This is a genomic window from Acrocarpospora sp. B8E8, assembly GCF_039871605.1.
Lineage (GTDB): Bacteria > Actinomycetota > Actinomycetes > Streptosporangiales > Streptosporangiaceae > Acrocarpospora > Acrocarpospora macrocephala.
On record NZ_JBDPLV010000037.1, the window covers coordinates 1 to 107,768 of the forward strand.

Below are 107,768 nucleotides of genomic sequence, written 5' to 3' on the forward strand. Positions count from 1 at the left end.
GGTCTGCTCGCTTACGTGAAACGTAGTCAATCGAATGCACCTCCTTCACGGTGATCGACTGGGGCTGGTCAACGCGGGGCTTCGAAGCGCATTGCCGCACCTCAAGCCCCCTCCTTCAGGAGGGGGTTGTTGACATGAGATCGTCCTTCCGGATCGTGGTAGCTGGAACAGGCAGCAGGAAAAGGGCGCGGACGAATTCCGCGCCGCCCAGCACAAACAGGGCAAGCGGGATGGCGGCACTGGTGAGGATCAGAACCACCGTCAGCCATTCCGGCGAATCGGAAATATACGACATTACGGCCAGCAGGACGAAGGCGAGCAACTTGATACGCGTCCTCGACATGGAGATCGGTATGGCAATCCCGTGGTCGACCTGGGGGACGGCGGCGGGGTGCGTACGGTCAAGGTCGTCCTGGGCGCGCATCGGGAGGTCTCCTCGGTCGTGGGAACGGTCAGAAGAGCTGGGTGTCGCCATCCGCGGTCGGGTCTTGGTGGGAACGATCTTCCCCAAAATTGCCCCCAATACGATAAATCTGAACAATCAAGGCTTGTTGCGCCAGAGTGGCGATACGCGGTTAGGGATACCCTCGCAAAAAGGTGCACGAAACGTCGACGATGCCACTACTTCAAGGAGAGAAACTTATGGCGAAGGGTGCCAATTAATCGGAAGATGGAGTTTCTAATTCACATTTAGTGCAAAACCTGGATGTTCTCCATCGCCAAGCGGGACGGAGATCCCACTGGACTGCCCGTCGTTCGCTGTGCTGCTTGTCACATCGCCACATGTCACGAAACAGGGGTTCCGCTCGGTCATGACAATGACGCTTCGTAAGGTGAGGAAAGATCATGCCGAACGCCCAGACCGCCACACTCCGCGACCTTCACAAGCCAGGCGACCCGTTGATTCTCCCTAACGTGTGGGACGTGGCCAGCGCCACCATCGTGGCCGAAGCGGGTTACCCCGCGCTCGCCACCGCCAGCGCGTCGATCTCCGCCATGCTGGGATACAGCGACCACGAGGGCGCGCCCGTCGAGGAAATGCTCGACATCGCCGCCAGAATCATCCGCGCCGTGAACGTCCCGGTCACCGTGGACGCCGAAGCCGGATACGGCCTGCCCCCCGAGGAACTCCTCCAACGGCTCACCGCCATCGGCGCGGCCGGATTCAACTACGAGGAGACCGACCACCAGACCGGCGGAATCCACGACATCGACACGCAGGCGTCGCGCATCACCGCACTCCGGGCGGCGAACGCGGACCTGGTGATCAACGCCCGGATCGACCTGTTCCTGACCGGCACCCCCTCAGTCGAGGAGGTCGCCGAACGCGGCCGCCGCTACCTGGAGGCGGGCGCCGACTGCATCTTCCCGATCCTGGCCCCGTCCGAAGAAGTGATCGCCGAACTCGTCAAAGCCATCCCCGGACCCATCAACGTCACCTTCCTCCCCGGCATGAATCTAAGCAGGCTGGCCGCCCTCGGCGTCGCCCGCGTCTCCTTCGGCCCGATGACATACCTGACCGCACTGGACGCCCTCAAGTCCATGGCCACCCGAATCCAGTCGGGCCGGGACCCCTACGGCACCTGACGACCTGGACACATTGGAACGCAGCATGTACGACGGCCACATCACCGCGTCGGGAAAGGGTTCGGGCTTCGCCAAGCCAGGCAGCGCCGTCGGCGTGAACATCGTCGGCGTCGGGTGCGTCGTGATGTCACCCCCGAACTTCGCGGCCACCTGCTCGCCAAGGTCCGCCGGCAGCTGCGGAACAGCCTCCGCGATCAGCGCGGAACTCGCCTGGAAGGCCGCCGCGTGCTTGAGCGCCAGCGTGACCGCCCGGCTCTGAACCTCGTAGGAGCTGTGCGCGAACGCCGTCGCCAGCCCGGGCGCCAGCTGTTCCGCGCTCGCGGGCGCACGCCGTACCTGCTCATCCAGCCAGGTCAGACCCGCGCGGGCCAGCTTGGCCTCGGCGCGGAAGGCCAGCCCGTCAACCGCCTCGCCGACGTCGGCGCTGTCATGCGGCCCCGTACGGCGCAGCTGGGCCAGCGCGAGTTCCGCCACCGGCCCGGGCGCGGCGGGAAGCAGCCGAAGATAGTCGCGCGCCCGCTCGGCCCCCTCGTGCGGCGTCGGTTCGATCATCTCGTGCAGCCGGACGAAGAAGCGCAGGCCGTTGGCGTCGCCGCCGCGCAGGAAACGGCTCACGCAGCCGCCGAGGAGCTCCGCCCGCGACACTCGTCCCGCCCCGAGCAGCTCTCGCAGGCGGGCCAGCCACCGGGTGGGCGTGGGCGTCAGCCGTTCCTCGCGCAACGCGCGCCCAACCCCTTCCGCCTCGAAGATGCGGGGAAGCAGCCGCCCGAGCAGCGGATCGTCGTCCACCTCCTCGGCGGCCAGCCAGGCGACCACGAGCGGATCGTGGTGGGGCGGTTCGATCGGCGACGCCCGTAACAGCCCGAGCACCAGGGGAGCGAGGCGGTCGCCCGCCGTGCGGATCTTCTCGGTGAGCCGGGTGGCCACCTCGGCCTGCCAGTCGGCGGGACGGCTGGTCACCACGCGAAGCACCTCAGGCGAGAGCGGCCGCGAGCCCCAGGCCGGGTCGAAATCGCGGCGGGCCAGCCAGGCGGCCGCGGTGGCGGGACCGGAGATCGTCCCCGCACCCACGATGCGCAGCGCCGTCCCGAAGCTGAGGATCGACGTGTCCGACGTCTGACGCCGCAACCACGCCTGCGCCCACGGGCTGTCCTGCAGGTTGGCGCCGTGCTCCGCTATCCACCTTTCACGGGCTATCTCCGCTGCGGAGACCCGCCTCTCCTTGAGGAACCCGGGCAGCTGTTTCGCCACCTCGGCCCGCTCGGCCTCGGTCAGCTCGAGCACCCGGTCGGCCAGCACCTTGTCACCTCGCTGGATGATCAGTTCACGGATCTCCTGCCAGACGCTCACCCGGCCACCTCCACCGCGCTACGGGCGACGATCCTGGCGGCCAGCACGTGCTTGCACGGCCCGCGCGAACCGCGGTGATCCCACCACCACGGGCAGGTGCACGACCCATCCGCCAGCCCGACCTCCCGCACGCCACCGTCGGTCCGCACCCGCGCCGAGTCGCCGTCGAGCTCCACGGCGCCAGCCTCGACCAAGGCTTTGGCCGAGGTCAGCCGGGGGTTGAGGTGCTCGACGTGCTCCCGGTCGTACGGCAGTTCGCGGTGAAAGTGCGCTGCTTCGGACAGGTCGTAGCCGACTCGGCCGGCCGTACCGAGCTGGGTGAGGGCGGCGCGGACCCGCGCGACGGACAGGTTCGCGCGGTCGGCGAGCAAGCCGATCTCCACCTCGGGCTCGAAGTTGAGCAGCATGCCCACCACGTCGGCATCGGCTTCGGCCTGGTCGGTGGCGAGGTCGGCCAGCACCGCGCCTTCCCCGGAGAAGCCACGCCAGCGTTCCGGCGACAGAGCCAGCGTGTAGCGCATGCCGGGCAGTTCGAGCTCCCAGGCGCTTGACGCCTTGCCGGTGTCGGCGGGGCCGTACACCTTGAGGCTCTTGGCGAAGCGGAGCAGCGGCAGCAGCGTCGCCAGCCGCCCGACGCCGGACAGGCACACCGCGCCCGGGCTCGGCCGGTCGCTGACCCGCAGGTCACGCCCGGCGGGGACGGCCCACAGATCGGCGGTCGCCTTCTTGGGCAGGGACCGCAGGAAGCGCACCGCGATCATGCCGGGTAGTTCGGCCCGCAGGTCCATGCCCGCCGCGATCACCTGCACCTCGGCGAACCCGCGCAGCCACCGCTCGGGCAGCGGCACCTTCTTCTCCACGACCGCGCCGTCGAGCGTGGTCACCGTCAGCGCGTCGGCGCCGACGCCGACGCCGAGATGGAGGGGATCACGCGCGCCCACCCGGGCCAGCGCCTCCCGCAACGGCCCGTTGACGTCGACGTTGGTCGTCCCCCGGTCGAACACCTCGCCGTCCAGGGCGCCGCCGAGCAGGTCGAGCCGCGCGTAGACACCGCCGCAGGCGGAGAACGACTCGAACCGCAGCCGGTCACCGCCGCAGGTCACGACCGGATCCCGGGTCCACCCCGGACGCGGCTGGTGATATCGGGTGAGGGCCACGTCGGCCACGCCCAGCAGGGCCGCCGCGGCGGGCGCCGCCTGCGTCACCAGGCCACTGAAGAACCTGGGCGCGAGCGCGGGCCCGCTGAGCGCCCGGCCACCGGAGGTCGCCAGCCCGAGATGCCCGTCCACCAGGCTGGACGGCGCGGCGTAGGTGTACGCCTGTGTCGCACTTGTCATGTCCGGGAGACTAGAGATCATCTCCGACAAAAACGGTGTCTCAGACGCGGGGCAGCGCGGCCAGGCCGACCAAGTCGGCGCTCACCTGCCAGAGCTGTGCCGCGGCGGCTTCGTCGTAGCTGTGTTTGGCGGATCTCTTGGGTTTGCTGTTGGCGAAGTAGCGGCCCGTCACGTGCTGCAGATCGGGAGCAGAAGCCACGTGGATGGAGGTCGCGGCGCCCTGGGCCGGGGTCTTCATGAAAGGCCACATGTATGGGACCAGCCAGCGCTGGATGCCGCTGGGGTCCTCGGCTCCGAAAGAGGTGCGCACCACGCCGGGATGCAGCGCGTTGGCGGTGACGGAGGTGGTCCGCCTGGCGAGCTCGTAGGAGAACAGGAGGTTGGCGAACTTGGACTGGTTGTACGCGCGTCCGCCGGAGTAGGACCGTTCGCCTTGGATGTCGTCGAAGTCGATTCTGCCCATGGCCTGGACGTTGGATGAGACGGTGACCACGCGCGCCGGGGTGTTCTGCTCCAGCCGGCCCAGGAGCAGGTTGGTGAGCAGGAACGGCGCGAGGTGGTTGAGGGCGAAGGTGCGCTCCAGCCCATCGGCGGTGAGCTGCCGCGTGTGCCAGTAGCCGCCTACGTTGTTGATCAGCACGTCGATTCCGGGAAGGCGCTGGAGCACTTCGTCGGCCAGTCGCCGTACCTCCGACTGGGCGGACAGGTCGGCCACGAACACGTCCACCTGCCCGCCTCCGGCCGCGCGGATCTCGCGGGCCGCGTCCTCGGTGCGCTCGCGGTCCCGGCCGGTGATCGCGACGTGCGCACCCATCGTGGCCAGGCCCAGGGCGGTCGCCTTGCCGATTCCTCCGGTGCCACCGGTGACCAGCACCGTCCGGCCCGCCATCTGTCCCATGTTCGTTCTCCTACGTTGTAAGCTTATGTTGTAAGTAGTACGCTTACGCCGTAAGTAAGTCAAGGGAGGACACGGATGACCGACCCGGGCGCCGGGCGCCGAGGCCGGCTGAACCGGCACCAGGTGCTGGAGGCGGCGATCGCCCTGGCCGACGCGGACGGGATCGAATCGCTCACCATGCGCAAGCTCGGCGAGAAAGTCGGGATCGAGGCGATGTCGCTGTACAACCACGTGGCCAACAAGGGCGACCTGGTCGACGGCATGATCGACGTCGTCTTCGGGGAGATCGATCTGCCGGCCGGTGGAACCGACTGGAGGACGGCCATGCGCCAGCGGGCGATCTCGGCCCGCGCGGCCCTGGCGCGCCACCCCTGGGCGATCGGGCGGATGGAGTCGCGGGCCACGCCCGGTCCGGCGACGCTGCGACACCACGATGCCGTGATCGGAACGCTGCGAGCTGCAGGCTTCTCGATCGAGTTGGCCGCCCACGCGTTCTCCGCCCTGGACAGCTACATCTACGGATTCGCCCTGCAGGAGAGGAACCTGCCGTTCGACACCGAGAAGGAGACGGCGAAGGTCACGCAGGCGATCATGGCCAGGTTCTCCTCCGGTGAGTATCCCCACCTCACCGAGATGGCCGTCGAGCACATCCTGCGGCCCGGCTACGACTACGGCGACGAATTCGAGTTCGGCCTCGACCTGATCCTCGACGGTCTCGACAGGGCCCGCCACACGACGTGATCGCTCGCTATCGCTGCCGGTGATAGGCCTTGCTGGAGTTGAGCGTTTCCGTCGCCCGGCCGACCGTCTTAACTGGGACGTGATCAGTCGGCGCATCTGGCGTCACTGTCGCCATGAGGGGGTCCGCGATGACCCTGGACGCTGAAGTCACGCACGTCACCGTACGCGTAGGTCTGAACGGTCAAGTCCCGCGCTGCCAGCACCTGGACCTGCTTGTGGCCGTGAAGCACGGGCTACCGGAATGCAAGCAATGTCTGGCTCTCGGCTGGGTCTGGGCCCGGCTGCTCGTCTGCCTGAGCTGCGGTTGGGTCGCTTGTTCCGACGATTCGCCCGGCGGTCACGCCAAGGGGCACTACGAGGAAACCGACCATCCCGTGGTCGCCGAGCTGGATCCGGGGTCGACCTGGCGCTGGTGTTACGTGCACGGCCGGACGGTCTGAACGAACGAAGAGGGAGATCATGACAGTTTCCGAACGCCCGGTGAAACGCCGGCAGGACTACGACGGGGTGTCCTCGTTCCCCAGCGCGACCGAGCCCGCGCTGGCGAACAGGCTCCAGGTCGGCGTGACCGCGACGATCGTGGTGCTGCCCTTCATCGCGCTCGGCGTCGCGATCTTCCTGGCCTGGGGGCAGGGCATCGTGCTCACCGACCTGCTCCTGGCGGCGGTCCTCTTCGTGGTGACCGGGCTCGGGGTCACGGTCGGGTTCCACCGGCTGTTCACCCACGGCTCCTTCACCGCCCGGCCATGGCTGCGGGTGGTCCTCGCCGTGGCCGGATCGATGAGCTTCCAGGGCAACCTCATCGACTGGGTGGCGGTCCATCGCCGGCATCACGCCTTCACCGACCAGCCAGGCGACCCGCACTCCCCCTACCGGTACGGCACCAGCCTGCGCGGGCAACTCCTGGGCCTCGCCCACGCCCACCTGGGCTGGATGTTCACCGGCAACCAGTCCCCAGCCGAACGCTACGCCCCCGACCTGGTGAACGATCCGGCCATGGCACGCGTGGCGCGCGCCTTCCCCGCGTTGTGCGCGGTCTCGCTGGCACTGCCGTTCCTGGCCGGCTGGGGAATCAGCGGCACCCTGCACGGTGGCCTGACCGCCCTCCTGTGGGCCGGGCTGATCCGCATCGCCCTGCTGCAGCACATCACCTGGAGCGTCAACTCCCTGTGCCATGTGATCGGCAGCAGGCCCTTCAAGACCCGACGCCATGATCGCTCGACCAACCTGTGGCCGCTGGCCCTGCTGTCGTTCGGGGAGAGCTGGCACAACGGCCACCACAGCGAACCCACCTGCGCCCGCCACGGCTTGGACCGCGGCCAGATCGACCCGTCCGCCGGGGTGATCCGCCTGTTCGAGCGGCTGGGCTGGGCCACCGACGTGCACTGGCCCGACCCCGACCGCATCCAGCACCGCCGGGCGGACAGCTCGTAACCGAATCCCCAGCACCCCCGCCTTCAGGAGAGACGTCATGAGCAGACCGGAAAGCCCTGAGACCAGGCCCGCGATCGTCCTCATCCACGGACTGTGGCTGACGCCTCGCGCCTGGGAACACTGGATCGAGCGTTACACCCAGCGCGGCCATCAGGTCCTCGCGCCGGCGTGGCCGGGCATGCAGATCGAGGTCGAAGCCCTGCGCAAGAACCCGGAGGTGATGAACGGCCTGGGCGTCACCGAACTCGCCGACCACTACGAGGCGATCATTCGCGAGCTACCTCACCCTCCCATCATCATCGGCCACTCCTTCGGCGGGCTGATCACCCAGATCCTGCTGGACCGCGGCCTCGGCGTGGCCGGAGTCGCGATCCACCCTGCCCCGATCAAGGGTGTGCTACGGCTGCCGTTCAGCAGCCTGCGCTCGGCATTTCCGGTGCTGGGCAATCCGGTCAACCGCGGCAGGACCGTGGCGCTCTCCCCCAAGCAGTTCCACTACGGGTTCACCAACACGCTGACGGAACAGGAGTCAGAGGTGATCTACCAGCGCTACCACGTACCCGCCCCCGGCCGCCCGCTGTTCCAGGCCGCGACCGCCAATTTGCGGCGGCGCCCCGCCACGACCGTCAACGTGCGGAACCACACCCGCGCCCCGCTGCTGCTGATCGCCGGTGGCGCCGACCACACCGTGCCCGCCTCGCTGGTCCGCGCGACCTACCGGCGTTACCGCAATTCCCGTGCGGTGACCGACTACCACGAGTTCGCCCGCAGGCCGCACTTCACCCTCGGCGCCCCACAGTGGGAGCGAGTCGCCGACCACGCCGTCGAATGGGCCACGCGTCAGACCACGTTGCGCACCCGCAGGACTTACTGAGGGTGTCCTATCGCCGGGTCGGGGGATTCCAGCCAGCCCAGGCGGCGGGCGAGCCGCCTGGCGCTCTCGATGACGGCGGCGACCTGCGCCGACGGTTCCCCCGCGGGCCACAGGAGCGACCACGGGTAGTGCGCCGCGGGCTGGATCAGCGGACGCCACACGGTGCCCGGCCGGCTGGAGGAGCGGAACGACGAGGGCACACAGAGCAGGCAGCGATGCTGCAGGACGAGATCGGTGGCGGCGCGCGTGCTCTCGACGGTTCCCTCGTACACGGTGGGCGTGAATCCGGCCGCCCGGCACAGCTCGATGACGAACTGGTTCAGCTCGGGCGTCTGGCTGTCCTCGCCGAGCAGGAGCGGTTTGTCGGCGAGCGAGGCGACGGGCACGCCCTCCAGGCCGGCGAACGGATGGCTGTCATGGACCAGCACGCCGAGTGGATCTAGGCGGATCAGTTCCGAGGCGACCTCGGGCGGAGTCTGGGAGGCCCGGCCGATCCCGATGTCCAGGCGCCTGTCGGCCAGCCGCCGGTACTGCTCGGGAGTGCTGGCCTCGACCTGGTGGATCTTCAGATCCGGCAGGCGACTCTGGACCTCGCGCAGGATCTGCGGCATGGAGTCGAACCCGGCGTCGATGATCCCGACCCGGAGCGCGGGCGGGGACGAGGCGGCGGTCCGCGCGGCCTGGGTGGCTCGGGTCACGTGTTCGAGGATCTGGCGCGCCTCGGTGAGAAAGGCGGCCCCGGCCGGGGTGAGCTCGACATAGTGCGTGGTGCGGTTCAGCAGCCGCACGTCGAGCTCGCGTTCGAGCCGCTGGATCTGCTGGCTCAGCGCCGACTGCACGATGTGCTCGCGGGCCGCCGCCCGGCCGAAATGCAACTCTTCGGCCAAGGTCACGAAGTAGCGGAGCTGGCGCAACTCCACGCCGCCACCCCTTTCCCACACGGCGCCCCGATGCCTCTCACTGTACGGCGGGCGCCCGCCAGACGGGCGCGAAGACCACGGCCCTCGGGGTCAAGGGGGGACTTGAGCTGACTACACTCATCGAAGTTAGCTTAGTTTGGGTTATGGCCGTAATAGTGGTTTTGTCACACAAGAACAAGATCTTGCCCAAACTTGTTTGATTCTTCATACTATTGTCCTCCTTACGGTGGGGTCAGCTAAGGCACGGGGGCCTTGCCGACTGCGCCCTCCCATGGACGATTGGTCGAGCCATGTCCGCTCTGTGTTTGGTGTGCTACGAGACGTGGCCGGCGATGGACGAGACGCGATGCCCGGACTGTGGCTGGATCGTGGCTGATGGGAACGATCCAGATTCGGAGCAGCTTGATCGCGCCAGGCACCTCCGCGACGTGCGCGCCGCGATCCGGGCCGCGCGCAAGTCCGGCTGGCCCACCCCAGCGGATCTGAAGGCGTTCGGCCGTCTCCTCCGGGGCACCCTCAGCACCGAATCGCACGAGGCGCAGAAGGAACTGGACGCCGCCAACGCCGAGGCCGACCGGGTGCAACAGACGGACTGGCGAGCGTACGTCCGAGCGAGCGACGCGCTGGCCGAGGCCTTCACCTTGTTCGCGGACACCGCATCGACGCTCCGGCACCATCTGTTCCTCGTGCGCCTCACCCGGGACGGGATGGCCGCCCAGGAGTATGTCCTGAACCCTGGTACGGGCCGGCCGGAACCCTCGGGCGACGACACGCGGATTCCATGGCAGGCGCTGATCTCGGGCCTGTCGGTCACGTCGCAGATCCGGCTGTTCCAGCTGGCCGGGGGCGTGGGGGTGCGGCCACAGCACCTGTTCGTGGACGGGATCGGCAGCCCGACGCTGGCGAAGACGCTCCGCGGCGCGGTGCCCTGGGATCCGAATGGCGAGAGATGGACTCAGGTGGTCGTCCTCAACTTCGTGTCGGGCTGGCCGCTGATCGACCGGATCGCCCGCCTCCTGGAGAAGGACCTGGCCGCCACGATCTTCACGATCCCTCCCCAAGGCGTGTCCGAGCAGTGGGCAGCCGCGTCCCCTGTGTCACGGACCAGCTGAGCGAACACGCGGCATACGCGGACCGGTGTCCGGACAACCTGAACTGGCGAGACGAGCTGGCCAAGATCAAGGCCGATGATGTCACCTGCCTGGCCGTGACCTTCCCCCGGGAGCTCCCGCTGCACGAGTTCCAGGAGAAGTTCCAGCGCAGGCACGACGACCATATCTGGCAACAGATCGGCTCAGGAGGGGTCTTTTCCGCACCCGATTCGGATATTTCAAACAAGCTGCTCACCGCGCTGGGCATCCACCTGGACGCGCCGTTCCCCTTCGCGGTCTTCAGCCCGACCGAGCCCGGGGCCAACGGCGTGTCCAAGCGGAGAACCAGATGAGTCCTGACCGCAAGATCGGCCCGGCGGGCGCAGCGCGGAACCCGGCCCTCAAGATCGGCCTGATCGGCGCGCCGAACAGCGGGAAGCTCACGTTTCTCAGCGCCCTGACGACCGCGTTCGTGTCCCACGGAGCCCCCAAGGGCTGGGTGGTCAACCCCGAACGCGACGCGCTCGCGTTCGACGAATCCGCCAAGGAGATCCTGGCCCTCCAGAGCTTTCCCAGCCGGGCTGAGGTGGAGAACTCGGAAAAGCTCTGGCTGCGGTTCGGCTTCTCCTGGGAGAAGAAGGGCGAGCCGTCCCAGACGTTCGCCGTGGAGATTCTCAATCGACCTGGGCAGGCGTTCTCCAGAAGGTCTCCGGAGGGCAAGGCCGTAGCCGGGGAACTGGCGAGGTGCGATGGATACCTCCTGCTGATCGACCCGCTCCGGGAACGATGGCTCGGGGACAACTCCGACTACTTCAGTCACCTTCCGGCCAGGATCGTGGACAGCTCGACTGACATGACGATGAGCGAGCTCCGGAAGAGAGCCCTCGCCGTCTGCGTGAGCAAATACGACGACGCCCAGGTGTTCCCGCCCTCGCTGAGCGGGAACTATGGCACCCAGCGGACCACGGCGCCGAAGTTTCCGACGGTGGAGAGCGCGGACGCGAAAGGCTACTTCGCGTGGGCGTGCGCGTATTTCGCGGACCATTCCGCGCGTCCGGGGAACGACAGCGCCGAGCGTCTGCACCACCAGATCGAGAGGATGTTCGACCCCGATCTGACCGCGTACTTCGTGACGTCCTCGGTCGGCTTCCGGCGGAGCCCGAAGGGCTTCGACCTCAAGGAGTTCGTCAACGTTCAAGGGTCCAGGATCCTGAGCTCGGTCAACCCGATCAACGTGCTCGAACCGATCATCAGGCTCGCCGAGTTGTCGGGGCGGTTCTCGTGAGGCGGACCGTCACCAGCGTGCTGGGTTGCCTGATCATCCTGCTTGTCACGCTCCAGGGCAGCGCCGCGGCCGACGACGACCTGTCGCCGATCTACCACGCGCTCAAGCTGGACGATCGTGTCACCACTCATCTCGTCCTGGTGGACATCTCCGGCAGCGTCAATGATCGGTTCCCCTACATCCGGCAGCAGTTGATCGACCTGCTGCGCGAGAACCCCCGAGACAAGATCAGATTGATCCCGTTCGCGGAGCGGGTGCAGACGGGCATCCCCATCAATAGCGAGGCGGACCTCGACGATCTCCCCAAGGCGACCGGCCAGCACACCGATCTCGGGGTCGCGCTGGAATTCGCGATCAGCGAGCTGGAGCTGGGCCAGGCGACCGGCACCGTTCAGGACGCCTCGATCATGGTGCTGTCCGACCGGATTCACGAGCCGCCACCCGGCAGCCGTTACCCGAACAAGCGGACGGGGAGCTGGAAGGAGCTGAAGCGGCGGGCCGACCGGTTGCAGAAGCTGCTGCCGGGGACGAGCCTCTACATCGTCCCGATCACCAAGGGCATCCGGCTCGACCGGGAGCGGGGCAACACCATGGACTGGGTGTTCCCGACGAACGTGATTCACGATCCGGACGGCAGGGCCACCGATCTCCGGGCGGCCAAGGAAGAGAGGCTGCGGCAGGAGGCCACCCGCCTGCTCTGGCCCGACCGGGAGCTGACCCTGATCGGCAAGGTCATCGGGCCCGGCACCATCGACGCGATGAGGGGAACCGCGAGGGCCACCGTCGAATTCGTGTCACCGGCGGTCTGGACCCCCGTCCAGATTTCCACGATCCGGTCGGCCACTCCGGGTGTCATGGTGACACCGGTCGATCGCGGACCATGGGCGCTGGCGCCGTCGAAACGCTCGGTCAGCATCATGGTGGACGTCAGCTGGCGAACGCCGGGCCGGAGATTCCTCGACCACGACGCTCCGCTGCCCCTGAGAGTGAAGGTGGTCGCCGACGTAACGACTCCTTGGCGGCCCGGACTCGACAAGCTGAAGTTCAACGGCCCCGTCCCGCTCGCGGAAACGGGAGAGTTCCCCCTGTTCCGAGACGGCGGGATCCATGTCCCCGGCACCTGGCCGAGATGGCTCATCGTCGCGGGCGCGGTCCTGCTGATCGTGGCAGCGGCGCTGTTCGTCCGGTGGATCCGGAACCAGCGGAGAATGTCGGGATATCTGTGCCTGCTGGTCGCCTACGGTGGCGATGACGGGATCCGGCAAGAACGGCTCGGCCCGTACGAGCTGGCCCGGCACCGGGACCTGGACATCCACTTCGACCGGCCGACCCGCCAGGAACTCGGCCGCACCGCCACCGCGACAACAGAGAAGGCCCAGGCCAAAGTCTCCAGGACGCCGGGCCTGCGCCGCTCCCAGCGGGGACTGATCGTCACCTACTCCGCCGACGGATCCCCCGCGACGCCGCAGAGGGTTCCCTACAACGATCATTTCCTGATCCACGGCGTCGACTTCATCCACCACGACCACTCCCACGACACGGACGTCACCAGCTGCGACGCGCCCGTCGAGAGTGAGTCGCGATGACCACCGGGACCCCGCTCTGCGACCTCGTGGTGCAGCTCTGCGACGAGATCCTGTCGAGGCGGGCGGTCAGCGAGCCGCTGTTCGCCGAGGCCCAGGAGGTGGTCGCGCGGCTTACCACGTGCCACCGGCTCAGGATCGCGGTGGGCGGGCGCCAGCAGGACGGCAAGACCACCTTGGTCAACGCCCTGCTGCGCGCCCGGCTGGCGACGGGGGACGGGACCGAGGGAGCGCGGGTGGTGACCCGCTACTTTCCTTCGCACACCGACCAGGTGACCGTGCGGCTGCTGGACGGCTCCTCCCATGAGATCAGGCCAGGGCCCCGCGGCGGGTTGCCCCTGTCCCTCGAGTGGCCGGCCGACAAGATCAAGTACGTCGACGTCGGCTTCCCCGGGACCACCCCCTGCGATGGCATGCTCATCGACACTCCGGGACTCGACCGGCCAGACGGTAGCCGGAAGATCTCGCTGGACGCCTGCGCCGACGCCGACGCCCTGCTGTTCGTCGTCAACTTCGAGGGTCAGATCGACAGCGAGGCGTTGCGATGGTTACGCCGGGCCGCCCCCTTCGGTCTGGTCGGTGAGGTGGGCGCCATCGGCGTGGTCACCGGGATCCAGAACCTGGAGTCCCGGCCGGAGACGAATCCGTGGCCGTCGGCGCGGCTCCGGGCCAGCGTGTGCAGGCGGCAGCTGGGCGATCTGCTGCTCCGGGTGGTGCCCGTGCTGGATCTGCTCGCCCAGACCTCACTCGGCGCCGACTTCACCGAGTCGGACGCCCGGGCCCTCGCCAACCTGGCCGCCTTCGGGGACCGGAAGGCCGTCCTCGCCGCGCTGTACGACCACGACGAATTCCTCACCTGGGAGAGCGGTCCGCTCGACCGGGCCACCCGGCATCGCCTGCTCGACATGCTCGGCATCTACGGCATCCACCTCTGCCTGGACCGCGTCGGGGCCATGGCGAGCGCGCACACGGTACGCCAGGAGCTGCGCGCCGCGTCCGGGATCGACGAGCTCATCCGGGAGATGGAATCGGCCCTGCTCCCGCAGTCCGATCTGCTCCGTGCCTCGTCCGCGCTGAATCGCCTGCTCACCGCCGCTTCCCAACGGGAAAACGAGAACGGGGGGATGGACGAGATGTGGGTCTTCGAGGCGGCCCGCCGGATCGAGAACTCCCCCGACTTCGGGCGGGTACGGCTCCTGCGGGCGCTGCGCGAACTCCACGACGGCCGGTTCCACCTCAAGCAGGCGGACGCGGAGGCTCTGCGTGCGCTGGTCGAGGGGATGACGCCCGCCGAATGCCTCGGCGAGCCCAGGGGCACCCGGGGCGGCGCCCTGTCCGCGGCGGCCGAGCGCGAGACGATCCGGTGGCGCACGCTGGAGAACACCATGGTGCCGCCCATCCGCACCTATGCGCGGATCGCCTGGACCATCTGCCAGACCTTCATCGAGGGGCGGCCGACATGACCGGCGGGTGGGGCCTGGCCATCGATCTCGGGACGTGTTGCGTCACCGCGGCCACCCGGTACGACGGGGAGGTCGCGGTCCTGCCGCTCGACCCCGGGCGAGGCGATCACTCGATCGCGGCGCTGGTCCTGGTGGACGGCGACGAACTCGTCGTCGGGCGCGAGATCGTCGACCAGGTCACCCGATTCCCCGAGCGGATCATCCGCTCGCCCAGGCACCTGCTCTGGGCCGACACCGCGCTCTACGTCGAAGGCCGGTGGATCGACCCCGTCGACCCGGTCGCCGCGCTCCTCCGGGTGGTGCCGGCCGCCGCCCGGCACAGGTTCCCCGACCACGAACCGGACTCTACTTTCCTGACATATCCGGCTCGGTGGGATGAACCGGCGCAGCGGCGGCTCCGCGAGGCGGCTCATCGGGCCGGGCTCGGTGAGGTGGTCCTGCTGCCGGAGCCGATCGCCGCCGCCCGCTGGTACGCCACCAGGAAACCGAGCACCAGGGGCGCCGTGGTGGCCGTCTACGACCTGGGCGGCGGCAGCTTCGACACCGCGGCGTTACGCCGTACCGAGACGGGCTTCGAACTGGCCGGAGCGGCCGGTGGCCTGGACGAGGTCGGCGGTGAGGAGTTCGACCGGGCGCTGCTCCACGTGGTGCAGCGGCACGCCCGCCTCATCAACCCCGGCGCCGCGGCCAAAATCTGGGACGCGGCCGACCGCCCGGCCGTCATGACCCAGTATCGCTGGGCCGTGGAGGCGCGCGAGGCCAAGAAGACGCTGTCCCGCCGGAGCCCCTGCCTGGTGGGCGGGGAGCCCCCGTTCTCCCCCGGCATCCAGGTCACGCCCGACGAGTTCGAGGAGGCGATCGGCCTCGCGGTGCGCAGGACCGTGACCGAGCTGGGCCGGACCATCCGCGCCGCCGGACTCGTCATGGACGAGCTGGACGCCGTCTATCTGACCGGCGGGTCGAGCGCGATTCCGCTGGTCAGCCAGGCCATCGCCGGTCGGCTCCAGGACTGGGTGGCCGTGGAGATCGCGGCGGACCCGAAGCACGCGGTAGTGCTGGGCGCGCTCACCGACGTGCCGCCACCGGACGACGGCGCCCGGCCGGCCCGGCCCTGGCGGCAGCGGGTGGCCGGTCGGCCGACCGCGCCGGCGCTCTCCGGTTCGTCCCTCTTCACCGGCACCGACCAGGGCCGCCTGTACGCCTTCGACCGGGCCACCGGGGGACGCCGCTGGCAGACCTGCGGCTACGCGCCGATCACGGGAGCGGCCGCGACCGAAGAACTGGTCGTCATCGGGGACACCGACGGCCGGGTCAGCGCCTACTGCTCGGCCACCGGAGACCGGCGCTGGTGGCGCCAGCTGGACGGACCGCTCGCCACCGGGCCGCGCGTCCACGGCGAGCACGTCTATGTGGCGTTCGAGCAGTCCGGACTGCACTGCCTGGCCCTGGCCGACGGCGCCACCACCTGGCAGTGCCGGGCGGCCCAGGCGAAGGGATCGCCGCCTGCGGTGGCCGACGGGTTGGTCTTCCTCGGCGGCCGCAAGGGCGTGCTGCTCGCCGTCGCGGGGAGGCAGCCGGAGCGGCGGGTCCGGCTCTCCTCCGCTCCGGTCGCCGGCCCGATCGAGGTCACCGGCAGCATGATCTTCGCCGTCACCGAGGACGGCCAGCTCCACGCCGTGCCCCGGCACGGTCCCGGTGGGGTCAGGTGGCAGCAGCCCGCGGGGGTCAGCCCGGGCACCGGCCCGCGTTACCACCGAGGTCGCGTCTACGCCGCCACCGGCGACGGGCGGATCGCCGTGTTCGACGCCGAGAACGGCCGTCCTGAGCCGATGCTCCGGGCGGGTGCCCCGGTGACCGCCCTGGTTCCGCACGGGGACGCGCTCTACGTGGCTGCCGGCTCCGCGCTCTCCGTGGCGAGCGTCGCGGACGGGACGGTCCGGCGCGTCCACGGCATCGACTGGCCGGTCGAGGCGGCCCCGGTGTTCGCCGACGGCTTCGTCTTCCTGTGCGGCACCGGCGGCCAGGTCGCCGCCGTACGGCTCGAATCAGCGAGGAGTGGTGACGATGACCGATGAGATGCGGTTCCTGGAAGACGTCCGGGACGTCCTGCGCGATCAGGGCAATCCGCTTCCCGCGGACGCGGTCGGCCGGCTGATCGAACGGGTCACGGCCGAGACCGCGACCGTGGTCGTGGTGGGCGAGCAGAAACGGGGGAAGAGCTCGCTCATCAACGCGCTGATCGAGCGGGACGCGCTGCTCCCGGTGGAAACCGAGATCGCCACCAGCGTGCACCTGGCCGTGCAGTACCGAGCCCAGGCCGGGGCGGTCGTCTTCGACGACGAACATCCCGGCGGACGTGAGATCGGCCTTGCCGAGATACGCGAGTTCGCCGCCCTGGACCCGGAGACGCAGAAGCCGATCCGGTCGGGGGTCCGGTGCGTCGACGTGTTCCTGCCGTCCCGGCTGCTGAGGGAAGGGCTCACGCTGGTGGACACGCCCGGTGTCGGCGGTCTGGTGGCGGGTCACACCTCGATCACCCTGGCCACCCTGGCCAGAGCGGACATCCTGCTGTTCGTGGTCGACGCGTCCCGGGCGATGACCGAATCCGAGCTGCAGTTCCTGACCCGTGCGGCGGAGCGCATCCCGCAGGTCGTCTTCGCGCTTACCAAGATCGACCTGTTCAAGGACTCGGCGACCGTCAAGCAGGAGAATCAGGCCCGGATCCGGGCGTACGCGCCGCGCTTCGCGTCCGCGTCCTGGTTTTCGGTCAGCAGCAGGCGCCGGCAGGACGCCATCGCGGCGGCGGCCGCCGGTGCCGCCGAACTGGCCCGGCACCGGTACACCACCAGCGGTTTCGGCCAGCTGGAGGAGGCGCTCCTGGCGACCGTGGCCGAACGGGCCAGGGAGGTCAGGCGCGAGGCGGTGGAGCAGGCCAGGATCCTGATCTCCGGGGCGATCACCGACGTCACCAATCACCTGCGCGCCTACCAGGAAGACCAGTCGCTCGTCGGCGACCTGGAACGGCAGCGCGACCGGCTGAAGCACGTGGTCTGGCGGGCCGAGCTGGAGCGCGCGCACCGGGAGGAGGCCGTCGGCCTCCTGGACCGGATGACGGCCCGCCTGAACCAGGTACGGCAGGCGATGGAAGAACTGATCGGCCGGGGCGGTCCCGACCTGCGCACCGCGATCAAGACCCACCTGGACACGGCGACCCAGGGCCTGCTCATCGAGCTCGAAGACGACCTGGTGGCGCGGCTGGCCGCGATCGCGGGGCGGACCACCGGCGGGGTCATGGCCGACGTGGGGGACCTGCCGCTCGGCGAACTCGTGCTGCCGAAGGTGAGCCACGTTCCGATGGTCGTCACCGAACCGCCGCCGGGACTTATGGGCATTCTGTCCCGGACGCGCAAGTTCGCCGATCTGGGGTCGATGGCCGTCACGGTGGCCGCGTTCCTCAATCCCCTGGTCGCGTCCATCGTCGGCGTCGCGATGCTCGCGTTCATGGAGCGGCTGGGCAAGCACGAGCAGAACCGGCAGCTCGCCCAGGTGGACGCCCGCCGCTATCTGGATCGCCGCCTCGATGTCCTGAACCAGCAATTCGGTCAATTCATAAAGGAGGCGATCATTGCCAGCGAGAATGGCCTGATAACCCATATGGAGGAGAGCCTGGGCCAGGCCGATTCGCAGCTGACCGAATTAATCAGGGAGCGGGGGGACGCCGGCCGGATGACCGAGCAAACCCTGCTGGGCAAGCGGCAGGAAGCCGAAAAGCGGCTGGCCGAACTGAACGCGCTCCGCGCGCGCGGCGATTCTCTGGCCGACGAATGATCAGATTTCTGGGTGCAATGGAACCGTTCTTCACCGCCGGACGTTGGCTGGTCAACATCGGCGGAAATTTCCGTGCGAGCATCGGAAACGCACCGCCGGTCTCCACGCGAAGGGGCAACGCGGATATGGTCGTGAGTTCTGTTTCCCGTCGGCTCGCCATGCTCATGTCCCTCGGCGTCGTGTTCATGACGGCAGTGCCGGCCGAGGCCGTGCCCATTCCGCCCATCGAGGTGCAGCCGATCGACGTGGTCATCCTGGTCGACGAGTCCGGCAGCCTGTCCGCGAGCGCCGTGAGCCAGGAGCGCGCGGCCGCCTCGCTGCTGGCCGTGGGTGAGTTCTCGTCCAAGTCCCGGGTCGAGGTGGTCGGCTTCGGCAGCAAGAACACCCCCGACCAGGACGCGCTGGACACGGTCTGCCCGCTCACCCCGCTGGGCAGCCGGGAGGACCGCGAGGCCATCCTGAAGTGCGTCCAGGAGCTGCATCCCCGGACTGCGGCGGAGGGCAACGACACCGACCACGCGGCGGCGCTCGGACGTGCGCTCGCCACCCTGCGCGACTCCGATGACGACCAGCGCCAGAAGATCGTCTTCCTGCTCACCGACGGCATCCTGGACGTCCAGCGCAGCCTGAACTACGGCGACAGCCCCGCGGTACGGCAGGCCGCCGCGGAAGACTACATCCAGGCCCACCTGACCGAGGCCACCAAGCTCGGCATCCAGGTGTGGCCGCTGGGGTTCGGCAAGGCCGACCCGGCGCAGCTGCGCGGCTTCGCGGTCGGCAAGCCGTGCAACAACATGGGCGACTCCAAGCCCAGGGCACAGCTGATCAAGGACGAGCGCGAGGTCTTCGCGGCCATGGTCCGGGCCTACGCCGCCGCCAGGTGCGCGGGCTCGGAGGTGGCCGAATCGCAGACCGTGCCCAGCGGCGGCTCCCGGGAATACCAGCTGCGCATCCCCGTCATCGCCACCGACGCCTCGATCACCGTCTCCAAGCGCAACCCGCGCTTCAAGGTCACCTACATCGACCCCAACGGCAAGACCGTCCCCAAGTCCGGCGAGTTCGACGGCTCGACCTTCCAGGTCAACGGCGAGGACACCCCGGTGGAGGGCCTGCAGATCCGGCTGCCCCGCCCGGGCACCTGGAAGGTCAGAGTGGAGGCCGCCCAGGACGCCAAGCCCGAGGAAGTGGTGGCGGCCGTGACCTGGCAGGGCGCCGTGCACTCCTCCATCACGCTGGACTCGCCTAACCCCGACCCGGGCAAGGAGGTCGTGGTCCGGTCCCGGTTGCAGACCAGGAAGGGCGTGGTCGTCGCCGACGACGACCTGTCCGCGCTCAGGTTCAGCGTGGACATGACCGGCGACGGGGTGCCGGGCACCGTGCACGCGGAGCTGAACGACTTGGGCGCCGGGCCCGACCGCAAGGCCGGGGACGGCGAGTTCGCGGGCGCGCTGACCATCCCGCCGGGAGCCTCGGGCGGGCTCGAATTCGTCGGGATCGTGGACGCCACCGGGGTGCAGGGCGACCGCATTCCGTACCAGACGACGGTCGCGAAGCCCGGCGAGCTGGTCAGGACCGTGGTCGACATCCCGCAGCAGACCATCGCCCCCGGCGACGCCGCCACCGGCACGGTGACCGTCAGCAACGAGACCGGGAAGCCGATCAGCGCCACGCTCGTCCTGGAGGAGTTGCGGGAGGGCGACCACATCGAGGTGGTGGACCCCGACGTGCGGCTGGCGGTCGGCCAGTCCTCCACCGATGTGACGCTGACGCTGGCCGCCGACTCGGCCGAGGGCGACGTGCCCGGGATGCTGATCCTGCGCGACGCCGCCGATCCCGCCAAGGTGTACGGCCAGGGCTTCCTCAAGCTGCGGGTGGCCCAGCCGCCCTCGCCGGTGCCGTGGATCCTGGCCGCGCTTACGCTGCTCGGCGTGATCACGGTGACCTACCTGACCAGCCGGATCCGGGCGGCCCGGGTGCGCGGCGACGTCCAGGACCTCACTCTGGTGCTCTACCAGGGCGACCGGGAGATGGGCCCCTGGCGGGCGCCGATCGGCCGCAACCGCAGGCTGACGTTCGTCATCCGGGACACCCACACCGACCACCCCTACCTGGACCGCCCGAACCAGGGCGACCTCACCTACGAGGTGGTCCGGGCGGGCCGCGGCGCGGGTCTGGTCCTGCGCGGTCCCGGCGGCGAGCAGTACCCGGTCCGGCCGGGGGTTCCGCAGGCGGTCGGGGACGGGGTGGCGATCGCCGTACGGGACGGCAGGCTCGACCGGCGGCCCGAGCCGGCCCCCGGCGCCTACGGATCCGACCCGTTCGACCAGCCCAGCCATTACTCCAACGACCCCCTGATGTGATGCGGGCTTCGGTGCAGAAAGCGAGCCGTGGATGAGGATCTATCAGCCGATGTTGTTCGTCGGGTTGGGCGGCACCGGCTGCCTGATCGGAGCCGAACTGGAACGCCGGCTCCGGGACGAGCTGTGCGGCCCGGACGGGCGGGAGCTGCTGGACCGCATGCCGGGCCAGAACTTCTTGCCCTACCAGCTGCCGTCGTGCATGCAGTTCGTGTACGCCGACCTGAACGAGGCCGAACTGCTGCGCCTGAAGACCAGGGCGGTGCCCGGCTCCGATCATGTGGCGGCCGGGATGCGCACCAGGAACCTGGTGCCGGACCTGGTGCCGCGGTTCGACACCTACCCGGAGGTGGCGCGCAGCCTGCGCACCAACATCCAGCCGCTGGTGACCGACTGGCTGCCGCCCTCCAGCGGCGAGCCCCGGGTGGCGCCGCTGGTGCGCGGTGCCGGGCAGCTGCCCACGGTCGGCCGGGCGGCCCTGTTCGAGACGCTCCGGCACGGCGTGCGGCCCGCCATGCTGCCGGTGGCCAACGCGGTCGGCGGCATCAGCACCTCCGGCGGCGAGCTGGCCCAGCTGGGCGGCAGGCTGAGCTCCTCCTGCGACGTGTTCATCGCGTTCTCGGTGGCGGGCGGCACCGGCAGCGGGATCTTCTACGACTACCTGCATCTGGTCGGGCACGCGCTGGAGCAGGCCGGCCTGCGGGCGCAGATCTACCCGCTGGTCCTGCTGCCGTCCGCCTTCGACGAGGGTCTCGGCGGCGGGCGGCGGGCCACCCTGAACGCGGGCCGCGCGCTGCTCGACCTGTTCCGGCTGGTCGACGACCAGAACGGGCACGCGGCGGGCACCGAGCTGAGCAACGTCGGGATCACCGGCGACCTGTTCGTCCGCTACCCGGTCGAGGGGGAGATCCGGCTGCGCGCCTCGACCGTGCAGACCGCGTTCCTGTTCGGCCGCACCTCGGGCGTGGACCGGGAGGACCTGCACCGCTCGATCGTGTCGCTGGTCATGTCGCTGGTCGGCACCGACATCGACCAGGGCGAGGAGGAGGGCGCGCGGGTCTTCGACCGGGTCTACCAGTCCTTCGCCGACGACTTCATCAACCGGGGCGTGGAACGCGAGACCATCGCGGTGTCCGGGATCGGCAACCGGGGGGTCTCCACCAGCCTGGTCGCGTCCATGACCGTGCCGGTGGACGACCTGGCCGACCTGGTCGCCTCGCGCATCCTGGCCCGGGCCGTCGCCGAGCTGGCGGCGCCGCCGCCCGGCCGGGCCGAGAACAACCGGGACGCGGTGGAGCGCATGTTCGGCGCGACCAATCTCGACCCGCTGCGCACCCGGGCGCCGCTGACGTTCACCGAACTCCAGGCGACCGACGGGGCCAACGCCATCTACCGCATGCTGGCCACCCGGATGCGCGGCATGGAGGACAACCTCAAGGCGCTGGAGGCCAGCCTGCGCACGGTGGTGCCGCAGATGGTGCAGGACTTCGACCCCCGGCGCGGGGTCGAGCAGATGCTCGGCGACTACGACCCGCTCCGGCTGCGCCGGATCTTGAACGGCCACCCCAACCTGATCGAGGAGGTCGACAAGCTGGGCTTCCGCGGCCTGCTCGAACTGCGGCGCAGCGAGCCGCCCGCGCCCGCGGGGCTGGCCACCCAGCCGTCGCTGCCCCAGCTGCGGGACCGGCTGCTCGGGGTGCGGAAGGCGCGCTGGGGCGACCCGGTGGTGCAGCGGGTGATCCAGGAGCAGGACGCCTGGTACCACTGGCGGGCCAGGGCGATCTGGCACTCCGCGTGGGGGGACCAGACCGCGCGGTGGGAGCACAAGCTGAGCCGTACCAACCGGGACCTGACCGATCTCACCGACGAGCTGATCGGCCACGCCCAGGAGGACGACGCGCGGTTCGCCCGCCGGGCCCGTGACCTCTACCGGGCCAGGGTCGGCGTCACCTACCTGCTGCCGCCGCGCGGGGAGGACCTGGAAAGCTTCTACGAGCAGGTACGGAACCGGGCGATCAGCCACTATGTCGGGCGGGGCAGGCTGCGCCCGAACGCCGGCGAGGCCGACCTGCTCAACGAGATCATCGACACCGACGGCTGGCGCCGGGTGTTCCAGATCAGTACGGAAGACGGCCCCGCCTACGCCAAGGCACACCTGCGGGACCGGCTCAAGCAGGAGGTCAAGCGGCTGTTCCGGCATCGCGAGCACGGCGAGCGGCCGCTGCTGCCGCCGATGGCCGACCTGGTCGCCCAGGCGGCGGGCAAGGACGGCGCGCTGGTGGAGGAGGAGGACCTGCTCCAGTTCCGGCAGAAACTGGCCGCGCTGGTGCCGAGCGGATTCTCGCCGCAGGGCACCGGGGAGATGAAGGTGCTGATCTCCTACCCCGCCGCGGCCCGGGACGCGGGCGTCGAGAACTACCTGCGCGGCACCATCAACCTGCCCAAGCACGGGCCCGCCCCCGAGTTCCGGTCGCTGGACGCCGACGCCATCGTGGTGGTGCAGTTCCGGACCTCGATGGGCGTGACCGAGGTGCCGGAGCTGCGGGAGGTGCTGCACTTCTGGGGCCAGGCCCTCCGCAACGAGCAGGATCAGGACTTCCTGCGCTGGCGGCAGCGGCTCGGCTACGACTTCGGCTACCTGATGACCACGCACGAACACCGGGTCCGGATCCTGCAGCGGTTCCTGATCGCGATGTGGAACGGCCAGGTCCAGATCGAGGACGGCGGGCCCGACTCCCCGGAGCGGATCAGGATCGCGCTCGACCAGGGGGCCGACGCCATGGCGATGACCCTGGCGCTGACCACGTACGCGGGGGCGTCCTCGTGGGGGAGCCTGGTCCGGGCGTACGAGGAGTGGACGCTCAGCGACGACGAGTCGATCCGGCGGGACTTCGCGGCCCGGCTGATGCGGCTGCTCCCGATCGGCCTGGAGGCCACGCCGATCCCGCCCGATCCGATGTTCGAGCATTTCATCCGGGTCGCCGAGGAGCAGCTCAAACTGCTGGAGATCCGGATGCCCACCCTCTCGGAGGCGGGCCGCCGCCAGGCGGAACGGCTGGCCGAGCTGTGGGGCGGCACGCTGCGGGACGCGCTGCGCCTGCCGTTCACCGGGGTGTCCAACCCCGTGCACAACAACCTGGAGGATCTCGCCGAGGTGGTCAACCGGTGGCTGTGACAGACGGGCTCGAACCGGATGTCCTGGTCCTGGACATCCGGGACCGCGACGTCGGCGACGAGGGCTGGTCGGCGCTGGGCCGGGTCGCCGACCGCGGCCGGGTGCTGGTCGTGGACCGGGTCGAATCGCTGGCCGCCCGGCAGATCTTCTACGAGGACATCCTCGGCACCCGGGCGGTGCAGGCGGTGCTGTGCATCGCGGTCGGGTCGCCGCGCCGTGGCTCGGACGCGCTGCTGACCATCTCGCCCGCCATGGCCACCTCAGAAGTCACCGCCACGCTCTGGGTGGGCGACGGGACGAGCGTCGAATGGGACATGGATCGGGGCCGGGCGTTCCCGCCCGCGGAGGATCCGGACCGGACGCTGGCCTCCCTGACGGACGTGCTCAGCCTGCCCGAGGTCTTCGACGCCGTGGTGGCCCGGATGCGGGACATCCCCAACCGGCTGGCGTCGGCCGGGATCACGATGACGTCCGGCAGCTTCGGCGACGAACTGCTCGCCGACGCGCTCGCCGGCGGCCTCGACCGGCTCACCGGCGGTGCCGAAGTGTCGCGGATGACCCAGAGCGGGGCCGCCGACCTGGCCGCCGCCGACCGCTCGCCCACCCGGATCCTGCGGCTGCTCCTCAACGACAACCCCGTGGACGTGGCGGATCCGCTGGTGCCGAGGGAGCGCATGAGCACCCTGCGCGACCAGGCCAAACACCGCGCGGAAGAGGTCAGCCAGCTGGCCGCGGAGCTGGAGACGGTCGGCGCGCTCACCGGCAATCCGCGGCCCGGCGCCACCGCCGTGAGCCGGGTCCACGCGTCCGGGTCCGCGCTGCGGGCCTTACGGCAGACCGCCGACACGCTGTTCGAGGAGGCGGACGGCTTCGACGGGACCGATCACTCGATAAAGGATCGGCTGGCCAGGGAAGGTGTCCGGACTGACCTGGCCATCGGTCCCGGCAGCCCCTCAGACGCCCTGCGGGTGACCATCAAGGCCGAGTTCACCCGCAGGGTCTCCCTGCAGACCCTGGCCGTGCGCCTGCGCGCCTACGCCGCGCAGGTCGCACCCGGGGGGAGCGGGGCCTTCCGCGATCACCTGCACCGCGCCTGCCCGGACGCGCTGCTCGACGATCTCGACCGCCCCCGGCCGTTCCCGCTGGACGCCATGCGGAGCACGCTGCTGGTCGGCGCGCTGGCCTTCGGCGCGGTGCTCGGCATCGCGGTGGGGCCGCTGGCCGGGACCCCGCTGGCCTCCGGGGTCCGGCTGGCCGGGGTCGGCCTGATCGCGGCGATGGTCTGGGTGCTCGGCGTGACGCTGCTGATGGCGCGCGTGCCGGAACCGGAGGGCGAGCACGGCTGGCGGGACCTGCCGGCCGGCCAGCTGTTCCTGCACGGCGCCCTCATGCTGGCGGGGGTGGCCGCCGGCCACTTCATCTGGTGGCTGCCGTTCGCGGACGGCCAGCTCGGGCCGCCGATCGAGATCACCCTGGTGGTGGTGCTCACCGTGCTGGTCGCCATGGGCTTCGTGCTGTACGCGTCGTGGCGGCGGATGGTCGACCAGTGGTGCCGGAGCCTGCCGGGACCGGCCGCCGAGGACGCCGCCGCCCGGCTGGCCGAGGTGGTCCGGCGGGTGGCGGTCCGGGAATGGGCGCTGGCCGAACGCCGCCGGGACGCGGCCGACGCGGCGAAGACGTACGCCTCGGTGCTGCAGGATCTGACGCTCGCGCTGCACCGGGGCGTGGCCGAGCACCGCACGAAGCTCCTGGACCGGAGCGGCCCGCTCGGCCCGGTGCGCAAGGGCTTCGTCGGCTCGCCCGAGTACGGCGCCGAGTTCGCCCAGCTGGTCGCCGACGACCTGGTCGACCTGGCCGCGCACATCCTCGACCCGCTCTGGAACCACCTGTACGGCACCGCCCTGCGCGAGGTGACCTGGCGGATCGAGGACAGCGCCCAGCGCGGGCTCACCGAATACTGGGACCACCTGCGCCGGCGCGGCGTGCACGAACGCCCGTCGTTCGGCACCGACAACGTGCGCCGCACCGAACTGGCCGAGACCGTCTGGCGGCGCTCGTCCGGCGTCGCGGAACTGGTCAGGATGCCGGTCGGGGGGCGGATGATCCAGCTGTGCGACCAGGACGACCTGCACCTGCTCCAGTCCACGTCGGGCGGGCAGGCCGTGCGGTTCGTGCCCCGGGTGGCGCAGCCGCCGGTGGGCGGGCGCGACGGTTACGGCGACGGCGGCGCGCACTTCCCCAGCGACGTGGTGTGGACGGCGGCCAGCCAGTTCGCCGGGGTGGTCCGGCTGGTGCCGCTGCGCACCGGCATCGTGTCGGCGCACTGGACGATGGGCGCGCAGACGGGTCCGGGCGGTGGCAGTGGCTGATCAATTCGGCACTCAGCTCGATTACACCGACGCCGAGGGCACGCAGCGCCAAGGAAAGATCATCCATCAGGGTCCCGGCCGGACCAAGCCGGGATCCGAGCTGGTCATCAGCGAGATCCAGGTCGAGGTCGACGGCGTCACCGGCTGGCTGGTCAAGAAGTCGCTGCACCAGGCCGCGGCCAAGCACGACCCGCAGCTCTACGCCCGGATGGAGAACGAGGTCAGGACCGGCCTGATGCTCCGGCGCCGCTTCGGCGGCCCCGCCTACCCGGCCGAACTCGCCCGCCTGGCCGGTTACGACGTGGACTGCGAGGAACCTTTCGTCCTGTACGAGCGACTCCACGGCAGTGGCTTCGCCGCGGACGTCGCCGGCCGGCTGCTCCTGGAGGAGCAGAAGCAGTTCCAGATCACCCTGCTCCGCGGGGTGCGCATCCTCGAACAGGTCGGGATCGTGCACCGGGGCATCACGCCGTACAGCGTGTGGTGGGACGGCCATGTGGCCCAGCTGACCGATTTCGAGCTGGCGATCAAGGCGCAGCGCTGGCGGACCTCCGTCGGCGAACGGCCGTGGGCCTCGCTCCAGCAGCGGCGCGGAGTCGGCGGCACCTGCGCCCGCGACGACGTCTGGAGCGCCGGAATGGTGATTTACCACGTGGCGGCGGGCACCCGGTCCACCGCCGCGCTCAACGGGCCGGTGTCGCTGAACGCCGTGGAGCCCAGAACCCGGGAGCTCCTGGCCGGGGTGTTCGCCGACAAGGCGAAGAACCGCCCGCATCCGCTCGACCTGCTCAACCGGCTGCGCGAGACCGACCCGATCGCGCCGCCGGAAGAGGCCGCCGACGGGGCGTTCGAGCGCGGCGGCCTTCGCTACGACGAGATGATGCGGCAGAAATGGGGGTCCACCTGGCGCCGCCCGCCGGTGGCCAGGGACCCGATGGTCGAGGACGACGACGAGGACGAGGTTTCCCCGGCTCCTGCTGCACCGCCGCCGGAATATCACGCCCCGCCGCCCGCGCCGGTGGTGCGCGCGGGAGGTGGCGGAATGGTGCTCGCCGTGGTCGCCGCCATCGTGGTGCTCGCGATCGCGCTGTGGTTGATCGGAGGGATGCTGTGAGCGAGAAACCCGCCCCCATTCGCTGTCCCGTCTGCCTGGATTCCTTCCCCTGGAACACCGACGGCGCGGACCTGTACGAGCTGGACAGCGAAACCCTGCAGTATCGCCTGATCAACATGGCCAACCTGCGCGACCCGCACAAACGCGACTACCGCCTCCGCTCGGCCTTCATCCGCTGCCCCAACCCCTCCCAGGACACCGGAACGCACTACCTCCCGGTCCTCTACGGCCGGTACGGGCGTCCCCTGGTCATCGGCTTCGTGGGCGCCAGCCGGACCGGCAAGACCCATCTGCTCGCGGCGATGATCGGCGAGATAGAAGCCGGGAACCTGCAACGCTACGGTCTGTCCGCGGTTCCCCTCGATCAGATCCGGCACCGGGAATTCCTGCGCGACAAAGTGCACCCGCTCTATGGCGGCGAGCAACTGGCCTTCACCGCGCCGAGCCCCCTGCCCGAATTCGTGGAGGCCATGGTCTTCAGCAGGACCGGGGAAACCGGAGGTCATCCGGTGGCTTTCTTCGACCTTTCCGGTGACCAACTCGTCCAAGTCGGGCGCAGCGAACGTTTCCTCGCGGCCGCCGATGCGCTGATCTTCGTGGTCGACCCCGAGAAGTCGCTCCGGCTGCCCGGGTTCGCCACCAAGCCCAGCGACCTCGGCGACCTCACCTTCGGCAACGTGCTCGACCAGCTCTTCCGGCGGGACGCCATCCTGGACATCCCCGCCGTGATCGTGGTGAGCAAGAGCGACATCCTGCGATTCATGCACCCCGTCGATCGATGGCTGGCGCAGACCAATCCCGGGGGAGCGCTGGACGCCGAGCTCCTCCGGATGGAGAGCAGGGACGTCTACGCGTTCCTGCACCAGCACGGCGCGCAAGGCTGGCTGCTGCCGACCGCCCGCTGCCGCCGCTGCACGCTGCACTTCGCGTCTGCCACCGGCGGTCGGCAGACCAACGGCCGCTATTTGCGACAGGTACGGCCCCAGCGGGTGCTGGAGCCCCTGGTGGCGGTGCTTGCCATGACCGGCGTCATCACCGGGCCGGAAGCCGAGGCGGTGGGACGGTGAACACGAGTATGGAGGTCCACTGGCTGGTCTTCTCCTGGGACGAGGACCAGGACGGGCTGGCGCTCCGGCGATCGTCGCTCCCGGCCGACGAATGGGTGAGCTGGGGCCGGCGGCTGCTCAGCTACGCCGAACTCCAGCGCAAGCCCGACGCCACCGCCAGTTCGAGTGTCTGCCGGTTGGATGTAGACGGCCAGATCGTCGCCCTCCATCGGCATCCCACCGCCGAAGTCGATCCGCGCAAGCGCATCAGGACCTACGCCTACCTGAACAAGCAGACGGCGCTGGGCGCCCGCGACGTGCTCGGCCGGGGCGAGGACTGGCACATACGGGTACCCGGGAACCTGTCCTCCGGACCCCCGTTGCCCGCGGAGCTGCTGCCGAAGCTCACCGAAGAGCAGGCGAGTGCGTACACCGAGCGGGTCCGGGGGACGAACCGGGACGCGCTTCGCAAGCTCGTCACCGAGGTGCTGCGCAACATCGATTCCAGTTTCTCCTGCCGGATCGACGCCCGGATAGATCCCCGCCTGGTGATGTGGGGTCTCATGGACCTTCTCGACGGAGTCGTCGGAGTCGGTGATCCTCGCTACTGGACCTTCTCCACGGATGAAAGCGACGACCTCGGCCGCGATCTTCCGCGTTTCGTTTTCCTGGACCAGTGGAAGATCAGTTCGCTGGAATCCGCGCATAAACGCATCGACCTCACCAATATCACCAGATTTGCCGATGACTTGCACACGCAAGCGGCCAGCCATCTCGTCGAGGCGTACTGGGCCGGCGGCACCGAGGGCGTGGCCAAGCTTCGCAAGGCCGCGGGGGTCAAGGACACCGGCCGTGACGATCGCCGGGTCGCGGCGTTGCGCGCTTATGCCCAGAAGGTCACTGTTATCCCCACGACAGAGGAGACGACATCCCGTGACATGACGCCCAGGTCATGGGAGGAACCGTACGGGGTGGTCGAAGAACGGGCCCTGACGGTTGGGGGCGACATACTCGACTATGAGCCCCAGTTCACCGCCGAACAGTCGGAGCACGCCCAGGTGGACGTGCCGGTCAGCGAGGTCAGGGAGCAAGACCCGACGGTCGCGATCCGGCGTGACGACCCGCGGCATCGGATCTACGAGCCGGGCGAACCAGCGGATTCTCCGCACTCGCCCTATGCGGCAGGCGGCAAACTCCGTGAGGTGTTCGCTGAACCCCCTGCCTCGTTCAGGTGGGGACAGATCGGGGACAACCCTCCCTCCGAACCCACCACCCCGGCGCCGCACTCCCGATCCGGACGCCCGCCCGTCCCCGCCGCCAAGCGCGCGCCGGCGCCCGGCGGGAACGCGCCGCCCCCAATCCATGCCATCTCCAGCCTGGCCCAGGGTCTACTCCAGGTGAAAGACGCGAGGACGGTGGAGCAGTACGTGCATGCCATGGCGACATCGGCGCACCATGGGGTGGGCCATCGCCAGGACTTGCGGAACACCCTCATCGAACACAAGTGTTTCCACGACTTCTTCTCGAAGATCGATGGAGTAGATGTCGAAACCGAAATCGAAAAGCTCGTCGAATCGGCATTCTTGGCGGATGATTTCGTGTCCGACAAGTCGGCGGTCAAGAAGGCGGCCAGGATCGCCGCCATGACCGGCATGCCGGATGTCGTTATCGCATCCTTGGCGAAACTAACGGGACAGGCGGGATTCGATCACGCCCGGGTCTGGCTCGACCTCGTGGTGGAGATGAGATCCGAGCAGGCCCGGACGACCTTCTGGTCCAGGAGGAAGTCGCGGCAACAAGGCACGGCACAGACCCCCAAGACGTCCGGTGGCAACTCCCTGAGCCGTGAGGAGAAAACGCGATCAATCCTGGAAAGAGTCGTCCTTATCGCCTTCCTCTCTATCGCCTTTGTGCTTGCGATCGGCGTAGCCATCTTCTTACTCAAATGACAGGCAGGCGGCGGGCAGGAGAAACGTGCGCATGCCCTCGAAGTCATCGGGAAAGCCCATATCGATCTCATCAGGCCGAGACTCCATGAGCATCTTCGCCGCCTCCATATAGCCCGCCAGCACGTCCTCATCGGCCTGCCGGCGCGAGCGCGGATACCAGACGATTCCATCGGACCGGTATCGCAGATCGGAGAGGTGCAGCGGCGGCTCGGCCGCTCCGCGGCGGTGCCGCCACAGGCCCATACGGGGATCGAAGTGGTAATCGGCAAGCAACCGGTGGCCGTACGCGGCGAGCAGGTCGACGGCGTCGATGAGGTAGTCGCAGACGGTGTCGGAGATGAAGTAGTTGAAGTTCACGCGGACCCACCCGGGCCGGACGCCCTCACACCCCTGCTCGATCTTGTCTCGCAGCGCGTGGGACCGCGCCTGGTCGATGCCCAGCAGCCGGTGGCCGTACGGGCCCGCGCAGGAGCACCCACCGCGAGACTGGATGCCGAACACGTCGTTCAGCAGCGCGACGACGTAATTGTGGTGCAGGTAGAGCGAACCCGCCCGGACGCGGAGCGAGACGATCGACAGGCGCCGGGAACGATGGCTGCCGAGTATCTCGATGTTCGGGTTGTGCTGCCACCGGTCGAGCGCGCGGTGCCAGAACCGCTCCTCCCGCGCCTGGATCAGCTCGGTGCCCACGGCCTGCTTCAGGCGGAAGACCAGCCCCGCGCGGATGGACTCGACGATGGCCGGCGTGCCGCCCTCCTCCCGGGCGACCGGGTCATCCAGGTAACGATGCCCGGTCGGGTCCACGAAGGCGACGGTCCCGCCGCCGGGCGCCGTCGGCACCTGGTTGCGCACCAGCTCGCGCCGGACCACCAGGACGCCGGGGGTCTGCGGCCCGCCGATGAACTTGTGCGGCGACAGGAAGATCGCGTCCTTGTGATCCGGCCGCCCGGGCGCGGTGGCTTGCATGCGTATCGGCACGTACGGCCCTGCCGCGGCGTAATCCCAGAACGACAGGGCACCATGGGCGTGCAGCAACTCGGCGATCCGCTCGGTGTCGGACAGGATGCCGGTCACATTGGAGGCCGCCGAAAAGCTGCCGATGAGCAGCGGCCGATCGGCGTGCCGCAGGAGTTGCGCCTCGAGGTCGCCCAGGTCGATGTGCCCGTGGCAGTCCTCCTTGATGACGACGACCTCAGCGATGGACTCCCGCCAGGGCAACTCGTTGGAATGATGCTCGTAGGGTCCGATGAACACCACCGGCCGCGGCAGCGGAATGTACAGACCGGGAATGCGCAGTTCCAGGATGCCGATGAGCTTGTTGACCGCGGCGGTCGCGCCGGAACCACAGAAGATGACCAGGTCGTCGACCCCACCGCCCACCGCGTCGTGGATGATCTCGCGAGCCTCCTCACGCAACCGGGTCGTCTGCAGCCCCGTGGCCGAGCTTTCCGTGTGGGTGTTGGCGTAGCGAGGCAGCACCTGATCCCGGATGAAGTCCTCGATGAAGTCGAGAGACCTGCCCGAGGCGGTGTAGTCGGCGTAGGTGATGCGACGCGGACCATACGGACCGTCGAGCACCTCGTCGTCCCCCAGGATGCCGCGGCGAATCCGCTCCAGCAGCGGCGATGTCGTCGGCCCGTCCGAAAGCCGGTACAGAGCGCCGGACGGCTCACCGGGCGCGTGCCTGGCGATGACGCCCGTGGAACCCGGGTTCGGATCCTCGGTCATACCTGGAGTTTTCAGGACACCGCTTGACGCCCGTTTGCAGCTGGCTTATCCGGGGTTGTCAGGACTCTTCCGACTCGTCAGGCTCTTGGGGTTCCTGGGGCCATGAGTCGGGGTCGGAGACGTATGTGCCCTTGCGGGATTTGGTGTAGACCCAGCCCTGATCGCGCAGCACTTCGACCGCCTTGCGTACGGTTTTCGTGGTGACCTCGTAGCGTTGGGTGAGGTGGGCCTCGCTGGGGATCGGGCGGGTTGGCTGGTAGGTGCCTACCCTGATCTCCTTCGCGAGATCTGCGGCGATCTCTCGATACCTGCTGTCCGTCTGGACCTGTCTGGGCACGCTCGGCGGTCCGACGAACGTGCCGAGGCCCTTCTCGTTGTAGACGGTCCCGTCCTTGCGTAACTCCTTCAACACGCGGCGTGCTGTGTCCCGGGAGATGCCGAAGTCCCGCATGAGCGTTTTCTCGCTCGGCACGGGAGAACCCGCCGGTAACTCTCCGGCGGAGATTCGCTCGCGAATCTTCCTCTCCACCTGCTGATACAGCGGGGTAGATCCAGATCGGTCCAGCACGCTGGCACGCTAGGGCCACCCTCGCTTGCCCTTAGTATGCCATACCTCCCCGGGGATGAATGGATACAGGCATTGCACCTCTCCATACCTGCGGCTGGATGTATGCTCTGATCTGTCTGGCGATTAATGCTCAAATCGGCGAGGGCGGCACTAGAGTGGTGGTAGACCTCTACCCGAATGGCGGACCGCACTAGCGTGAAAACCGCCCGTAGAAACGCGGAAAGGCCTCCTGTCTGCCCGAGTTCACGGCCCGGCTGACAGGAGGCCTAACCGACCACCCCTTACGGGGTGTGCGATTCGATCAGAAACCAGATGATCCACAGGATCATCCGCCATATCGGGCGAATAGCCGGGACCTGGTGGCCCTCGGCCTTGCGCGACTCCTGATCGTCCTCAGATGCGCGGTCATCGACCATCGCAAGTGCCTCCCCGGATTCTTGCGTCTGCTCTTCAGACACAGTCGGTTGAGAGGTCGACACTTCGCGACGGTTAATCCCGCCGCCTACCACCTTAGGGCTTTCTTCTCTCCTGTCGGAGGGAAACCAAAAACGGCCCAATCGATCAATTGTTGGGCTACTAGCCCTATAAATAGAATTTGCAATGCACGCGATTGGACCAGGAATACTGGTGCGGCAGTGCGAGAAGGATCGCCGCTTATTGCGGGCCGAAGGTGATGGATCCGAACACGTCTCCGGATTGGATGACGGGTCCCTGGAATCTGGCGTCGCCGCCGATGTTGTTGGTGATGTCGTGGCTTGGGCCGATGACCTGGGCGGTCTGGCTCGCCCATGAGGTGAGTGCCTCGCTGAAGCCTGCGTCGGCGCGCGCCCGTTCGACCAGGAGGCCGGAGACGTCTGGCGCGGTTTCCGGGCTGGCGGCTTCCACCGCGGCCAGTTCGCGGGAGCCGTCGCCGAACCTGCGGCGCACGAGCGAGGCGAGCGAGGTCCACGCGTTCTTGCCGACCTCGCCCGCGACGCCACCGGCCACCGCGGAGATGAGTGCGGCGATGAGGGTCGGGTCCATGGCGTTGCCCCCTAGGTCCGGCGTCCCTCGGCAATTACCGCCAGCGGTGCAGGGGTTTGTCAACCGATCAGCGGAAAAACTAGGACCGTTTCCTCCTGCGGGCGTACACGATCAAAGTGATGATCAAGGCTGCCTCGGCGGTCAGGATCGCCGCCGCCGGGACCGGCCCGAGCCAGCCGCTCAACCGGGTGAACCAGAGCGTGAAAATCGTCCCGGCCAGCGCCGCGGCGAAAAGCGCCGAGCCCACCCCGTACGCGACGTACGTCCACAGGTCCCGCCGCCGATACCCCCGCACCTCGGCCATCCGGCGGCGGAGCAGGTGACCCCAGAACTTGTACGTCTCCACGCGCAGGTCCGCCAGTCCCAGCGCGTGGGTGAGCATGTAGTAGCCGTCCAGCCGGAGGAACGGGATGAAGTTCACCAGCGAGGCGAGGGAGGTGAACAGCACCATCGACCCGGCGAACGCCTTCGCCGTGCTCCCTTCGGGGGCCACCAGCCACAGCCCGGCGAACAGCACCGAGAGGGTGAGGCTGGCGAACACTCCGGCGAACGCGGTGAAGACCCGATGCCGGCGGGCCGGGAACAGCATCACGTCGTCGGCCCGGCAGTACGGGACGAACAGCGGGAACCGCCACATCACCCCGATCTCCGGCACGTTGCCACCGAACCGCTTGCAGGCCAGCCCGTGCGCGAACTCGTGCACGGCGTGGATCACCCACGAGACGGCCAGCACCAGTGCGATATACAGCGGCGCGCCGCGGTGCACCTGCATCTGCTCCCAGATCTCGCGCCATTGGCTGGCCACCAGAGCCCACACGCCGCAGGTGGCGACCAGCACCGGCACCACGAACCTGGGTGAGAACAGCAGCCCGGCCCGGGGCGCGAGCAGCCCGAGCAGGCGATCCGGGTTCACCAGCGGGAAACGTTTGAGCAGCAGCGTGCTGCGGGAGCGTTTGGTCTCCGCCGCCGCGGCCGCTCGCAGCCGCTCCAACTCAGCCAGATCGGCATCCGAAGTGTCGCCGAGCAGCCGGCGCCGATGCAGCAGCCCGAAGATCTGCTCCCAGCTCTGCGGGCCGAGCCGCTTGCCGAAGGCCGCGATGTACTCCGCGTTGATGTCGTCCAGGCTGTGCTCACCGTCCATCCGGGACAGCACGAAGTGCTCGCGCGGGCCCAGCTTGTAATACCACCCGGTGGCGTGGTCCTTGACGTGGTAGACGGCGGTGTCCCCGGCCCGCAGTCCTGGCCCGAACGCCACGTCCTGGCGTATCCGGGGTCGGGCCGACAGGTCGACGCCGGGCTGCGTCACGCCGCGCTCCCGTCCGCCTGGAGCGCGTTCAGCGTCCGGACGCCCAGGTAGGACAGATAGATCTCGTCCAGGATGCTGGCACCGAGCCGGTTGTTGGTCATGTGCACGTACGAGCCAAGCAGGGCGCGCAGCGCCGCATCGATGTCCAGGACCGCGGGTTCAGGGGAGTCCGGCCCGCCGCCGAAGGGCAGCCCGTCCGCGCCCAGCTTCCGCACCCGGTCGCGCAGCTCCTGGCAATGCGTGATCCACTCCCGCTCGAACGGGGTGACCCCCATGCCGTCCGGGTCTCGCACGGCGGTCATGATCCGGCTGAGCCGGTCGGCCAGCGCCGGCGCCATCCTGCCGTAGCTGCGTCCGTAGCGCCGCTCCCAGTCCTCTGTCCCATCGGCGTACTGGCCCTCCCAGCGGCTCCGGTACCGGTCCAGGAAGAGGGCGACCTCCTCGGGCCGTTCCAGGAACACCAGGCACATGGCCATGGAGAGCTGGAACGACAGCCCCATCAGCACCGACCTGACGTGCACGTTCGCGGTGGCCAGCAGGTTTAGCACCGCGTCGCTTGACTTCTCGAAGTGCCACTGGGACAGCTCCAGCCCGTCCGGCCCGCCGTACCGGTGGTATTCGGGCTCGTAGTTGATGTAGTGGCGGGAGTTGTTGGGCCGGTGGGGCATGCCGTCTTCCCCATAGGTTGCGTCCCAGTTCTCCTCGCCATACTCCGCGATGTACATGCGCTTGTAGAAGCCGCGTAACTCTTCCCGGTCGACCTCGTACAGCGCCGGGCGGCGGGCCAGGAAGGCGTCCACCGCGAGTTCCACCTCAGCGCGTACGGCGTCGGCGGCCACGCCGGGGGCCGGCCGCATCCGTAGCCGCACGTGCGGGCCCTCCAGCCAGTACTTGATGAAGAAGTAGCGCTCGATCAGCCGCTCCTCCCGCAGCCGCTGGACCAGCGGCGCCACGCACTCCACCAGCATCGGGTCGGCGTTGCTGCTGTAGAAGATGTGCAGGGAGATCCAATTCGGGTCGCGGGTCACCGGTTCTCCTTCACCACTGGATTCCTCCTCAGCCCGTCGAGCTCCATGGTGAGCTCGCTGACGTAGCGGACGGCCCCGTCGCGAGCCACCAGCTGGTTCTCGTCGGGCAGCATCTCGGTCATGACCAGGCGCTGGTCGGCCTGCCGGATCACCGAGTCCAGCAGGGACAGCGAGAAGTGGCTCTCGAAGTCGGTGTACAGCGGCTTGTAGTCGCCGAACCGCCGCCTGGTCGCGGGCTGGCCGGCATCCGCCTCCGCGTCCACCTTGACGTCCGCGACGTCGCCCGGTCCCCCGCCGTACGGGGTGACGAAGACCCGGGACGGCAGGCCGTTGTCCCGCTGCCAGCGCCGCCAGGCGAGAAACCACTCGTGGTCGGGCTGCCGGGGCAGCCGCAGCGGCAGGTACGACGGGTGCATCTTCCACAGCCGGCGCTGCACCACGATGTTGCCGAGGCGGATCCGCGGGTACCCGGCGATGGTGCGGTCCGGCACCGGCACCCGGGTGCCGGCCCACAGGTCGAGCGCCGACATGCCGGTGTAGGACATGTTCAGCAGCACCTGCTGAACCTCCGGCAGCGCCATCGGCATCAGGAAGCCGAGGTACACCGGGATGACCTCGACCCCGAGCCGCTTCGAGCGCAGCACCAGCCGGTCCTGCTCCAGGTCGTCGACCAGGAACAAGTCCTCCACCGGGAGCTGCGCCTCCGGCTCCCGCCGGCTGCGGTCCCCGGGGCAGACCAGCTCGTACGGCAGCACCGCGGAGTGCAGGTTGAGGTTGGTCTCGGTGTGGCCGCCCTGCAGCTCGGCGAAGACGGCGCCTTCGGGCTGCACCTCCAGCAGGGTCCGCCGCAGGGTGTTCTCCAGCGACCCGCCGGCGAACAGGTGGGTGAACCGGGAGAACAGCAGGGTGAGACCGCTGTAGACCCGGTTCACCACGGCCAGCGGGACCTCACCGGGTCCCCGGTCGGCCAGTTGCAGGAAGAACGACCAGGGTTCAAGCAGGCTGGGGGAGGCGGGGATGCGGGCGGCGGTCTCGGCCAGCAGGTCGTGCGGCAGCTCCAGTTCCGCCGCGCCGGGCGGCAGTGCGGCGTGCAGATCGCTGACCCGCTCGGCCAGGTATCTCTTGGCGTCGTCCAGCGCTTCGATCTCCGGCATCCGCAGCGGATTGAGCTGGGGGCGCAGCCGGTCAGTGGCCGGCGCGCCGCGCGAGCGCATCTGGGCCTTGCTGTAGCTGTCGAACAGGTCCCGCTGGAACTCGTGGGCGAAGGTGAGGAAGTCGTCGTAGCGGGCGCCGGTCCCGTACCGGGCGCGGAAGAACCCCTTGGTGATCAGCCGGCGTGCCAGCATGAGGTTGAACACGGGGAGCACCTGGGTCAGGTGTTCCAGGTCCGGTAGCAGCCGGTCGCGCCAGATGTCCTGGTCGGCCGTGGCTCGCCCGCGGCGCAGGCTGGCGTCCTCGTACACCAAGGTGCGCGGGATGCGCGGCGGTGACGGCGCGATCGACGCCTGTGCGTCCTGGAGCCGGTCGCGGATCTCGTCCAGCGCCGCCCGCCTTCCGTCCAGGTCCCGCTTCGGGTACGTCGCGACGGTCGCGGCGACACCGTCCAGCCGCTCGGCCAACTCGTTCGCCCACGGCCGGTCCAGCGCGGCCAGACCGGAGCGGTAGCTGGCGAACGGGTCCGGGTCGTGGATGTCCATCTGCAGTTGGGGCACGACCAGCAGCCCGACCCTGACCAGGTTCCGCAGGAACCGCTCCACCTCCTCGCGCGGACGCTCCGGCCCGGTGGCGATCCGGTCGGCGACCTCCCCGAGGCGGCACGGCCGCCCGTCACCGAGCAGCTCGAGCACCTCGCCGAGGAGCTGGCCGGTCGGCAGGAAGAAGAGCGATTCACGCACGGCGTCCATCACCGACGGCGTGTCATCGTCGTCGTTGCCGCCCCCCATGGCCATCGCTCGCCGCCGCAGGTAGCGGATCCGGTCGCCGGACAGCTTCCAGCCGGAGGTCGCCAGCACCGGCAGGTCCGCGGAGATGGCCTGGTCGGCGAGGAGCAGCGCGGAGAGCTGCGACAGGATGGTGACATTGAGCCGCACCTTGCTGTGCTGCTTCCCGCCGCCGAGATCGACCAGCAGCGCCTGGCCCACACCGGGCTCCATCCGGCCCAGGGTCACCGTGGTCAGGGTGCTGAACGGGCTGGTCTTCGCCGAGGCACGGTACAGGTACTCCAGCAGGGACCGCTCGATCCGGCGGGCGCGCTTGCCGAGCTGGCCGGGGCCGGCGTTGAGGTAGGTCGGCAGGTAGCGGTCCAGGGATGGGGAAGAGAGCAGGATGCCGGCGCGTAGGGTGGGATCCACCGCCAGCTCGCGCAGCGCCTGGCGGCTTTCCGCGACCTCCGCTTCGGCGAGACCGGCGCCGGACTCCAGCAGGTCGGCGTACCGGATCCGGTTCTCGCACCAGCTGTCGAGCTCCTGCCGGGCAGGCGCGTCGAGCACCCCCGCCGCCCGGTCCCTGGCCGCGGCGCCGGGAGCGCGCAGGTTGAACACGTCCCGCCGGATGTTGACCAGGTCACGGCGGAGCGCCTGATTCTCGCGGTGGCGGGCGACGGCGTGCCCGAGCGTGTCCGAGATGCGCTCGGCCCGCAGGCGCAGGTCCCGCTCGGCGTCCAGGATCCCCTCGGCCCACGCGCGGGCCCGCGGCGACCGGAGCGAGACGACCGCTTCGTACGGCAACCCTCCGACGCGGAGCAGGAATGCCGGTGGCAGGTGCCATTGAACGACGGAATCGGTGCCGGAGGCCTTCGCCTCGGTGATCGTCATGCGTCTTCTCCCGGGATGAGATCTGTTAGAGCCGGTAGTCCAGTTCGGCGGAGGCGGTACGCCCGCGGCCGAGCAGCACGAAGAGGAAGGTGCACTCGTCGGTCCCGGTGAGCTGGAACACGTCGTTGTACGTGATGTTGTCGAGGCCGAGCACGGCGCCGCAGTTCACCCCGGCGGCGGTGGCCGCCAGGTAGCCGGCTTGGACCACGCCGCCGGCCTCGGCGTTGAGGATCCGGTAGCCGCGCCGGCCGAACGCCTCCAGCGCGGCGTCCAGCCGGCCGGTGATGACCATCACCGCGCCCACCCGGTCCAGGTTGTAGTTGGTGAGGTAGTAGCCGCCTTGCAGGAAGGTCGGCAGGTGCTCAAGCACGGATTGGTCGATCTCGATCGGGTCGAGGGCGTGACGTTCGGGAACGTAGACGTACCCTCCGCTGGGCACCCCCGCCACCCGATGGGCCATGACGAACAGACGGGTCAGCGGGGCGTTCTGGAGTGGGGGGTCGGTGGCGGGGTGGGTGTCGGCGCGGTAGTGCCGGGCGGCGGCGGAGACACGCAGCACGGCGCCCAGCTCGGCGGCGGTCAGCGGTGGCTCCTCGGTGAAGTCGCCGAAGGCGGACCGCCGCGCGGCCAGCGCGTCGCCCAGGTCCATCCGGAGGTCCAGCGGCGGCAGCGGGATCTCCGCTGCCCCGGCCGGCGGGGGCGCCGGCACCGCGGCCGAACCGGCCGACTCGGGGTCGGGACGGGCCTCGGCGTCCACCAGGGCGGCCAGGTGCACCTCCTCCACCGTGGGGAAGCGGATCACGGTGCGCGACCGTTCGAATGCGGGCTTGGTCACCTTGGGCTCGCCGCCGTCCAGGGGGCCGACCCTCGCCCGGCCCGGCCCGGCGCCGGTCCAGGGCAGCGGGACGACGGCAAGCACACTCTCGCCCAGGGTGTTCAGGCCCAGCAGGTCGTTCAAGCGGCGGTCGGAGAACCACATGACGCGCTGCAGCGGCGCGCGGAGCGCCCGTGCGATCAGCTCCCAGGAGGTGAGCAGGGCGCCCACGTCTTGGGTGACGACGTGGTAGGTGAAGCTGTTGTACTTGTAGGCGTTCTTCCAGAACTTCACCGAGATCAGCAGGAACTGGTCGGTCTCGCAGGCGCTCGGGTGGTGCCCGGTCGCCGCCCGGACCCGCTCGCTCACGTCGCCGACGAGCAGCCGCTCCAGGGCATGGGCGCCGGTGACGTAATGGTAGACGCCGGGCAGCAGTGGACCGGCCGCGCCGGACACCCAGTAGATCTCCAGCGGGTAGAGCCCGCCGCCGGACGCGGTGCCACGACCCCAGATCGCGTGCTCGTAGCCTATCCGCATCAGCGTGTCCTGGTTCCAATTCGGTTCCAGGCGTCGGCACAGCGTGCCGTAGGACAGCCGGAGCAGCGTCGAGAGCGAGGCCAGCGACCAGGGGGCTTCGGTGTCCGGCAGGGTGGCGGTCGCGTCTAGCGGCCCAAGCGGCGGGTGGCCGTGCGGCAGCGGCAGGGTGATCACGTCGCCGTACGTCTTGATCTTGGACGGTGCGTCGTTCCAGTTCGGCTCGAACCTCGCCGGCTCCATCGGTTCGCGGCCGCGGCGGAAGCACGCCCAGGCATAGTCGCGGATGAGCGCGGTGTCACGGTTGACCATCGGTCCACCCCTTTAGGGACTCTTTAGGGAAATGGGTGCGGGCACAGGTGACGCCCGGTGGCGCCGAGACGGTCGGGGCCGTGTTGACCGCGCGCCAGGAAGGCGTCCAGCCGCGGGTGGTGCAGCACGCGCTGGCGGGCCCAGCCGAAGTCGATGGGCACCAGGCCGGGTGCGATCATGGCTGCCGTGCGCAGGCCGAGAGCGGCCTGCTCGGGGGAGGTCTGATCGACCACGATGACGTCGCTGCCGACACCCGCGATCAGGTCCACCAGGTACCGCACGTCATCGCTGAGGTTGTCGGTCACGGGCCGCTGGCGGATCCAGTCCGCGTGCAACTCGCCGAGCGAGCGCATCGACGCGTCCTTGAGGAAGAAGTCGCACTTGTCGGCCATCTCCGGCAGGCCGTAGAGCAGTGCGTGGTGGGAGAGCTCAGTCACCTTCCCGTAGTCGGCGGCCATAGCCCGCAGGTCGTCCGCCCGCTGCTCCACCCGGAGGTTGAAGCCGGGCACGTACGAGGCCGTCTCGGACACGGCGGCGCGTACCGCGTCCTCCGGGTCGAGGCCGGCGCCGGCGGCCACGCAGATGGCGCCGATACCGCCGTCCCTGCGGACCGCGACCGCGGTCACCGCAGGCACCGGCAGGTCCGTCCGCATGTCGAACAGCCGCATGTCGTAGCCCTGCAGCGAGACCCGGTCGATCATCAGCTGGACGGCCAGGCTGTCGCAGCTCGCCGGGTCGATCTCGGCCATCCTGGCCTTGCCGAACCAGGACAGCAGGAAAGCGTCGCGTTCGATCAGTTCGAGCAGGCCGTACAGGATCGCCTCTTCGAGGCTGCCGCCGCTGGCGCACCCGTTGGAGCACTCCTGGACGAACTGCCGCTCGTCCAGGCGCCGGTCGAGATAGTAGACGAGCTGCTCGGGGACGAGCAGCGAGCGCTTGTCCCGCAGCGAGTACCCCCATACCCAGTGCATCGGCCGGTCCGGGGAGAACGGCACGTAGTGCCGGTTGACCTGGTACTGGTCTGGGGCGTAGCCGAGGCCACTCGGGTCGAGCGCGTCGTGGGCAAGGTTGGCGTACGTGTCGTACACGGTGACTGCCTTGCCGCGGGACATGATCCCCGCGTGGCGTTCCAGGCCCTCGAGCACGGCGTATCGCTCGCTGGCCGCGAAACTCGACGCGTGACCGCTCCAGTAGGCCTCATGCAGCTGGTATTTGCTATGGATCGTGAAGCTGCCGGTCACGGGGGCGGTGGCCGTGCTGTAGAAGTCCCGGGCCGCCAGGCTGCCCAGCACCCCGCACACCGGGTTGACCAGCGCCGTCATCCGCAGGTCTAGCTCGCTCGCGGAGCGCAGCCTGGTCGCGTTGGGGTACGGCTTGATCTGCGGGGGCAGCTCCACGGTGGCGGCCTCGGGCAGATCGGGGGCGGGGGCGGAGCAGGCAGGACACATCGAGTCCGGCATCAGGGCCGCCCGGGTGATTTCGAGGCTGTCCAGCCGGACCTGGTACACGTGCGGAGTCTTCCCGCCCGGATCGCCCGCGGTGACCGAGGAGACCAGGTCGCAGATCAGATCGGCCGCGAACGGAGTGAGCTGTGGCAGCGGCCCGGTCACGTACGCCTGGCCGCCGTCCTCTAGGCCGCTGCGCTCCGCGATCGGGCGCAGCTCCTGCCAGCGTCGCTCCACGCACCGGGGGCAGGGCGAGGTGGCGCCGTCGGCGCCTGTCTTGCCGCAGAGCGGCCCCACCAGCGCCTTGCCGATGCCCAGCCAGACCGGTATCACCGGACCCTCGGCGGGTTCGGCCAGCTCGCCCGGCCCTAGTACGTTCCGCACTCCCAGGACGCCCAGGTGTACGGCGGGCGCCGACGGTGGTCGAGCGCGCAGCCGGTCGGCGAGGCGGGTCAGGCTCAAATCGAGCGGAGTTGAAGTCTTCTTGACGACTACGTTCATCGCCTCACGCTTTCTGGCCGGACGCCTGATCTGGTCGTCTCACTGATCGTTGGTGGCTATCGAAGGTCCTGCACGGCGTCAGCTGCAGCTGGTGCTGGTGCCGGTGCCGCTGGTGCTGGTGCTGGTGCCGCTGGTGCTGGTCCAGCAGCTGCCCGACGTGCTGCAGAACGTGCCGTCCATCAGGGCGACTTCGGCGCTGGCCAGCGAGGATCCCGCGTCCGCGATCTCCTCGATCTCGAAGGTCCCGGTTTCCAGCGCGGCCAGCTCGGTCTTCAGGTTGATCATCGGTTCTCCTCTCGGTGCCGACGGGTTACGAGAACGGGCCGCTGCAGCTGGTGACCATGCTGCAGCTGCTGCTGGTGCTGCACCAGGTCGGAACGCTGCAACTGAATGACGGGTCGACCGCCGGCATTTCGGCGCTGGCGAACGTGGAGTCCACATCCGCGATCTCCTCGATCTCGAAGGTCTCGATCTCCAGCGCGGCCAGCTCCATCCTTGGATTGATCATCTCTCCTCCTCTCGATCAGCTCGTGCTGCTGCAGCTGGTGCTGCTGCTCGTCCAGTGGAGGCAGCCAGTGCTGCACATGCAGCTGCATGGGGCGGCGCCTGGGTCGCCGATCGGGACCTCGGCGCTGGCGAACGGGGAGTCCAGGTCCGCGATCTCCTCGATCTCGAAGGTCTCGGTCTCCAGCGCGGCCAGCTCGACCTTCATCTTGATCATTTAGGTACGCGCACCTTTCTGGCGGGGGCGCTTCCCGCCTCGGAATCGGGAGGCGACACCCGCCGGATAGGTGGCGGATGTCGTCCGAAGGGTTGCTGTGGTGCTCTTGCTGGAGTTGGTTATTCGGCGCAGCTGCCGGTGCTGCAGCTGCAACTGGTGGTGCTGGAGCAGCTGCAGCTGCAGCAGCTGGAGCAGCTGGTGCTGCAGCACGCCGCGGCGGGGTCCCCGCCATCGAAGATCGGCAGTTCCGCGCTCGCGAGCTCCAGAGAGATATCGGCGATCTCCTCGACCTCGAACGTGGCCGTCTCCAGAGTGGCGATCTCCTGTCTCAAGGCGATGTTCATCGTGTCACCTCCGTCCCCTTCCCGGTCGGACCCGGCGGGCGGTGCTCGCCGGACGTACTGACGATCCGGTGGTCAGCCGGCTCGTCGGCCTCAGCCGATAGCCGGCCGCTCAGCTGACGCAGCTGCTAGTGCTGCTGGTGCTGGACGTGCTGGTGCTGCAGCAACTGAAGTTGCTGCACGCGGTCCCATCCACCGGGGCGGCATCGAGACTGGCGAATCCGGAGCCCAGGTCCGAGATCTCTTCGATCTCGAAGGTCCCGATCTCCATGGCCGCGAGTTCGTCGTGGATTCTGTGCATGACAGTCGGATCTCCCGGAAAGCCGTTCAGGTGCAGCTGCCGCTGCTGGTGCCGGTGCTGCAGCTGCTGGTGCTGGACGTGCTGCAGGAGCTGCAGGAGCTGCAGGAGCAGCTGGAGCTGCACGCGCCGCCGCCGTCCAAGGCCGGCGCTTCGACGCTGGCCAGCAAAGAGCTCAGGTCCGCGATCTCCTGGATCTCGAACGTGGTGCTCTCCAGTGCGGCGAGCTCGGTCAGGTGTGTCGTGCTCATGTGGCGATCCTCCTTTCGGTGTCGGGTGTGCTATCTCCCGGACCTCGGCGTACGATCACGACGACCCCGGTGACCAGGGCCTCGGCCGTCAGCAGGTCCGGCGTCATGGTGTCCACCAGCAGGGCCGCCTCGCCCCTGCGGTGGAGCGCGTCGAGCATGGCCGCCGCGGTGGCCCGCTCTCCGGACGGAGGGGCCTGGTCGGCGGCCAGGGGCAGGCCTGCCCGAGGATCGAAGTCGGCGATCAGGGGGGCGCCCAGATCCGGCTGCGACCCCTCGAAGTACCGCGCCTGCACGGCGCCGACCACATCGCACATCGCGTCACGGACGGCCGCCTCGAAGGACAGCCCTCCGGCGATCGACCACAGCGGCGCGGCGTCGCCGTCCTCGTCGGCGACGGCCAGGATCGTATGCGCCGGGGCCGCGCCGGGCAGCGCGTACAGCTTCACCGAGCGGCCGAATCGGAGGGCGGACTTGACCAGGAACGCCAGGTTCTCGTCTTCGGCGATGACGCACTCGTCCACCGGCACGACGCCGCCCCGGCCGCGTATCACGTCCCGCAGGGCGGCGTAGGCGAGGGCCGAGGTCAGCCCGCTCGCGATCATCCTGTCGCGGGTCACCTCGACCGTGGCGCCAGCCGGCGTCCGCTCCACGAGCAGCCGCGCGTTCGCGGCCGAGAACGGGTAGGCGGCGGCGGCCGGAACCCCGTACAGGGCTCCCGAGCGCAGGTCGGTGGCCGGCACCCAGGCGATCGGCGCGTCAGGGTCCACCGGTAGCCCGGACCGGGTGGCGAGCCGATCCGCCGGGATCGGCCACTCGCCGGTGGCAGCGATCTCCGCCGCGGTTCCCACCACCATGTCCAGGCGCCCGGTCGGCGAGGCCAGGTACTCCCGGATGACCCTGCGATACGCCCCCCGCCGAGCGTCGCGGAAAGTGTCCACGTGGAACGCGGTCACCGCGCGGGTGGCCGAGCCGCCGAGCGGAGTGAACTTCAACCGGGCGGTCTTGATCGGCATCTGCTCCAGCGCGTCGTCGGCGTAGTCCGTGATCACCCCGACGTTCAGGCCGAACATCCGCTCACAGTGGTGGTAGCGCTGGTCGTCGGTAAGCTCCGTCGGGGCGCTGGGCGTGGGAAGCGGAGCCTGCGCGCACAGCGGGCACGCCGGGTGCGGCAGCAGCCTCTCCCGGTGGGCCTCCAGGGTGCGCAGGTCCTGCAGCACGACGGCGGACCGCGTCTCGAGCAGCAGCGCTCCGGTGAACAGGCGGAAGAGCTCGAATCCCGCCGCGTTGCCGAGCATGCGGGCGACCGTCAGGTCGAGCCGGTCGGCGGCACCGGCGGTGCCGATCGCCATCGACCGCCACCGGTCGGCCGCCGTGGCGGGGTCGCCGGCGTCCAGCCGGAGCTGGGCGCAGAGCCAGCAGGGCGCGGTACGCGGCCGGACCACCGGGCCGAGCACCGCCCTGGCGCCGTGGACCATGAGCGGGAGCAGCAGCGGGCCGGACTCGTGGACCCGCCGGGTGAGTTCGAACACCTCCGACAGCACCGGCCGGTCCGCGCAGTACACGATCGCGTCCAGCCCGGCCTCGATCAGCTCGGCACGCGAGCCGAACCGGATCGCCGGTGCCAGGCCGTCGCCGTCCGGAACGCCGACCTCGGCCGCCAGCGCCAGGTAGGGCGCCGGATCGTCATCCGTCGCCACGTTCAGCGTGGCCAGGCCGTTGCGCACCAGGCTTGTCGCGGCCGCCAGCAGCGTCTCCCCGGAGCCGGTCACCAGCACCCGCGCGGCACGGAACTCCGCGAACCGGCTCCGCGGCCGATCGGTGAAGTGATCGATGAACCCGATCTGGCTGTGGAACCGCTCGGCGACCCGCGGCGGCAGTTCGTCGTCCGCGCCGTCCGCCGCCGCGTCCTTGACGTAGCCGCGCTCGACCAGCATGCCGATCAGCTCCAGGACGGTCGAGCGCTGCTGGTCGGCCAGCCCATCGCACAGCTCCGCCACCGTGTGTTCGCCGGTGAGCATTGGGCTGAGCGTGGCGAGCCAGCGGTACGCGGACTTCCCCTTGACCAGGAAGGCGGAGTCGCCGTTGCGCAGATACGCCCCGGACCGCGACTCCAGAACCACCGTATCCAGCTTCATCTTCGGCCTGACGACAAGCAGCGGAGCCTGGTCCACCGTAACGCTCACCATGTCCTCCTCCGGCAGTCGGCGAATCCACGCGGAGCGTATGCGGGGCCCAGAACGGCGGACAGAGCACAGCGGATGCTCAGCTCCCCACCCCGATCGCCGCCAGTGCTCAGAAGAGGTCCTCTCCGGAGCATTCCGGCACCGTGCGACATGCGCAGCAACCCCATCAGCAGCTTTGGGTGCTGGCCGAGCTGGTGCACGAGTTGGTGCTGGTGCACGAGATGCCGGCCGTGCTGCCGACGATCGGCGCCTCCGCGGAGGCCAGCGCCTCCATCAGGTCCGGGATCTCGTCGATCTCGAACACCTCGGACTCCAGGGCGGCCAGTTCGTTCCGGATCTTGTTCATGATCTCCCACCTCACCGAGGGGTTGGCATCTCGTCTGAGCACCGTACGAACCCGGCGGGCCGGCTGGTAGAGCACGCGGCATACTCAGGCCGCCACCGCCGCTACTCAACGAGGTCCGCTCCGCAGCAATCCCTGCACCGTTCGGCCACGTATACCCGGTGTCGAGACGCCCAGGAGAGGGAGTCACATGGGAGACACACGCTCGCTGAACGTCTGGCCGCTTGTCGGCCGTACCGCAGCGTTACGCGGCATCACTGAGGCGGCTGCCCGGGAGGATGTGCGCGGTGTGGTGGTCGTGGGGCCGCCGGGAGTGGGCCGTACGCGCCTGGCCAGGGAAGCAGTCACGGCGCTCGCCGCGGCGGGTCACCGGACGGCGTGGGCGACCGGGACCGGCGCCGCGGGCACGATCACGTTCGGCGCGTTGCTGCACCTGGTGGCCATGGAAGAGGTGGCGACCGCGGGGTACGTGTTCGGCCGCCTCGTGGAACGCCTCAGCGCACCCGGCGGAAGGCGGCCGGTCCTCGTGGTCGACGACGCCCACCTGCTCGACGACGCCTCCGCGGCGCTCGTCCACCACCTGGCCGTGCACACCACGACATTCGTGCTGCTCACGTTGCGGCCTGGCCGGGCCACCCCCGATGTGGTGACGGCGTTGTGGAAGGAGCAGGTGGCCCGGCGCGTGGAGCTGGAGCCGCTCGGCGGGGGCGACGTGGACATGCTGCTCGAACGCGCGCTCGGCGGCCAGATGGACGCGGTGAGCCGCCGCACGCTGCGCCGGTTGTCCGCCGGGAATCCGCTGGTGTTGCGGGAGGTCGTGCGGGCCGGTCTGGAGAGGTCCGCGTTGCGCCGCGTCGACGGCGTCTGGCACCTGGCCGCTCCGGTGGAGGTCACGGGCAGGCTCGGCGATGTGATCGAGGAACAGATGAAGGCCGATGATCCGGTCGTCCGGAACGTCCTGGAAGTCCTCGCCTGCGCCGAGCCGCTCGGCCAGCCCGTCCTGGAGGCCATCACCGGGCACGCCGCGGTCGTGCAGGCGGAACGGCAGGGGCTGGTGGTGGTCGAACCGTCGGGGTTGCGGCACCAGGCACGGCTGGCGATGCCCGCCTACGGTGACGTCATCCGCGCGCGGATGCCACGCGCGCAGGCCCGCGCGATCTGGCGCCAGCTGGCCGAGTCCCTCGCCACCTCAGCGCATCTGCGTGCGGACGACGCGCTCGACCTTGCCGTGTGGCGGCTCAACGCCGGGCTCGATTCGTACGCCCCGGAGCTGCTCGCCGGTGCCGAGCGCGCCGCGGAACGGCTGGAACTCGGCATCGCCGAGCGGCTCGCGAGCGCCTCGCGCGAGAACGGCGGCGGGGTGGAGGCCGACCTCACCCTGGCCGAGGTGCTGGCGTTGCAGGGGCGCTATGCCGACGCGGCGGCCGTGCTGCCGACCCGGGAGCGGTGCGACGGCAAGGCGACCACGGACCGGTGGGCGATGCTGGCGGAGAAGATCGAGTATTGGTCGCAGGAGGATTCATCGGATCCGGGGCTGCCGGCCGGGGAACGGGCCGCGGAAGCCGTACGGGCCTGGGCACTTCTCCTGGAGGGCCGCGTCAAACAAGCCCTCCAGGTCGGTACGGCCCTGCTCGCCCGCCCCGACCCCGAGCTGGCGGCCCGGGCCACGGTGTGGGCCGCAACCGCCGTCACCCTCGCCGCCGGACTTGTCGGAGACATCGCCCTGGCCGAACGCGCCAGCGCCATCGGGCGGGACGTCGCCCACACCCACCGCACCGTGCTGCCCTGGGGACCGGTGCAGATCGGCGGCGCCCGCTGCCTCGCCCTCATGCTGAGCGGCGACCTCGCCGCGGCGGCCACGGCCGTGGAAAGCGGCTATCGCGAAGCCGTCGAGACGGAGGCGGCCCCGCTGGTCGGCGCATGGGCGTCCATCCGGGGCATCGTGGCCAAGGCGCAGGGCCGCGTGCAGCTGGCGCAGGAAGCGCTGCGCGAAGCCGTCGTGCTGCTCGACGGGTATGACGCGTTGCGGTTCCAGCAGCTGTACATGGCGGAACTGGCCGGCACGCACGCGCTCGCGGGGGACACCATCCAGGCGGAGACCTGGCTGGACCGCGTGGACGGCATGCCCCCCGCACCCGGCGTGCTCTTCGACTGGTGGATCGACCGCAACCGCGCCTGGACCGCCGCGGCCATGCTCGACCTGTCCGGCGCCGCCAACCTGGCCATCGAAGCGGCGAAAGCGGCCCGCGTCGGCGCACCCGCGATCGAGGCCCTGGCACTGTTCGACGCCGTCAGGTTCGGCGCCGCCGGGGACGTGTGCGAAAGGCTGAAGGAGCTCGCCGCGGAAACCCCGACACCGACCACAGCGGCGTTCGTCGCCGCCGCGACGGCGTACGCGACGGACAACGCCCGCCAGCTCACCGAGGCCGCCGGCGCACTCCGCGACCTCGGCCACCTACTGCCCGCCGCCGAAGCGGCCGCGACCGCCTACCGGTTACATGTCCGCGAGGGCCGCCGCACGGCCGCCAAGAACACCCTCGCACTGGCCCGCGAACTCCTCGCCGAATGCGGCCGCGCCCGCACACGCCTGACGGACCTGACCGGCAGCGAGGCGTCCCTCACCCCCCGGGAACTCCAGGTAGCCAAACTGGTCGCGGCCGGCTTATCCGGCCGCGCGGTGGCCGACCGCCTCGGCCTCTCCCTGCGCACGGTCAACAACCACCTGGGCCGCATCTACGTCAAGCTCGGCGTATCCGGCCGCCAGGCCCTCGCGGACGTACTGGGCCAGTAGAGCCCGTGCAGTGCGGGCGCCTACGACACTGTTCGCAGACGAGCACCCGAGTCACTGACCCTCACTGGAGATACGGGCATGGACCTCGACGAAGCACACCGATTCGCCGACGACTGGGCAGCGGACTGGAACTCCCACGACCTTGACCGAATAACCCGCCACTACGCACCCGACGTGATCTTCACCTCCCCACTCGCCGCGCGAATCATCAAGGAAAGCAACGGCGTCATACGAGGCCTCGACGCACTACGCGCGTACTGGGCCGAAGGCCTACTCCGCAACCCCCAACTCCATTTCGAAATCCTCGGCGTCTACACCGGCATCGACACCATCGTGATCCACTTCCAACATCAAACCGGCCAACTCTCCGCCGAGGTCCTCACCTTCCACAACAACAAGATCATCACCGGCACAGCCACCCACGGGCCCCCACCCAAGAGCTGTATGTGAAGGAACGGGAAGAGGAGGAGAGGCAGCGATGACGAACACCCGTTTGCCCGCGTCCAGCCCCACCGGCACTGGACGCCATTCCTGAGTTGGCATCGCGCCTCTACAGTACCCAGCTCATCCGACGCTTCAGCGACCCAATCGGCTTGCCTTGAGCTTCCGTGTACGACCTTGCGGCAAACCTGGCGGGAACCTTACTGATATTGTCATGCCTGTCAAATGGCAGAATAACCTGGATTTCAGCGCTAGAAGATGAAAAAATCCCGGCCAGAGGAAACCGTTCCCCAGCAATGGGACAGCCGGTGGAATTTCGCATTCTCGGCCAGATTCAGGCCTTGTCCGAAAACATCCCGATCGAGATCGGGTGGGCGCGAGAACGCCACATCCTGGCTATCCTACTCCTCACTCCCCGTCAGCCGGTGTCCGTGAAGTCCCTCATCAGCCGCATATGGGACAACGAGGAGGCCCCGAACGCCCGGTCCCAAATACATCAGAACGTGGCCCGAATCAGAAAGTGGCTGCCGAATACCGGAGCACATCTGCGCAACCGGTCCGGCGCATATGTCTTGGATGTCGATCCGGAACGCATCGATTTTCACCGTTTTCGGATGCTTCGCAATCAGGCGCGCAACGTCCAGGAGACAGGAGACTACGAGCAGGCCATCCGATTGTTCCGCGAGGGGTGCCTTCTCAGGCGCGGCGAACCCCTCACTGGCCTCACCGGGGCATGGGCAGACCGCGCGCGAAAGGGCATCGAAGAGCAATTGCTCTCAGCCGTCGTCGAACGTTGCCGGTTGGAGCTCAAATATGGCCTCCACACCGACCTGGTGGCCGAGCTTGGCGAGCTGATCGTCCAACACCCCTATGACGAGCGGCTGGTCGAACTGCAAATGTATGCCCTTCATCACAGCGGCCGCTCCGCCGAGGCCGTAGAGGTCTACCGCCAGACCTGGCAACGCCTGCGTGACGGACTCGCCTTCGGGACCAGCCGGACGCTGAGCGAGCTTCACCAGCGCATCCTCCGCAGCGATCCCTCGTTGCTCCCACAATCCCGTCCCACCGCCCGTCCACCCAGCAGCCTTCCCCGCGACGTGTCCTACTTCACGGGCAGGGCCAGGGAGATCTCCCAGCTCACCGACATGGCGGCCGCCCGCGCCACAGCCGTCACCGTCCTGTACATCGACGGCATGCCTGGGGTCGGAAAATCAACTCTCGCCCGACATCTGGCCCACCAGTGGGCACCGCAGTATCCCGATGGGCAAATCCACCTCGACCTGTACGGTCACAACGCCAGATCCACCCCGCTGGACTCTCACTCGGCGCTCGCACGCCTACTGCGTGAGATCGGCACCCGTGGAGACGCCATACCGACGAGCTTGGACGAGCGAGCGGCACTCTGGCGGACCGAGCTGGCCCGGCGCCGGATGCTGATCGTGCTCGATGACGCCATCAGCCATGATCAGATCAGCCACCTGCTTCCCGGCACCCCCGGCAGCCTGGTACTGATCACCAGCAGGCGAAGCCTCACCGGGCTTGACGACGTACAGTCCCTCACCTTGACCCCGCTCCCGCTTGACGATGCCGCCACGCTGCTCAGCCGAATTATCGGCCCGCGGGTCAGACGAGAGACCGCCGAAATGGCGGAGGTTGTCAGGCTCTGCGGATATCTGCCGCTCGCGATCGTCCTCGCCGCCCAGCAGTTCGCGGGGCGGAGCTCATGGCGGGTCGCCGACCTCATCGCCCGGCTGAGCGACCGCCGCCGCCTCACCGAAATCCGCGCTGAGAACCGTGAGATCATCGCCGCCTTCGAATTCTCTTACCAGGAACTCGACGAGCATCACCGCCGCGCCTTCCGCTCGCTGGGACTCCATCCTGGGCCCGACATCACGGTCGAATGCGCTGCCGCCCTCCTGTCCGAAGACCGCGCCACTACCGAACGCCTCCTGGAGGGTCTTCTCGACCACCACCTCCTCACCGAGCCTGTCCACGGCCGTTTCCGCTTCCACGACTTGATCGGTGAATACGCCCGATTCCTGGCCGAAACCGACCCCGCACCTCAACGCCGGGCCGCCATGGCGCGAGTGCTCGACCTGTATCTCCAGCTTGCGGATCAGGCCGACCATCTGTTGCCCCCTCCCCGAGCACGCCAGGACGTCGCGATCGCCCACACTCCTCGGGTCAAACCCCTGTTCCACTCGGTTGATGAGGCACGGGACTGGCTGGAACAGGAATCGGACAACCTCCTGCAACTCACCCGGCACGCATCCATGGCCGGCTGGGCACGGCACGCAACGCTGTTCCCGCATGTCCTGAGCCATTTTCTCGAGACAGCAGGAAGCTGGAAAGAGGCCACATATCTGCACGAACTGGCGATCAGCGGATGGCGCGAACTCGCGGACCAGAGCGGGCTGGCCCGAGCACTCGCCGACGCCTCCAAGGTGAACTGGCGCATTGGAAACCATGACCAGGCGTTACGGTACGCAACCGAAGGGCTTGCCATCCAGCGTGCCTTAGCCGATCAGTCCGGGATCGCCGAGTTACTCGACCAGATCGGCCGGATTCATTGGCATCATGCGGATTTCGAGGCAGCACGCGATTGCTGCCAGCAGGCGCTTGACCTAAGACGGGCACTCCATGATCACCGTGAGGAGGTCAACAGCCTCAACCATCTGGCGATCGTCGCATGGCATCTGGGCGACTACATTCAGGCTGCGGACAAGTTTCAGGAGGCGCTCCGTGTCAGCCAGGAGATCGGTGACGACCGCGGCCGCATGATAACTCTCAACAACATGGCGGAGTTGGAGCTCCGGTTGGGCCGCTATGGTTCTGTTCGGCAACATCTGGACCAGGCCGCAGCGCTGGAAAGCGAAATGAGCCGACAACACCAGGCTACGTATCTGGCCAATTCGGGTAACCTGCGACGGCACCTGGGCGAGTACTCCAGCGCCCTTGAGTTCTACCGAAAAGCACTACAGATGTACGACGAACTCGGCGACCGTCGGGGCAACTCCGAGATTCTCAACGAAACCGGCTTCTGTCTCGCACGCATGAACCGCGACAGCGATGCCCTCATCCATCATCAACGCGCACTGGCGGGCGCGATAGAACTCTCAGACCGGTATCTGGAGACCAAGGCGCTGTTTGGCGTGGGTGAGGTATATCGACGAGCCGCCCGCCACGACGTTGCCCTGGAACACTACCGCCAGGCGCTAGACATCGCGAGTGCCATTCGAGACACCTACCAGGAGGCACTCATACTTGATCGAATGGGCTTGTCTCTCGCCAGCGAGCAGAACCAGGCAGAGGCAGAAACGTGCTGGCGGCAAGCCACGGCAATGTTCGAACGACTAGGCGTGCCGGAGGCTAGGACAACGCAAGAGCGCCTTGACAAATCTGGGGAGACGGGATAGGCCGGGCAGAGCTAATGCCGACCTGCGGCAGTCCGTTTCCCCTGCTCAGTTCCCTATCAGTGGGGGCGAATGCCACACGTCACGCGACCGGCGCCTGCTGTCATGCCGATTTCCGGCGCAGGGTTCCATTTATGGTCAGGATTTCGGACGGAAAGTCAAAGATCTTTAAAAGAGAGGGGTAGAGGAGATCGGCATTTGATTGTACTGTGGGTGGCAACTTTGGATGAGAGTCATCGCTGGCGCTTCATCCAAAGTTGCCGAATTGGCTTAAGCGGCCAAATGGATAGCGGCGTTCTGTGTTCCGCCGGAGTGTGAGTCCATGGCGGCAGGTGCGACTGCCGTCATGAACACCGAAGTCATGATGACCAGGTTCGCTAACAGGACCTTGATCTTTTTGTACATGAGTCTCCTGAGGCAATACGAAACCTAGAGCGACGGGTGCTAGCACCCTTCGCCCATCCACAGATCATCCTAGTGGGACGGCTCGCCAGCATGTAGCGGTTGCGTTTACCCTCAAGGGTATTTATCCAGACCTGTAGTCGGTTGCCCGAATTTGCCAGGAAACTAAACGACTCCGAGCGTCGCTCCACATCCCCAGTCGTGCTACGACAATGGCAGCCAGGCTGTGTTGAGCTCTACCAGAGCAGGTGATCCCGGGCGCATGGGCGGTGGAAATGTCGACGAAAGGTTGAAGAGCGCTCAGGCGTGAGCGTTTCTGGAAATTTCGGGTCGGCACAGATTTCGTCAATTATTCGTGCGGTGGGCGTAACGTTCCGATCGTCCGGATATGGCGGATCATGGAGGGATTGCGAATGTTTCCACCCCGGCGGGTGGCTTGGGGGAGCGGAGCGATCTAAGAGTGCGTTCGGCGAGCATATGCCCGTGATGTCGCAGTGTGATCGTATGGATTTGTAGCGTTACCGCCGATCGGCGAGATCGGATGTGCTGGGATAGCCGGGTGACCGAGCGTAAGCCGTACCCGAGCGACTTATCCGACGCGGAATGGGCGTTGATCGAGCCGGTGCTCGCGGCGTGGAAGGCCGCGCACCCATCCGTCAGCGGCCACCAGGGCAACTACGAGTTACGCGAGATCGTGAACGCCATCCGCTACCAGGGACGAACCGGCGTCCAATGGGACTATCTCCCGCACGACCTGCCGCCCAAGAGCGCGACTTACCACTACTTTTCCAAGTGGCGCGATGACGGCACCGACCAGGCGATTCACGACCTGCTGCGCTGGCATCTGCGGGAGAAGAAGGGCCGATTAGCCGATCCGAGCCTGGTGGTGCTGGACACCCAGAGCGTCCACGTCGCGGCCGGGGTCCCCGCCTCCACCACCGGACGGGATGCCGCGAAAAGGGTACCGGGGAGGAAACGGGGCCTGGCCGTGGACGTGCTGGGGCTGGTCATCGCCGTGGTCATGCTGGCCGCCTCGGCTCACGAGAACACCGCCGGGGTCGCCCTGCTGGACCGGGTCGCCGCGAGCACCGCGGGGACCGTGACCAAAGCGCTGGTCGACCAGGGGTTCAAGAACACGGTCGTCGCGCATGGCGCCGGTCTGGGGATCGACGTGGAGATCGTCGAACGTAACCCCGCCGACAAGGGGTTCGTCCCCCAGCCCAAACGGTGGGTGGTCGAGCAGACCTACGGCATCTTGATGTTCCACCGGCGTCTGGTCCGCGACGTCGAGCACCTTCCGGCCAGCTCCGAATCACGGGTGTATTGGGCGATGACGGACGTGATGTCCCGCCGTTTGACCCGTGGCCCCGCCCCGTCGGGGCGGTGGACATGATCGGGCCCGGCACGGGGCAGTCGGACCCCGGTACCTGGCTCCTGGACAGGATCGACGCCCGCGAACAGGCCTTGACCTGCCAGATCGAGCAGACCCAGGCGGAGATCGACACTCTTACCGCGCGTCTGAGCGAACTCAGCGAGGCGATCGAGCACCTGCGGATCAGCCGCAAGACCCTCATCTTCCTCGCCGAGGAAGATCTCGCCCCGGTCAAACCGACCGTACCGCCTGCCACGGTCCCCGATCACCCGGCCTACCAGCAGATCCTCGCCGTGTTCGGCGAGGCCGGCGGATCCCTGCGCGCCCGGGACCTGGCCATGGCCATGGACCTGCCCCTTACGCAGAACGACATCCAGAACGTCCGCGCCAAGCTCAAACGCCTGGCCAGCCGCGGCATCCTCATCGAGACCGAGCCGGGATTGTTCACCCAGCCGCGCCCATAGCCCGACCGGCGAGCCTCCGACCAGCCGACCTAACCCAACCCCACTGACGAAAGGGACATCAGCTCGCGGAACGCACTCTCAGGCGGCGATGACGCGGCAGGAGGTGGACTCCTTTAGCCATGGGGCGTGGCCGTCGGTAAGGACGATCAACACGTTGGGGCGGTCACCGTCGGTGCGGGCAGCGCCGCTGCCCCGTACGAGTCGATGTGCATGCTGCGCACCCGGAACAGGCGCCCTCCCTCGGCGTGGGCGGCCTTCGTGCACGGCCTCGCGTAGGAGTCTGGGTTAGCTCGCGGCGGGGACGAGCGTGTTCGAGCGGCGAGCGATGAGCCAGCGGCCCTCGCGTCGTACGAAAACGTACAACGCCCTCATTTCCGGGTGACCGCCCGCGCGGGCCGCTTCCTCGGTCGGCCACGCGTCCTTCGTCGCCGTGACCACGTCATCCGTTAGGGGCACGATGTCGCCGAGCCGGTAGTACGCGGTGGCCTCGCGGAGGAATCCGGCGGCCAGCCCGGCACGACTTGACTCGACGATCTCGTCACGGCCGCGGTGCACCTTGCCGAGGGCGTTCACGACGAGCGCGTCGGAGGCGAAGTGCGCGGTCATGAGCTCGGCGTCGTTGGCGTTGAATCCCTCCTGCACGTCGCGGACGATCGCGTGCAGGGCCGCGATGTCCTCGGGCCCGAAGGGCCCCTCCTGCGGCACCCTCGTGTTCTGTCCCGCGACCATGGACCAGTCGCCCCCGGCGCCGCGGCGCCAGAGATAGGTGGGCAGGCCGAGCTGCCGCGGCGTGAGGGGCTCGCCCTTGGCGGTCAGGTACTCCTGCCGGACGCCAGTCAGGGCGACGTCGGGGGTGATGAACCGGATGTGGTCGACCTCGTACCGCACGCTCCCGCCGGCCATCCCCCCGGGGAGCACCGAGCGGGCGAACGCGGCGATCGTGTCGAGGCCGATGAGGCGGCGACCGCCGCCGGTGACCCAGACCGCCTCCGGATCGAAGAGAGCGAGGAAACCTTCGACATCCTCGGCGCGCTGCGTGAGCTCTACCACGGCGACGAGTTCGACGAGGCGGTCGGCGTCGAGAGACGAGGCGCCCGCGGGTGTGATGGTGTGCATGGCTAGAGTCAACTTCATCAAGTGGACTTGACGTCAAGGGGTGGTGGCGTGGACTCGTTGAGCCCGGATGCCGTATGGCTCAAACCCGGCCAGGTGGCCAAGCGGGCGGGCGTGGCCGTGTCGACGTTGCACTACTACGAAAGCCTCGGGCTCATCCGCAGCCGGCGAACCGCGGGCGGGCGGCGCGAGTACCGGCGCGACACCCTGCGCCTGGTGGCGTTCATCCGCGCCTCGCAGACCCTGGGCATCTCGCTCGAACGCATCAAGCAGGCGCTGGACGGGCTGCCCAGCGACATCCCGCCGACCAAACGCGACTGGGCCCGGCTCGCGCGCGAGTGGCGCGAGGACCTCTCGGCGCGCATCGACCGGCTCACCGCGTTGCGCGACAACCTCGCGAACTGCATCGGCTGCGGCTGCCTCTCGCTGACGGCATGCCCGTACACCAATCCCGCTGATCGGCTCGGCCGGGAAGGGCCGGGCGCCCGGCGCCTGACGACGCCGAACGAGAGGTGAGGCACGTCATGACGACTGGGGCAGCTTGGTGGAGCCGCGCTTGGCGGCCGGGGCGGACGGTGGCGGCACGACAGGGCCGATGTCACCATCCGGGGCCTCGTCGAGGTCGACGATGACGGGCGCGTGATCGCTCGGGCCAGTGCCCTTGCGCGCCTGCCGGTCCACCCACGCGGCCTTGACCCGATCGGCGACGGGACCGGAGGCCAGGACCAGGTCGATCCGCATGCCGAGATCCTTGTGGAACATTCCGGCCCGGTAGTCCCAGTAGGTGAACACCCGCCGGTCGGGCCAGTGATCCCGGACGACATCCCGCATGCCGAGCGTCGTCAGCTCGGCCAGCGCCGCCCGTTCCGGTGGCGTCACGTGTGTCTGGCCGACGTACGCGTCCGGGTCGAAGACGTCCGCGTCGGTGGGCGCGATGTTCAGGTCCCCGCACGCGATCGCGACCTCCGGACCGGCGGCCAGCACGTCACGCAACGCGGCCAGCCAGGCCAGTTTGTACGCGTAGTGGTCGGAGCCGGGCGTGCGCCCGTTCGGCACGTACAGCGAGTGCACCCGGATCCCGCCGCAGGTCGCGGCCACCGCACGCGCCTCGGGCAGCGGGAACCCCGGCGCTCCCGCCACACCGGTCACGACGTCGTCCATCCCCACCCTGGAGAGGATCGCCACGCCGTTCCACTGCACCTCACCGTGGAGCGCCATCGCATACCCACGGTCGGCCAGCTCGGCGCCGAGCAACTCCGTGAAGGCGGCGTCGGTGAGTTTGGTCTCCTGCAGACAGACGACGTCGGGCTGCCGCTGATCCAGCCACGGCAACAACCGCGGCACCCGCTGCTTGACGGAGTTCACGTTCCACGTCGCCACCCGCACACAAACCACCCTAGCGGGATCGTCTGGATGTGGCGGATCACAGAGGGATGTGGATGGTTTCTACCCAGGTGGGTGGCTCGGGGGGAGCGGAGCCGATCAGGGCGGCGATGATGCGGCAGGAGGTGGGCTCGGCTGGCCAGGGGGTGTGGCCATCGGTGAGGACGATCACTACGTTGGGGCGGTCGCGGGCGGCGAGGGCGGTGGTGATGCCGACGCGCATGTCGGTGCCGCCGCCTCCGGTGAGGGTGACCTGTTCGGCGGCGGTTACCTGGGAGACGGCGTGCACATCGGCGTCGCAGGCCAGGACCGTGACCCGGTTCCCGCGGATGCCGACCTCGCGAAGCACCCCGGTCACCTCGGCCAGGGCGGTCGCCAGTTCTGGCTCGCCCATCGAACCCGAGGTGTCGATGACGATCGCCACCCGGGGGAGCGGGCGGCGCAGGCTGGGCAGCACGACGCCGCGTAGTGCCGCCGTGCGGCGGGACGGGCGCTGGTAGGTGTAGTCGATCGCACCCCCTGCCCAGGCGACCGCCTCGCGGACGGCTCCGGCCAGCAGCCGGCGCCAGTCCACCGAGGGTTCGAGCACCTGGTCGGCCCAGCGTTGCCAGCCTGCGGGGAGCACGCCACGTGCCCGCAGATGGGCGCGCATCGCCTCGGCGGTGTGGCGGCGCAGGGCCTCCGCCTCGACCGGGCCGAGCCGGGCGGGGCCGTCGCCGACATCCCAGGGGGACGGGTGCCCGTGGGCGCCGGAACCGCAATCAACGATGCGGGTCTGTGGCGGCAGGTGTGAGACGTACTCCTCGAACAGGCGTCCTGAGGGGAGTTGGAAAAGGCGGGGCTCCAGCCGGTTGGATGGCAGGGGCAGGCGGTCGGCGAGGAGATCGTCGTTGATCTCGCAGTCCTGCGCGATGTTGACCCGGAGCCGGTCCCGCTGATCGGAGGCGGGCAGCCCGTCGGCGCGGGTGTGGTGGTCGCGCAGCAGGTGCGCCACCTCGTGGATCCAGACGGCGGCGAGTTCGGGCACGGGAGTGGCGGCCACGAAATCCGGTGAGACGTAGCACCGCCAGTGCCGGTCTACGCCCATCGTGGGCACGTCGGCGCTGGGGAGGATGGACAGCGCGTACAGGGCGGTGGCGAAGTAGGGCCGCTCGGTCGCCGCGCGGTAGCGAGCGGCGAGCAGCTTGACCCGGTCCACGGTCAGCTCATCGTGCCGGACAGCTGGAGCAGGTCCAGGAAGGCGTCGATGCCGCCAGGCACCGGCCAGTCGGTGTTCCGCATCGCCGCCAGGTCCATGGCGGCGCGGGCGGCCACGTCGGGCACGCCCGCGTCCACCGCCTTGGCCAGCACCGTCCACCCGGCCTCCCAGCGCCGCCGGGTGAGATCGCCCTGGATCGCGGCCACCACGGCGGTGAGGAACGCGAGTTGCCGATCGCCGCGTTCGGGCAGCGCGAAGGCGTCCGGGTTGGCGAGCACCTGGTCGGGGTCGGGCAGGTCGAGCTCTTCGAGGTAGGACACCACCTCGATCCCCGCGCCGTCGCCGACCGCGCCCACCACCGCGGAGGCCAGCGCCTCCCCGCTCGCGTCGGCCGCGTACGCGACGGCGAGCAGCCGCAACACCATCTCCCAGGTACGCGGCGACGGCCAAGCCCCGCCCCGGCCCTCGGTATCGGCGGGCAGGTGGTGCACCAGCCCGGGCCGGGCGGTCAGAAAGCCGGAGACGACGCCACGGGCGCGGGCGACCGCGCTGGCCACCTTGGCCGCGTCCACGTGCGGGATGGACGCCGCCGGCCAGGTTCCCGCCATGCCGCGGGCCACCGTGCGCGGGTCGTGGGTCCAGCGCAGGTGGACGAACCGGTTGGCGAGCGGCGGGCTGAGATGCCAGCCGTCGGCGGCGCTGGACGGTGGATTGGCGGCGGCCACGATCCGCACCGGCTCGGGGAGAGTCAGGCTGCCCACCCGACGCTCCAGCACCACGCGCAGCAGCGCCGCCTGGACGGCGGGCGGCGCGGAGGACAGCTCATCAAAGAAGATCAGGCCTGTCCCGGCGCTGGCGATCCGGACCGCCCAGTCGGGCGGGGCCATCGGCACCCCGGTGACGGCGGGATCGTCGCCGACGATCGGCAACCCGGCGAAGTCGGACGGCTCGTGCACGCTGGCGATGACCGTCTCCAGCGGGAGGCCCAGCCCAGCCGCCAGCTGCTCGATGCCCGCGGACTTGCCGATGCCCGGCTCACCCCACAGCAATACCGGCAGGTTGGCCGAGACCGCGAGGCACAGCGCCGCCAACTGCGGGTTGGTGGTGGGTTCGGTGCGGTAGGTCTGGATCCGCCGGTTGAGGTCGTCGGCTGCCGCGGTGATGTCGTTCACGCGCCGAGCCCGATGCCCGGATAGTCGCGATCGAGCTCCTCCAGAAGGGAGCCCAGGTCGGCACGCTCGCGCCGGCGGATCAGATCAGCCAGCGACCAGCCCTCGACGTCGATCACGTCGATCACGTCGATCCGCGCTCCGGCGGCCCGCAGCCCCCGCACCAGCGCCGCCGACCCTCCGTCGCCTACCGCGACGTGCAGCGGCGTACGCTGATGCTGGTCTTTGGCCTCGACGTCCAGCCCGGCCGCCAGCAGCCGGGGCAGCAACTCCTCATGGTCGAGCAAGTGCAGCATGTGCAGCAGGGTACGCTGCCTGCCGTTCCGCACGTGAGGGTCGACACCGGCGTCCAGAAGCCGGAGCACGCCCGGGGTGTCCCCGTGCTGGACCCGGAGGAAGAGCTCCCGCCGCTGGTCGCGCAAGGCCTTCGGCAGCCGCCCGATCCCCGACGTCCAGCTGTGCTGTACGGCGAAGCACCCGGTCACGGCCCCGCCCAGCGCTCGCATGGCACGCTCGCGCCGCTGCTCCTCCTCGCGATGCGGCATGCGGAGCGTGCCCTCGCCGGAGCACACCTCGTGCCACTCGCCGCGGCATCGGACCCGGACCGGGGACGGAAGCTCGGGGCCGGGCGGCCCGCTGGTGACGGCCGGATGTTCGGGGAAGAGGGCGTCCCGGACCAGCGGGTGCAGGTGTTCCGGAGCCAGCCGTCCGAACCGCAGCAGGTCGAGGTCGGGCAATCGGCGCCAGAACGCTCCCGGCAGTTCGACAGACCTTTTACCCCTGTCCCTGACCACCCGGACCCATGCTTTCCCGGGTTCGAGCAGCACGACGTAGGGTGAGGCCCCGATGCGGAAAAGGTGGCCGGCGCCCTGCTCAGCCAGGCGCCGGGCCTCCGGTTCGAGCCGGGTCAGGGCTAGCGGAAGCCGTACCAGCTGTCGGGGCAGGTGCGTCGAAAACCGGCGTTCCGGCAGGTCGATCTCCAATGCCAGGCCCGCCGCGGTGAGGGCCGCCTCGAACTCCCCCCGGTCGTGCAGCGAGGTCACCCACTCCATGTGGGCAGCGGGATCGCTGCGGCCGGGATCGGCCGTCGGGAGGTCCGCTGGGCTGCCGTCGGCGTTGAAGAACGGCGTACGATGCCCGCCCCCGCAGCGTTCCCGCAGATCGGCCGCGTGCCGTACGTCCCACAGGTGCCGCGCCGCCGACCAGTCGACGCGGTTGGGCTCCTCGGCGGGAGCGGGGCCGAAGCGCAGGACAAGCCGTTGCGGCCCCTCCGACATCCGGGGGGTGGTCAGGCGCAGGACCGCGTTCTCCCGCGAAAGGATCACCTGCTGGCCGATGCCGACCGTAGTGTGCCCGTTCCTGGGGAGATGCCAGCGCAGCAGGTCCGGCGCGAGGTGGTGGAGGTCTTCCGCGAGGGTGGCTGTGATCGCAGGGCCGTACTCGGCGGCGATCTCGGCCAGGTCGAACGCGACGTCCACGTTGGCCGCGGCGCAGGCGCCCCGCCAGTCCCCGGCCAGGCGTCGTTCGGTGGCTTGCTCGATCATCCAGCGGGGGACCGCGTAACGGCGGACCCGCTGCCAAACGGCCGCCTCGTCGGGCGGGAACGAGACGCTCAACGGTAGAGGCTGCCGATCGCGCGCAGGTCGGGATGGCCGGGGGTGGCCGGGCGCAGGCGTGGGGCGAAGGAACGCTTCACTTTGCGTGGCACACCGGGGCCCAGCCCGACCTGCTCCAGGCGGGTGTCGGCGGGGATGTTCGCCAGCAGCGATTTCGCGCCGCGACCGGTGATGCCGGTGTGGCGGAGTTCCAGGCGGCGGAGCGGGCTGCCCGGCAGGGCGGCGGCCAGTGCTGTCGCCCCGGCGTCGCCGGTGACGTTGGCGGGCGCGCCGAGGCTGCGCTCCGACGGTGGCCTTCCCAGGTCGAGGGATTCGATCCCGTCCAGCGCGTCGGCCAGTGCTCGCGCTCCCTGCGGGCCGATTCCGTTGCCGCCCAGGCCGAGCCGTACCGGCCGGGTGGGGTCGGTGGCGGCGGCGAGCATTGCCGCGCCCTCGTCGCCGAGGTGGTTGGCCGGAAGGTAGAGCTCGCGGACGCCCGCGTCGCGGATCAGCGCGGCCAGCAGCGGGGCGGCGTCCGCGCCGAGGCCGTTTCCGCCGAGGAAGAGCCGTTCGAGCGGGAGCGACCGGTTCATCAGGGCGGTGACCAGGAGGCGCAGCCCTGCGGTGGTCAGGCCCGTGTTGACCAGGTCGAGCGTGCGGAGCGTGGTGTTGCGGCCGAGCATCGCGGCCAGCGCGCGCACCCCCGCCTCGCCCACCGGGTTGCGCTTGAGCCACAGCGCCCGCACGCTGTCGTCGGAGGTCAGCCGGTCCGCCAGCGCTTCAGCCCCCGCCGCGTCGATGCGGTTGCACCCGAGATACAGCGTGCGCACGTGATGCCCGCCGGCCAGCACGTCGGCGATGGCCTGGGCACCCGCGTTACCGATTGCATTGGTGCCCAGCAGCAGGTGGCGCGCATGCGGCGAGACGGTCGCGACGGGCAGCAGCCGGGCGACGCCCGCCGCGCCGAGGCCCTGCTTGCACAGGTCGACCCGGCCGTCGGGACGGAGCGTGCCGAGCGGGAACGACTCGTCGGCCTCGACGGGAGCCGGGTCGGCCAGGCGGGCCAGCAGCGGGTCCAGCTCCGCCGGGTCGGCCGGCGGCACATCGGGATGCTCGATCGCCGGGCAGCGTACGGCCATCGGGTTCACGGTCACCACTCCACCGGTCGGAAGTCTTTGAGGAACAGTCCGGACATCGGCCGGCCGCCGACACCCTGGACGATCGGGTCGTACACGCGCGCGGCTCCGTCGATCACGTCCAGCGGCGGGCGGAAACCGGCCGCACGCTGCGCCGTCTTGGCCGGATGCGGCCGTTCGTCGGTCACCCAGCCGGTGTCCACGCTGTTCATGTGGATACCGGTGGCCGCGTAGTCGGCGGCGGACGTACGGGTGAGCATGTTCAGCGACGCCTTTGCCATGTTCGTGTGCGGATGCCGTACGGTCTTGTGCTCGCGGGAGAAACTGCCCTCCATCGCCGACACCTGCACCACGTAGCGATCCGGGTACGGCGAGGCCTCCAGCAGCCCGCGCAGCCGCGAGGTGAGCAGGAACGGCGCGAACGCGTTCACCAGCTGCACCTCCAGCCACTCGGCGGGATCCACCTCGTGCAGCCGCAGGCTCCAGCTGTTGCGCTCGCGCAGATCGAGCGGCTGCCCCGTCTCGTCGACCCGGCCCGCCGGGAAGAGCGACTCCAGCTCCGCGACCGAGGCGACGTCCATGGACGGCCTGTCCGCCGCTTCCAGCGGGCGCCGTTCGGCTGAGCTGACCTCGCGGTAGTAGGCGGCGGGCCTGCGGATCGTCTGCGCCGCGTTGTTGACCAGGATGTCGAGATGGTCGAACCGCTGGTGCGCGGAATCCAGCAGGCCGGCCACCGCGGGCAGGTCGAGCAGGTCCACGCCGTGCACGTGCAGCCGGTCGATCCACTCCGCGCAGTCCGGCACGCTCGCGAACCGGCGCGCGGCGTCGCCCGGGAAGCGGGTGGTGACCAGGACCTCGGCTCCGTCGCGGAGCATCTTCAGCGCCACCTGAAAACCGATCTTCACGCGCCCGCCGGTGACCAGCGCCCGCCGCCCCCGCAGGTCGCAGCGGGCATGCCTGCGGGCGAGATTCTCCTCCGCGCATTCCGGGCAGAGCAGGTGGTAAATGGAGTGGACCTGCCGGTAGGTGTCTTTGCAGACATAACATCGGCGGGCACTGGCCAGCGGGCGAAGGCTCCCCGTAAAGCCATCGGCTGGCGACGGTTCCGGATCCTGCTGCCGGTAACGCTCGGCGGTGGCCATGGCCGCGCTGTCCCGCCGTTTCCGGTCCGCGTGCCGGTCCGCCTTGCGCGCCTTCTTGTCTGCCCGGTAGACCTGCGCGACGGCTTGGCGCACGCGAGCCCAGCGCGGATCGTCGGGATCCGCCGCTGCTTCGGCCAGCACGCGGAGGCAGGTCTCCACGTCCGGCTCAGCGGGGATGGCCATCGTTTCCTCCCGATGAGATGGCACGACTGGTCGGATTCGAACCGACGTCCTCCGGATTGCAGTTCAGGCGCGACGACCTCTGCGCTACAGCCGTGCCGTCCGAAAGGCTAGCGCACAGTCATGACATTTCGGATCTTCGTCGCTTAGGGTCATTTGACGTTATTCGGGGTGCCCCGGCTGTGATCGACTTCATGGTGCCGGCTCGCTAGGGTGGGCGCTCCATCTCCCCGCTCGATCCCCTGGATGTTATTCGTGCGTCGCTACCGGTTTGCCGTTCCCGCCATGGTCGTCACGGGCGGATACGTGGTGACGCTCGTGGTCGCCGCCGTAGTCACGCTGGTTGGTGGCGACGTCGGTTTCCTGTGGCGGTTGGCCCTTCTCTCCGATGCGGACGAGGGTGCTGCGGCTACGTGGCTGAACGTGCTCATCCTCGTCCTGGCGGGTGGTTTGTGGGCCTGGGCGTTGTGGCAGTGCCTGCGCGGTCCGATAGCGGGAAAGCCGCCCGAGATGGACCGCGGTGTGCGGCTGCTGCGGCTGGCGCTGTACGCGGCGGCGGCGTCCTGGCTTGTGTACGCAGTCGTACCGGACTGGCCTTGGTGGGCGGTGGTGCCCGACTCGCTCCTGATGCTGGCGGTCGTGGTGCTGTTCCATCCGATGGTGCGGCGCAACGTGGGCTACGTCGGGCTCGCCCTTGGCGCCGGTGTCCTTGTCCACGTGAGTACGGCGAGCGTCGAGGTGTTCGACGCGCTCGACTGGCACCAGGCGGAGCAGATCGCCGAAATCGGTGGTCTCGCCGGCCTAGCGGGCCTGATCTGGCAGGTTCTGGTGCTCACGGCGCAGTGGCGGGATGGCCGCTGGCAGCGAACCACCGTCTGGTACGGCGTCGCGTACCTGGTGGCCCCGCTCGCGTTCGTACCACTCGCCATCCTCGGGGAGATCTCCCGCGAAGCCATCTGGGCCACCGAAGCCCTCTGGGTGATCTGGCTGGCCCGATCCGGCCACGATCTCGCCTCGCCGGGCGACGAGGACGTGCCCACCGACCTGGCAAACGAGCAGGATCCAGGCATTCATCACCTATGACTGGGTTCAGCCCTCAAGGTCACATTTCCCCATATCGCCAGCACCACCATCGGCATGAAGTGCCGATTTATCCCTAGTTCACCATTTATCAACCATTTGGATGCCATATTTCTTAATCAATGGCTTTACCTTCCAGCCATGCGTCCCATGCCCAGGGCACTCGCGATCTTCGTAACCGCCGGCCTCGCCGTCGGCTCGATCGCCGCTCTCCCCTCCGCCCCCGCCGCCGCCGCGCCGGGAACAGTAGTAATCAGCCAGGTGTACGGAGGGGGCGGCAACTCCGGCGCCCCCCTCTCCAACGACTACGTCGAAGTCTTCAACCGCAGCGGCGCCCCCGTCTCGCTGGCCGGCTGGTCGGTGCAGTACACCAGCGCCACCGGAACCGGAAACTTCGGCTCCAACAAGACCAACCTCACCGGCACCGTCGCCCCCGGTCAGTACCACCTGGTCCAGCTCCAGGCGGGCACCACCCCCAGCGGCTCGCTGCCCACACCCGACGACATCGGCACCATCAACATGAGCGGCACCGCGGGCAAGGTGGCGCTGGTCCACTCCACCGACGGCCTGGCCTGCAACGGCTCCACCGTCGTCTGCACCCCGGAGCAGCTCGCGCTCGTCGCCGACCTGGTCGGTTTCGGAACGGCGAACTTCTTCGAAGGCAGCGCCGCCGCACCCATGCTCAGCAACACCACCGCCGCGTTCCGCAAGAGCGCCGGCTGCGCGGACACCGACGACAACGCCGCCGACTTCGAGGCCGGAGCCCCCGCGCCGCGCAACAGCGCGACCGCCGCGGCTCCCTGCGGCGGCGTCGAGCCGTCGCCCTCGCCCAGCCCGAGCGCGAGCCCCACCGTCGAGCCGAGCCCGTCACCGAGCCCGAGCCCGAGTCCGAGTCCCACGCCGCCCGCCACGTGCGACACCCCCATCACCCACCGGATCGCGCAGGTCCAGGGCAGCGGCGACGCCAGCCCGATCGCGGGCCAGGACGTCCGGGTCGAGGGCATCGTCACCGGCACCTTCCAGGGGACCGGCCAGCTCGGCGGCTTCTACATCCAGGACCCCAAGCCGGACAACAACGTGGCGACCTCCGAGGGCCTGTTCGTGTTCTCGTCCTCGCCCGTGACCGTCGGCAGCCGCGTGCTCGTCTCCGGCAAGGTGATCGAGTTCAACGGCCTCACCGAGATCTCCCCGGCCACCGTCGTCAACATCTGCGGTTCCGCCACGATCAAGCTCATCGATCTGGAGCTGCCGCTCAAGGCGGGCACCACCTTCGAGCGGTACGAGAACATGCTCGTCACCTTCGACGACAAGATGGCCGCCTCGGAGATCTACAACCTCGGCCGGTTCGGCGAGATCACCATCGCGGCGGACGAGCGGCTGTGGCAGCCGACCGACCGCACCGGCGTGGACACCGAAAAGGACGCCCGGCGCACGATCCTGCTCGACGACGGTTCCAACGTGCAGAACCCGCCGCTCCTGCCGTACCACAGTGAGGGGTTGAACACCGTCCGGCTCGGCGACGAGGTGAAGAAGCTGACCGGTGTGATCACCTACGGCTTCAACCTCTACCGGGTGCAGCCGACCCAGCCGGTCGTCTTCCGGGCGCAGAACCCGCGCTCCGCCGAGCCCGAGCGGGTCGGCGGCAACGTCCGCGTGGCCAGCCTCAACACGCTCAACTGGTTCACCACGCTCGGCTCCCGGGGCGCGACCACCGCGGTCGAGCGCGACCGCCAGCTCGCGAAGCTGGTCGCCAACATCCTCAGCCTCGACCCTGACGTGGCCGGCCTGATGGAGGTCGAGCGCAACAACGACGTGGCGCTCAACGCGCTGGTCGACGCGCTGAACGCCAAGGCCGGAGCGGGCACGTACAAGGGAATCACCCACCCCAACCCGGGCACCGACCTCATCCAGACCGCGCTGATCTACAAGCCCGCCAAGGTCACCCCGGCCGGCGCGGCGCAGTCCTCGTCCGACCCGATCTTCAACCGCCCGCCGCTGGTCCAGACCTTCCGCAAGGCGGACGGCAAGGGCGAGACTTTCACGATCCTGGTCAACCACTTCAAGTCCAAGGGCTGCACCGACGTGGACGGCCCCGCCACCGGCCCCGACGCCGACCAGGGCGACGGCCAGAGCTGCTACAACGCCAAGCGCGTCAAGCAGGCTACCGCCCTGCTGGCCCTGATCGACAGCCTCAACCTGCAGGACGTGCTCGTCGCCGGCGACATCAACGCCTACGGCGAGGAAGACCCCATCCACGCCTTCGAGGACTTCGGGCTGACCAGCCTGAGCAAGAGGTACATCCCGAAGGATGACCGCTACAGCTACGTCTTCGAGGGCCTGTCCGGCGAGCTCGACCACCTCCTGGTCGACAAGGACCTGCGCAGGCTGGTGACCGGCGCCACCATCTGGCACATCAACTCCGATGAGGGCCGGTTCATGGACTACAACACCGAATTCAACCCGCCGTACCTGTACGCCCCTGACGCCTACCGCTCCTCCGACCACGACCCGCTCCTGGTCGGGCTCAAGCTCTAACGGAGCATTTCTCCCACTTTGGGACCCACGGGCCGTGACAGCAACCCTGTCACGGCCCGTTTGCGTTGCCGGCTCCGGGGGCGACGGCAGCATGGCGAGACGCTGGAGATGCGCCACACGCGAATCCCATTTTGGGAAACGCACGAGAACCCGTACTGGTACGGCATCTCAATCCACCACCAATGCCACTCTTCCGAATCAACACGGCGAATCGTGAGGAGGTTGGCGACGTGGCCAAAGGTGATGATTTCGAGCGCCGACTGGTGGTATCGGTCGACGTCAAGGGATATGGCGGGCAGACCGCCAACTGGCAGGGACGAATCCAGACGGACCTGATCGGTGTGCTCGACCGGGCGGCCGAACGCGCCGGCTTGGACCGTGCCACCTGGGCGCGCCAGGCTGCGGGTGACGGCGAACTGGCCGTCCTGCCGCCAACCGAGCCCGAGCCGCGGGTGGTGGACGACTTCCCCCGGCACCTGGTGGCCGAACTGCGCAGATACAACCGGGACGTGCCTGGCGACCGCCGGATGCGGCTGCGGCTCGCCCTCGACTACGGGCCGGCCATCGTGGGCGCGAACGGCTTCACGGGAGCGGCCCCGGTCATCGCCGGCCGGCTCTGCGACAGCAAACCCGTACGCACGGCGCTCGACGTCACCGGAGCCGCCCTGGCGGTGATCCTCTCGAAGCGCGTCTACTCCGAGACCGTCGCCCAGGAGCACACCTCCCTGGACGCGACGATGTTCCGCAAGGTCGCCGTCAGCGTCAAGGACTTCGTCGAGGACGCCTGGGTCTGGGTGCCCGACCACCATATCCGCGACGAGGATCTCCCGGATGACCCGGCGCCCGCCCCTCCGGTCGGCCCGCCCAGCGGCCCGCCCGCATCCCAGCAGATCTACCACGGCAACTTCAACGGCGCGACCGTGCACGCTGACAAGGTGGTCGGCGGCGACTCCCTGGGGCAGCGGTGAACGCGGAACCGGCGTCGGACGGCGTACCCGCGGACGACGAGCGGCCCGAAGAGGCCGGCGCGGGGGAGGAGGCGCCGGAGAAGGACGCGCAGGCGCTCGGCCAGGAGTTCTCCACCCGGGCCGCGCAGCCGGGCAGCACCCGCGAGCGGCTCAGCGCGGAGCGGGACGCGCGTTCCAACTTCTCCTCAGCCCAGGTCCACGCGGGCAAGGTGGTCGGCGGCGACGAGATCACCTACATCACGATGACGACCGGGCAGGCGAAGCTCCAGCTGTTCGCCCTGCCCCAGGAGGACCTGGAGCTGGACCTCGCCTTCGTGGACCCGCCCGGCGGCGCCCAGGTAGCGGCGGCCGCGAACGCCCGGCGGCTGGTGATCGTGCGAGGGCGACCGGGCGCGGGGAAGTTCGCCCTGACCCTGCACGTCCTCCTCCGCCTGGCCCTCGGGCCGATTCGCCGGCTCCATCCGGAGACCGACCTGAGCACCCTCACCCTCACCGGGCTCGGCGCGGGCGGCTACGTCCTGGCCGATCTCACCGCTGAGGCCACGGCGCGGTTGCGGTCCTTCGACATCAACCGCCTGGCGGCCGAGCTGACGGACGAGCAGCGCCTGATCATCGTGATCTCGGATGACGCGCGGCTGCCCGAGTTGGATCGTTACATCGTCGAAGCCCGGCCACCTGAGCTGATGGACGTGCTGAACGCGCACCTCATCAGGCGGCTGGGATCGTCCAGCGCGGCGCCGCTCCTCGCCGACCCGGAGATCGCGAGTCTCTGCCAGGCCCGGCTGCGCGATTCGACGGCATATGAGGCGTTCAGGCTGGCAGCTCTGATCGCGGACGAGGAGCCGCCGGTCGTCGCGACCGTGCGGGACCGCCTGCGCGCCGACGACGGCTTCGACCTGGCGCAGTGGTTCTCCGGGCTGGGCGACCTGGAGACGCAGACGCTCGCCATCGGCGTGGCCGTGCTCGCGGGCGAGCCGTATGCGCTGGTCGCCGGTGCTTCGGAGGCGCTGTGCAGGCGGCTCGAACCCGCCGACCAGCCGCCGAAGCCGACCAATCCCTTCGGGCCCACCACCTCGATCCGGCTGCGCCGCCTTAACGCGCATCTGGTGAGCTCGACCATGGCCACCCGGCATGGCGCCACCGTCCCGGGACAGGTCGTCCGTTACCAGGATCGAACCCGGGCCCTGCGGCTCCTGCTCCATGTATGGGACGAGTACGACGAGATCCGGCCGAAGTTTCTCACCTGGCTGCGGCTGTGCCCGCGCAGCGAGGTGCCCACCGTGCGGGTGCGCGCCGCCATCGCCGCTGGACTGCTGGCCACCCGGGCCTTCGACCACATCCGGTCCACCATCATCTCGCCTTGGGCCACCGCCCCGACCTCGGAACTGCGGGACGCCGCCGCTTCGGCGCTCGGCGTGGCGAGCGACGATCCCGCGCTGCGCGGGGCGGTCCGTGGCCTGGTGTCGGCGTGGGCCGCCGACACATCCGCGCCCCGGCTCCGGGCCACCGCCGCCCGCGCCTGGCGCGTCAAGATCGAGAACGACGGCTGCGCCGACGTGCTGAAGCTCTTCGACGAACTGGGCGGCAGCGCGGAACCCGCGGTCGTCGAGGCGATCTGCGAGAGCGTCACCGAAATGATCGAATACGACGACTCCATGTTCGCCGCCGACGCGATCACGCTGCTCCGGAAGTGGATGGCCGACCCCAACCGCTCGGTGACCGGCCAGCTGGCCTTCCTCCTGGCCGCCGCCGATCTGGTCCGGCAGCTGCCCGGCGGCACCTGGCCGGCGCTGCTCGACATCGCCGCCGCCGACGCCGCGCTGGCCAGGGAGATCGGCGCGGCCTGGGCCAAGGTGCTGAATTCGGCGGACATGAACCAGGCCGCCAAGGAAGTGCTCGCCGAGTGGGCGCGAGCCGTCGATCAGAACGCCGCCGCACGCCTCGCCCTCGGCCGGCTCATGGTGGTCGCCAGCACGACGTCACGCACCGAACGAATCATCTCTCTCGCCGCCGCCAGGTGGGCGCACGCGCCCCAGAGCAAGAACGCGGTCCTCGCCGCCCTCTCCCCCGTTAGGAGCGCCCTGTGAACTGGTTCTCTCCTCCCGCGTCGCCGGCCGGCCTGATCGGCCAGACCGGCACCGTCTCGCTGGGGGCCCGCGGGCCCCTGCCCCGGCCGGGCATCGCCATGGTGTACGCCACTCGTACGGGCGATGCCGTCGCCATCACGGGCCGGCCGTCCTGGTTCGACGCCCATCAGTACCACCTGTGGTACGAGGTGGACATCTCACGTCATCTGGACAGCATCCAGGCCGACCTCTCCAGCGCCGTCGACTCGATGCAGTTCCGCCTCCACGCTGACCTCAGCTGGGAGGTGAGCGACCCGATCACGATCGTCCGGCGCGCCACGACCGACGGGCTCGTCCCGTTGCGGGCCTGGCTGATCGACCAGGCCTGGCGCGTCACCCGGGGCTACGACATCGAGCGCTGCGGCGACGCCGAGATACAGCTACGCGGCCGGTTCGAGCAGACGCCGATCGTCCTCGACGAGGGCATCACCGTCCACCGGGTGAACGTCAGGCTCCAGGCGGACGACGCGACCGCGCAGTTCGACGCGGAAAGGGTCGCCCTGATCCGCGCCGGCAAGACCGAGAAGATCGCGTTCGGCAACCAGATCGAGCAGCAGGAACACGCCGCCCAGCTGGAACGCGACCAGGTCAAGGCCCTCCGGCAACTGGCCCAGGGCGAGGACGACCTGATCTTCCTCTTCCTGGCCCGGCATCCCGACCAGGTCGGCGCGATCCTCGAACAGGTGGCCAAGCGACAGGAGATCAGCGTCGGCGCGCAGATGAGCCTGTTCAACAAGCTGGTCGACAAGGGGTTCATCCAGGAAGCGGACATCGAGAACGCGCGCCAGAGCTTGCTCAGGCCCATCGAACAGCTCGCCGGCACGCGTCCGGGCGCCGCGTTGGGCGGCCGACACCAGCAGGCGGCCGTGGAACCGCCTCGCCCGGCCGCCGCACCACGGCAGGCGGCACCCGCCCAAGAGGACGGCATCACGGGCTGGGTGAAGTTCGGCAAGGCCCGCGACGACGAGGGCGACCAATGATCCCGAGGTCCGTCTTCCGCCAGCGCAGGCTCTGGGTCGGCGGCGGCTGCCTGCTCGGCTTCGTCGTCGCCGGAGCCTTCGCCCGCCATGTGTACGGCATGCGGGGCATGGCGATCGGCGCCCTCGGCGCGGTGGCCGCGACAGCGGTCCTGGGCTACTCACTCAACCAGCAGATCAAGTCGGCGAGGCGACAGGTAATGATCCACCCGGATTCGCATTCCCGCTCCGCGCAGGAGCCGGCCATGGCCAGCGTCGATGATCTGATGGCTCCGGCGACTCCAGGAAGAGCCGCCGCAGAGCCCGACGGCTTCCCCCGGCCCACCGGCCGGCCCGCCCAGGCGGACCTGCTCCCGTGGCGGATACCCGGCCATCCCGGCCCTTCGGGAATCGCCGCCGATTCGGCCCTGGTCGGCGACCTCGACCTCCGTGCGGCCTCGATCGTCGGACCGGGCCATCGCTGCGAGGAACCGGCCACGCCGCGCCAGGACGCGTACCGCATCGGCACCGACGCCGCCGGCGAGCACCTCATCGTCGCCGTGGCCGACGGCATGTCCGATAGTTCCCACTCCGACCTCGGCGCCAATGTGGCCGCCGACACGATCGTCAAGCGGCTCCGCGACGTCCTCAACGGCCACGGCGAAGGCGCCGGGCCGGCCGAGCGGGACCTGCGTGAGTCGCTCGGGGCCGCGGCCCAGCGCATGACGGCCACGGCCGAGCAGCGGGGCCTGACTCGCGACGACGTCAGGGCGGCCGTTCTCGTCGCGGTCATCGCCCTCCGCCCCGACCGTGACGGCTGCCACCCGGTGTCCCTGGCCACCGTGGCCGACGTGACCGCGTGGACCAGGCAGGACCGCTGCTGGCGGCACATCGCGGGAGGCGCGAAGTCCGGGCTGGACGCGGGACGCCTGGACGCCTTTCTTCCGCACTTCCCCAGCAAGGCGGTCTGCGAGCAAGTGCGCCTGGCCCCCGGCTCCGTGCTGGCGCTGACCACCGACGGCATCGGCGACGCGCTCGCCTCTCCAGACCTCGCCGCCTGGTTCGGCGACGAGTGGCGGCAGCCCCCCACCATCAGACGTTTCATCGACGTAGTCGCGTTCGAGGCTAAGGGCGCGCTGGACGATCGGACCGCGGTGGTCATCTGGTTCCGGGGCAGGCGGCCGTGAGAACCTGGTCGGACTCACCCTTCGAGCGCACGGTGCCGCTCTCCCAGATCAACCGCTACACCGACGCGGACGTGATCTCCCGGGACAACGGCGAATCCTACGTGATCTTCGAGCCGCCCGGCCACGAAGGCTGGCTGGTGAAGCTCTACAAGCCGGACCTCCGGGTCGACCACGGAATGCTCCGTCGCCTCATCGAACTCCCCGGGACGATGCCGCCCGCCGACCTGGCCCGCGTCGACGACAGCGTCGCCTGGCCGGTCGCCCGCGTCCTGGACGGCTACCGCACGGTGGGTACGGTCATGGCCAAGGCGACCCAGGAGTTCTCCTGGGACATCGCGCTGCTGGGCGGGCGCACCAAGCGCCGGCTGATCGAGATCGACCATCTGGCCAACCTCCCGCAGCGGCAACGGCAACTGGGGTTCCCCGTCCCGGACTCGGAGCAACGGCTGAACGCGGTGCGCAACATGGTCGCCTGCGCGGCCCTGTTCGAACGGCACGACGTCGTCTACGCCGATTGGTCGTTCGCCAACGCCTTCTGGTCGCCGCGTACCCAGCAGACGTTGATCATCGACGTGGACGCCGCGGGCCTGGGACAGCGTCGTTTCGTCGAGACGCCCAACTGGGAGGACCCCCTGATGGACCCGGGGCGTCCGGTGACCACGCATACCGATCGATACAAGGTCGCTCTGCTGGTCGCCCGGGTGATGACCGGGCATCGGCAGGGCCACCAACCGGCGCTGGCCGAAATGGAGCGGCAGTATCCCGCGCACACGCATCTCATCGAGACCGTCCGCCGGGCGCTGAGCGCGATGTCCGCCGAGGCCCGGCCGACCCTGGCCGAGTTGCAGCAGGCCGTCGAGAATCCCGGCGGCGTCAGGAGGGGCGCGCCCGCATCCGGCGGGGACAACGTCAGGACCATGCGGGTGTGGACCCCTCCCGCGAAGCCGTCATCGGCCGCCACCGTGAGTTTCACTCGCCAGGCGAAGCCCGGCGGCCCATCCCCTCCGCCACCCGCGCCACCTTCGCGGCCGCGGCCATCCGCGCACTTCATGGATTTCCTCACGACAGCCCTCGCCCTGCTGGCGATGGTCGCCCTGGCCATCGCCGTGGCTTTGCACCCCCTCTTCCACTGACAAAGGAGACGATCATGCCAGAACAGGTAGACGCCATGCCCGCCACGAAAGCCACGGGGATCCAGGGCCTGCCGACCTACGTCGTGCTCGACACCTCAGGCTCGATGGAGCCGTTCGAGGCGCTGCTCAACGAGACCCTCACCGAGATCGTGGACACGCTCTACTCCAATCCGAAGGTATCCGACTTCATCCACCTGTCGATCGTGTCGTTCAACACGGCACCGCACCTGGTCCTGGAAATGACGGAGATCTCCCAGCTCACCGCCCTGCCGACAGTGGCCTGCGGCGGCATCACGAACCTGGCTCCCATGTTCTCCCTCATCAGGGAGCGCATCGAACAGGACATCCCGAATCTGCGCGACAGGGGTGTCAACGTGCTCCGTCCCGTCGTCTTCCTCCTCACCGACGGAATCCCCACCGACCAGCCCGAGGGACTGTGGCAGTTGGCGCATGCGGAGTTGATCGATCCGGCCTGGCGGCGGCACCCGCACATCATCACGTATGGATTCGGCAACGCCAGCGAGGCCGTGCTGCGCAAGGTGTCGACGCTGAACGCGTACATCGCGGAGAAGGGGCGCGAGGACGAGAACAAGAAGGCGCTGTCCGCGGCGCTCACTTCGCTGCTGCACTCGCTGGTGGCGTCGGCCGCCGCGAAGCGGCTTCTGGTGCCCGAGGAGGTCAGTGGCTTCAAGTCGGTGCAGCTGGACTACGTCGACCAGTAATGATCGACGATGCGTACGGGGCGACGATCGCGAAGCTGAGCCTGTCGGCCATCCTGACCGACCTGCGGGTGGCCCGGGGGCTCACCGCGAGCCAGGTGTGCGAGGGACTCGGCTGGGGGAGAGGAAAACTGGGGCGATTTGAGGCTAATCACTGGAAACGCCCCGAGCTCAGCGACATTCGTGACCTGCTCCGGCTCTACGACATCGAGCCGTACGAACAGGAAAGGATCACCGAGCTGGCGCTGCTGGCCCGAAAGCGCCCCTGGTGGCGCGACTACGGAGACGTTTTCGAGACGGAGTACCCCGGCTTCGAGAACGACGCGGCCGACATCGAGATCTTCTCTCCGCTGACCATTCCGGCCCTGCTCCAGACCCGCCGCTACGCGGAGGTCCAGCACAGCCGGTTGAAGCCGGCCATGCGGGCGCGCGGCCGTTTGGTGGAGGCCGTGCTGACCCGGCAGCGGATCCTGTCCCGCGACGACGGCACCGCGCCCACGCTGATCGCCGTCGTCACGGAGGCCGCTCTCCTCTACACCTGGGGATCTCCCGCCGATCGGCTGGAGCAGATCCGGCACCTGGCGAGATTGAACAGCCGTCCGCACGTCGACGTGCGGGTGCACTCGTTCGCGGCGGGTCCGCCGCCGTTCCCGCTCGGCGCCGTCACCCTCATGCGGTTCCGGCTCGACGGGCCCGCCGTCGTGCTCACCGACACCGGGCTCACCTCGGCGATCGTCACCGACCGCGACGAAGTGGACCGCCATGCCGCCTGGCTGCGCCGGTTACGGGAGCAGGCCCATGACCAGATCAAGACCGGCGAATACCTCGCCGAGCTCACGAAAGGACTCTTGCCGCAGGTGGACCTTGCCGAGATCGAATGACCGCCTGGCCGGGCCGCTGATGACATGGCCGCAATGGATCACGGACAAACGCGCGCGTGCCGCCCTGCAACGGCGGCAGGCCGCCGTGGACGACGCGTGCGCCTACGGCACGCAGTTGCTGGAGGAGGCCAGGGAGGAGCTGAACAAGGCCGACACCAAGTCGCAGGTCCTGCTGGGCGTCATCGGGGTCGGGCTGGGCACGATCACCGGCGGCCTGCTCGCGGGCAGCTGGTCGCCGCACGGGCTGGCCGACGCCGTGGAATGGCTGTGGTGGACCGGAGTGGCCGCCGCGCTCGTGGCTCTGGTCGTGCTCGCGGGCGCGCTGTATCCCCGGCTGTCGAAAGCCGACCGGGCCCGCACCAGCGAGGTCATGTACTTCGCCGATGTGCTCCGGTTCGCCACCGCCGACGCGGTCTACGACGCCCTGCTCAAGTCCAGCGTTCTCGACCTGGAGCGAATCGCGAGCCAGCTGCACCACATCAGCAAGATCGCGAATAGGAAGTACCGATTGATCAGGCTGGGTTTCTGGCTCAGCCTTTTCGCCATAGCCGCCACAGTGGGGTCAGTTTTGGGCAATCTCGCACTCGGTCAGTGAAATGACTGGAATCCACCTTCTTGGCCGATTCGCGAGAATTATTTGATCTTCGCTATCACCGGTAATCCGCCCACGAACAACCGCGGAATCCCGATTCGGAATCGCATAGGAAGAAATATGGCGCTTTCCCTGATACGTGGGCGCGTCATACGTTTTGCTGGAGTGGCAGGCGTCGGAAGAGAGGTACGCGATGCCATTGTCCAGCGCGCCCGACTGGCCTCTGAACACCTTCATGGCAGGACTCGACCCTGCCACCGGCCAGGAGTTCATGGCCCTCTCCCTGCCCGCCCACCGCAAGACGGGCGACATCCTGATCCGTCAGGGCGAGACCGATGACCGGCGCGTCTTCCTGCTGCGTTCCACTGACCCTCGGCGTATCGCCCTGGTCAAGGTGACGAAATACCTGGAGAACGGGGAGCAGCTCCTGCTCGGCATCCGCGTCAGCGGTGACCTGGTCGGGGAGATGGCCTCGGTGCGCGATTCCCCCCGCGTGGCCACGGTCACCTTGTGCTCCGACTGCCTGGTGTACGCGATCCCCGACGCGGCCTTCACCGCGTTCATCGAGCGCCACCCCAAAGCCTCCCGGGGCGTCACGCGCCTGATGGCCGATCGCCTCGACTGGGCCAACCGGCGCCGGGAGGGCATGAGCGGCTACGACGTGTCGACCCGCCTGGCCACGGTTCTCATCGAACTGGCCGACCGCCACGGCAGCCAGGTCGAGCGCGGCCTGGACCTGGGCGTCCCGCTCACCCAGGTCGAACTGGGACGGCTCATCGGGGCGGGTGAGGACGCTGTCGGCAACGCCATGCGCACGATGAACGAGCGAGGGCTCGCGCAGAGCAATTACGGAAGGGTGATCATCCTGGATCTCCCGGGCCTCCGCAATCTCTACCGCCAGAGCCATTAGACAAGAATCCTTCAGTAGGCCTCGAACTCCTGCCGGCCGAGGAAGATAGGCTGATGCCCTGTAAAGGCCTCTCCTGCTGGATTACCTGCTTTCCCAAGGCCAGCTGCGCCCTCTTCACCAACACGAAATACTAGGGGTGAGACGAGCCGAGAGGCTCAAGCCGTGCAGCCCGGTGGGCACCTGCTTGGTCAGCTCGAATCATCGAGGGAGTTCGTGGAGTGGGCCGTCGTGGCCCCACTCGCTTTCACGATCGCCGCCGACGAATTGGCTACTGCAGTGACTTCTTCTTCCTGAGTCGTTTCCGCGGAGGCGAACCGTTCCCAGTCGTCCGTGTCGGGGCGTCGTCGTCCCCCTGGCCGCCGCCGTCTCGCGGCCTGACAGGCGGGGGAGTTCTGGGGGCGATCGGTCGTGGCGTGCTTTGTGTCGTCCCCAGGCCTGGCAGGCCGGTACGACCGGTCAGCGATGTGTGCTGTCGGTCTACGGTAGACCTCACCACCGGAGACGTAAGGCGTGTAGATGTGACACCCGGGGATGTGTCTACAGGCGAGGTGATTCGCGTAGACGTTCCGGTGGGAGGGGTAATCGCCAGGGACGTCTGCACCGGAGGGGTGGCCAGGGTGGGGCCGCGCGGGGGACCCTGCTCGCCGCGCTCCAGCCGGGCTTCGGCTTCGGTCAGAGCCACGTCGCTGTCCAGATATGCCTGGTACGACTCGTATTCGTCGAGAGCTTGGATCAACTCGCCGTCATCCTCGTCCACATCCTGCCAGACCGGTGACAATGGCAGGTCGGACGGTTCTTCCTGGCTCGACGCGTAACCGGTTGGGTCGGCGGAGCGGGTCTTGCCCTGGGGCTCGAGACCGGAGAAGGCGATTCCCCCGGCGAGCGCGCCCCGCCCGCCCATCGACTTCAGCGCCTTCCGCCCCGCCAACGGCAGATCGTCGCCCATCATTCTTTGCAGCACGTCCTCGTCACGGAGCACAGCCGGCGGGGGCCATGGGTAAATCTTCATGTGCGTGGCCAGGGTCCGCTGAAAGACGTTGGGATAGACGTCGTTCAGGACCAGGAAACATTTGAGGCAGCAGGCTCTGCCGACGCCCAGCTTGTAGCTGCCCGGAGCTTCGCGGGCGACCGCCAGCGCCTGCATTTCCGCGTGCACTTCCTGTTCGGTGCCGTTCTTCGCCTTCGGCAGCGATCCGTTGTACGCGACCACCCGGATGCGGCCCTCGGTCTGTTCCAGTGTCCGGAGGTACGCGATGGCCTTCCGGATCCGGATCTCGGCGCGCGTCCTCGATTCGAGGAGCTGGGGCTTCGACGTCGTCGGCTCGCGCGCGGCGATGGTGTCCAGCAGCGCCCGTACCTCGTCTTCGGCCTTCTGACCGACCGCCCGGGAGGCGCGCAGCAACGCTTCCAGGTCACGCCCCAGGTCCTGGTCCGGCCGGTTGGCGAAGACGCCGATCTCGCGCCCGCGGTGCAGCAGCGAGACGCACACCCGGTCCCCTCGGAGCGTGGTGAGCACGTCGGCGACTCGGTCGAGCGCACGTTCGTCCTTGAGCGTCGGATCGCTGCCCAGCTGCGCCATCCAAGCCGCGTGCGACCCGTGCTGCCTCAGCAGTTGACGCTTCAGGGCGTCAAGGCGTGCCGTCATGGTGTCCTTGGCGGCACTCTGCGCTTTCCCGTACTCGGAGTATCCCAGGCCCTCCATCGATGCCATCTCGACGGACCCCGTGTTGTTCGGCAGCCACTGCGCGTCGTGCAACTCCGCGAGTTTGGCGTCGAAAGCCTCCTGCACGCCGATTCTGCCGGTCCACGACCGTAACCGGCTGAGCATCAGGTCCGTTCCACCGGGCTCCCTGCTCGTCGTCCAATAAAGTTCAGCCAGTATCTCCGCCCGGCTGGTCGCCGCCACATTCAGCGTTTTTCCGAGCGCCTTCCACAGGGTTTCGGACTTCTCGAGGTGTTGCGCGACCGAGAGCGGTGCGCTGGGAACGACTCTGCGGGCCTGCGCCAGCCAGTAACTCGCCACCTTGCCGTCGTCGGAGTAGGGGTTGTTGAGCCCATTCAGCAGGCGCTCGGTCAGGGCGGAGTTCTCCTCGGTGAACTCCACGAAATCCTGAAAGTTCGCAAATGGCCCGTGCTCTTGGAGAGCTCGGTACGGCGGCGTGAAAACCGGATCGTCCACGGGCGCGGAGCCGGAATTCCGATCCTCAGCCGGATCCACATCGAGGAGGTCGGTGGTTGGGAAGCTTGTGGTGATCGTGGTGGTAACGGGGACGTCGGTGGTGGTAGACGTCCGGGGGACTGGCTCGTCGTCGTCGGACGAGTCGTCGATGACAATGACCTGCCTGGCCTTTGGAGCGCGCGTAGGGCTGTGGATCTTCGTGGTGGTGACAGGCGTGCGGGTCGGGACGGAGAGGGTCCGGGTGGTCGGCTTTGAGCTGAGCGAGGGCACCGGGAGCTGGGTCTCCGGGATGACGTCGACCAGCTCTTCGTCGTCACGCCCGCCCCGGACGCTCGAAAGCCGCCTTGGCGGTGAATCCGGAACGCTGAACGTCGAGATGCGTCCGGACCTGGTCTCGCTCCGCGGCGGAGAGTCCGGGACGAAGAAGGGAAACCCCAGCGAAGGCGAGGAAACCGGAGTTCTGCCCGTGGTGGAGGTGCGGGGCTCGCTCACCACGGGCGGGAGGGAGGTCCTGGTAGACCTCTCCTCCGTCGTGGTGCGGACTGTCGACGAGCGGACCAACTGCAGCTTGGGCCGAGTCGGCCCTAGCCGCCGCGGCTCTTCAGGAAATTCCTCGATCTGAGCGACAAGGGCAGGATCCTGAGCAAAAACAAGCCCGGACTTTGACTTCGCCTGCCGCTTACGCGTTCGTGAGGGCTGATTGGATTTTCTCTTGGCCTTCTTCGTCGGCTGGGTAGCCTGCTCCGGAAGTATAAATTTCCAAGGCGTCGTCACATCTGCCCCCGTTCGCTCAGCCCGCCACACATCCTCCCCACCCAGTCACGACCACGGACCTACTGCCATGGTGACAAAAGGGTCCTATGTGAACGCGGCCAGGCATCTGGCGTACTCACCAGGCCGCAGGATCCCGGGCGAACCGAGGTTCTGCGAATGTTGTCAGCCATGTACGCGGATTCTTGGTGCTGGCCAGCAAGGAGGGCCCAAAGGGCGAGGATGACCCGAGCTTCTTCGAAGCGGACTTCGTGATCGATGCGGTTCGCTGGACTTACGGGTTCGAGCTTGGCCCTACGCGCGTCGTGGCGGAATGGATTCACAGCTACCCTCGTGGTCACCGTCAGGTGTGGATGGATCGCGACACCTCGCGAGCAGAGGTGTATGAGTGGCCGGGCAACCGGGTGAAGGACCGAGCTCAGCTGGTGCGGCGCACTCGGCCTAATGCGCTGCTCCTGTCGACAGCGGGCACGGACAACCATCCTCAACTGTCAGCACTTTTTCATTGGTTCCGTCGCAATCTGCTGCTCATCAATCCAGAAGATGAGCGGGAGGCTCGCGAGGCGTTCACCACGGCTGCGCTGTCGGGCCGGGAGGCGCAGCGGATCAAGGATCTCCTGGTCGGTCGCGGATTTGGGCATCACCGATGCGAAGGTCACTCGAGAGGGGAAGAATCGACCAGCGCCTGTGCTGTTCCACCAGTCCGCTGCCGGAGAAGTTCCGTTCGAGTGGCGGCATGAGTCATTGGGGACTCGCTCGTGGTATGCGCTACTAGGTCCGTTGCTCTTGGTGCTCGATGAGGGGACCGTACTCCTGGTCGATGAGCTGGATGCCAGCCTGCACCCGCGATTCGCCGCTGAGGTGGTCAGGCTCTTTCAGGATCCGCAGGCCAATCCCAGAGGCGCGCAGCTCATCTTCACCTCGCACGATCCCTCGATTCTCACTACTTCGAGTGGGGAGCGTCCGATGGAGCCGGGACAGGTGTGGTTGACGGAGAAGGACAAGGACGGTGCTACCGCGGTACCCATTGACGGCTGCTTCGCCGACAGAGAATGAGGACTTGATGAAGTCCTATCTGGCTGGGGCGATCGGCGGAGTCCCATTGATCTTGGAGGGTCAGATCGCCCGTCGGTTGATCACTACGGACGAGCGGCTGAAGGGGGCCCGGCGGAGGAGAGCGGATGGCGCGTAAGAAGGGCAAGGAAGAGCTGGGCCCTTCGAAAAGGCAGCGTGCCCGTCGGCGCCGCCTTGTGTACTTTCAGTGGGGTTTTGCGGCCTCGTGACGGATCGGCTTCCCTTCGCCAAGGCCGTCGAGAACGTCAAACTCGTGCTTCCCGAACAGATCCCGGTCGGTAGCTTCGGCGAGGCGAAGAAGCGTGCTGAGCAGATGAACGCGGCACACGGGGATCATGTTCCCTGGTCGCGGCGAGATCCGTACACCGATGTCCACACCTTCGTCGAACAGGGTGTCCGGTGCGGCCCGTGGGGACCATAGGGTTCCTACGTCCCGCCGGGTCGTTGGGGCCATAGGTCGGCCAAGCTCACGCTCGCGCAGTTGGAGCGGCATCTGTTCGCGGCCGCGGACATCCTTCGGGGAACGGTCGAGGAGCACGGCGGGGACACCACCGACATGTTCTTCGCCAGCCAGGACGCCAACAGCGGTTCCTGGATCATGGCGACGATGAATATGGTGCTGCATGGAGTCCGCCGCTTCGACCCGCGGACCGTCGATACTCTCGCCGGGCCAGCGCATGTCCCTGCCTGCATTCTGGTGTTGCGGCCGAAGGGCAAGAAAGTCCGGAACGTGCCGGCAAGGTCCTGTTCATAAACGCCGACCGCGCCTGGCTCACCCGCTTCCAGCGCCGGTTGTGACATCTGTGGATCGTCACATTGCGGGGGTCGATGCTCGTAGGATTGCGTGGTGGATGCCCCCAGCCTGCTTGACCAAGTCCGCGAGTTGCGCGGTCAGGGCCAGTCGCCCAAGCAGATCGCCCGCGCTCTCGGCATGGCGCCGTCGGCGGTCGCTCCTTTGATCCGTGCGGTGGCCGCGCAGGCCGGCTCCGGCAGGCAGGTGGGCGAGGTGGTGGCGTGCTGGGTGAACGCGGGCTGGAGCATCGGGCTCACGGTCGAGGCGTCGCGTGGCTGGATCGACGTGGCGCCGCAGGACACGAATACGGCTGGGGGCATGGTCAGCGCGCTTGTCGTGCGTAAGCATGGCTGGGACAAGCTGTCCGTGTGCGGGTATCTGGTGGACACCTACTGTCTCGGGGTCAAGAACGCGCAGGGCCCGGAGACCGGCGACGAGATGGACTTGCGGCGGTTCCGGGAGATCTACTTCTCCGCTTACTCCACGGACTACCAGGAAGCGCCCCTCGACCTGGTCCAGCACCTCGTCTTCGGCGCGGTGGAGTATGCCAGGGGCCTTGGTTTCGAGCCGCACCCCGATTTCGCGGAAGCCGCAGGGCATCTCGGCGAGTGGGTGGGACCGTCCGCGATCGTCTTCGGGAAAGACGGAGCCCCCTTCTATATCTCCGGCCCGTACGACAATGCGAAGAAGATCGTCAGGACGTTGGAGCGAACCGTGGGTGAGCCGCCCAACTTCAACTACATCCTCACTCTGGATGAGACCAACCGGGGTTTCCGCTAGCCCATGGCGCGGGGTGAGGAGACGATATGGGCAAGGCCAATCGGGTCCGGCGTAAGGCCAAGGAGAAGGAGCGCAAGCGGCGGACACAAGGCCAGCCGAACAGCGCGTCCTGGCCGCCTTTCGCGTTGTATGACCCGCCGACCCCCGAAGAGTTGGCAGTCGTGTCGCTGTCCGGTGCCCTCGATGCGCGGCAGCACGGGAATGAACCGGCTTTCTTGGAACATGTCGGGTTCCTGGCGGATTCCTCGCCCACCCGGGTGGTGGACCGATTGCTGCTCCGCACGCTCACGCGGTATGTCACCGACGCGTGGCGGTCCGGCTGGCAGCCCGCCGACCTGGTCCGCCTGTCCAGGCGGGAGCTGGGCGTGCGGCACGCTCGGCTGGTGACCGACGCCATCGCGGCGGAAATGCGCTCCTATGCCGCGGCCACCGTGGACGAGCGGTGGCAGGAGCAGTTGGCGGCGCTGGGATCGGGGGTCTGGTGGCAGCGCGATGAGGAACTGCTGCGGGCGGGTGACGATCGTGCCGCGATGGTGACCTGTGCGGTGCAGACGCTGTACCGGCTGGGGACGTTGCCGCCGCTGGCGGTGCTCTGGCCCATCCCGGGGACGGCTCGCCGCGAGGCCGGGAAGTCGGCCGGCGCGGTCGATGAGCGGATACTGGCGCGGGTCCGCGCGCTGCTGGCCAAGGCCGAGGCTACGGAGTTCGAGGCGGAGGCGGAGACGTTCACCGCGGCGGCGCAGTCCCTGATGGCCCGGCACAGCATCGACGCCGCGCTGCTGGCCGCCGGGGCCGGGGCCCGTTCGCGCGAGGAGCCGCAGGGGCTCCGGCTGGGGATCGACGCGCCGTACGAGGCGCCGAAGGCGGTGCTGCTTGACGTGGTGGCCTCCGCCAACCGCTGTCGCGCGATCTGGCACCGTGATCTGGGATTCACCACCGTGCTCGGCTTCCCCGCGGACCTGATGGCGGTCGAGGTGCTGTACACCTCCCTGCTGGTGCAGGCGGTCACCGCCATGACGCAGGCGGGTTCCCGGCAGGGCTCGCGGATCAGGTCCTTCCGCCAGTCGTTTCTGTCGGCGTATGCGGCGCGGATCGGCGAGCGTCTGGCCGAGGCCTCCGACGAAGTGGTCAGGCAGGCGGCGGCGGAGACGGGCAAGGACCTCGTGCCGGTCCTGGCGGCCCGGGAGCAGCTGGTCGACGAGCGGGTCGAGAAGGTCTTCCCCAACCTCACCGTGGTCGGTGCCGGGTCGATCAACAACAGGGACGGCTGGGCGTCCGGCCGCGCGGCGGCCGACCAGGCGCGACTCGACGTGCTTCATGGAATCACGGGGTGAACGGGGAAGTGCGGTTGAGCGGCGGACGGTGCCACAGCCGGGGTTCCGTCGGACCGGGTGGCTGAGCCGTCGATGAAGCTGCCGAACAAGGAGCAGATGTGGGTGGAGGCGCGGCGGCGGCACCGGCTCACTCACGCCCAGGTGCAGATGGCACGCGAGCTCGGGCTCAATCCCGCCAAGCTGGGAAAACTCGACAACCACCGGGCCGAAGCGTGGAAGGCAGCGCTGCCGCAGTACATCGAACACCTGTATCTGAAGCGGTTCAGGCGCGCTGTGCCGGAGAACGTACTGTCGATCGAGGAGCGAGCCCAACTGTCCGCATTGAAGAAGGCCGAACGGAAGACCAGGCGCGTCGGCGAGCGACCCGAATAACGGCCCACTACAGGCGCAAGCTCATCGGGTCTAATTAGGGGCGGGATTGAGTTTGGCCAAGCCGAAGCCGAGTTGGCTGTACAGTTCTAGCTGATCGTAGTATTCACGGTGCGTGATGATCTTGCCGTTCTCAATATGAGCAGCGCATGAAGCGCGCACGGTGATGCGGTGGCCTGTTCCTTCTATCACATGCCCGTCTGGCAGCAGAAAAGGCCCCGTATGCGTGCCTGTGTAGGTCCATTCCGTAACGGCAGGGATAGCGCAGTCGGCCACCTCGAGCCACGCCGTCGCGTGAAAGTCGGGGAATCCCTTGAAGTATTGCTCATAATGCCAGGAGATCTCGTCGTGTCCTTCTGCTATGCCTGATGGTGCGACGTAGACAGCGTCTGGGCTGTAGCAGTCGAGCACTCTTTGCAGATCGTGAGCGTTGATCGCGTCCTTCAACTGGCGTTTGAGGTCCCAGGCTGTAGACACGGACACCCCCCAGGCCGGATCCAGAGCTAGGTTCATCCCCACGCTACTCAACGAGGAGTCAGCGGTTGGTTAGGGCAGCGTTGTGCGCGGACCACGGAACACGCCACGATTTCCCTGTCGGCTCAAGAGGCTGTCGCGGCAGCCTGGATCGTTCAGTTACCGCCCCTGTATCCCTCGGCTGCGGGTGCCGAGAAACTCATCCGTCCAGGTCACAGGCGTGATGCTGCGGCCCTGGCAGCGCGGGGACTGCGCCGGAACGGCTTGCGTGGCGTACCAGTCCGGGCGAGGAGCCGGATCTACCGGTGAACAACCGGAGAATAAAAGGTCCACGGGCGCGCTGCACGATTTAGTCTGCGTACTGCCGGGAGATCGCCGGATATCCACTCGATGCTGCCGGGTTTCGCTGTTCCTGGACGGGGAGGAGCGCCGTGGAGTTCCGCGTTCTCGGTCCGATGGAAGTGTGGCACGGGGGGCGGCAGGTGCCGTTGGGCGGTGCGAAGCCGCGGGCGCTGCTTACCGCGCTGGTGCTGGACGCGGGCCATGTGCTGCCTGTGGACCGGCTGATCGAGGCGGTGTGGGGGGAGGCGCCGCCGCCGACCGCCCGCGCCGTGCTCCAGACCTATGTCGCCGCGCTGCGCCGCGCCTTTGACCGGGCGGGCCTGCCCGCCGTCATCGTCTCCCATCGGGTGGGCTACCTCGCGGAGGTGCCGGCCGAGGCGGTGGACCGCGACGTGTTCGAGCGGCTCGCCGCCGAGGGCCGGTTGCACGCCCGCGACGGCCGCCCGGCGGAGGCGGCGGTGCGGTTCCGGGCGGCCCTCGCGCTCTGGCAGGGGGCGGCGCTGGGCGGCATCGGCGACTCCTTCCTGCGCGCGGAGGCATTGCGCCTGGAAGAGCTGCGGCAGGCGGTCATCGAGGAGCGGATCTCGGCGGAGCTGGCCACCGGACGGGCGGAGGATCTCGTCGACGAGCTCACCGAGCTGGTGGCGTTGCACCCGGTGCGCGAGCGGCTGCGCCGCGACCTGATGATCACGCTGTACCGGTCGGGCCGGCAGGCTGACGCCCTCGCGGCGTTCGGCGAGGGCAGGCGGGTGCTGATCGAGGAACTGGGCATCGAGCCGGGACCGGAGCTGCGCCGTACCCACGAGGCGATCCTGCGCTCCGATCCGGCGCTGCTCGGCGTCGCCGAGCCAGGGCCGCCCCCGCCGCGCCAGCTCCCGTCCGCGCCGCCGGACTTCACCGGACGCGAGGAGGAGATCGCCACGCTGCGCGCCGGCCTCGCCCAGGCGGGCAGCACGCCGGTCCAGGTGATCTCGGGCGCGGGCGGCACCGGCAAGACCAGCCTCGCGCTGAAGGTCGCGCACATGGCCGCCGGCCTCTACCCCGACGGGCAGCTGTACGTCGAGCTGCGCGGCACCGCCGACGCGCAGGCGTCCCCGGAGGAGATCCTGGGCCGCCTGCTCAGGCAGCTCGACCCCGCCGCCACCACACCGCCCGCCACTTTGGAGGAGCGTGCCAGCCGCTTCCGCACGCTGCTGGCCGGGCGCCGCAAGCTGCTCGTGCTCGACGACGCCGCCAGCGAGGCCCAGGTCCGCCCGCTGCTGCCCGGCACGCCCGGCTGCGCGGTGATCGTCACCTCGCGCAACCGGCTTTCCGGCCTGGCCGGCGCCGCCTTCGTCGACCTCGGCGTGCTTCCCCGCGACGCCGCCATGACCCTGCTCGCCCGCATCGCCGGCCGGGACCGTATCAGCGCCGACCAGGAGGCCGCCCAGCAGATCGTGCGCCGGTGCGGCGGCCTGCCGCTGGCGCTGCGGATCGCCGGGGCGCGGCTGGCGGCGCGCCGCCAGTGGACGATCGAGATGCTGGCCGGGCGGCTGGGCGACGAGCGGCGCCGGTTGGACGAGCTCGCCGTCGGTGACCAGGAGGTGCGGGCCAGCATCGGCCTCAGCTACCGCGCGCTCACCCCCGCTGCCAGGACCATGCTGCGCCGCCTTGGCCTGCTCGGCCTGCCCAGCCTGCCGGTGTGGGTCGCCGCCGCGGCCACCGACCGGCCCCTGGAGGAGGCCGAGCGGGTGCTGGAGCAGCTGGTGAACGCGTCCCTGCTGGACGTCGACGGCGCCGACTCCATCGGCTGGATGGGCTATCGCCCGCACGACCTGATCAGCCTGTACGCCAGGGAACGCGCCGAGGAGGAGGACACCCCGGCCGAGCGCGCGGCGACGGTGGAACGGGTGCTCGGCGCGTGGCTGTGGCTGGTCCAGCAGATCAACGACGCGGTGCCGACCACCGGGATGGCCATGCGCGCGACCTACCGCACGGCCCGCCCCCTCGATCCCGAGCTGGCCAGGGCGGTGCTCGCGGACCGGCACGCCTGGTTACGGGAGCAGGAGACGTCCCTGGTCGTCGCCATCGACCTGGCGGCCGCGATGGACCTCGACGAGGTGGCGGTGGAGCTGGCCTGCGCCCTGTCGGGCACCGCCTTCGGCGGCAGCCAGTACGTCTTCGACAACCCGTTCACCGGCTGGCACCGTACCCACGAGGCCGCGCTCGCCGTCGCGCGCCGCAGGGACAACTCGCTGGGCGAGGCGATCCTGCTGGCCGGGCTCGGCCAGCTCCGCTATGAGCAGGACCTGTTCGCGGAGTCGCGGGACTACCTCAGCCAGTCCCTGTCGATGTTCCGGGCCGCGGGTGACGCGCGGGGCGAGGCGGTGACGCTGACCGCGCTCGGCGCCGCCTGCCGGGAGCAGGGCTATCTCCCGGAGGCGATGCACTTCCTCGACCGGGCCGAGAAGATGTGGACGGACCTCTCCGACGACACCGCGATGGCGAACGTGCAGCGGCTGATGGGCACCGTGCTGCTGGAGCGCGGCGAGTACGACCGGTCCTGGGCGGCCCTGACCTGCGCGCTGCGCCTCTACCGCGAGGGCGGCAGCCGCCGCGGCGAGGGCATGACGCTGCGCAACATCGCGCTGTTCCATCGCGCCAGGGGCGAGCTGGACGAGGCGGAGCGGACCGCCGGCGAGGCACTGGTGATCTTCGGCGCGATCGGCGACCAGCTCATGGAGGCGTACGCGCTGCGCGTGCTCGCCAAGGTGTGGCTGCGGCGCGGCCGGTTCGAGGAGGCGCGGCGGGCGCTGGACGAGACGCTGGCCACGGTCAGGAAGCTGCGCGACCGGTTCGGCGAGGCCTGCACCCTGCGCGTGATCGGCGAGTGCCATCTCGCCGAGGGGCGCCTCTACCAGGCGCGCAGCCACCTTGAGGAGTCGCTGGCCGGGTGGGAGGAGATCGGCTCGATGGTCTTCCGGGCCCGCACGCTGCACGACCTGGCGCGCGTGCACGACGCGTTCGGCGACACGGCGGCCGGCGCCGCGATGCGGGCGGAGGCGATGGAGACGTTCCGCTCGCACGGAGCCCGCGAGCACGCCGAACTGGCGGCTACAGAGTAATTGAAGCGGTCCGATCCATGATGCCGGGAAACTCACGATTCCTGGAGAGGGCCCCCGTGACAGAGATCGTCTTGTTGTCAGATCCGCGCATCGCCCGGACGCCCGTCAAGGAGCGCGGAGAACCGCTCGTCGATCTGCGCGCCATCGAGGCGATCCGCGTCGATCCGCGCCTGGCCGACGAACGGGGGGCGTACGCGCACGTACGGCTGAGCGTGGCCGACCGCCTGGTCGCCGCGCAGACCAGGTTGCCGCAAGGGCTGCGACTGCTGGTAGTGGAGGGCCTGCGGCCCCGGGAACTGCAGGAGCGGTACTTCGCCTCCGCGCTCACGCGCATGCGCGCCGGGCATCCGGACTGGGACCAGGCGCGGGTGCACACCGAAGCCGCCGCGTACGTCTCGCCACCGGAGGTCGCGCCCCACGTCTCGGGCGGCGCGGTGGACCTCACGCTGTGCACGGAATCCGGCGCGGAACTGCCGATGGGCACCGAGGTCAACGCCAGCCCACCGGAAGCGGACGAAGCCTGCCACACCGGCTCGACGGCCATCCCCGCCCAGGACGCCGCCAATCGCCGCCTCCTCATCACCGCCATGACCGCGACCGGATTCGTCAACTACCCGACCGAGTGGTGGCACTGGTCGTACGGCGACCGCTACTGGGCGTTCACCACGGGGGCCGCGTACGCACGCTACGGGATGTGCGAGCCGCCCGGTTAGCGCACGCGAGCAGCGGACCCGGCGCTCGCCGGGCCCGCTGCGCACACTTCGGCTAGCCGAGCGCGACCTCGGTCATCACGCCGCCGGGCAGCATGTCCTTCCAGCCCGCGTTCAACTCGCCCTCCTTCACCAGCACCGTGCCATCGCTCTTGACCATCCCGACGCGGTTGCCGGACAGGGCGATCTGCTTCATGACTCCGCCGGGCAACATGTCTTTCCAGCCCGCGTTCAGCTCACCGTCCTTCACCAGCACCGTGCCATCGCTCTTGATGATGCCGATGCGTGTCCCATCGAGAACGATCTGCTTGATGACTCCGCCGGGCAGCATGTCTTTCCACCCGGCGTTCAGCTCGCCGTCCTTGACCAGGGCGGTCCCGTCGGCCTTGATGATGCCGACGCGGTCGCCGGACAGGGCGATCTGCTTGATGTCACCGCCGGGCAGCATGTCTTTCCACCCGGCGTTCAGCTCGCCGTCCTTGACCAGGGCGGTCCCGTCGGCCTTGATGATGCCGACGCGGTCGCCGGACAGGGCGATCTGCTTGATGACGCCGCCGGGCAGCATGTCTTTCCACCCGGCGTTCAGCTCGCCTTCCTTGACCAGGGCGGTCCCATCGGCCTTGACGATGCCGACCCGATCACCGGACAGAGCGAGGTCCTTCATGGAACCGCCGGGCAGCATGTCCTTCCACCCCGCGTTCAGTTGGCCGTCCTTCACCAGGACCGTGCCGTCGCTCTTGAGCACGCCGACGCGATCGCCGGAGAGCACCACCCGCCGCATCACCCCGCCGGGCAGCATGTCCTTCCACCCCGCGTTGAGCGCGCCCTCCTTCACCAGAACGGTGCCGTCAAACTTGACGATGCCGACCCGGCGGAGCGTCGTGCCCCCGCCCGCGCCGTTCCACAGGGCATCGACGACGCGCTGGGCGTCGGGCACCTCCGGCTGGTACCGCGACGGATAGTCCGACACCTGCACGGCCTGGCAGATGGCGCCGATGTCCCCGCTCATCCATGAGTTGTTGGGGAACTTGCGCAGCATGGCGTTGATGAACGCGTTGGTGGCGTACACCGGATCGATCAGCTGGGCCGGGGTGCCCCAGCCCTGGGAGGGGCGCTGCTGGAACAATCCCAGGCTGTCGTGGTCGACGGGGGTGGCATAGTTCTGCAGGCCGCTCTCCACGATCGCGGTGGTGATCGCGATAACCGCGGCCCGCTGCGCGAGCCCGCGCCCCTGCACGGTCTGCACGATCATTCGGGCGCACGAGACGCGGTACGCGGTCATGTAACCGGCCAGCCGGCCGCTCATCACGGCGTTGAGGTCGGTGGCGTTCGCCGCGTCGGCGGAGCTCGGGGAGCCGCTGGGGTCGCAGGTGGCGAACTCGACGGCGAGGGCCTGGATCTGCTCCTCGGTGAGCACGCTCAGGTCGTCCGGCGGCTGCGGCGCGGCGTGCGCCGTGCCGGTCAGCGTGGTGGCCAGCAGCAGGGCGGGTACGGCTAACAAGGCCAGAATTCGGTTCATGTCCGGTCCTTCGCGCTCAGCCGAGGGTGATCTGGCTCATGTAGCCGCCCGGGAGCATGTCCTTCCACCCGGCGTTCAGCTCGCCTTCCTTGACCAGGGCGGTCCCGTCGGCCTTGATGATGCCGACCCGGTTGCCGGAAAGCGCCAGGTCTCTCATGACTCCGCCGGGGAGCATGTCCTTCCAGCCGGCGTTGAGCTCGCCGTCCTTGACCAGCACCGTGCCGTCGCTCTTGATGATGCCGACCCGCCTTCCGGACAGCTCGACGTCGGTCATGACTCCGCCGGGGAGCATGTCCTTCCAAGCCGTGTTCAGCTCGCCCTCCTTGACCAGGACGGTCCCGTCCTGCTTGACGATGCCGACCCGGTCGCCGGAAAGCGCCAGGTCCTTCATGACTCCGCCGGGGAGCATGTCCTTCCAGCCGGCGTTGAGCTCGCCGTCCTTGACCAGCACAGTGCCGTCGCTCTTGATGATGCCGACGCGGTCGCCGGACAGGGCGATCTGCTTGATGACGCCGCCGGGGAGCATGTCCTTCCAGCCCGCGTTCAGCTCGCCCTCCTTGACCAGGGCGGTCCCGTCGCTCTTGATGATGCCGATGCGGTCCCCGTCGAGGGCGATCTGCTTGATGACGCCGCCGGGGAGCATGTCCTTCCAGCCCGCGTTGAGTTCACCGTCCTTGACCAGGGCGGTGCCGTCGGCCTTGATGATGCCGACCCGGTCGCCGGACACCACGACCTGCGTCATGACGCCGCCGGGCAGCATGTCCTTCCAGGCGGAGTTGAGCTCGCCCGCCTTGACCAGCACCGTGCCGTCGCCCTTGAGAATGCCCACCCGCTTGCCGGTCGCGGGAGGCGGCGTGCCGCCGCCACCGCCGCCCGTGCCGCCGACCGGGGCGGAGTAGCCGACGATGTCGCCGTCCGAGCGCGAGTAGGAGTTGGTCTTGGTACGGTCGCTGCTGTTGCCCTCGATCGTGTAGATCGTGGAGCCGTCCGCTGACTCGACGACCCCGACGTGGTCGATGTCGCCGCTCTGGTCCCAGTCGAAGACGACCGCGTCGCCGGGTTGTGGTGTGTATCCGCTGCCTCTGCTGTGCCAGGTCCCGTACAGCTCGCCGTAGTCCCGGAACGAGGCGGCCCATCCGGTGAGTATGCCGCCGCTGGTCTCCGGCACGTCGGCGTGCGGGACTCCGGCGTTCTTCCACACGAACTTGACGAAGTCCGCGCACCAGTCGCTGTCCGCCCATTGCAGTTCGATGTAGGGGCAGCCCGCGGTGGGCTTCCAACCGCCGCGGAAATAGCCGGTGTAGTAGTTGCAGCCGCTGCCCATCGGCTGCTCATGGTTCCTGTTCGCGTTGTGCAGCTCGTCCATCGCGACGGACACGATGGTGTCGCGGCTCACCGCCATCGCGGGCGCCGCCGACAGGCCTATCAGGCACGCGGCCTGCAGGGCGACCACGGTTAACCCGAGGACCAGCCTCCGGATGAGGATCTTTCTCATCGCCGTCTCCTTCACGGGTCGGATCACTTTTCGGATCTGACCGGAAGGTTGGGGCACGGCCCTGCAATAACCCTGCAACCTGACTCCAGCCGGTTGGCACCGCGCGCATCCCCCAGGGCGGTCGGGTGGGCGTGCGATGCGAAGCCGCTGTAATTCCGCTGTAATCCCGAAGGATTCCTATGGGGTGCGGATCGGGATGGTGGTGGGGTCGGACAGCACGCGCTCGATGATGACGTGGACTCCGCCTCGTGAGGCGGCGCCGAAGCCGAGATCGGAGGCGGCGAAACCGCAGCGGTCGGTGGCCGCGGTCATGCCGAGCCGGTCGAGTTCCGTCTGGGCGACGGGGATGATCCGGTCGGCGAGCTGGGCGAAGTATCCACCCAGGACGACCACCCGCGGGTTGAAGAGGTTGATCAGCATCGCGGCGCCGCGGCCGAGCCACCGGCCTACCTCGGCGATCGCGGGGTCGACGCGGGGATCCCCTTCGGCTCGCCGCTGCTCCATCTCAGCCAGCCGTTCCTCCGGATCGCGTACGACCTGGCCAACCCCGTAGGCGTGATCCGGGGTGGCCATCCGCACCAGCGCCGCCAGCCCCACCTTGGTCTCCCAGCAGCCGATCCGGCCGCAGCCGCAGCGCTCACCGGCCGGGTCGACCATGATGTGGCCCGCCTCCCCGGCGAAGCCGTCCGCTCCGTTCAGCAGTCGGCCGCCGGAGATGATGCCGCAGCCGACGCCGACCTCGCCGGTGAGGTAGACCAGGTTCGGCGTGCCCATGGCGACCCCCGAGCGATATTCGGCCAGCGCCGCGAGGTTGGCGTCGTTGTCGATGGTGATGGGCACGTCCGGGGCGGCGGACCGCAGCCGGTCGGCCACCGGCACCTGGTGCCAGCCGAGATTCGGGGCGATGACGACGGTGCCGGTGGCGGTGTCGATGAGACCGGGGACGGCCACGGTGATCCCGGCCAGCGCGACCCCGAGCCGGCCGAGGTCGGCGACGGTCTTCCCGATCACCTGGGCCAGCTTGTCAAGCGAGCGGCCGGGGTCGTTTCCCATGGCGTCGAAGCTGATCCTCCGGTCGGCGAGCACCCGGCCCGCCAGGTCGGTGGCGAAGGCGGCGATGTAGTCGACGTTGACTTCCACGCCCAGCGCGCCCACCTGGGAGCCGTCCAGAACGAGCGCGAGGCTTGGGCGCCCGACCGAGCCCGCGCGTTGCGGCCCGATCTCCTTGACCAGCCCGCGCGCCTGCAACTCGCCGACCAGGCTGGTGATGGTGGTCTTGTTCAGGCCCGTCTCGACGGCGGCAGCCGATCGGGAGCACGGGCCACTCTCGCTGACATGGCGCAGCACGAGGGAGAGGTTGGAGCGGCGAATCGTGGCCTGGTCCGCGGGGACTCCCGCCGACCGGCGGTCCGGACCGGTGAGATCCACGGCCGCCCCCTCAATTCGTCTACATGACAGGCCAAATTAAAGACGGGTGAACCCGGTGAAGGCAATCGGCACGTGATGTAACGACCGGATAACGAGAGGTGCACCGCGCCGACCTGCACATACTTGAAGATGTCAACTCGTTACCTGTCCCGGTGGTGCAAACCGGACACACGCGTGTTACAAACCTCATTAATTGATCGCCGAGACAAACGAAAGGCGGTGACCGCGTGGAGCACCACGTCACCCGCGCGGCCGAAGCCGCCGCGCCGACCAGTTCGCCCATGTTGCGCCAGACGAACCTCTCCTTGGTCCTGCGCCACCTGCGCGACCACGTGTCCAAGTCCCGGGCCGACATCGCGGAGGCGACCGGCCTGCACCGGGCCACGGTCTCCAACCTGGTGGCCGAGCTTCTCGAGCGGCGGCTGGTACGGGAGACCGGCATCGAGCACGTCGGCGCCATCGGCCGCCCCCGGCGGTCCGTGGCGCTGCACGGGGCGCACGTCGGCGCGCTGGGTCTGGAGATCAACGTGGACTACATCTCGGTTCACGGCTCCGACCTCAGCGGCCGGGTCCTGGTGGAGCGCCGGGTCGGCTTCGACACGATGGCCAGCGGCCCGGATCGTTCGCTGCGCCGGCTCAGCCGGGTCGCCCGGGAGGCCGTCGAGGCGATGAAGCGGGCCGGGGCCGTCCCGGCCGGCCTCGGGGTGGCGGTCCCGGGCCTGGTCGACGTGGCGCGCGGCGTGGTGACGTTCGCCCCGAACCTGGACTGGCACGACCTGCCGCTTGCGGCTCGGCTGTCCACCGCGCTCGGCCTGAGCGTTCCGGTGATGGTCGACAACGACGCCAACCTCGCGGCGCTGGCCGAGCACACCTCGGGTGTCGCCGCCGGCACACCCCATCTCGTCTACCTGACAGGCGAGGTCGGCGTGGGCGGCGGCATCATCATCGACGGCAAGCTGCTCCGCGGCGCGGACGGGTTCTCCGGCGAGGTCGGGCACCTGCCGGTCGACCCGGGCGGCGCCCGCTGCGGCTGCGGGCGGCACGGCTGCTGGGAGACCAAGGTGGGGCTGGCGGCGCTGGTGCGGATGGCCATGCCCGAGCGGCCGTACCAGCCGGTCACCGATCCGGAGGAGCGGGCGACGGAGATCGCCAGAGGGTTGGCCGCGGGTGACCGCCGCATGCTGGAGGCGGTCGCGGAGGTTGGACGATGGCTCGGGCTCGGCGGCTCGATCGTGGCCAACCTCTTCAACCCGCGGGTGATCGTTGTCGGCGGCTACTTCGCCACGCTGGCCGAATGGCTGCTGCCGCACGCCCAGGCGGAGCTGGAACGGCTGGTGGTGGCGGGCCCCGCCGCCCAATGCCGGTTCACGGCTTCCAATTTCGGCTTCGGCGCCGCCTCCCGGGGCGCCGCGAGCATGGTGATCAACCGGCTCATCGACCACCCGACGACGATCATGGATCCAATACCCCGGCTGGCAGCCTACTGACAGCCCCCCAGAGCCTGGAGACGGCACCCTCCAGCCACCGCAGTAACCACAACACAAAGTAACAAGTGGCAACAAGCGCGGCGGCGCGCGCCTTGCCTGACGTATCCCCAGTCAGGAAAGGGATTCCCCATGTCACCACGTTCTCGAACGTGGGCCAGGCTCATCAGGGTCCTGCCAGTCAACGAAAATCGAACCTTACGTCGGACGGCAGCGATGGTGGCCATGGCCCTCGTCCTGCCCCTCATGCCCGTCCTCTCGCTCCTGACGTCGCCGGCGAACGCCGCCGCCGCGGAGCCCGCCTTCAAAGTGCTGGTCTTCTCCAAGACCACCGGCTTCCGGCACGACTCGATTCCGGACGGTGTAGCAGCCGTCCAGAAGCTGGGCACGGAGAACAACTTCGCGGTCGACGCGACCGAGGACAGCGCCGCGTTCACCGACGCCAACCTGGCGCAGTACCAGGCTGTCATCTTCATGTCGACCACCGGTGACCCGGTGAGCACGCCGGAGCAGAAGGCCGCCTTCGAGCGCTACATCCAGAACGGCGGCGGCTACGCCGGCGTCCACGCCGCCTCCGACAGCGGCTACAACTGGGCGTGGTACGGCCAGCTCGTCGGCGCGTACTTCAAGTCGCACCCGGCGATCCAGCAGGCCACGGTCCGGGTCGAGGACCCGGCGCACCCCTCGACGGCCCACCTGCCGACCTCGTGGGTGCGCACCGACGAGTGGTACGACTACCAGGCCAACCCGCGCGCCACCGTGCACGTGCTGGCCTCGATGGACGACAAGTCCTACACCGGCGCCACCATGGGCATCGATCACCCGACAATGTGGTGCCAGGACTTCGACGGCGGCCGCTCCTGGTACACCGGCCTCGGCCACACCAAGGAGAGCTTCGTCGAGCCAAACTTCCTGACCATGCTGCTCGGCGGCATCAAGACCGCCGCCGGCGTCGAGAAGGCCGACTGCTCGGCCTCGCAGAGCGGCAGCTTCGAGAAGGTCACCCTCGACGACAACACGTCGAACCCGATGATGACCGACATCGCCAAGGACGGCCGGGTCTTCTACATCGACCGCCTCGGTGACGTCAAGATCATCAAGACCACCGGCGCCACCGTCACCGCCGGTCACCTGAACGTGTTCACCGCCAACGAGAGCGGTCTGCTCGGCTTGGCGCTGGACCCGGACTTCGACACCAACAACTGGCTGTACCTCTTCTACTCGCCGAACAACGCCAACGTCGACCGGCTCAGCCGGTTCACGGTCAACGGCGACACGCTGGACTTCTCCAGCGAGAAGGTCGTCCTGAACGTGCCGGTCCAGCGGGCCGAGTGCTGCCACCACGGCGGCGGCATGCTCATGGACCCCAAGACGGGCGACCTGTGGCTGGCCACCGGTGACAACACCAACCCGTTCGCCTCGGACGGCTACACGCCGATCGACGAGCAGTCGGGCCGGTCCGCGTGGGACGCGCAGCGTACCGCGGGCAACACCAACGAGCTGAGCGGCAAGCTGCTGCGGATCACCCCGCAGGACGACGGCACCTACACCGTCCCCGCGGGCAACCTGTTCGCGCCGGGCACCGACAAGACCAAGCCCGAGATCTACGCGATGGGCTTCCGCAACCCCTTCCGCATGGGCCTGGACCCGAAGACCGGTCACGTGATGGTGGCCGACTACGGTCCCGACGCCGGTTCCGCGAGCGCCACCCGCGGTCCCCGGGGCACGGTGGAGTGGAACCTGGTCAGCCAGCCGGGCAACTACGGCTGGCCGTACTGCGTGGGGAACAACACGCCGTACATCGACTTCGACTTCCAGACCCGTGCGTCGGGCTCGGCGTTCAATTGCGCCGCGCCGGTCAACAACTCGCCGAACAACACCGGTCTGACCAACCCGCCGCCCATGAAGGCGGCGTCGATCTGGTACACCGGCAGCGTCGACCAGAACAACTTCCCCGAGCTCAACGGCGGCGCGCCGATGGGCGGCCCGGTCTACCGCTTCGACCCCGAGCTCAACTCGCCGGTCAAGTGGCCGGCCTACTGGGACGGCAAGGCCGTCTTCGGTGAGTGGAACACGAACAAGATGTTCTCGTTCCAGCTCAACGAGGCCGGCACCAGCCAGATCAAGATCAACCAGATCCTGCGGTCCATGAGCTTCAAGCGCCCCATGGACATCAAGTTCGGTCCCGACGGCGCGCTGTACCTGATCGAGTGGGGCTCCGGCTTCGGCGGCGACAACGCCGACTCCGGCATCTACCGCATCGAGTACACCAAGGGCACCCGCCCGCCGGTGGCCCGCGCCTCGGCGGACAAGACCGACGGCCCGGCGCCGCTGACCGTGCAGTTCTCCAGCCAGGGCTCGAGTGACCCCGACGGGGGGCAGCTCACCTACGCGTGGGACTTCGACGGGAATGGCACCACCGACTCGACCGAGGCCAACCCCTCGCACACCTACACCCAGGCCGGGCAGTACAGCGCGGTCCTGACCGTCACCAACCCGGGCGGCCTGCACGGCACGGCGAACGTGCCGATCACGGTCGGCAACACCCGTCCGACGGTGAGCATCGAACTGCCCCCGAACGGCGGGTTCTTCGAGTTCGGCGACCAGGTGAAGTACAAGATCACCGTCACCGACGCCGAGGACGGCGCGATCGACTGTGAGGATGTCCAGATCCAGGCCTACCTGGGTCACGACAGCCACGGCCACCCGCTGGACCAGCACCAGGGGTGTGAGGGCACGATCCAGACGCTGTCCGACAGCGGTCACGGCATCGACGACAACCTGTTCTACATCCTTGAGGCGACCTACGCCGACAAGGGCGGCCAGGGTGGCGCGCAGTCGCTGACCGGCCGGGCGGAGGCCATCCTCCAGACCAAGCGCAAGCAGGCCGAGCACTTCTCGTCGACCGGCCGGGTCGCCGACGGCACGGGCACCGACGCCGCCGGCGTCGCGACCGAGGCCGCCACCGACCCGCAGGGCGGCAACCAGAGCATCGCCTTCACCACCGACGGTGACTACTGGGGTTACACGCCGATCAACCTGAGCGGTATCTCGCAGGTCCGGTTCCGGGTCTCCTCGGCCGGGCCCGGCGGTACCGTGCAGATCAAGACGGGCAACGCCAACACCGGCACGCTGGTGGGCTCGGTCGACATCACGCCGACCGGCGGCTGGCAGACGTACAAGGACGTCACGGTCGACTTGACCAGCGTCCCGGCGACGACCGGCCCGGTGTTCTTCATCGTGCGCAAGCCGGCGAGCGCCGCCAACGGCGACTACCTGCTCAACGTCAACTGGGTCGACTTCATCGGGCAGGGTGTCACCGACAACCAGCGTCCGACGGTGACCGTCGCGGCCAGCGCGGTCGCGGGTGTCGCCCCGCTGAAGGTCGACTTCACCTCGACCGCGAGCGACCCCGACAACAACACCCCGCTCACCTACAAGTGGAACTTCGGGGTGAACGGTTCGCCGCAGCCGACCACGGCCAACGCGAGCTACACCTACACCGCGCCGGGCACCTACACCGCTTCGGTGACCGTGACCGACGCCAAGGGCGCTTCCAACTCCGCGTACGTCAACGTGAAGGTGGACCCGCCGACCGCGAACTGCTTCTCGGGACGTTCCGACGACTTCCTGGGAACAGAGCTCGACCGGAACCGCTGGTCGGTCGTCCGTGAGGACCAGAACCTCAAGGTCGCGGACGGCAAGCTCGTGCTGCCGACCTCGGCGACGGAGATCTACGGCAGTGGTGCCGGCAACGTGTCCAACATCGTCCTGCAGCCGCTGCCGCAGGGCGCCTGGACTGCCACCGCCAAGGTGACGATGGTCGCCAACACCCAGTACCAGCAGGCTGGTCTGGTCGTGTACGGCGACGACAACAACTACGCCAAGATGGTGCTCCAGGGTCGGAGTGCCACTCCCAACCACGCCGCCCGCATCTTCCAGTTCATCCGGGAAGAGAACGGCACGCCGAACGAGGTGACGGCGAGCAACACCGGCAACCTCGGTGACACCTTCCCCGACACCTACTACGTCCGGTTCATGAGCGACGGTTCCAACCTCACCGCTCACTACTCGGCCGACGGCACCACCTTCACGGCGATGCCGGAGACCAAGGCGCTGGCCGGGATCACCAACCCGCGCATCGGCCTCATCTCGTTCGCGAGCACCGGCAACCGCACGATCGTCGACGCCGCGTTCGACTGGTTCCACATCTCGCCCGACAACACGGCCACCAAGCCGGCGCCGAGCGACGAGTTCAACGGCACGGCCCTCGACGTCTGCCGCTGGGACGCGATCGTGCGTGGCGACGCCGCGACCGCCCGGGTGACCGGCGGCAACCTGGAGATCGACACCACGACGGGTGACATCTACGGGACCGGCAACTCCGCTCCGAAGAACTTCATCCTGCAGACGCCGCCGAGCGGCGACTGGACGCTGGAGACGAAGGTCGATGGGTCGGCGCTCAACGAGCAGTACCAGCAGGGCGGTCTGCTCGTCTACACCGACGACGACAACTACGTGAAGCTCGACTACGTCACCGACAACGCCGCGGGTTCCGCGGTGTCACGGCGCATCGAGTTCCGCAGCGAGGTCGCCGGCACCGTGCTCAACCCGCAGCCGCAGATCGGCGCGCTCACCCAGGGCGTGTGGTACCTCCGGCTGAAGAAGGAGGGCACCAGCTTCCGCGGGTCGTACTCCTCCGACGGCACCACGTGGACGGTCTTCGCCGACGCGGTCGCCAACACCGCGGTCGGCAACGGCAAGGTCGGTGTCTACACCATTGGCACCAGCCAGACGGCGTCCAAGACGGTCAAGTTCGACTACTTCCGCCTCACCCAGGGAGAGCCGGACACGACCGCTCCGGTGACGACGGCCACCCCTGACCCGGCCCAGCCGGCGAGCGGATGGTTCACCAGCCTGGTCCTGGTCACGCTGGCCGGCGCCGACGAGGCGCAGGGCAGCGGGGTCGACCGCACCGAGTTCCAGCTCGACGGCGGCGCCTGGACCACGTACCTGGAGCCGGTCGTCATCACCGGCGACGGCCCGCACACGCTGAACTACCGTTCGGTCGACAAGGCGGGCAACGTCGAGGCGGCCAAGGCGCTCGCGCTGAAGGTCGACGCGACGGCGCCCGCCACCACCGCGGACTTCCTCCCGGTGGGTCAGGGCACCGTCCCGGTGACCCTCGCCGCGACGGACGCCACGTCCGGCGTGGAGAAGATCGAGTACGCCCTCGACAGCGGCGACTGGACGCCTTACACTGCGGCGGTCAACGTCACCGGTGTCGGCGACCACGAGCTGCGCTACCGCGCGACCGACAAGGCCGGCAACGTCGAGGACACCAAGGCCGCGACCATCAAGATCGAGCCAGAGGCCGCGCCGACCATCCTGATCTCCGGTGTCGCGGACGGCACGGAGTACGGCGACAGCCAGGACCTCACCATCGCCTGGGAAGTCGCCGGCGCCAACATCAAGACGGTCACCGGCACCCTGGACGGCCAGCCGTTCACGTCCGGCTCGGTCCAGCCGCTGTACCAGCTGGCCCTGGGCGCGCACACGCTCACCGTCACCGTCGAAACCCAGTCCGGGACCAAGGTGGAGCAGACGGTCACGTTCTCCACCGTCACCTCGACCGACGACATCTCCGCCCTGATCGAGCGCTTCAAGGCCGCCGGCAAGCTCTCCGCCACCGGCGCCGCGAAGCTCCAGGACAAGATCTCCAAGGTCATGGTGTCCGAGGACAAGGAAAGGGAAAGGGACAAGAAGAAGATCGTCAAGAAGCTCGAGCGGTTCATCGAAGCCGTCAACGATCCCAAGATCGTCTCGAACGCCGAGGTGAAGGCCACGTTCCTGCGTGACGCCAACGCCTTGATCGTGGCGAACGGTGGCACGCCCGTTAACTGATCGGGCTGCTAGGGGTGCCGGGTCCTTCCCGGCACCCCGACGAGCCCGCGCCCAGGGTGCCCCACGCGGGCACCTTGGGCGGGGTTTCCGCACCTTGGATATGGCGGCCATCGACCGCGCCTGAAGGGAATCACGAATCGTGAGACTGAGATATGCCGTGACCGTCGTGCTGGCCGGGCTCGGGCTGATGCTCTGCGCACCGGCGGCCTCCGCCCAGGACAGATCGATCAAGCTGGAGGTGGTCGGGGACGGCGGCCACAACGTCAACGTGCTGGTCACCTGGAAGGAGGGCGGCAACCCGGTCACGGAGATCGTCGAGGCGACGCTGGTCGCGACCGCCGCCGACGGCCGTTCCTTCGGGCCGGTCCCGCTCCGGTCGTCACCCGAGGGCCAGAACCTCTACCACTCCGCCCAGCCGCTGCCGAGCGGTGAGTGGGAGGTGACCGTGACCACGACCAAGCCCGCCAAGGCGCGCAAGACGACGAAAGTGACGGCACAGGACATCGCCGCCGTGCCAGTGGCGGCGACCGCCCCCGAACGGGACGCGGCGGCGGCACCCGCATCCGACCAGGACCTGCCGCTCAAGATCGGCGTCATCGTCCTCGCGGCGGCGCTCGCCCTCGCGGTCTGGATCGGCCTCGCCCGTCGCCGGCGGGCGGACATCCGGCGCTGAGATGTCTACCCGCTAGCCGCCGGTGAACCAGACTTCTACCGCGATGCCGGTGGAATCGCTCATCGGCTGGGCCAGGAGCGTGGCGGTGCGGCCATCGGAGAGGGTGACCTCCACCACCGCTCCCTGGCCCTGCGCGACCAGCCGTACGGCGGCGTCCTCCAGGGCGAGCCGATCGCGGCGGGACAGGTCCCGGGGCGCGGAACGCGCTACGGCGGTTCCGGCTCCGAAACTCTTCGCCCGGAGGAACTCCTCCATCAGGGCACGCTCGCGTTCGCTGGTCAGTTCGAGCAGCCGTTGCTCGACGCCGGCGGCCGACCGCTGGGCCAGGGCTGTCATCTCCTCGCTCGCCCGGTCGTTCGGGCAGGTGACGCTGACGACGCCGGCCACGCGCCCGCTGAGCGGATTCCGGATCGGTGTGGCCACAGCGGTGAGCCCGTGCAGGTCCGCCGCGAAGTGCTCGTTGCCCGAGACCCGGCAGGTCCGCCGTTCCACCAGCGCCGTGCCGAAGGCGGTGGTGCCGATGTCGGGCTCGGCGTAGCTGAAGCCGGGCGCGGCGCCGACCGCGTCCAGCAGCCTGCCATGGGCTGGTTCACCCACGTTCCGCAGGAACATCACGCCCATCGCATCGCCCAGGAACATGCCCGCCGGGGTGCCCGCGACCGCGGTCCGCAGCCGCTCGAACACGGGCCGGGCCGCGCGCACGAGCTCGCAGTCGAAATCCAGGTCGTGGAACAGGCGTGGGCGGGCGGTCTCGGGAGTGAGTCCCGCCGCCTGGCACCGCCGCCACGAATTCAAGATCGGAACGCGCACTTCGCCCCCCGCGAGCTTTCCGTCCAGGAACCGCTCAATGATCTTGTCGGTGGGCTGCCGTCTCGCGTCCAAGACACCTGCCATACGGCTCGCTCCCACGGCTCCCTCCCACTAGGCGTGTCTGCCCATAATATGGACAAACGGCATCATTGTTCTCAATATCGGGCAAAGAACGACCGATTTTCCGCCTGAACGGCGGGCCGGCCGCTTCATGGGTCGGCGAGTGGGAGACGAAGGATGAAGCGCGCTCCGTTGGGAGGCGCGTCCTCGACGTGCAGGGTGCCGTGGTGGGCGTGGGCGATGTCGCGGGCGATGGCCAGGCCGAGCCCGGTGCCGCCGCAGTCGCGGCTGCGAGCGGTGTCCAGCCGGGTGAAGGGCTGGAAGATGTGCTCGCGCTCCGCTGGCGGAACTCCCGGACCGTCGTCGGTGACGCTGAGTTCGGCCATGTCACCGGTGCGGTGCACCCCTACCACGACGCCGTGGGCGGCGTGCCGTTGCGCGTTGTCCAGCAGGTTGCTCAGCACCCGGTAGATCTGGGTGGGGACGGCGTTGGTCAGCACGCCGGGGGTGAGATCGAGTCGCGTCGGGTGGGGGTCGCCGATCCGGCGCGAGGTTTCGGATTCGGCGAGTCCGACCAGGTCGATGTGCTCCAGGGCGGTGGGCGGGGCGGCTCCGACCCGGGCCAGCAGGAGGAGGTCGGTGATGATGGCCTGCAGCCGGTCCACATCGCTCAGCGCGTGCCGGAGCAGGTCGGCCAGGTCGGTTTCGCCGGGGTGGAGCTCGGCTTCCTCCAATTGGGCGCGCAGCCCGGCCAGGGGAGTGCGCAGTTCGTGGGAGGCGTCGGTGGTGAAGCGCCGCTGACGATCGAGTGACTGCCGCAGCGACGTGGTGGCGCGCTCCAGCTCCGCGGATATCGCGCGCTCGTGGGTGTAGCGGCGGGCGTTGTCGACGCACACCGCCGCCCGGTTGACCAGTTCCTCGGCCAGGGAAAGGTCGTCTTCCTCGAACACGTCCCTGACTGCGGCGCGATAGAAGCTCACGATCCCGAGAGTGCTGCCGCGGGCCCGCATCGGCACCGCGACCAGGGAGCGGATGCCGTGCTCGCAGATTCTCCGGCAGCGTTCGGGATCCTGTGCCATCCAGCCGAGGTTGGTGGGCAACACCGGTTCGAGTATCGGCTGCTCGGCGGCTACGCTGCGGGCCTGTGGCGTGTACGGGAGCGGGTGGATGAACGACCCGGCCGGATACAGACAGGATCCTTCCGTGATGCCCTTCAAAGCGACCCGGCGCATCCCCGCGTAGATGGTGGCGGGCTCCTCTCCGCGCAGCACGCGGTCGGACAGATCGACGCCGACGTAGTCCGCGAACCGCGGGACGGCGACCTCGGCCAGTTCCTTCGCGGTCTGGGTCACGTCAAGAGTGGTGCCTATCTGGGAGCCCGCGTCGCACAGCAGGCTGAGTCGTTCGCGTGCCTGCAGGGCGAGCCGGCCGATACTCGGCTCGCTTACGGCGAGCAGCCACCCGTCGGTCACGGTGGCCGCGGGCTCGGCGGATTCGGCTCTGGGACCGGGCCGCGAGACCGATGTCACGTGCCGGGATGCGCTGCGGTCCACGATGGCCTCCACTGTGGTGTGGTGCGTCCCGTCCGGATTCCCGTCCGGGCGGCTGAGCAGCATGGCGGTACGGCTCTGCGACAGCGGCACCATCACGACGCCCACCTGCTCGGCCGAGATCAGTTCCGCGGCCTTCTCCAGGATGCGAAGCCGGTCGTACGCGGACACGGTGGAAGCGTCGTCCGGCCAAACGGTGTCCACCAGCGTGACCACCGGCCCTCGGGCCCGGCGCTTGGCGTCGAGGAAGGCCAGGAGCGACGCCTGTTCCCGTTCGGAGTACTGCTCAAGCAAGCGTTGTTCGATGCTTCTGGCCGCGGTCGTGACCAGGGCGAGCATCGCCGGATCGGCGCACCGGTCCGGGCAGGTCAGATCGAGGACGCCGTGGATGCGGCCACTGATCGGGTCGCGGATGGGAGCGGCCGCGCCTGCGAGCGTGTGCAGCGAGTCGGCGAAGTGTTCCCAGCCGCGGATGAGCGCCGGACGTCGCTCGGCCAGTGCGGTGCCGAGAGCGTTGGTGCCGCCGGCCTCCTCGGCGAACCCGAGGCCGGGCTGGAACGCCAGCCGGTCCAGCCAGCTGCGGAGTGCCGGTTCCCCGCCCTGGCGCCGCAGGATCCTGGCCCGCTCGTCGGTGAGAGCCACGGCCACCTTGATTCCGGAGAGCTGGGATTCCACCTGATCGAGCACAGGTACGGCGGCATGGACGAATCTGCTGTCCATGTCGATGTCCGGGTGGAACACGATGGACACGTGGTCGGGCGTGATGCCCATGCGCAGGCACCGCTGCCATGACGTCAGCACGCGTTCGCGAATGCCACTCTCGACGGGCTCGCCGGCCAGGAAGCGCTCGCGAGCGGCGATGAGAGCGGCGACGTCAGCTCCGCCGGCCACCATTGACCATCTCGTCCTTCCCGTGCGTTCTCCCTCACCGCTTATCTCTACTCAACCTAGACACATAGTTCTTCCCGGTTTATCCAAATTGATGTTGATTTATGGTAAATCAAACCTATTTAGGGTTATTGTAAACTGTTTGGTGGAGTTTGGTGGCATTCCTTCGAGCTGCTCCTGGCCGAGCGCCGTACCGGAGCCGATGCGGCCAAGGGAGGCTGACCGTCATCGTTTTGCATGTGGGTATCGACGTCGGGGGCACGTTCACCGACGCCGTCGCCATCGCGGACGGCCTCGCCGTACACGGCAAGGCGTTCTCGACGCCGGATGTGACGACCGGGATCCTCGCCGCGTTGAGCATCCTGCGCGAGCAGGTCGGGCTGAGCGAGGCGGAGTTCTATCCGGCGATCGACCGGTTCGTGCTCGGCAACACCATCGTCACCAACGCGGTGGACGAGCAGAAGTACGCCCGGGTGGGGCTGCTGACCACGCAGGGATTTCGGGACACGTTGAGGATCGCCCGCTCCGCGCGTACCGATGAGCGCGACTCGCACAAGCTGGCGCCGCCGCCGGACATCGTGGACCGGCGTCTGATCGTCGAGGTGCCCGAACGCGTCGACGCGCACGGGACCGTGCTGGTGCCGCTGTCCCGCGACGCTGTGCGCGGGAGCGTTGAGCAGGCATTGTCGGCCGGGGCCGAGTCGATCGCGGTGTGCCTGCTGTGGTCGTTCCGCAACGACGCGCACGAGCGGGCGATCGCCGATCATCTGCGCGAGCACCATCCGGACGTGCCCTACTCGCTGTCCAGCGCGCTGACGCCGGTGTATCGGGAGTACGAGCGTATGGTGACGACGGCGCTGGACGCGGCGGTCAAGCCGATCGTCGCGGCCCACTTCCGGCAGCTCGCCGACGCACTGGCCGCGAAGGGGCTCCACCGCACGGTGCAGATCATGCAGGTGCACGGCGGGTTCCTCTCGGTCCAGGAGACCGCGCGGGCGCCGATCTCGATGTTCAACTCGGGCCCGGTCGGCGGGGTCACCGGCGCGCGCCTGCTCGGCATGCGGCTGGGCCGGCGCCGGGTGCTCACCGCCGACATGGGCGGGACCAGCCTGGACGCCGCCGCGATCATCGACGACGAGTTCCGGGTGCTGCCGCGGGCCGAGATCGGCGGGCTGCCCACCAGCCTCACCGCGGTGGACATCGAGACCATCGGCGCCGGGGGCGGCAGCCTGGGCTGGATCGACGGCCGCGGGATTCTGCGCGTCGGCCCGCACAGCGCCGGTTCCGTGCCCGGCCCCGCCTGCTACGGCAAGGGCGGTGAACGTCCGGCGGTGACCGATGCCGTGCTGGTCATGGGGCTGATCAACCCCGGCTACTACCTCGGTGGAACGGTCCCGCTGTCGGTGGACAAGGCGCGTGCCGCGATTCGGCGGCACCTGGCCGACCCGCTCGGGTTGTCCGAGGACGCCGCCGCGCACGGCATGTACCGGCTGGCGACCTCGCAGATGGCCAACGCGCTGCGCAAGATCACCGTCAACCGCGGGCACGATCCCCGCGAGTTCACCCTGGTCGGCTTCGGCGGCGCCTGCGGACTGTTCGCCGCCGCGATCGCCGCCGAGACGGGAGTGGGCGAGGTGGTCATCCCGCGCAACGCCGCCGTGTTCTCGGCGTACGGGCTCATGCACGCCGACTCGGTCTTCTCCGCGGTCCAGACCAGCCCGTGGACGATGAACCTGCCGGCCGAGACGCTGGAGAAGGAGTTCGCCGCCCTGGAACAGCGGGCGCGGGACTGGTTCGACACCGCGGGCGTCCCTGCGGACCGCCGCGTGCTCTACCGCGAGGCCGACATGAAGTTCGTCGGCCAGATCTTCGAGGTGACCACGCGCCTGCCCGAGGAGCCGTTCCGGGAGGGCGACAAGGAGAGGCTGCGGCGCCGGTTCGTGGCGGACTACGAGGCTGAGTTCGGCACCGGCACCGCGTGGACCGAGGCCGAGGTGCTGCTGGTCAACTCGCGGGTCCGGGCGGTCGGCCGCACCGAGATCCAGAGCGTGACCGAGACCTTCGGCCAGGAGCGCCACACCGCCACCGAGCGGGAGGCCATCGAGCCGCTGTCCGGGCACCGCCGCCGCGTCGAGGTGCACCGGGGGTTCGGCGCGCTCGGCAAGGCCGAGGGCCCGTGCCTGATCGAGGAGCCGGACACCACCGTCTACGTGCCGCCGGACGCGACGGTCGAGGTCACCGACGGCGGGCACTTCCTCATCCGCTTCAACCACAGGTGAAGGAGATCGCTGTGAGCTCACCGGTGCGCGACGGCTTCGATCCCGTCACGCTCGAGGTGATCAGGATGCGCCTCGACTCGATTGTCGAGGAGATGGGCATCGCGATGATCCGGTCCTCCGGATCGCCCGTCATCACCGAGGCCGGTGACTTCAACACCGCGCTGTTCGATCCCGAGGGACGCATCTACGCCTACTCGGACTATGTGCAGTTCCACATCGGGTCGGGCAGCGTGGCCGTGCGCAACCTGGTCG

85 protein-coding genes, 1 tRNA gene and 1 pseudogene are annotated in these 107,768 nt (G+C 68.9%); 51 read left to right on the forward strand and 36 right to left on the reverse strand.

The genetic code is table 11. The features are described 5' to 3' along the window. Positions 1-115: 115 nt before the first annotated feature. Complete coding sequence (locus ABGB08_RS30755) at positions 116-424, reverse strand: hypothetical protein (RefSeq protein WP_347597045.1); 309 nt, start codon at positions 422-424, stop codon at positions 116-118. Positions 425-846: 422 nt separating this feature from the next. Between ABGB08_RS30755 and ABGB08_RS30760 the strand changes: the two genes are divergently transcribed. Continuing rightward, a complete protein-coding gene (locus ABGB08_RS30760) occupies positions 847-1,587 on the forward strand; it encodes an isocitrate lyase/phosphoenolpyruvate mutase family protein (RefSeq protein WP_347597048.1) in 741 nt (246 codons plus the stop codon). Between the two features lie 228 nt (positions 1,588-1,815). Here the strand turns inward: ABGB08_RS30760 and ABGB08_RS30765 are convergent. From ABGB08_RS30765 to ABGB08_RS30775, 3 genes and pseudogenes are all read right to left on the reverse strand, one after another. Next, positions 1,816-2,937, reverse strand: a pseudogene (locus ABGB08_RS30765) (DUF6493 family protein); the annotation flags it as partial. After that, complete coding sequence (locus ABGB08_RS30770; protein ID WP_347597051.1) at positions 2,934-4,274, reverse strand: SWIM zinc finger family protein; 1,341 nt, start codon at positions 4,272-4,274, stop codon at positions 2,934-2,936. The gene ABGB08_RS30770 and the pseudogene ABGB08_RS30765, both read right to left, overlap by 4 nt. 40 nt (positions 4,275-4,314) lie before the next feature. Then, a complete protein-coding gene (locus ABGB08_RS30775) occupies positions 4,315-5,172 on the reverse strand; it encodes an SDR family oxidoreductase (protein WP_347597054.1) in 858 nt (285 codons plus the stop codon). A gap of 75 nt (positions 5,173-5,247) precedes the next feature. On the opposite strand from ABGB08_RS30775, the gene ABGB08_RS30780 reads away from it, so the two are divergent. From ABGB08_RS30780 to ABGB08_RS30795, 4 genes are all read left to right on the forward strand, one after another. Then, on the forward strand, positions 5,248-5,913 hold the full coding sequence (locus ABGB08_RS30780) for a TetR/AcrR family transcriptional regulator C-terminal domain-containing protein (RefSeq protein ID WP_347597057.1): 666 nt from the start codon (positions 5,248-5,250) through the stop codon (positions 5,911-5,913). Positions 5,914-6,041: 128 nt separating this feature from the next. Continuing rightward, positions 6,042-6,353, forward strand: coding sequence for a UBP-type zinc finger domain-containing protein (locus ABGB08_RS30785; protein ID WP_347597060.1), 312 nt, complete (start codon positions 6,042-6,044; stop codon positions 6,351-6,353). Between the two features lie 19 nt (positions 6,354-6,372). Then, entirely contained in the window at positions 6,373-7,347 is a 975-nt protein-coding gene (locus ABGB08_RS30790; protein ID WP_347597063.1) for an acyl-CoA desaturase, read from the forward strand. A gap of 37 nt (positions 7,348-7,384) precedes the next feature. Beyond that, positions 7,385-8,221 carry an alpha/beta hydrolase gene (locus ABGB08_RS30795; protein ID WP_347597066.1) on the forward strand — a complete coding sequence of 279 codons (837 nt, stop codon included), beginning with the start codon at positions 7,385-7,387 and terminating at the stop codon, positions 8,219-8,221. Here the strand turns inward: ABGB08_RS30795 and ABGB08_RS30800 are convergent. After that, positions 8,215-9,141 (reverse strand): LysR substrate-binding domain-containing protein, encoded by a 927-nt coding sequence (locus tag ABGB08_RS30800; RefSeq protein ID WP_347597069.1) that lies wholly within the window; start codon positions 9,139-9,141, stop codon positions 8,215-8,217. The genes ABGB08_RS30795 and ABGB08_RS30800 overlap by 7 nt on opposite strands. A 332-nt stretch (positions 9,142-9,473) precedes the next feature. On the opposite strand from ABGB08_RS30800, the gene ABGB08_RS30805 reads away from it, so the two are divergent. The 13 genes from ABGB08_RS30805 to ABGB08_RS30865 all read left to right on the forward strand — a co-directional run bounded on the left by ABGB08_RS30805 (position 9,474) and on the right by ABGB08_RS30865 (position 30,401). Beyond that, the gene (locus ABGB08_RS30805) at positions 9,474-10,253 is read left to right on the forward strand and encodes a hypothetical protein (RefSeq protein ID WP_347597072.1); all 780 of its coding nucleotides are present in this window, start codon (positions 9,474-9,476) and stop codon (positions 10,251-10,253) included. Next, the gene (locus tag ABGB08_RS30810; protein WP_347597075.1) at positions 10,217-10,585 is read left to right on the forward strand and encodes a hypothetical protein; all 369 of its coding nucleotides are present in this window, start codon (positions 10,217-10,219) and stop codon (positions 10,583-10,585) included. The genes ABGB08_RS30805 and ABGB08_RS30810 overlap by 37 nt, the downstream gene beginning before the upstream one ends. Continuing rightward, a complete protein-coding gene (locus tag ABGB08_RS30815) occupies positions 10,582-11,517 on the forward strand; it encodes a hypothetical protein (protein ID WP_347597078.1) in 936 nt (311 codons plus the stop codon). The genes ABGB08_RS30810 and ABGB08_RS30815 overlap by 4 nt, the downstream gene beginning before the upstream one ends. After that, positions 11,514-13,103, forward strand: coding sequence for a vWA domain-containing protein (locus ABGB08_RS30820; protein WP_347597081.1), 1,590 nt, complete (start codon positions 11,514-11,516; stop codon positions 13,101-13,103). The genes ABGB08_RS30815 and ABGB08_RS30820 overlap by 4 nt, the downstream gene beginning before the upstream one ends. Beyond that, positions 13,100-14,563 (forward strand): GTPase, encoded by a 1,464-nt coding sequence (locus ABGB08_RS30825; protein WP_347597084.1) that lies wholly within the window; start codon positions 13,100-13,102, stop codon positions 14,561-14,563. The genes ABGB08_RS30820 and ABGB08_RS30825 overlap by 4 nt, the downstream gene beginning before the upstream one ends. Further along, positions 14,560-16,638 (forward strand): PQQ-binding-like beta-propeller repeat protein, encoded by a 2,079-nt coding sequence (locus ABGB08_RS30830; protein ID WP_347597087.1) that lies wholly within the window; start codon positions 14,560-14,562, stop codon positions 16,636-16,638. Before ABGB08_RS30825 ends, ABGB08_RS30830 begins: the two co-directional genes overlap by 4 nt. Beyond that, entirely contained in the window at positions 16,628-18,391 is a 1,764-nt protein-coding gene (locus ABGB08_RS30835; protein ID WP_347597090.1) for a dynamin family protein, read from the forward strand. Before ABGB08_RS30830 ends, ABGB08_RS30835 begins: the two co-directional genes overlap by 11 nt. A gap of 131 nt (positions 18,392-18,522) precedes the next feature. After that, positions 18,523-20,751: a vWA domain-containing protein gene (locus ABGB08_RS30840; RefSeq protein WP_347597093.1), complete on the forward strand. Its 2,229-nt coding sequence runs from the start codon at positions 18,523-18,525 to the stop codon at positions 20,749-20,751. Between the two features lie 31 nt (positions 20,752-20,782). After that, entirely contained in the window at positions 20,783-23,923 is a 3,141-nt protein-coding gene (locus ABGB08_RS30845) for a tubulin-like doman-containing protein (protein WP_347597096.1), read from the forward strand. Next, positions 23,914-26,292: a hypothetical protein gene (locus ABGB08_RS30850; RefSeq protein WP_347597099.1), complete on the forward strand. Its 2,379-nt coding sequence runs from the start codon at positions 23,914-23,916 to the stop codon at positions 26,290-26,292. The genes ABGB08_RS30845 and ABGB08_RS30850 overlap by 10 nt, the downstream gene beginning before the upstream one ends. Further along, positions 26,285-27,406: a hypothetical protein gene (locus ABGB08_RS30855; protein WP_347597102.1), complete on the forward strand. Its 1,122-nt coding sequence runs from the start codon at positions 26,285-26,287 to the stop codon at positions 27,404-27,406. The genes ABGB08_RS30850 and ABGB08_RS30855 overlap by 8 nt, the downstream gene beginning before the upstream one ends. Further along, the gene (locus ABGB08_RS30860; RefSeq protein ID WP_347597105.1) at positions 27,403-28,473 is read left to right on the forward strand and encodes a hypothetical protein; all 1,071 of its coding nucleotides are present in this window, start codon (positions 27,403-27,405) and stop codon (positions 28,471-28,473) included. The genes ABGB08_RS30855 and ABGB08_RS30860 overlap by 4 nt, the downstream gene beginning before the upstream one ends. After that, positions 28,470-30,401, forward strand: coding sequence for a hypothetical protein (locus ABGB08_RS30865; RefSeq protein WP_347597108.1), 1,932 nt, complete (start codon positions 28,470-28,472; stop codon positions 30,399-30,401). Before ABGB08_RS30860 ends, ABGB08_RS30865 begins: the two co-directional genes overlap by 4 nt. Here ABGB08_RS30865 and ABGB08_RS30870 read toward each other — a convergent pair. From ABGB08_RS30870 to ABGB08_RS30925, 12 genes are all read right to left on the reverse strand, one after another. Further along, positions 30,390-32,129: an aminotransferase class V-fold PLP-dependent enzyme gene (locus ABGB08_RS30870; protein WP_347597111.1), complete on the reverse strand. Its 1,740-nt coding sequence runs from the start codon at positions 32,127-32,129 to the stop codon at positions 30,390-30,392. The genes ABGB08_RS30865 and ABGB08_RS30870 overlap by 12 nt on opposite strands. A gap of 58 nt (positions 32,130-32,187) precedes the next feature. Next, on the reverse strand, positions 32,188-32,697 hold the full coding sequence (locus tag ABGB08_RS30875; protein ID WP_347597114.1) for a GntR family transcriptional regulator: 510 nt from the start codon (positions 32,695-32,697) through the stop codon (positions 32,188-32,190). Between the two features lie 281 nt (positions 32,698-32,978). Further along, entirely contained in the window at positions 32,979-33,155 is a 177-nt protein-coding gene (locus ABGB08_RS30880; protein WP_347597117.1) for a hypothetical protein, read from the reverse strand. Between the two features lie 196 nt (positions 33,156-33,351). After that, positions 33,352-33,720, reverse strand: coding sequence for a hypothetical protein (locus ABGB08_RS30885; protein WP_347597120.1), 369 nt, complete (start codon positions 33,718-33,720; stop codon positions 33,352-33,354). Positions 33,721-33,799: 79 nt separating this feature from the next. Next, positions 33,800-35,026 carry a M50 family metallopeptidase gene (locus ABGB08_RS30890; protein WP_347597123.1) on the reverse strand — a complete coding sequence of 409 codons (1,227 nt, stop codon included), beginning with the start codon at positions 35,024-35,026 and terminating at the stop codon, positions 33,800-33,802. Then, a complete protein-coding gene (locus ABGB08_RS30895) occupies positions 35,023-36,054 on the reverse strand; it encodes a lantibiotic dehydratase C-terminal domain-containing protein (protein WP_347597126.1) in 1,032 nt (343 codons plus the stop codon). Before ABGB08_RS30895 ends, ABGB08_RS30890 begins: the two co-directional genes overlap by 4 nt. Further along, positions 36,051-38,867 (reverse strand): lantibiotic dehydratase, encoded by a 2,817-nt coding sequence (locus tag ABGB08_RS30900; protein WP_347597129.1) that lies wholly within the window; start codon positions 38,865-38,867, stop codon positions 36,051-36,053. Before ABGB08_RS30900 ends, ABGB08_RS30895 begins: the two co-directional genes overlap by 4 nt. Before the next feature lie 25 nt (positions 38,868-38,892). Beyond that, positions 38,893-40,527 carry a SagB family peptide dehydrogenase gene (locus ABGB08_RS30905; RefSeq protein WP_347597132.1) on the reverse strand — a complete coding sequence of 545 codons (1,635 nt, stop codon included), beginning with the start codon at positions 40,525-40,527 and terminating at the stop codon, positions 38,893-38,895. A gap of 23 nt (positions 40,528-40,550) precedes the next feature. Continuing rightward, complete coding sequence (locus tag ABGB08_RS30910; RefSeq protein WP_347597135.1) at positions 40,551-42,473, reverse strand: TOMM precursor leader peptide-binding protein; 1,923 nt, start codon at positions 42,471-42,473, stop codon at positions 40,551-40,553. A gap of 78 nt (positions 42,474-42,551) precedes the next feature. Further along, complete coding sequence (locus tag ABGB08_RS30915) at positions 42,552-42,758, reverse strand: hypothetical protein (protein ID WP_347597137.1); 207 nt, start codon at positions 42,756-42,758, stop codon at positions 42,552-42,554. A 25-nt stretch (positions 42,759-42,783) separates the two neighbouring features. Then, on the reverse strand, positions 42,784-42,981 hold the full coding sequence (locus ABGB08_RS30920) for a hypothetical protein (RefSeq protein ID WP_347597140.1): 198 nt from the start codon (positions 42,979-42,981) through the stop codon (positions 42,784-42,786). A 15-nt stretch (positions 42,982-42,996) separates the two neighbouring features. Further along, the gene (locus tag ABGB08_RS30925) at positions 42,997-43,194 is read right to left on the reverse strand and encodes a hypothetical protein (RefSeq protein WP_347597142.1); all 198 of its coding nucleotides are present in this window, start codon (positions 43,192-43,194) and stop codon (positions 42,997-42,999) included. Positions 43,195-43,332: 138 nt separating this feature from the next. Here ABGB08_RS30925 and ABGB08_RS30930 point away from each other — a divergent pair, with 138 nt between their 5' ends. Further along, entirely contained in the window at positions 43,333-43,599 is a 267-nt protein-coding gene (locus ABGB08_RS30930) for a hypothetical protein (RefSeq protein WP_347597145.1), read from the forward strand. Positions 43,600-43,647: 48 nt separating this feature from the next. On the opposite strand, the gene ABGB08_RS30935 is transcribed toward ABGB08_RS30930, so the two are convergent. The 4 genes from ABGB08_RS30935 to ABGB08_RS30950 all read right to left on the reverse strand — a co-directional run bounded on the left by ABGB08_RS30935 (position 43,648) and on the right by ABGB08_RS30950 (position 46,613). After that, positions 43,648-43,836, reverse strand: coding sequence for a thiazolylpeptide-type bacteriocin (locus ABGB08_RS30935; RefSeq protein ID WP_347597148.1), 189 nt, complete (start codon positions 43,834-43,836; stop codon positions 43,648-43,650). A gap of 26 nt (positions 43,837-43,862) precedes the next feature. Then, positions 43,863-44,084 carry a hypothetical protein gene (locus tag ABGB08_RS30940; RefSeq protein WP_347597151.1) on the reverse strand — a complete coding sequence of 74 codons (222 nt, stop codon included), beginning with the start codon at positions 44,082-44,084 and terminating at the stop codon, positions 43,863-43,865. Further along, a complete protein-coding gene (locus ABGB08_RS30945) occupies positions 44,081-46,270 on the reverse strand; it encodes a TOMM precursor leader peptide-binding protein (protein WP_347597154.1) in 2,190 nt (729 codons plus the stop codon). The genes ABGB08_RS30940 and ABGB08_RS30945 overlap by 4 nt, the downstream gene beginning before the upstream one ends. 163 nt (positions 46,271-46,433) lie before the next feature. Continuing rightward, positions 46,434-46,613 carry a thiazolylpeptide-type bacteriocin gene (locus tag ABGB08_RS30950; RefSeq protein ID WP_347597157.1) on the reverse strand — a complete coding sequence of 60 codons (180 nt, stop codon included), beginning with the start codon at positions 46,611-46,613 and terminating at the stop codon, positions 46,434-46,436. A gap of 187 nt (positions 46,614-46,800) precedes the next feature. Between ABGB08_RS30950 and ABGB08_RS30955 the strand changes: the two genes are divergently transcribed. The 5 genes from ABGB08_RS30955 (at position 46,801) to ABGB08_RS30975 (ending at position 55,493) form a co-directional block, all read left to right on the forward strand. Beyond that, positions 46,801-49,401, forward strand: a complete 2,601-nt coding sequence (locus tag ABGB08_RS30955) for a LuxR C-terminal-related transcriptional regulator (RefSeq protein WP_347597160.1) — start codon at positions 46,801-46,803, stop codon at positions 49,399-49,401. Between the two features lie 78 nt (positions 49,402-49,479). Continuing rightward, the gene (locus ABGB08_RS30960; protein WP_347597163.1) at positions 49,480-49,851 is read left to right on the forward strand and encodes a nuclear transport factor 2 family protein; all 372 of its coding nucleotides are present in this window, start codon (positions 49,480-49,482) and stop codon (positions 49,849-49,851) included. A gap of 299 nt (positions 49,852-50,150) precedes the next feature. Next, on the forward strand, positions 50,151-53,258 hold the full coding sequence (locus tag ABGB08_RS30965; protein WP_347597166.1) for a tetratricopeptide repeat protein: 3,108 nt from the start codon (positions 50,151-50,153) through the stop codon (positions 53,256-53,258). Positions 53,259-54,216: 958 nt separating this feature from the next. Then, positions 54,217-55,050: an IS5 family transposase gene (locus tag ABGB08_RS30970; protein ID WP_347597169.1), complete on the forward strand. Its 834-nt coding sequence runs from the start codon at positions 54,217-54,219 to the stop codon at positions 55,048-55,050. After that, positions 55,041-55,493, forward strand: coding sequence for a hypothetical protein (locus ABGB08_RS30975; RefSeq protein ID WP_347597172.1), 453 nt, complete (start codon positions 55,041-55,043; stop codon positions 55,491-55,493). The genes ABGB08_RS30970 and ABGB08_RS30975 overlap by 10 nt, the downstream gene beginning before the upstream one ends. A gap of 285 nt (positions 55,494-55,778) precedes the next feature. Here ABGB08_RS30975 and ABGB08_RS30980 read toward each other — a convergent pair whose 3' ends face one another. Then, positions 55,779-56,627, reverse strand: a complete 849-nt coding sequence (locus tag ABGB08_RS30980; RefSeq protein ID WP_347597175.1) for an SgcJ/EcaC family oxidoreductase — start codon at positions 56,625-56,627, stop codon at positions 55,779-55,781. A 30-nt stretch (positions 56,628-56,657) separates the two neighbouring features. On the opposite strand from ABGB08_RS30980, the gene soxR reads away from it, so the two are divergent. Beyond that, entirely contained in the window at positions 56,658-57,122 is a 465-nt protein-coding gene (gene soxR, locus ABGB08_RS30985; protein ID WP_155357336.1) for a redox-sensitive transcriptional activator SoxR, read from the forward strand. A 6-nt stretch (positions 57,123-57,128) separates the two neighbouring features. Here soxR and ABGB08_RS30990 read toward each other — a convergent pair whose 3' ends face one another. The 7 genes from ABGB08_RS30990 to ABGB08_RS31020 all read right to left on the reverse strand — a co-directional run bounded on the left by ABGB08_RS30990 (position 57,129) and on the right by ABGB08_RS31020 (position 64,506). After that, on the reverse strand, positions 57,129-57,992 hold the full coding sequence (locus ABGB08_RS30990; RefSeq protein WP_347597179.1) for an exodeoxyribonuclease III: 864 nt from the start codon (positions 57,990-57,992) through the stop codon (positions 57,129-57,131). Between the two features lie 37 nt (positions 57,993-58,029). Beyond that, the gene (locus ABGB08_RS30995) at positions 58,030-59,187 is read right to left on the reverse strand and encodes a VWA-like domain-containing protein (protein ID WP_347597182.1); all 1,158 of its coding nucleotides are present in this window, start codon (positions 59,185-59,187) and stop codon (positions 58,030-58,032) included. A 2-nt stretch (positions 59,188-59,189) separates the two neighbouring features. Next, positions 59,190-60,359: an AAA family ATPase gene (locus ABGB08_RS31000; protein WP_347597185.1), complete on the reverse strand. Its 1,170-nt coding sequence runs from the start codon at positions 60,357-60,359 to the stop codon at positions 59,190-59,192. Continuing rightward, entirely contained in the window at positions 60,356-61,972 is a 1,617-nt protein-coding gene (locus ABGB08_RS31005; RefSeq protein ID WP_347597188.1) for an ankyrin repeat domain-containing protein, read from the reverse strand. Before ABGB08_RS31005 ends, ABGB08_RS31000 begins: the two co-directional genes overlap by 4 nt. Next, positions 61,969-63,105: a gala protein gene (locus ABGB08_RS31010; protein ID WP_347597191.1), complete on the reverse strand. Its 1,137-nt coding sequence runs from the start codon at positions 63,103-63,105 to the stop codon at positions 61,969-61,971. Before ABGB08_RS31010 ends, ABGB08_RS31005 begins: the two co-directional genes overlap by 4 nt. Further along, on the reverse strand, positions 63,102-64,412 hold the full coding sequence (locus ABGB08_RS31015; RefSeq protein ID WP_347597194.1) for an SDR family NAD(P)-dependent oxidoreductase: 1,311 nt from the start codon (positions 64,410-64,412) through the stop codon (positions 63,102-63,104). The genes ABGB08_RS31010 and ABGB08_RS31015 overlap by 4 nt, the downstream gene beginning before the upstream one ends. 18 nt (positions 64,413-64,430) lie before the next feature. Then, positions 64,431-64,506, reverse strand: a tRNA-Ala gene (locus ABGB08_RS31020). Positions 64,507-64,655: 149 nt separating this feature from the next. On the opposite strand from ABGB08_RS31020, the gene ABGB08_RS31025 reads away from it, so the two are divergent. From ABGB08_RS31025 to ABGB08_RS31075, 11 genes are all read left to right on the forward strand, one after another. Beyond that, positions 64,656-65,492 (forward strand): hypothetical protein, encoded by an 837-nt coding sequence (locus tag ABGB08_RS31025; RefSeq protein WP_347597197.1) that lies wholly within the window; start codon positions 64,656-64,658, stop codon positions 65,490-65,492. Positions 65,493-65,630: 138 nt separating this feature from the next. Continuing rightward, positions 65,631-68,024 (forward strand): ExeM/NucH family extracellular endonuclease, encoded by a 2,394-nt coding sequence (locus tag ABGB08_RS31030; protein ID WP_347597200.1) that lies wholly within the window; start codon positions 65,631-65,633, stop codon positions 68,022-68,024. Between the two features lie 230 nt (positions 68,025-68,254). After that, on the forward strand, positions 68,255-68,992 hold the full coding sequence (locus ABGB08_RS31035; protein ID WP_347597203.1) for a hypothetical protein: 738 nt from the start codon (positions 68,255-68,257) through the stop codon (positions 68,990-68,992). After that, entirely contained in the window at positions 68,989-71,079 is a 2,091-nt protein-coding gene (locus ABGB08_RS31040) for a hypothetical protein (RefSeq protein WP_347597206.1), read from the forward strand. Before ABGB08_RS31035 ends, ABGB08_RS31040 begins: the two co-directional genes overlap by 4 nt. Continuing rightward, positions 71,076-72,098: a hypothetical protein gene (locus tag ABGB08_RS31045; RefSeq protein ID WP_347597209.1), complete on the forward strand. Its 1,023-nt coding sequence runs from the start codon at positions 71,076-71,078 to the stop codon at positions 72,096-72,098. The genes ABGB08_RS31040 and ABGB08_RS31045 overlap by 4 nt, the downstream gene beginning before the upstream one ends. Then, a complete protein-coding gene (locus ABGB08_RS31050; protein WP_347597212.1) occupies positions 72,095-73,261 on the forward strand; it encodes a protein phosphatase 2C domain-containing protein in 1,167 nt (388 codons plus the stop codon). The genes ABGB08_RS31045 and ABGB08_RS31050 overlap by 4 nt, the downstream gene beginning before the upstream one ends. Further along, complete coding sequence (locus ABGB08_RS31055) at positions 73,258-74,394, forward strand: hypothetical protein (protein WP_347597215.1); 1,137 nt, start codon at positions 73,258-73,260, stop codon at positions 74,392-74,394. Before ABGB08_RS31050 ends, ABGB08_RS31055 begins: the two co-directional genes overlap by 4 nt. A gap of 14 nt (positions 74,395-74,408) precedes the next feature. Continuing rightward, a complete protein-coding gene (locus tag ABGB08_RS31060; RefSeq protein ID WP_347597218.1) occupies positions 74,409-75,116 on the forward strand; it encodes a VWA domain-containing protein in 708 nt (235 codons plus the stop codon). Continuing rightward, positions 75,116-75,994, forward strand: coding sequence for a helix-turn-helix transcriptional regulator (locus tag ABGB08_RS31065; protein ID WP_347597221.1), 879 nt, complete (start codon positions 75,116-75,118; stop codon positions 75,992-75,994). Before ABGB08_RS31060 ends, ABGB08_RS31065 begins: the two co-directional genes overlap by 1 nt. Beyond that, positions 75,978-76,589, forward strand: a complete 612-nt coding sequence (locus ABGB08_RS31070; RefSeq protein WP_347597224.1) for a Pycsar system effector family protein — start codon at positions 75,978-75,980, stop codon at positions 76,587-76,589. The genes ABGB08_RS31065 and ABGB08_RS31070 overlap by 17 nt, the downstream gene beginning before the upstream one ends. Before the next feature lie 190 nt (positions 76,590-76,779). After that, positions 76,780-77,496, forward strand: a complete 717-nt coding sequence (locus tag ABGB08_RS31075) for a Crp/Fnr family transcriptional regulator (protein ID WP_347597227.1) — start codon at positions 76,780-76,782, stop codon at positions 77,494-77,496. Positions 77,497-77,764: 268 nt separating this feature from the next. Here the strand turns inward: ABGB08_RS31075 and ABGB08_RS31080 are convergent, their stop codons facing one another. Next, a complete protein-coding gene (locus tag ABGB08_RS31080; RefSeq protein WP_347597230.1) occupies positions 77,765-79,600 on the reverse strand; it encodes a hypothetical protein in 1,836 nt (611 codons plus the stop codon). 127 nt (positions 79,601-79,727) lie between these two features. Between ABGB08_RS31080 and ABGB08_RS31085 the strand changes: the two genes are divergently transcribed. From ABGB08_RS31085 to ABGB08_RS31120, 8 genes are all read left to right on the forward strand, one after another. After that, entirely contained in the window at positions 79,728-80,297 is a 570-nt protein-coding gene (locus ABGB08_RS31085; RefSeq protein ID WP_347597233.1) for a hypothetical protein, read from the forward strand. Between the two features lie 337 nt (positions 80,298-80,634). After that, positions 80,635-81,186, forward strand: a complete 552-nt coding sequence (locus ABGB08_RS31090) for a hypothetical protein (protein WP_347597296.1) — start codon at positions 80,635-80,637, stop codon at positions 81,184-81,186. Further along, positions 81,134-81,502: an ATP-binding protein gene (locus ABGB08_RS31095; protein WP_347597293.1), complete on the forward strand. Its 369-nt coding sequence runs from the start codon at positions 81,134-81,136 to the stop codon at positions 81,500-81,502. The genes ABGB08_RS31090 and ABGB08_RS31095 overlap by 53 nt, the downstream gene beginning before the upstream one ends. Positions 81,503-81,725: 223 nt before the next feature. Beyond that, positions 81,726-81,941 (forward strand): hypothetical protein, encoded by a 216-nt coding sequence (locus tag ABGB08_RS31100; protein WP_347597236.1) that lies wholly within the window; start codon positions 81,726-81,728, stop codon positions 81,939-81,941. Between the two features lie 60 nt (positions 81,942-82,001). After that, positions 82,002-82,274, forward strand: a complete 273-nt coding sequence (locus ABGB08_RS31105; RefSeq protein WP_347597239.1) for an N-6 DNA methylase — start codon at positions 82,002-82,004, stop codon at positions 82,272-82,274. A 93-nt stretch (positions 82,275-82,367) separates the two neighbouring features. After that, a complete protein-coding gene (locus tag ABGB08_RS31110) occupies positions 82,368-83,093 on the forward strand; it encodes a helix-turn-helix domain-containing protein (protein ID WP_347597242.1) in 726 nt (241 codons plus the stop codon). 26 nt (positions 83,094-83,119) lie between these two features. Next, positions 83,120-84,427 carry a DUF2786 domain-containing protein gene (locus ABGB08_RS31115; protein WP_347597245.1) on the forward strand — a complete coding sequence of 436 codons (1,308 nt, stop codon included), beginning with the start codon at positions 83,120-83,122 and terminating at the stop codon, positions 84,425-84,427. A 72-nt stretch (positions 84,428-84,499) separates the two neighbouring features. Next, on the forward strand, positions 84,500-84,799 hold the full coding sequence (locus ABGB08_RS31120; RefSeq protein ID WP_347597248.1) for a hypothetical protein: 300 nt from the start codon (positions 84,500-84,502) through the stop codon (positions 84,797-84,799). 30 nt (positions 84,800-84,829) lie between these two features. Here the strand turns inward: ABGB08_RS31120 and ABGB08_RS31125 are convergent, their stop codons facing one another. Continuing rightward, complete coding sequence (locus ABGB08_RS31125; RefSeq protein WP_347597251.1) at positions 84,830-85,273, reverse strand: ester cyclase; 444 nt, start codon at positions 85,271-85,273, stop codon at positions 84,830-84,832. 428 nt (positions 85,274-85,701) lie between these two features. Between ABGB08_RS31125 and ABGB08_RS31130 the strand changes: the two genes are divergently transcribed. Beyond that, on the forward strand, positions 85,702-88,716 hold the full coding sequence (locus ABGB08_RS31130) for a BTAD domain-containing putative transcriptional regulator (protein WP_347597258.1): 3,015 nt from the start codon (positions 85,702-85,704) through the stop codon (positions 88,714-88,716). 56 nt (positions 88,717-88,772) lie between these two features. Beyond that, positions 88,773-89,429, forward strand: coding sequence for a M15 family metallopeptidase (locus tag ABGB08_RS31135; protein WP_347597261.1), 657 nt, complete (start codon positions 88,773-88,775; stop codon positions 89,427-89,429). A gap of 52 nt (positions 89,430-89,481) precedes the next feature. Here ABGB08_RS31135 and ABGB08_RS31140 read toward each other — a convergent pair whose 3' ends face one another. The 3 genes from ABGB08_RS31140 to ABGB08_RS31150 all read right to left on the reverse strand — a co-directional run bounded on the left by ABGB08_RS31140 (position 89,482) and on the right by ABGB08_RS31150 (position 93,868). Next, positions 89,482-90,945, reverse strand: a complete 1,464-nt coding sequence (locus tag ABGB08_RS31140) for a hypothetical protein (protein ID WP_347597264.1) — start codon at positions 90,943-90,945, stop codon at positions 89,482-89,484. 16 nt (positions 90,946-90,961) lie between these two features. Further along, on the reverse strand, positions 90,962-92,440 hold the full coding sequence (locus tag ABGB08_RS31145; protein ID WP_347597267.1) for a CHAP domain-containing protein: 1,479 nt from the start codon (positions 92,438-92,440) through the stop codon (positions 90,962-90,964). A gap of 177 nt (positions 92,441-92,617) precedes the next feature. Continuing rightward, positions 92,618-93,868, reverse strand: coding sequence for an ROK family transcriptional regulator (locus tag ABGB08_RS31150; protein ID WP_347597270.1), 1,251 nt, complete (start codon positions 93,866-93,868; stop codon positions 92,618-92,620). 227 nt (positions 93,869-94,095) lie between these two features. Between ABGB08_RS31150 and ABGB08_RS31155 the strand changes: the two genes are divergently transcribed. The 3 genes from ABGB08_RS31155 (at position 94,096) to ABGB08_RS31165 (ending at position 101,929) form a co-directional block, all read left to right on the forward strand. Continuing rightward, positions 94,096-95,355: an ROK family transcriptional regulator gene (locus ABGB08_RS31155; RefSeq protein ID WP_347597273.1), complete on the forward strand. Its 1,260-nt coding sequence runs from the start codon at positions 94,096-94,098 to the stop codon at positions 95,353-95,355. Between the two features lie 222 nt (positions 95,356-95,577). Further along, positions 95,578-101,256: a ThuA domain-containing protein gene (locus ABGB08_RS31160; RefSeq protein WP_347597276.1), complete on the forward strand. Its 5,679-nt coding sequence runs from the start codon at positions 95,578-95,580 to the stop codon at positions 101,254-101,256. Between the two features lie 139 nt (positions 101,257-101,395). Continuing rightward, positions 101,396-101,929: a hypothetical protein gene (locus tag ABGB08_RS31165; protein ID WP_347597279.1), complete on the forward strand. Its 534-nt coding sequence runs from the start codon at positions 101,396-101,398 to the stop codon at positions 101,927-101,929. 12 nt (positions 101,930-101,941) lie between these two features. Here ABGB08_RS31165 and ABGB08_RS31170 read toward each other — a convergent pair whose 3' ends face one another. Next, positions 101,942-102,811, reverse strand: coding sequence for a GAF domain-containing protein (locus ABGB08_RS31170; protein WP_347597282.1), 870 nt, complete (start codon positions 102,809-102,811; stop codon positions 101,942-101,944). Positions 102,812-102,948: 137 nt separating this feature from the next. Continuing rightward, positions 102,949-105,243 (reverse strand): ATP-binding protein, encoded by a 2,295-nt coding sequence (locus ABGB08_RS31175; RefSeq protein WP_347597285.1) that lies wholly within the window; start codon positions 105,241-105,243, stop codon positions 102,949-102,951. 233 nt (positions 105,244-105,476) lie between these two features. Between ABGB08_RS31175 and ABGB08_RS31180 the strand changes: the two genes are divergently transcribed. Beyond that, positions 105,477-107,516: a hydantoinase/oxoprolinase family protein gene (locus ABGB08_RS31180; protein ID WP_347597288.1), complete on the forward strand. Its 2,040-nt coding sequence runs from the start codon at positions 105,477-105,479 to the stop codon at positions 107,514-107,516. Between the two features lie 11 nt (positions 107,517-107,527). Beyond that, positions 107,528-107,768 (forward strand): hydantoinase B/oxoprolinase family protein (locus tag ABGB08_RS31185; protein WP_347597290.1); only part of this gene is annotated, 241 nt, incomplete at its 3' end.

Coding starts and splice junctions, on each gene's coding strand:
- ABGB08_RS30755 (WP_347597045.1), bottom strand. CDS start 424: ATGCGCGCCCAGGACGACCTTGACCGTACGCACCCCGCCGCCGTCCCC.
- ABGB08_RS30760 (WP_347597048.1), top strand. CDS start 847: ATGCCGAACGCCCAGACCGCCACACTCCGCGACCTTCACAAGCCAGGC.
- ABGB08_RS30770 (WP_347597051.1), bottom strand. CDS start 4,274: ATGACAAGTGCGACACAGGCGTACACCTACGCCGCGCCGTCCAGCCTG.
- ABGB08_RS30775 (WP_347597054.1), bottom strand. CDS start 5,172: ATGGGACAGATGGCGGGCCGGACGGTGCTGGTCACCGGTGGCACCGGA.
- ABGB08_RS30780 (WP_347597057.1), top strand. CDS start 5,248: ATGACCGACCCGGGCGCCGGGCGCCGAGGCCGGCTGAACCGGCACCAG.
- ABGB08_RS30785 (WP_347597060.1), top strand. CDS start 6,042: ATGACCCTGGACGCTGAAGTCACGCACGTCACCGTACGCGTAGGTCTG.
- ABGB08_RS30790 (WP_347597063.1), top strand. CDS start 6,373: ATGACAGTTTCCGAACGCCCGGTGAAACGCCGGCAGGACTACGACGGG.
- ABGB08_RS30795 (WP_347597066.1), top strand. CDS start 7,385: ATGAGCAGACCGGAAAGCCCTGAGACCAGGCCCGCGATCGTCCTCATC.
- ABGB08_RS30805 (WP_347597072.1), top strand. CDS start 9,474: ATGGACGAGACGCGATGCCCGGACTGTGGCTGGATCGTGGCTGATGGG.
- ABGB08_RS30815 (WP_347597078.1), top strand. CDS start 10,582: ATGAGTCCTGACCGCAAGATCGGCCCGGCGGGCGCAGCGCGGAACCCG.
- ABGB08_RS30825 (WP_347597084.1), top strand. CDS start 13,100: ATGACCACCGGGACCCCGCTCTGCGACCTCGTGGTGCAGCTCTGCGAC.
- ABGB08_RS30830 (WP_347597087.1), top strand. CDS start 14,560: ATGACCGGCGGGTGGGGCCTGGCCATCGATCTCGGGACGTGTTGCGTC.
- ABGB08_RS30835 (WP_347597090.1), top strand. CDS start 16,628: ATGACCGATGAGATGCGGTTCCTGGAAGACGTCCGGGACGTCCTGCGC.
- ABGB08_RS30845 (WP_347597096.1), top strand. CDS start 20,783: ATGAGGATCTATCAGCCGATGTTGTTCGTCGGGTTGGGCGGCACCGGC.
- ABGB08_RS30870 (WP_347597111.1), bottom strand. CDS start 32,129: ATGACCGAGGATCCGAACCCGGGTTCCACGGGCGTCATCGCCAGGCAC.
- ABGB08_RS30885 (WP_347597120.1), bottom strand. CDS start 33,720: ATGGACCCGACCCTCATCGCCGCACTCATCTCCGCGGTGGCCGGTGGC.
- ABGB08_RS30900 (WP_347597129.1), bottom strand. CDS start 38,867: ATGACGATCACCGAGGCGAAGGCCTCCGGCACCGATTCCGTCGTTCAA.
- ABGB08_RS30905 (WP_347597132.1), bottom strand. CDS start 40,527: ATGGTCAACCGTGACACCGCGCTCATCCGCGACTATGCCTGGGCGTGC.
- ABGB08_RS30910 (WP_347597135.1), bottom strand. CDS start 42,473: ATGAACGTAGTCGTCAAGAAGACTTCAACTCCGCTCGATTTGAGCCTG.
- ABGB08_RS30915 (WP_347597137.1), bottom strand. CDS start 42,758: ATGATCAACCTGAAGACCGAGCTGGCCGCGCTGGAAACCGGGACCTTC.
- ABGB08_RS30920 (WP_347597140.1), bottom strand. CDS start 42,981: ATGATCAATCCAAGGATGGAGCTGGCCGCGCTGGAGATCGAGACCTTC.
- ABGB08_RS30925 (WP_347597142.1), bottom strand. CDS start 43,194: ATGATCAAGATGAAGGTCGAGCTGGCCGCGCTGGAGACCGAGACCTTC.
- ABGB08_RS30935 (WP_347597148.1), bottom strand. CDS start 43,836: ATGCACAGAATCCACGACGAACTCGCGGCCATGGAGATCGGGACCTTC.
- ABGB08_RS30940 (WP_347597151.1), bottom strand. CDS start 44,084: ATGAGCACGACACACCTGACCGAGCTCGCCGCACTGGAGAGCACCACG.
- ABGB08_RS30945 (WP_347597154.1), bottom strand. CDS start 46,270: ATGGTGAGCGTTACGGTGGACCAGGCTCCGCTGCTTGTCGTCAGGCCG.
- ABGB08_RS30950 (WP_347597157.1), bottom strand. CDS start 46,613: ATGAACAAGATCCGGAACGAACTGGCCGCCCTGGAGTCCGAGGTGTTC.
- ABGB08_RS30955 (WP_347597160.1), top strand. CDS start 46,801: ATGGGAGACACACGCTCGCTGAACGTCTGGCCGCTTGTCGGCCGTACC.
- ABGB08_RS30960 (WP_347597163.1), top strand. CDS start 49,480: ATGGACCTCGACGAAGCACACCGATTCGCCGACGACTGGGCAGCGGAC.
- ABGB08_RS30980 (WP_347597175.1), bottom strand. CDS start 56,627: ATGAAGTTGACTCTAGCCATGCACACCATCACACCCGCGGGCGCCTCG.
- ABGB08_RS31015 (WP_347597194.1), bottom strand. CDS start 64,412: ATGGCCATCCCCGCTGAGCCGGACGTGGAGACCTGCCTCCGCGTGCTG.
- ABGB08_RS31025 (WP_347597197.1), top strand. CDS start 64,656: ATGTTATTCGTGCGTCGCTACCGGTTTGCCGTTCCCGCCATGGTCGTC.
- ABGB08_RS31030 (WP_347597200.1), top strand. CDS start 65,631: ATGCGTCCCATGCCCAGGGCACTCGCGATCTTCGTAACCGCCGGCCTC.
- ABGB08_RS31050 (WP_347597212.1), top strand. CDS start 72,095: ATGATCCCGAGGTCCGTCTTCCGCCAGCGCAGGCTCTGGGTCGGCGGC.
- ABGB08_RS31060 (WP_347597218.1), top strand. CDS start 74,409: ATGCCAGAACAGGTAGACGCCATGCCCGCCACGAAAGCCACGGGGATC.
- ABGB08_RS31065 (WP_347597221.1), top strand. CDS start 75,116: ATGATCGACGATGCGTACGGGGCGACGATCGCGAAGCTGAGCCTGTCG.
- ABGB08_RS31075 (WP_347597227.1), top strand. CDS start 76,780: ATGCCATTGTCCAGCGCGCCCGACTGGCCTCTGAACACCTTCATGGCA.
- ABGB08_RS31115 (WP_347597245.1), top strand. CDS start 83,120: ATGGGCAAGGCCAATCGGGTCCGGCGTAAGGCCAAGGAGAAGGAGCGC.
- ABGB08_RS31120 (WP_347597248.1), top strand. CDS start 84,500: ATGAAGCTGCCGAACAAGGAGCAGATGTGGGTGGAGGCGCGGCGGCGG.
- ABGB08_RS31140 (WP_347597264.1), bottom strand. CDS start 90,945: ATGAACCGAATTCTGGCCTTGTTAGCCGTACCCGCCCTGCTGCTGGCC.
- ABGB08_RS31145 (WP_347597267.1), bottom strand. CDS start 92,440: ATGAGAAAGATCCTCATCCGGAGGCTGGTCCTCGGGTTAACCGTGGTC.
- ABGB08_RS31160 (WP_347597276.1), top strand. CDS start 95,578: ATGGCCCTCGTCCTGCCCCTCATGCCCGTCCTCTCGCTCCTGACGTCG.
- ABGB08_RS31175 (WP_347597285.1), bottom strand. CDS start 105,243: ATGGTGGCCGGCGGAGCTGACGTCGCCGCTCTCATCGCCGCTCGCGAG.